Annotated in this window: 74 protein-coding genes and 7 pseudogenes; 37 read left to right on the top strand and 44 right to left on the bottom strand. The window is 71.6% G+C overall.

Annotation, left to right across the window (positions count from 1 at the left end; genetic code table 11):
• Positions 1–444 precede the first annotated feature (444 nt).
• Positions 445–807 (bottom strand): annotated as a pseudogene (locus ACIQWR_RS38635) (MerR family transcriptional regulator); the annotation flags it as partial.
• Between the two features lie 117 nt (positions 808–924).
• On the opposite strand from ACIQWR_RS38635, the pseudogene ACIQWR_RS38630 reads away from it, so the two are divergent.
• Positions 925–1,070: pseudogene (locus ACIQWR_RS38630) on the top strand (alkene reductase); the annotation flags it as partial.
• A 39-nt stretch (positions 1,071–1,109) separates the two neighbouring features.
• Here the strand turns inward: ACIQWR_RS38630 and ACIQWR_RS38625 are convergent.
• The 6 genes and pseudogenes from ACIQWR_RS38625 to ACIQWR_RS38600 all read right to left on the bottom strand — a co-directional run.
• A pseudogene (locus ACIQWR_RS38625) lies at positions 1,110–1,334 on the bottom strand (hypothetical protein); the annotation flags it as partial.
• Between the two features lies 1 nt (position 1,335).
• Positions 1,336–1,953 carry an aldo/keto reductase gene (locus ACIQWR_RS38620; RefSeq protein WP_404019942.1) on the bottom strand — a complete coding sequence of 206 codons (618 nt, stop codon included), beginning with the start codon at positions 1,951–1,953 and terminating at the stop codon, positions 1,336–1,338.
• Between the two features lie 24 nt (positions 1,954–1,977).
• Complete coding sequence (locus ACIQWR_RS38615) at positions 1,978–2,163, bottom strand: hypothetical protein (protein ID WP_404019928.1); 186 nt, start codon at positions 2,161–2,163, stop codon at positions 1,978–1,980.
• A gap of 653 nt (positions 2,164–2,816) precedes the next feature.
• Positions 2,817–3,116 (bottom strand): hypothetical protein, encoded by a 300-nt coding sequence (locus tag ACIQWR_RS38610; RefSeq protein ID WP_404019926.1) that lies wholly within the window; start codon positions 3,114–3,116, stop codon positions 2,817–2,819.
• A gap of 561 nt (positions 3,117–3,677) precedes the next feature.
• Positions 3,678–3,818: a hypothetical protein gene (locus ACIQWR_RS38605; protein ID WP_404019923.1), complete on the bottom strand. Its 141-nt coding sequence runs from the start codon at positions 3,816–3,818 to the stop codon at positions 3,678–3,680.
• Between the two features lie 721 nt (positions 3,819–4,539).
• Positions 4,540–4,704, bottom strand: a complete 165-nt coding sequence (locus tag ACIQWR_RS38600; protein ID WP_404019920.1) for a hypothetical protein — start codon at positions 4,702–4,704, stop codon at positions 4,540–4,542.
• Between the two features lie 268 nt (positions 4,705–4,972).
• Here ACIQWR_RS38600 and ACIQWR_RS38595 point away from each other — a divergent pair, with 268 nt between their 5' ends.
• Positions 4,973–5,419, top strand: a complete 447-nt coding sequence (locus tag ACIQWR_RS38595) for a hypothetical protein (RefSeq protein WP_404019918.1) — start codon at positions 4,973–4,975, stop codon at positions 5,417–5,419.
• A gap of 965 nt (positions 5,420–6,384) precedes the next feature.
• Here ACIQWR_RS38595 and ACIQWR_RS38590 read toward each other — a convergent pair.
• The gene (locus ACIQWR_RS38590) at positions 6,385–6,858 is read right to left on the bottom strand and encodes a DIP1984 family protein (protein WP_404019915.1); all 474 of its coding nucleotides are present in this window, start codon (positions 6,856–6,858) and stop codon (positions 6,385–6,387) included.
• A 420-nt stretch (positions 6,859–7,278) separates the two neighbouring features.
• Between ACIQWR_RS38590 and ACIQWR_RS38585 the strand changes: the two genes are divergently transcribed.
• Entirely contained in the window at positions 7,279–7,428 is a 150-nt protein-coding gene (locus ACIQWR_RS38585; RefSeq protein WP_404019912.1) for a hypothetical protein, read from the top strand.
• 13 nt (positions 7,429–7,441) lie between these two features.
• On the top strand, positions 7,442–8,251 hold the full coding sequence (locus ACIQWR_RS38580) for an aminoglycoside phosphotransferase (RefSeq protein WP_404019910.1): 810 nt from the start codon (positions 7,442–7,444) through the stop codon (positions 8,249–8,251).
• A 33-nt stretch (positions 8,252–8,284) separates the two neighbouring features.
• Here the strand turns inward: ACIQWR_RS38580 and ACIQWR_RS38575 are convergent, their stop codons facing one another.
• A complete protein-coding gene (locus tag ACIQWR_RS38575; RefSeq protein ID WP_404019907.1) occupies positions 8,285–8,890 on the bottom strand; it encodes a dihydrofolate reductase family protein in 606 nt (201 codons plus the stop codon).
• A 433-nt stretch (positions 8,891–9,323) separates the two neighbouring features.
• Between ACIQWR_RS38575 and ACIQWR_RS38570 the strand changes: the two genes are divergently transcribed.
• A complete protein-coding gene (locus ACIQWR_RS38570) occupies positions 9,324–9,536 on the top strand; it encodes a hypothetical protein (RefSeq protein WP_404019904.1) in 213 nt (70 codons plus the stop codon).
• Between the two features lie 216 nt (positions 9,537–9,752).
• Positions 9,753–10,187, top strand: a complete 435-nt coding sequence (locus ACIQWR_RS38565) for a hypothetical protein (protein ID WP_404019901.1) — start codon at positions 9,753–9,755, stop codon at positions 10,185–10,187.
• A 380-nt stretch (positions 10,188–10,567) separates the two neighbouring features.
• On the opposite strand, the gene ACIQWR_RS38560 is transcribed toward ACIQWR_RS38565, so the two are convergent.
• On the bottom strand, positions 10,568–11,713 hold the full coding sequence (locus tag ACIQWR_RS38560) for an SMI1/KNR4 family protein (protein WP_404019898.1): 1,146 nt from the start codon (positions 11,711–11,713) through the stop codon (positions 10,568–10,570).
• A gap of 405 nt (positions 11,714–12,118) precedes the next feature.
• Between ACIQWR_RS38560 and ACIQWR_RS38555 the strand changes: the two genes are divergently transcribed.
• From ACIQWR_RS38555 to ACIQWR_RS38545, 3 genes are all read left to right on the top strand, one after another.
• Positions 12,119–12,430, top strand: a complete 312-nt coding sequence (locus tag ACIQWR_RS38555) for a transposase (protein ID WP_404019896.1) — start codon at positions 12,119–12,121, stop codon at positions 12,428–12,430.
• Complete coding sequence (locus ACIQWR_RS38550; protein ID WP_404019894.1) at positions 12,427–12,729, top strand: hypothetical protein; 303 nt, start codon at positions 12,427–12,429, stop codon at positions 12,727–12,729. Before ACIQWR_RS38555 ends, ACIQWR_RS38550 begins: the two co-directional genes overlap by 4 nt.
• A 1,308-nt stretch (positions 12,730–14,037) precedes the next feature.
• On the top strand, positions 14,038–15,138 hold the full coding sequence (locus tag ACIQWR_RS38545; RefSeq protein ID WP_404019892.1) for a hypothetical protein: 1,101 nt from the start codon (positions 14,038–14,040) through the stop codon (positions 15,136–15,138).
• A 34-nt stretch (positions 15,139–15,172) separates the two neighbouring features.
• On the opposite strand, the pseudogene ACIQWR_RS38540 reads toward ACIQWR_RS38545, so the two are convergent.
• Positions 15,173–15,501 (bottom strand): annotated as a pseudogene (locus ACIQWR_RS38540) (isochorismatase family protein); the annotation flags it as partial.
• A gap of 51 nt (positions 15,502–15,552) precedes the next feature.
• Positions 15,553–17,007, bottom strand: a complete 1,455-nt coding sequence (locus tag ACIQWR_RS38535) for an MFS transporter (RefSeq protein ID WP_404019889.1) — start codon at positions 17,005–17,007, stop codon at positions 15,553–15,555.
• A gap of 174 nt (positions 17,008–17,181) precedes the next feature.
• Here ACIQWR_RS38535 and ACIQWR_RS38530 point away from each other — a divergent pair, with 174 nt between their 5' ends.
• Entirely contained in the window at positions 17,182–17,838 is a 657-nt protein-coding gene (locus tag ACIQWR_RS38530; protein WP_404019940.1) for a TetR/AcrR family transcriptional regulator, read from the top strand.
• Between the two features lie 21 nt (positions 17,839–17,859).
• On the opposite strand, the pseudogene ACIQWR_RS38525 reads toward ACIQWR_RS38530, so the two are convergent.
• A pseudogene (locus ACIQWR_RS38525) lies at positions 17,860–18,039 on the bottom strand (serine/threonine-protein phosphatase); the annotation flags it as partial.
• Positions 18,040–18,439: 400 nt separating this feature from the next.
• Here ACIQWR_RS38525 and ACIQWR_RS38520 point away from each other — a divergent pair.
• From ACIQWR_RS38520 to ACIQWR_RS38510, 3 genes are all read left to right on the top strand, one after another.
• Positions 18,440–20,467: a serine/threonine-protein kinase gene (locus ACIQWR_RS38520; RefSeq protein ID WP_404019886.1), complete on the top strand. Its 2,028-nt coding sequence runs from the start codon at positions 18,440–18,442 to the stop codon at positions 20,465–20,467.
• Between the two features lie 38 nt (positions 20,468–20,505).
• Positions 20,506–22,839: a PQQ-binding-like beta-propeller repeat protein gene (locus tag ACIQWR_RS38515; RefSeq protein ID WP_404019883.1), complete on the top strand. Its 2,334-nt coding sequence runs from the start codon at positions 20,506–20,508 to the stop codon at positions 22,837–22,839.
• Between the two features lie 114 nt (positions 22,840–22,953).
• The gene (locus ACIQWR_RS38510; RefSeq protein WP_404019880.1) at positions 22,954–25,110 is read left to right on the top strand and encodes a PQQ-binding-like beta-propeller repeat protein; all 2,157 of its coding nucleotides are present in this window, start codon (positions 22,954–22,956) and stop codon (positions 25,108–25,110) included.
• Here ACIQWR_RS38510 and ACIQWR_RS38505 read toward each other — a convergent pair.
• Entirely contained in the window at positions 25,065–25,454 is a 390-nt protein-coding gene (locus tag ACIQWR_RS38505) for a hypothetical protein (protein ID WP_404019877.1), read from the bottom strand. The two genes, ACIQWR_RS38510 and ACIQWR_RS38505, sit on opposite strands and share 46 nt — an antisense overlap.
• Before the next feature lie 507 nt (positions 25,455–25,961).
• On the opposite strand from ACIQWR_RS38505, the gene ACIQWR_RS38500 reads away from it, so the two are divergent.
• Positions 25,962–26,099: a hypothetical protein gene (locus ACIQWR_RS38500; protein ID WP_404019874.1), complete on the top strand. Its 138-nt coding sequence runs from the start codon at positions 25,962–25,964 to the stop codon at positions 26,097–26,099.
• A gap of 446 nt (positions 26,100–26,545) precedes the next feature.
• On the opposite strand, the gene ACIQWR_RS38495 is transcribed toward ACIQWR_RS38500, so the two are convergent.
• A complete protein-coding gene (locus ACIQWR_RS38495; protein ID WP_404019872.1) occupies positions 26,546–27,403 on the bottom strand; it encodes a helix-turn-helix domain-containing protein in 858 nt (285 codons plus the stop codon).
• Positions 27,404–27,520: 117 nt separating this feature from the next.
• Here ACIQWR_RS38495 and ACIQWR_RS38490 point away from each other — a divergent pair, with 117 nt between their 5' ends.
• The gene (locus ACIQWR_RS38490; RefSeq protein ID WP_404019869.1) at positions 27,521–28,585 is read left to right on the top strand and encodes an aldo/keto reductase; all 1,065 of its coding nucleotides are present in this window, start codon (positions 27,521–27,523) and stop codon (positions 28,583–28,585) included.
• Positions 28,586–28,746: 161 nt separating this feature from the next.
• On the opposite strand, the gene ACIQWR_RS38485 is transcribed toward ACIQWR_RS38490, so the two are convergent.
• The 3 genes from ACIQWR_RS38485 to ACIQWR_RS38475 form a co-directional block, all read right to left on the bottom strand.
• A complete protein-coding gene (locus tag ACIQWR_RS38485) occupies positions 28,747–29,805 on the bottom strand; it encodes a hypothetical protein (protein WP_404019867.1) in 1,059 nt (352 codons plus the stop codon).
• A gap of 215 nt (positions 29,806–30,020) precedes the next feature.
• Positions 30,021–30,467: a peptidase inhibitor family I36 protein gene (locus ACIQWR_RS38480; RefSeq protein WP_404019864.1), complete on the bottom strand. Its 447-nt coding sequence runs from the start codon at positions 30,465–30,467 to the stop codon at positions 30,021–30,023.
• A 129-nt stretch (positions 30,468–30,596) separates the two neighbouring features.
• Positions 30,597–31,526: an ArsR/SmtB family transcription factor gene (locus tag ACIQWR_RS38475; protein WP_404019862.1), complete on the bottom strand. Its 930-nt coding sequence runs from the start codon at positions 31,524–31,526 to the stop codon at positions 30,597–30,599.
• 306 nt (positions 31,527–31,832) lie between these two features.
• Between ACIQWR_RS38475 and ACIQWR_RS38470 the strand changes: the two genes are divergently transcribed.
• Positions 31,833–32,171: a hypothetical protein gene (locus ACIQWR_RS38470; protein WP_404019859.1), complete on the top strand. Its 339-nt coding sequence runs from the start codon at positions 31,833–31,835 to the stop codon at positions 32,169–32,171.
• On the opposite strand, the gene ACIQWR_RS38465 is transcribed toward ACIQWR_RS38470, so the two are convergent.
• Complete coding sequence (locus ACIQWR_RS38465; protein ID WP_404019856.1) at positions 32,108–32,932, bottom strand: SDR family oxidoreductase; 825 nt, start codon at positions 32,930–32,932, stop codon at positions 32,108–32,110. The genes ACIQWR_RS38470 and ACIQWR_RS38465 overlap by 64 nt on opposite strands.
• Before the next feature lie 248 nt (positions 32,933–33,180).
• On the opposite strand from ACIQWR_RS38465, the gene ACIQWR_RS38460 reads away from it, so the two are divergent.
• Complete coding sequence (locus ACIQWR_RS38460; protein ID WP_404019853.1) at positions 33,181–34,377, top strand: terpene synthase family protein; 1,197 nt, start codon at positions 33,181–33,183, stop codon at positions 34,375–34,377.
• A 606-nt stretch (positions 34,378–34,983) separates the two neighbouring features.
• Here ACIQWR_RS38460 and ACIQWR_RS38455 read toward each other — a convergent pair.
• The gene (locus ACIQWR_RS38455; protein WP_404019850.1) at positions 34,984–35,361 is read right to left on the bottom strand and encodes a VOC family protein; all 378 of its coding nucleotides are present in this window, start codon (positions 35,359–35,361) and stop codon (positions 34,984–34,986) included.
• Positions 35,362–35,542: 181 nt separating this feature from the next.
• Here ACIQWR_RS38455 and ACIQWR_RS38450 point away from each other — a divergent pair, with 181 nt between their 5' ends.
• A complete protein-coding gene (locus ACIQWR_RS38450; RefSeq protein ID WP_404019848.1) occupies positions 35,543–36,514 on the top strand; it encodes a TAXI family TRAP transporter solute-binding subunit in 972 nt (323 codons plus the stop codon).
• A 4-nt stretch (positions 36,515–36,518) separates the two neighbouring features.
• Here ACIQWR_RS38450 and ACIQWR_RS38445 read toward each other — a convergent pair whose 3' ends face one another.
• From ACIQWR_RS38445 to ACIQWR_RS38435, 3 genes are read right to left on the bottom strand one after another with little or no spacing between them, the layout of a single operon-like run.
• Positions 36,519–37,952 (bottom strand): sensor histidine kinase, encoded by a 1,434-nt coding sequence (locus tag ACIQWR_RS38445; protein WP_404019845.1) that lies wholly within the window; start codon positions 37,950–37,952, stop codon positions 36,519–36,521.
• Entirely contained in the window at positions 37,949–38,656 is a 708-nt protein-coding gene (locus tag ACIQWR_RS38440) for a response regulator transcription factor (RefSeq protein ID WP_404019842.1), read from the bottom strand. Before ACIQWR_RS38440 ends, ACIQWR_RS38445 begins: the two co-directional genes overlap by 4 nt.
• A 33-nt stretch (positions 38,657–38,689) precedes the next feature.
• Positions 38,690–40,144, bottom strand: coding sequence for an MFS transporter (locus ACIQWR_RS38435; RefSeq protein WP_404019937.1), 1,455 nt, complete (start codon positions 40,142–40,144; stop codon positions 38,690–38,692).
• A 324-nt stretch (positions 40,145–40,468) separates the two neighbouring features.
• On the opposite strand from ACIQWR_RS38435, the gene ACIQWR_RS38430 reads away from it, so the two are divergent.
• Entirely contained in the window at positions 40,469–41,968 is a 1,500-nt protein-coding gene (locus ACIQWR_RS38430; protein ID WP_404019839.1) for a cellulose binding domain-containing protein, read from the top strand.
• Between the two features lie 100 nt (positions 41,969–42,068).
• Positions 42,069–42,269 (top strand): hypothetical protein, encoded by a 201-nt coding sequence (locus ACIQWR_RS38425; RefSeq protein ID WP_404019836.1) that lies wholly within the window; start codon positions 42,069–42,071, stop codon positions 42,267–42,269.
• Positions 42,270–42,290: 21 nt separating this feature from the next.
• Here the strand turns inward: ACIQWR_RS38425 and ACIQWR_RS38420 are convergent, their stop codons facing one another.
• Genes ACIQWR_RS38420 through ACIQWR_RS38410 form a run of 3 tightly spaced genes read right to left on the bottom strand, consistent with a single transcriptional unit; the run spans position 42,291 to position 47,298 of the window.
• Positions 42,291–43,511: an NAD(P)/FAD-dependent oxidoreductase gene (locus tag ACIQWR_RS38420; RefSeq protein ID WP_404019833.1), complete on the bottom strand. Its 1,221-nt coding sequence runs from the start codon at positions 43,509–43,511 to the stop codon at positions 42,291–42,293.
• A 14-nt stretch (positions 43,512–43,525) separates the two neighbouring features.
• The gene (locus ACIQWR_RS38415; RefSeq protein ID WP_404019831.1) at positions 43,526–45,082 is read right to left on the bottom strand and encodes an FAD-dependent oxidoreductase; all 1,557 of its coding nucleotides are present in this window, start codon (positions 45,080–45,082) and stop codon (positions 43,526–43,528) included.
• Positions 45,079–47,298 (bottom strand): molybdopterin oxidoreductase family protein, encoded by a 2,220-nt coding sequence (locus ACIQWR_RS38410; protein ID WP_404019828.1) that lies wholly within the window; start codon positions 47,296–47,298, stop codon positions 45,079–45,081. Before ACIQWR_RS38410 ends, ACIQWR_RS38415 begins: the two co-directional genes overlap by 4 nt.
• Positions 47,299–47,573: 275 nt before the next feature.
• Between ACIQWR_RS38410 and ACIQWR_RS38405 the strand changes: the two genes are divergently transcribed.
• The 3 genes from ACIQWR_RS38405 (at position 47,574) to ACIQWR_RS38395 (ending at position 52,561) form a co-directional block, all read left to right on the top strand.
• Entirely contained in the window at positions 47,574–48,665 is a 1,092-nt protein-coding gene (locus tag ACIQWR_RS38405; RefSeq protein WP_404019825.1) for a glutamate synthase-related protein, read from the top strand.
• 43 nt (positions 48,666–48,708) lie between these two features.
• Entirely contained in the window at positions 48,709–50,436 is a 1,728-nt protein-coding gene (locus ACIQWR_RS38400) for a thiamine pyrophosphate-dependent enzyme (protein WP_404019822.1), read from the top strand.
• 916 nt (positions 50,437–51,352) lie between these two features.
• Positions 51,353–52,561, top strand: coding sequence for a S8 family peptidase (locus ACIQWR_RS38395; RefSeq protein WP_404019820.1), 1,209 nt, complete (start codon positions 51,353–51,355; stop codon positions 52,559–52,561).
• A 279-nt stretch (positions 52,562–52,840) separates the two neighbouring features.
• Here ACIQWR_RS38395 and ACIQWR_RS38390 read toward each other — a convergent pair whose 3' ends face one another.
• Complete coding sequence (locus tag ACIQWR_RS38390; protein WP_404019818.1) at positions 52,841–53,695, bottom strand: hypothetical protein; 855 nt, start codon at positions 53,693–53,695, stop codon at positions 52,841–52,843.
• Between the two features lie 501 nt (positions 53,696–54,196).
• On the opposite strand from ACIQWR_RS38390, the gene ACIQWR_RS38385 reads away from it, so the two are divergent.
• The 3 genes from ACIQWR_RS38385 to ACIQWR_RS38375 all read left to right on the top strand — a co-directional run bounded on the left by ACIQWR_RS38385 (position 54,197) and on the right by ACIQWR_RS38375 (position 55,949).
• Positions 54,197–54,643: an SRPBCC family protein gene (locus tag ACIQWR_RS38385; protein WP_404019816.1), complete on the top strand. Its 447-nt coding sequence runs from the start codon at positions 54,197–54,199 to the stop codon at positions 54,641–54,643.
• Positions 54,644–54,719: 76 nt separating this feature from the next.
• Entirely contained in the window at positions 54,720–55,601 is an 882-nt protein-coding gene (locus ACIQWR_RS38380; protein ID WP_404019813.1) for an oxygenase MpaB family protein, read from the top strand.
• A gap of 168 nt (positions 55,602–55,769) precedes the next feature.
• Positions 55,770–55,949: a DUF6480 family protein gene (locus ACIQWR_RS38375; protein WP_404019810.1), complete on the top strand. Its 180-nt coding sequence runs from the start codon at positions 55,770–55,772 to the stop codon at positions 55,947–55,949.
• A gap of 21 nt (positions 55,950–55,970) precedes the next feature.
• Here the strand turns inward: ACIQWR_RS38375 and ACIQWR_RS38370 are convergent, their stop codons facing one another.
• From ACIQWR_RS38370 to ACIQWR_RS38350, 5 genes are all read right to left on the bottom strand, one after another.
• A complete protein-coding gene (locus ACIQWR_RS38370; RefSeq protein ID WP_404019808.1) occupies positions 55,971–57,476 on the bottom strand; it encodes a cryptochrome/photolyase family protein in 1,506 nt (501 codons plus the stop codon).
• An 86-nt stretch (positions 57,477–57,562) separates the two neighbouring features.
• Positions 57,563–58,480, bottom strand: coding sequence for a MerR family transcriptional regulator (locus ACIQWR_RS38365; protein WP_404019805.1), 918 nt, complete (start codon positions 58,478–58,480; stop codon positions 57,563–57,565).
• 53 nt (positions 58,481–58,533) lie between these two features.
• Positions 58,534–58,965, bottom strand: a complete 432-nt coding sequence (locus ACIQWR_RS38360) for a TspO/MBR family protein (RefSeq protein ID WP_404019801.1) — start codon at positions 58,963–58,965, stop codon at positions 58,534–58,536.
• A gap of 567 nt (positions 58,966–59,532) precedes the next feature.
• Positions 59,533–60,189 (bottom strand): SDR family NAD(P)-dependent oxidoreductase, encoded by a 657-nt coding sequence (locus tag ACIQWR_RS38355; RefSeq protein WP_404019799.1) that lies wholly within the window; start codon positions 60,187–60,189, stop codon positions 59,533–59,535.
• A 314-nt stretch (positions 60,190–60,503) separates the two neighbouring features.
• Positions 60,504–61,826: a glycosyltransferase gene (locus ACIQWR_RS38350; RefSeq protein ID WP_404019796.1), complete on the bottom strand. Its 1,323-nt coding sequence runs from the start codon at positions 61,824–61,826 to the stop codon at positions 60,504–60,506.
• Between the two features lie 152 nt (positions 61,827–61,978).
• Here ACIQWR_RS38350 and ACIQWR_RS38345 point away from each other — a divergent pair, with 152 nt between their 5' ends.
• Positions 61,979–64,015 (top strand): glycosyltransferase, encoded by a 2,037-nt coding sequence (locus ACIQWR_RS38345; RefSeq protein WP_404019793.1) that lies wholly within the window; start codon positions 61,979–61,981, stop codon positions 64,013–64,015.
• Positions 64,016–64,543: 528 nt separating this feature from the next.
• On the opposite strand, the gene ACIQWR_RS38340 is transcribed toward ACIQWR_RS38345, so the two are convergent.
• The 4 genes from ACIQWR_RS38340 to ACIQWR_RS38325 form a co-directional block, all read right to left on the bottom strand.
• On the bottom strand, positions 64,544–65,746 hold the full coding sequence (locus tag ACIQWR_RS38340) for an IS110 family transposase (RefSeq protein ID WP_404019790.1): 1,203 nt from the start codon (positions 65,744–65,746) through the stop codon (positions 64,544–64,546).
• A gap of 277 nt (positions 65,747–66,023) precedes the next feature.
• On the bottom strand, positions 66,024–66,605 hold the full coding sequence (locus ACIQWR_RS38335; RefSeq protein WP_404019787.1) for a DUF4383 domain-containing protein: 582 nt from the start codon (positions 66,603–66,605) through the stop codon (positions 66,024–66,026).
• A 39-nt stretch (positions 66,606–66,644) separates the two neighbouring features.
• A complete protein-coding gene (locus ACIQWR_RS38330) occupies positions 66,645–66,854 on the bottom strand; it encodes a hypothetical protein (protein ID WP_404019784.1) in 210 nt (69 codons plus the stop codon).
• A 484-nt stretch (positions 66,855–67,338) separates the two neighbouring features.
• On the bottom strand, positions 67,339–67,872 hold the full coding sequence (locus tag ACIQWR_RS38325) for a DUF2716 domain-containing protein (protein ID WP_404019781.1): 534 nt from the start codon (positions 67,870–67,872) through the stop codon (positions 67,339–67,341).
• Between the two features lie 730 nt (positions 67,873–68,602).
• Here ACIQWR_RS38325 and ACIQWR_RS38320 point away from each other — a divergent pair.
• The 4 genes from ACIQWR_RS38320 to ACIQWR_RS38305 all read left to right on the top strand — a co-directional run bounded on the left by ACIQWR_RS38320 (position 68,603) and on the right by ACIQWR_RS38305 (position 72,746).
• On the top strand, positions 68,603–68,965 hold the full coding sequence (locus tag ACIQWR_RS38320; RefSeq protein ID WP_404019779.1) for a hypothetical protein: 363 nt from the start codon (positions 68,603–68,605) through the stop codon (positions 68,963–68,965).
• A complete protein-coding gene (locus ACIQWR_RS38315) occupies positions 68,962–70,830 on the top strand; it encodes a GMC family oxidoreductase (RefSeq protein ID WP_404019777.1) in 1,869 nt (622 codons plus the stop codon). The genes ACIQWR_RS38320 and ACIQWR_RS38315 overlap by 4 nt, the downstream gene beginning before the upstream one ends.
• The gene (locus ACIQWR_RS38310) at positions 70,827–71,696 is read left to right on the top strand and encodes a hypothetical protein (protein WP_404019775.1); all 870 of its coding nucleotides are present in this window, start codon (positions 70,827–70,829) and stop codon (positions 71,694–71,696) included. The genes ACIQWR_RS38315 and ACIQWR_RS38310 overlap by 4 nt, the downstream gene beginning before the upstream one ends.
• 375 nt (positions 71,697–72,071) lie before the next feature.
• Positions 72,072–72,746, top strand: coding sequence for an alpha/beta fold hydrolase (locus ACIQWR_RS38305; RefSeq protein WP_404019772.1), 675 nt, complete (start codon positions 72,072–72,074; stop codon positions 72,744–72,746).
• Positions 72,747–72,904: 158 nt separating this feature from the next.
• Here the strand turns inward: ACIQWR_RS38305 and ACIQWR_RS38300 are convergent, their stop codons facing one another.
• The 6 genes from ACIQWR_RS38300 to ACIQWR_RS38275 all read right to left on the bottom strand — a co-directional run bounded on the left by ACIQWR_RS38300 (position 72,905) and on the right by ACIQWR_RS38275 (position 78,183).
• Positions 72,905–73,984, bottom strand: a complete 1,080-nt coding sequence (locus tag ACIQWR_RS38300) for an ABC transporter permease subunit (protein WP_404019770.1) — start codon at positions 73,982–73,984, stop codon at positions 72,905–72,907.
• A gap of 14 nt (positions 73,985–73,998) precedes the next feature.
• On the bottom strand, positions 73,999–74,931 hold the full coding sequence (locus tag ACIQWR_RS38295) for an ABC transporter ATP-binding protein (RefSeq protein WP_404019767.1): 933 nt from the start codon (positions 74,929–74,931) through the stop codon (positions 73,999–74,001).
• A 145-nt stretch (positions 74,932–75,076) separates the two neighbouring features.
• Positions 75,077–75,844 carry a response regulator gene (locus ACIQWR_RS38290; RefSeq protein WP_404019764.1) on the bottom strand — a complete coding sequence of 256 codons (768 nt, stop codon included), beginning with the start codon at positions 75,842–75,844 and terminating at the stop codon, positions 75,077–75,079.
• The gene (locus ACIQWR_RS38285; protein ID WP_404019762.1) at positions 75,832–77,046 is read right to left on the bottom strand and encodes a sensor histidine kinase; all 1,215 of its coding nucleotides are present in this window, start codon (positions 77,044–77,046) and stop codon (positions 75,832–75,834) included. Before ACIQWR_RS38285 ends, ACIQWR_RS38290 begins: the two co-directional genes overlap by 13 nt.
• Positions 77,047–77,289: 243 nt before the next feature.
• A complete protein-coding gene (locus tag ACIQWR_RS38280) occupies positions 77,290–77,643 on the bottom strand; it encodes a PRC-barrel domain-containing protein (RefSeq protein ID WP_404019759.1) in 354 nt (117 codons plus the stop codon).
• 378 nt (positions 77,644–78,021) lie between these two features.
• Positions 78,022–78,183, bottom strand: a complete 162-nt coding sequence (locus tag ACIQWR_RS38275) for a hydrophobic protein (RefSeq protein WP_385773101.1) — start codon at positions 78,181–78,183, stop codon at positions 78,022–78,024.
• A gap of 411 nt (positions 78,184–78,594) precedes the next feature.
• Here ACIQWR_RS38275 and ACIQWR_RS38270 point away from each other — a divergent pair.
• From ACIQWR_RS38270 to ACIQWR_RS38245, 6 genes and pseudogenes are all read left to right on the top strand, one after another.
• Positions 78,595–80,205, top strand: a pseudogene (locus tag ACIQWR_RS38270) (alpha/beta hydrolase).
• A 251-nt stretch (positions 80,206–80,456) separates the two neighbouring features.
• On the top strand, positions 80,457–81,077 hold the full coding sequence (locus ACIQWR_RS38265; protein WP_404019758.1) for a hypothetical protein: 621 nt from the start codon (positions 80,457–80,459) through the stop codon (positions 81,075–81,077).
• Positions 81,078–81,476: 399 nt separating this feature from the next.
• A pseudogene (locus ACIQWR_RS38260) lies at positions 81,477–82,103 on the top strand (cupin domain-containing protein); the annotation flags it as partial.
• Between the two features lie 93 nt (positions 82,104–82,196).
• Positions 82,197–83,399 carry a sensor histidine kinase gene (locus tag ACIQWR_RS38255; protein WP_404019934.1) on the top strand — a complete coding sequence of 401 codons (1,203 nt, stop codon included), beginning with the start codon at positions 82,197–82,199 and terminating at the stop codon, positions 83,397–83,399.
• Positions 83,396–84,067 carry a response regulator gene (locus ACIQWR_RS38250; RefSeq protein WP_404019755.1) on the top strand — a complete coding sequence of 224 codons (672 nt, stop codon included), beginning with the start codon at positions 83,396–83,398 and terminating at the stop codon, positions 84,065–84,067. Before ACIQWR_RS38255 ends, ACIQWR_RS38250 begins: the two co-directional genes overlap by 4 nt.
• Before the next feature lie 277 nt (positions 84,068–84,344).
• Positions 84,345–84,494 (top strand): FBP domain-containing protein, encoded by a 150-nt coding sequence (locus tag ACIQWR_RS38245; protein ID WP_404019931.1) that lies wholly within the window; start codon positions 84,345–84,347, stop codon positions 84,492–84,494.
• Positions 84,495–84,501: 7 nt separating this feature from the next.
• On the opposite strand, the gene ACIQWR_RS38240 is transcribed toward ACIQWR_RS38245, so the two are convergent.
• Both ACIQWR_RS38240 and ACIQWR_RS38235 read right to left on the bottom strand, forming a co-directional pair.
• Positions 84,502–84,690, bottom strand: a complete 189-nt coding sequence (locus ACIQWR_RS38240) for a hypothetical protein (RefSeq protein WP_404019754.1) — start codon at positions 84,688–84,690, stop codon at positions 84,502–84,504.
• Positions 84,683–86,398: a DUF4157 domain-containing protein gene (locus ACIQWR_RS38235; protein ID WP_404019751.1), complete on the bottom strand. Its 1,716-nt coding sequence runs from the start codon at positions 86,396–86,398 to the stop codon at positions 84,683–84,685. The genes ACIQWR_RS38240 and ACIQWR_RS38235 overlap by 8 nt, the downstream gene beginning before the upstream one ends.
• Positions 86,399–87,120 lie beyond the last annotated feature (722 nt).

The raw sequence follows: 87,120 nt of genomic DNA, 5'->3' as shown, positions 1-87,120 counted from the left end.
GTCAGGCCCCCACCCTCCGGATAACGCATACCTCCGACATACCGCAGGGATCATGAACCGTCACCACCCGACGACAAACCGCAAAACTCAGTAACTGGCCCTCCGCGCCCAGGAGTCAGGCCGGCGGCGCCCCGGGTTCGTCGTCGAGACCTGATCCCCATGCTCATGGCCAACCAGGGCCTTCACGACGCGCGGCGCCCTGCCCGGCTCGTGGGCTCCCGACGCTTCGGCGCCTCTGTGATCGAGGCGTTCCGCGCCACCCCCGCCACGCAAGCGCCCGCACCACTGCCGCCGGCCCCGCACCTGCGGCGCACCCACTCACCCGCTACGTCGTGACCCCGACGCCGCTGGGGCCCGGAGTGTCTGCCGGCCGGAGCGTCCGGCGCCGGAGCCGGGTTCCGGTCGGCAGGACGGCTGCGGGGCCTGGTCGGCGCCGGCACCTGGGGCCGTCATCTGATCGCGGTGTGCACGGGCCGTGGTCATCAGCGCGTCGAGGCTGTCCCTGGTCCGCAGAAGCTCGGCGATGTGGGCGGAAAGGCGTTCGCGCTCCAGCGTCATCCGCTCCAGCGCGGCATCGGAAGCCTCCTCGCTGGGTGTGTCGATGCAGGGCATCACCTCGGTGATGGTGCGGCTGGACAGGCCGGCGGTGTACATCCGCTGGATGAACGCGATCCGCTCGACCTCGCCTTCCGTGTAGTGCCGCTGCCCGCTGGAACTGCGGGTGCTGGCGAGCAGTCCCTGCTCCTCGTAATAGCGCACCGACCGGACGCTGACTCCGGCGCGTGACGCGAGTTCCCCGATCCGCATACAGCCCTCCCGGCCGAACTCCGTGTCACAGACCCTTGCCTCTGACATCGGCGTAAGGTTTCAGCGTAGCCGTTGCGCCGAAAGCGCGGACACAGCAACAGCTACGAAGGAGTCCTGATGACAAGTCTCTTCAGCAGCTACGAGCTGGGTGGCCTCATCTCATGCTGCGCAACCGCATGGTGATGGCGCCGATGACCCGGGTCCGGGCCGCCCAGGGCGGTCTTGCGACCCCGTCGATGGCGGCCTACTACGCCCAGCCTGCGCATGACCGCCGGTACCTGCTGGACGCTGTCGGACGGGACGATCACTTCCATCTTCTTGCCGCTGAACATGCCGAGTCCGGTGATGTGCACACGGGCCGGGCCCGCCTTACCCGCCCTGGACGCGCAAAGGTCCATGATCTTTGCCGGTCCAGGCTTACCCTGCCCCTGTGGGAGCCACACGGGGTGCCAGCGCCACCTGAGCGAGCCGCCCAGCGGGCTGGGAAGCGGTGCTGACAAACCGCTTCCCAGGACCTTCACCGACATTTCAGTAGGTGTATGCGGCAGGGTCGGGCCCCAGCCTCTTGCCAGCGTCGAGCTGCGTGACGGCTTCCCGGGCCGCCTGGTCCACGCGGAAGTCCCACACGTCGTAGTACTCCTTCACCTCAGCTTCCGTCGCTGCTTCCGGCAGCGCCCCCCGACCGTGATCCAGGTGCCAACGGAGCACGACCTGCGCCGGGGCCTTGCCCTGCTTCATGGCCAGTTCCTTGATCACCGGCTGGTCGAACACACCCGCCCCCGCCTGGGCCAGAGGCCAGAATGACGCCGTCGCAATATGGTGCGTGGCGTTCCAGGCATGAAGCTCCTTCTGCTGGAGGAGCGGGTGAAGCTCAAGCTGGTTCACTGCCGGGGTCACGTCAGTTTCGAGCCGCAGGCGTTCCAGGTGCGGCAGTCCGAAGTTGCACACGCCGATGGTTTTGATCACTTCCTGCTTTTGCAGTTCGATCAGCTTCTGCCAGGCGGACACATAATGATTGTGGGCCGGCGCAGGCCAGTGGTTCAGGTAGAGATCCACGTAGTCCAGCTGCAACCGACTCGGGCTGGACTCCAGTGCCCTTTCTGGTTCGGCCTGCTGGACGACGCTCAGCTTGGCGGAGATGAACAGCTCCTCACGCGGGATCTTGCTGGACTACAGGGCCCGGCCGACTCCTCGCTCATTACCGTGAGCCGCCGTGGTGCCGATGTGGCGGTACCCGGTCTCCAGGGCCGTCTCCACTACTACGGCAGCCTTGTCGTCGCTCAACGTCGGGACGGCGAGCCCCAGCTGGGGCATGAGGTTGCCATCGGAATGCTTGATCACCGCCGGGTCTGACATGTGGTTCTCCGTGTCTTCAGTGCGGGGCGTCAGCCGGGAACGGGTGGTGCCCGTGACTCAAGGACCTCAACGGCTCCATGGCGCAGCACTCACCCCGATCCGGTCACGGCCAGCGTCGATGAGAGCGGCGGATCATGAGTCAGCGCACGCTAGCCGCCCCCACTCAAAGCTCCGCTCCATCGACACGCAAGAGCCGAAAGACATCGCACACCGGCCGGAAACCACCCCAGGAAGCGCTAAGCTCGCCGCCGCCTTCTCCACACACTGCCTGGACATCGGCGAGCCGAAGACCACGTCGGCCTGCCGTCGGCCTGCCGCCTCCGCACCGCACGATGGGCCCTGTCCGACCTCCCCGCCCGGCCCCGGTCGCCGAGCTGCGGGTAGCGGTGGCCGGTCAACTCGACCGTGAGGTGCTCCCCCAGCAGGACGAGGGAACACCCCGAGCCATACGGTTCCCCGATCCGGGAATCGCTACCTGCTGCTGCCCAACTTGTGTACGGGCTCCCCAGCAAGCTGACGGTGCCCGGCACCGCGAGTACGGCCGCAGCGGCGCCCGCCTGCCCAGGGAGGCTGCCGGGGGGTGGTGGAGCGGGAGCGGGCCCCCGCCGTGGACACCTCCCTCGCCGCTGCCGCACACTCCGCGCTCTCAACCGTCAGGTGCGGTGCCTGAACCAGAGGTTCACTCGCTGAACACCGTTGCTGAAGACGCCGGGGGAGCAGTAGTAGTACTCCTGCGGATCCCTCGGGTGATGGCGGTCCAGTTCAAGGTTCCCTTCGTACTTGTACCTGTCGCATTCGGTCCAGTTGAAGGCGCTGACGCCGGTGTCCAGGGTGCGTACCAGGTCATTGCGGTACGTCGCCGCAGTGGCAGTGCCGGCGCCTGCGATGAGTGCTCCGGCGGCCGTGGCTCCGGCGAGGACCACGCCGACAGACGCTCTTGTGATGCGCTTCATGATCATGCTCTTCTCTGACGAGGCGGCCAGCCGAACGCCACGAGACGCCTGCCAGCCAGCTGGTTACGGGCCCTGGATCAAGGTCCTCAACTCGGAGACATGTGCGAGAGGTGGGAGGTTGCCCACGTTCTTGATCTTCTTCGCCTTGGTCATGCTTTCCGCGCCGCGTGGATGTGCCGCACCGAGGAGCGCACCCGCGCCGTACCGGTGGGATGCGGTTCTGCTGCGCGGGGTGTACGTGCGTGGCGGGGCCGCGTGTGAACAGCGGCTCTTCGCCGAACCGCTGCCGGATGGTGCCGCACCACCGCACCGTCACCCCTTCCCGTGACCTGCACGAATCCCCTATGGGGGAACGATGGAACAGCTGGGCCCGGCCCGTTCCAGAATTCTGGAACGGCTACCTGCTGCGGCCCGACTTCCGTACATGCCCTTCGGTGTGCTGACGGTGCGCGCCCGCCGCATCCGGGGCAGCGGTAGCGGTGGTGGTGGAGCAGGAACGGGCCGCCGCCGGGGAGACCCGGATGCGGGAGGTCGGCCTGGCCGGGGCGGAGGGCGGTGTCGTCAGCGAGGAGGGCAGGGTCGGGTCCAAGCGGCGGCCACCGTAGTGAAGGACGGGCCATCCTTCCAGGTGGTGTTGGCGCCGAGGCGGGCCAGGTGGTAGGCGAGGAGGCTGGTGCCGCCCTGGTCGCGGATCTGGTCCATGCGGTGGGCGAGCAGGGTCCAGGGGCGGGAGCCGACCAGGAGCCAGTCCCGCCTGCGACTCGGGCAGGACGTCCTTGACGATGGCGACGATCGCGCCGTGCGCGAGGCGGACCACGCCGAGCTGCTCCAACGCCTACGCCCGGTCTCCGAGGTCCAAGTCCTGGGGCACGCTGAACCCCTCGGTCAACGGGTCCGGGAACGCTTCGCGTCCACGCCGGCCGGCGACGCCCGCGGATCGCCGGCCTCCGCATCGCCCCGCTACAGCAGCGGCAGCGGCAGCGGCAGCGGCGGGAGCGGCACCCGCGGAGGGGACGACGGCGGGTGTGGTGCCCGGAGTAGCCGCGGGTGCGGGGGACACGGGCGCCGGCAGACGCGGCTGGAGCCCAAGCGGGTGCCGAGGCGGAAGCGGTGGTCGCCGCCGGGGCCGGGGCGGGTGCGTGGGCGGGTGCGTGGGTGGCGGCTGCGGTGGTGACGGCGGCGACGGCCTGGTCCACGCCCGCCCCGGCGGCGTGGGCGTCGAGGAGGATCCGCGCGACGTCGACACCGCGGGCGTCGAGCCGGCCCATCGCGGCCGCGATGTCCGGCCAGGCCGGGGAGGCGAGGATCGCGTCGCGCACCAGGCCCTCGGGCATCGTCGCTTTCAGGAGGTCGGCCCACCGGTCGGTACCCTCCGCCTTCGTCCGCGCGATGTTCACGGCGACGGCCTGGTGGACCGCGGCGGTCATGCGGCCCATCTGCGGCAAAACGTGCCGAGGTCGACTCCGGCCTGCTGAAGGCCCCCGAGCTGACGCGCCAGCTGCGGCCAGTCCGCGCCCGCCATCAGCTCAGCCAGGGCGTCGTCGTCAAAGACGCCGCGCAGCTGGTTCGCCGACCAGCCCGGGGTCATCTACGCCGCGTCCTCGCCGAGTTCCTCCTCCCGACCGGTGACACGTTTCTTATGTGGCTTCGACAGACACGCCAGCGAACGGGAGGGGAAAACCTTCGCCGGACCGCAGCCAGGCGGCGGCGTCCAGCACATCGCGGCGGAACTGAGGGACGTAGGCCACATTGTCGTCGCAGGTCAGCCACTTTCCAGCGGCCCAGAGGTCGACCCGACACAGCGGGCCTGGCTCGCCGACCTCTGCGGCGAACCTGAACTTGTCTCCCAGAAGCACATGCACATCAGCGACGGTCGCAGGTTCATCCCTGCAGGAACAATTGAATACTTCGCTGGGGAAGACATCGCACGCTGGCTCGCCCCCCAACGACACAGCTGGGAGCGGCTCGACGTCGAGCTGCGTCACCGGCTCAACGAGCTCGGCGTCACCAAGGCCGTCCGGACCCCGGACCGACGCGTACCGAGGAAGCCACCCGGGGAGGCGGGCAGCTCGGGCGGGCGGGCTGCGGCCGCCTTCGAGACCGGCGTGCGGGCCCTCGCGCAATACCTGGAACGGGAAGGGGAGGGCAGTGGTCTGCCCGGGCGCGGGCATGCCGAGGAGCTGCTCGACGGGACCGCGCACCGCACCGGTATCTGGATCGTCAACCAGAAGCAGCGCCGGGCCGGGCTCGACCCTGGCCAGTTGGCCGCGCTCGCCGGCCTCGGAGTGCACTGGGCTCGGTAAGGGTCCCAACGCTCCTTGTCGCCCGTCACCCCGACGGTCATCCGCCGGGGTAGTCGGCGCACCGGTCGCCGGACGTCCCCGGCCCCAGCGGTGCGGGGGCCGGGGACGCTGCTGCGCGAGCAGGGAGTCAGTCGGGCATCGTGCGCGACCGCGGGCTGGACGGGATGGAACTCCCACTGGGCGGGTGGGGGTTCTGGGCCGGCATCCCCGGACGGGCGGTTGGGTCGGCCGCCATTAGGGCCAGGGCGAGGTCGGTGACGCTACGGGTACCAGCTCCACGATACGCGCGGCGAACTCCCCCTCCCCCAGCACCTGCAGACCCGCCACAAGATCCGCGATCTCGAAGGCAGCGAGGGTAGCCGCCCAGGCAGGGGGCCTGGAACTCGTCGGTGTACCAGTAGCGCCGAGTGTCCACGAAGGCAACCAGTGGGTACTGCGCGTGGAGGAGTGCGACGTACGTGCCGTCGTGGCCGTTGATCGTGCCGCTGTGGACGTTCTGCGGGTACTGCTGCTCCGTGAAGTCCCCGAACCGCCCGCGAGCGGCCCGCGCCGCGGCATGCAAGGGGGCACGGCACACCTTGTGGTCGGTCCGCGGCGCAGGCCGGTCGCCAGCGTCATGAAACCGTGTGGCTTCCCGTCCCAGCCGAAGGACGGGCTCCGCTCCCCCGCTTTCACCCCTCGCCCCTGTTGGTCCGGGGTGGAGTAGGTGCGAGGGCCGTGCTGGTGTGCACGGCCCTCGCACCGGGTGTGGGGCACCCCGTTCCCGCCCTCGCCGTCCGGATCTGCACGTGGTGATGTGCTGTGCGGTGTGCTCTGTCACCTGTACGCGATGCTGAGCTGCACTGTTGGTGAGGAATCGAACCCCTGCGTTGCTCTTCACGCGCCAAGGGCCGGATAAACCGCCGACCCGCGGTGTGTGCACGCCTCCATGACGACTACCTGCTTCCCACACCCAGCTTGTGGGGTCAGTCCTCGATCAGGTCGATCTCCCAGTTGGTGCGCTGGATCAGGGTGTCCACCTCGCGGATCTCCTTGGCCAGGACGTCCGCTTGGGCACGGAGCTCGGCGACCGGCAGGGCGGAGAGGATCCGCAGTTCGGACCGCAACTGCCGGACGGCTCCGCGCTGGTCGCGTCCGGAGGCGGCGTCGGCGGCCGAGGTGGTCACCGAGTGGCGCAGCCGCAGGACGTCCCGGCGGGCGAGGGCGTCGGTCAGAGTGCCGCCGCCTTCGATGACCACGGTGGAATTGGTCCGGTTGATCTGACGAATCAACCGCTCCAGCTCGTCCAGCACCGCTCCGGCCTCGGCCAGGACCTCCGCCGCATTCTCGGCCGGTTCCTCGCCCTCCTGGTAGCGGGCGCTGCCGACGACGCGCGCCCGCAGCTGCTCCACCCGCCGCACCGCGGCCGCGCGCTGCGCGAGCGCTTCAGCCAGTTTCACCGCGTCATCACCTGTCCGTCTCAACTGATCGTCCGGCAAGTATGCACGTCGGTGCCTGACGGCTCGGTTCGCGGGGCGGGTTCATGGAGCGACCATCACGGGTCCGGTGAGACTTGGCTATCGCGTGGAACGGGCGGCCGCTGACCGGGCGCCGGGCCATCAGCGGCGGGCGGGCACGGGCCTGGTCGCCAGAGCGGGTTCTCTGTTGGATATCGGCAGCTTCGCGGCCGCGTTCGCGTCGACCTTCTGCCTAGAGCAGGAGGACGGCAACTGCCTTGTTCGCCGCTAGGCACTCCGGTTCATCGAGGTCGGCTGAGCCGTGCAGGGTTGCGGGGAGGCTCGCCGTTCGCCTTCTGACGCATTCCGGCCAATCCCGGCAATGGCCGGTGCCCGCCGGTCGGCGGCCGGTACGTTCCCGCCATGACGATGATGTCCCCCGAGCTCCGGCGCCCCTCCCCCGGGCCCGCGTCCAAGCCGCCGCCGGGCGGACCGTCCACGCAGCCGCCGACCCGGCCCGACAAGAACCCGCCGATGCCGCCGAACGACCCTCAGCAGCCCGGGCCCAGGTGACGGGTCGGTGTACGTGAACCGGCTCCCGTTCGAGGAGCTGCCCGCCGCGACCCGGGCCGCGATCGCCTCCCGCGTCGGAGAGGACTGCGAGCGCGTCGAGGTGGAGAACGGCACCGCCTCGGCCCTGGCGTGCTGGGCCTGGCCGGTGCCGGGCTCCGAGATGGTGTTCCTCAAGGGGCTACCAGTCACCAACGAGCGGATCGGCGAGCTGCGGGCCGAGGTCGCGGTGGCACCGTTCCTGCCCGCGAGCGCGCCGCGAGTGCTGTGGCACGAGGAGGCCGGAGGCTGGCTGGTGGTGTGCTTCGAGGGCCTGCGCGCCAGCGCCTGGACGTACTTCGGCAACGACGGGGAGCACCTGGAAGCTGTCGCCGTGGTGCTGGACGAGCTGAGCCGGTTCCCGGCGCCGGAGGTGGTGGGGCGCACCGCGTGGGAGAAGTGGGGCGATTGCTGCGATGCGTCGGACGAGCCGCTCCTTGTCGGTGACCGGCTCGTGCACTCCGACCCGGCGGCCTCCAACTTCATGGTCGAGAGCGACGGCCGGGTACGGATGATCGACTGGGCGTGGGCGACACGGGGGCCCGCGTGGCTGGATACGGCGCTGTGGGGGTTCCGGCTGGTTCTGGACGGCGGGCAGAGCGCGGAACAGGCCGCGCGATGGTGCGCGAAGGTGCCCGCGTTCGCGGAGGCTTCGCGGGAGGCTGTCGTCGTCCTCACCGAGGCGGAGGCACGGTGGTGGGAGGCGTGGCGGGAGTACGGGACGGCCGACCTGGAGCGGCAGGTCAGTGCCGCTCGGGCCTGGGCTGCTTACTGGTCCTCGGTGTAGGCCCGTACGGGGAGTGCGGCGGACGGGGTGACGTCACGCGGGGCGGCCGACCGGTGGGTGCTCAAGTACGCGGGGCCTGTACTCGACCAGCTGGATGCGGCCGTCGAAGGTGCGGTGCTCGATCATCTCCAGGGCAACGTCCGGATAGCCGTCGTAGATGCGTTCCTCGCCCGTGGCCCCTGTGATCACCGGGAACATTACGACCCGGAAGCGGTCGACGAGTCCGGCCCGTAGAAGCGACCGGCACAGACTGAGGCTGCCGATCGTGCTGATGAGCCCCGAGCCGCTCGACTTCATGGTGCGGACCGCCTCGACGGCGTCGCCGCGAACGAGCGTGGAGTTGGCCCACGTCAGTGGCTCCTCGAGCGAGGACGAGAACACCACCTTGGGCGCTTGCGTGAGCTCGTCGACGGACGCCTCTTCCTCGGGCCTGAACTCGTCTTGGCCGCTCGGGACCTCGCCCGAGGCGAAGCCCGACATCAGGCGGTAGGTGTTCGCTCCCATCAGGTAGGTGGCCGCGGGCTGCTCACCGAGCCACGCGAGGTACTCCGGGCCTTCGAGGCCCCAGAAGCCGGGCCACCCCTCTCCTGACGCATAGCCGTCGAGGGAGGTGATGAAATCGACGAGAAGATCTGACATGGCGGTGTCCTTTCCTGCGGTGTCACGAGCTTGGACCGAATGCGAGACGGGAACTCATCGGCCGCGCCGTGGAGGACGAAGAAACGACCCGGGCCAACCGTCACCCTCTGTCGGGCCAAGTACAACGCCCAGGGGGAAACTGAAACGCTCCGTCACAATCGATGGCGTCCTGCGGCAAGCATCGGACTGGCCCGTCTATTCGAACAGATGCTTGAAGCTCTCCGCGCGGCCCCGCCCTCGGCGCAGCCGAGCTGCGCCGAGAGCCGGTCCGGCTGTCGTGCCTGATCAGCGCTCACCCGTACTGGGCCGAGCGCGGCTGGAGCACCGCGGGGCGCGTCGAGCTGTACCGGGCGGCCCGCAGTGGACCGGACGGCGTGCGGGAACTGCTCGTGCGCTGGACGGGCGAGAGGTTCACCGTCGCCGATCCGGAGCCGTGGGCCTCGCGAGCGGCGTCCGGGCGCGGCTGGAGAGTTGGCGGGCCGTATCCGCGTGGCTGGGTTCGCAGCAGAAGGTGGCCGGGCGGGCGATCAGCGCGTTGGAGACGGAGCTCGCCGCCGAAGCCGCCCGCCGGCGCGGTAGCCGGCTCGTGACGGCCGGCACCGGCTACCGCTCCCGCACCGCGTGCGAGGCGCGGGTGGAGGTGTAGACGGTGACACGGACGGGGTCAGCGTGCAGCAGGTACCCGGACCGCCGGATGGTTCGCAGCTGGTCCTTCCGGGGGCGGCGTAGGGGCTCGGCCCCCACTCAGTTCCGCGCGTCGAGAGTCAAGGAATCCCGCACTGACCGTGAAGTGCCGTGATCGACTCATGTCTAGATTGTGTGACGTCCGACCCACATCACAGATGTCATCCGGGGGAAAATCGTGACCACACGTTTCACCGCATTAGCACAGCGCGGGCTCGGTCGGCTGGCCGTTGCCGCGGGGGTCGTCCCGCTCGTGCTCCTCGGCCTGTCCTCACCCGCCAGCGCCGACTCCGGCGGAGGCTGCTCGGGATACTCGTCGTACGGCTGGTCCTACGACGTCTGTATCAGCACCGGCGGGGGAAAAGTGCACGCCGACGCCTTCCGCAAGAGCGCGGGTTCGACAGGCTCCAGCTGCACGGTCTACATCGCGATCTACGAACTCTGGGCGGGGACCCGTCACCCCGTGGCGGGCGGCGAATACTCCTGCTCCAGTGGCTACGTGGGCAAGGTCAGCGCGGTCAAGCGCTCAGGGTCCGCGTACGAGACCTCGATGCTGGTGAGGGTCGACGGCGGTGCCCCGTTCCTCCACTCGTCCCCCGTCCAGTACACCTGAACTCGCTTGTTCCGAAAGCCCGCGTCGACCAGCCGGTCGATGCGGGCTTCCGCGTTGTGCCGTCGGCGCCCAACAAGAAGGTACCGGCGGCTGGGCACGGGAAAACCCGGCGGCTCGCTTCGCGACATCGAAGGGCTGCGGCCCTTCGATCCCCGTCCGGCGCGCCGACTGCCTGAGTTCACCGGTTGGAGTCCAGGCACCGCGCGTTTCACGACGCGGCGAGGATGCCGGCCGCCGCGGCACATTTTGTGGCGCCGGGTGTGCTTCCCAGGCCTGCGGCGGCGGCAGCGGCCGAAGCGGCCGGTGTCCACGACTGGGCCGTATCGGTCCCTGCTCAACTCGCCAGACGAAGTGCTCACGCGGAAGGGAAAACCCTGGGGTCAGCTCCGGTCTTGCGCGTACTGAGCTGCGTACCAACTGGAGTCGATGGCGGGGTTGCTCAAAGCTCCCCAGAATCGGTCGTCAGGTATCGGTGGCATTGGCGGATTGCCCAGGTCTGCATGGAGATCCGCACGCCAGTCGACAGTGAGGTGACTCCGGATCTCCGCGCTCTCGCACACGGACCTGTAGGGGGACCCCCAGATCCCAAGAGCCATCTTATCCGCGGCCCACCTGAGAGTGCGGTCCCGACTGGTGTCAGCCTGCGCAAGCACCGCGCGCAGGCGCAGGGCGAGCGGATCGGTCTGGTTCGGCCGTGGCGGGGCCTCACCGCGCTCCCACGCGTTCAGGGCAGCCTCGACCTCCGGGTAGTGGTTCAGGCCCGTCTCGACCGCCAGTCTGCACAGTTGCTTTTGCGCGGCCTCAACCACCCGCTCATACGGCAGGGTCGCGATCAGCGCACCAAGCTCCTCGTGTCCGTCCAGGTGGCTCACGTGGAGGAGGTCGGTGGGACTGTGGGACAGGTCCAGCTCTGGCAGCTGCTCATCCGGTGCGGGAAGGGGCTCGTCGGCGCTGCACTTCGGCCTGGCAGGCAGAGGCGCTTCCCGGAACAGCCGGCCGTTGAAGGTGACGATACCGGTGTCCTGGCCGCGCTCGAGCTGGTCGGCCTCTTCGGCCAGATACTCGCCCAGCGAGTCGGCCTCCCCGAGACTGGTGCCGGTCTCGTCGAAGAACCGCCCGACCGCGCCGAAGGAGTCCCGCCCAGTACGACAGTCCACCAGAAGGCCGTCCGACGTCACGTCGTATGAACCGAACTTCACGTAGTCGTGAAGCCAGTAGCCCTCGGTCCCCCCGTCGATGCCTTGGTCGATGCCGCGCATGAACCCGGTGTCCCCGAGGATTCCGCTCACTCCGAGCAGCCGGTCGCCCGAGTCGAACCGGAAAGCCTCAGGTCCCTCCAGCGCCCCGTTGTGTCGGAGAAGGGAAGCGACCAGGTCCGGAGGAAGGGTGACGCCGAGTCGCTCTTGCGCTGCCGCGATCTCGGCGTCCCCTGCGGGCGGCCGCAGCGTGGCGAAAGTGCGGGGCGCGTGCTCGCGCAGCCACGCGTCGATGCGAGTCCATGAGGCCTGGACCAGGTCTGCTGTCATAGGGCTGACCCTAAAGTCCGCCACTGACAGCTTGATCGTCGCTCATCGGTCTTGTCCGCCGTGCTGGCGTTCAGGCCAGTAGATTCGAGTGGTCCCCTGTCCCGGTTCACCAAGCCATCGGCACCGGATGTTCGGTCACCGACTCACGCGCTCACTTGACAAGTGAAGCGCTCCTTACCTTGTTGGCGGGTTGATTCCGCTCCTCCGTACGATCGGGTGACCCCGGGGCCTGGGTGTGGCTGTGAGCGCTCCTGCCGTAGGTGTGGCTTTGACTGATTGGCCGCCCAGTGCCCCGCGACGACACGGCCGCTCATTGGGATGAGCGAACAAATATCGCTTCGTAAGGACACGTCGGCGTGGTCGTCTGCAGGGGGACCGGTCAACCGATCGACGAGGGAGGCTCGGGTGCCCGAGCTCTGGACGGGGACGGATGCCAGCAAGGCCGTGCATCGCTGCACGGTGATCGACACGGACGGGACGAAGGTGCTCTCGCGCCGGGTTCCAAACAACGCGCCCAAGCTGCTGGAGGTGATAGGCGACATCCTCGCGCTTGCCAAGGACAGCCCGGTGACCTGGGCCGTCAACCTGAACGCGGGCGGAGGAGCTCTGCTGCTCCACTTCGACGCCATCGGCCAGGCCCGCCCGCCGTCTTGGAGCCGCGGGCGCGTGGCCCTGCTCGGGGCGCGGCGTACTGCTCGTCACCGATCAGCGGAATGAGCACAAGCCTCGCCCTCACCGGCGCCTACGTCCTCGCGGGCGAGCTCGCCGCCCACCCGCACCGCACTGCGTTCGCCCGGTACGAAGCGTTGATGAGGCCCTACGTGAACCAGGCCCGGAGGCTCCCGCCGGGCACCCCGCGCATCCTCAACCCGCGCGGCCGCACCGGTCTCGCCGCGATGAACACCGCCCTGAGGATCGCGGGCAGCCCTGCCGCCGCGCGCCTGGGAGACCTGGCGTCCCGTTTCTTCACACTGCCGGCCGACGCGATCGACCTCCTCAGCTACCCGCTCCGCTGAACGACCCCGACGGGCGGGCCGCCCGAGGAAGGCGTGCGTCGCTTTCCGACCGGCGCGCGGGTGAATGCCGTGGCCTCGACACCGTGCATGAACGCACCAGGCCTCTGCGGGCTCCAACCGGCTACGTAGAACGTCAGGCGCAGCAAGTCCACGAGCGACGAAGGACACTTCCACGAGACCAGGTTTCCCCATGGATGCCGAGGACGAATTCCAGACGAACGGCATCGCATTCGGTGTCTCTCGCGGTGGAAGCGAGGTGCGCCTCAAGTCCGCGAGGCGGACGCGGCACTCAAGCAGGGCCGACCGCAACGGGGCGAGCACGGGGGTCGTGGGGGCCGCCCACGGTGCCGATGGCACCGCCGGTACCGGTGACCCCGGGGGGCGAGGTCCGCGCAGTACGGTCAGCACGGGGCCACGGGCTCGGGCGGACACGTCCGGGGTCCCGCAGCAATGGTCGGCCGGCTCTGCCACGGATCCGGCGGCCCGTGCCCGCGCGCGGTCCGCCGGGCGGCGCCCGTGACGCGCACGCAGCGAAAGCTGTGTAGGTCGCCAGGCCACGTAGCGGCCGGCCCCTTGTGGCCGGCCGCTACCCGAGGAGCCGGCTCCTCGCGCTGGACGCGTACAGAAGAACAGACCGCCCCCCGCAGACCGGGCATGCAGCCGCGACCGCACCCGCGAGGGCCACGGGGAAGCCGCGAACGCGGCAAGGGCATTGGTCGACCAGGCGTAACTGACGATCACGTGCTGTTAACGGCCCTCAGCCCGCGGGAACACGCGGTGAGCCGTGCGCCGGCGCTCTCCGCTGACCTGCGGATCAGTCCTCAGCGTTGGCTTTCGGCGGCGGACGCGGAAGTCTTGAGCGAGCGCTCGGCGTCGATCTACGACCGCCGCGGGTGGGCCCGGCGCCGAAGCTCCGTGCTGCGTGACTGATCATCCTGTGGGGCTACCAGGTGGGTGTGGTCTCCGCGCCGGTGGAGCGCCGGGCGCTCCCGGTGGACCGTGAACCGCGCCGACTTGGCCAGCCGGTCCTCGACGTCACGGCGGTGGCCACGTATGGCGATGCACAGACCCTGGCGCCGGCCTCTTCGATCACGCAACCGTGGTAGTTCCCGGGCCGCGACCGAGCTAGTTTCCATGGGATTGACATGGTGTGTCCCGAAACTATCTGAATTGAGGTGATGTAAACAATGATCGAGATCGCTCTTGGCGTCTCCCCAAAAAAGGAGTCGGAGATTGAGGCCACCGCGCCGTCCCCGTCAGGCCGCTGCCCTGCTGGCCGCACCCACGTTGGCACTCACCTTCGCCGGCTTGGTCGCCACCCCCGCTCACGCCGCCACCATTGACGTCGCTTGCTCCCCCGCCGCCCTCATCCGGGCCATCGCGACTGCCAACAGCACCCCCACCACCTCCGACACCCTAGATCTCGCCCATGATTGCACCTACACCTACACCGAGCGGATCGCCGGACCCGGCCAGGCCGCGCTCCCCCAGATCACCAGCCCCATTTCCATCAACGGACACCACGCGACCATCACCCGAGACGGCAATACCGACAACGAATTCCGCTTCTTCAACCTCCCCCCGACCACCGCTGCGAATCTGACGCTCCGCGACCTCGCCCTCACCAACGCCACCGTCGGAGGAGGCGCTCAGGGTGGGGCAATCCAGCTGGGATTCGGCACCGTTGCCTCCCTGGTCGACGTCCAGCTCACCGGCAACACATCCGGCAACGGAGGTGGCGCCATCATCAACAACAATGGAACCCTCCGCATCGCGAGTTCCTACTTCAAGGACAACAACACCGAGGCCGGCCAAGGCGGTGCCATCTCGAGCAGCGGGGCCACGCGCGTGGAGGGCAGTGTCTTCGTCAACAACTCCACCAGCCCCATCGCTGATGGCAACGGCGGAGCAATCGCGCACACCAGTCTCTCCGCGCCACTCGCCCTGACCGCGAGCATCTTCACCGGCAACGAATCACAAGGCCTTGGTGGGGCCATCTACAACAACAGCTCCTCCGCGACCATCACCAACTGCCAGATCCGCAGTAACAACGCCAGAACGGGCGGGGGCATCGCCAACTTCGGTACCCTCACCACCAACGTCCGAACCACCATCCGCGGCAACACCGCTAGCTTTTCCGGTGGCGGCATCTACAACTTCGGAACACTCAACACCCGCAACACTTTCATCGACGCGAACGCGGTCACTCAAGGAACTGGCGCCGGAATCCACAACCAGGGCGACGCAACGCTCAACGACTCCCGAATCACAGGTAATACCGCGGCATTCGGCCCCGCCGGCCTCCACAATGAGGGTGGATCCGTCACCCTGAACCACACCACCATCAAGAACAACAACCCCGGTAACTGCGATCCCTCAAACCCCGCCGTATCCGCGTGTACTCGTTGAGGGAGTGCCATGACCAACGCCGTCCGCGCCGCCGTCAGCCTGGAGGGGTGTCCTCAAAGGTGATCTCGCCGCTCCGGCGGAGCTCGGCCGACATGTTGCGTTCCATCATGCGCAGGGCCGCGTCGGCGAGGCCGGCGTCAGCGTGGGCGACGGCATCGAGGGCTACGACGACGTCGAGGTGCCTGATGTGGGCGTCGAGGGCCGAGTACAGCACGCACTACTCGGTCACCTGCCCGCACAGCACCGCCCGCCGCGCATCCAGCTGGCCCAGCAGGTAGGCAAGCGCGGTCTCGTACCTGCGAGGACGGCGTGCCGCGCCTTGACGACGAACAGGGATTCCTCGTCCGGTGCCATCGCCTCCATCTTGCGGGCCCGGCAAGATCCGAAAGAGACGGCCTAGCCACCCCAGGGCCCTCAGTGTTCTTCGGTGGTACGGGAGTTGGTGAGGGCCAGGGCCCCGCCGGCGGAGATGATTCCGACGACGATCGCGAGGATGCCGTAAGCGATGCGTTCACCGTGGAAGAAGGAGGCGACCAGCTCGTCGCTCCAGGAGCCGGCTGGCAGCTGCGTGGTGACGAGGACCGCGATGAGGGTGCCCACGAGGGCGGTACCGAGGCTGGAGCCGACTTCCTGAGCGGTGTCGTTCAGGGCGGCGCCCAGGGAGGTGCGATTGGCGGGCATCGCGTCGACGAGGGCGACCGCGCAGATCGTCATGACGGTGCGCAGGCCGATGGTCATGAGGACCATGCAGGCCGCGATGGCTGCGTAGCCGTGCCCGACGCCCCAGGAGAGGCCGGCGAGCGCGCCGGCCATGCACGCGGCGCCGACCAGGCAGGCGATGCGGTGGCCGAAGCGGTGCGCGAGCCACTCGGAGAGGGGGGTCGCGAGGAGCATGGTGACGATGATCGGCAGGTTGGCGAGGCCTGCGCGCATCGGGCTCCAGCCGTAGGCGTACTGGAAGTGCAGGATGAGTCCGAACATCACGCTCGCCATGGCGACGGAAGTACCGATCTGGGCAATGGCCGCGCCCCGGACGGTGCCGAGGGAGAAGAGGCTCAGGTCGAGCATGGGGGCGGCCGTGCGGCGTTCGTGCCGGACGAAGGCGATCGCGGAAGCCACCGCGCCGGCGATCGAGGCAAGGGTGATCACAGAACCCCAGCCGTGCTCGACGCCGCTGGTCAAGGTGTAGCAGGCGAGCCCGATGGCGGCGATGCTCAGGGCGGCGCCCGGCAGGTCGAGGGCGTCTCGGGTGAGGTCCTCGGGGCGGTCGGCCGGGACGCCGAGCCGGACGCCCACGCAGGCGATCAACGCGATGGGCGCGTTGACGATCAGCAGCCACTGCCACCCGACGTGGGCGAGCACGGTGCCGCCCAGCAGGGGCCCCAGGACGAAGCCGGACATGCCGACGACGATCATCACCGTCATGGCGCGCATCCGCAGGGCCTGGTCGTCGAAGAGGCGGAAGACCAGGGAGTTCGTGATCGGCGCCATGGCGGCCGCGGCGATGCCGAGGGCGGCCCGCAGGACGATCAGTTCCCCCGTGGTCGTGACCAGGACCACCGCCAGGCTGAGGGAGCCGAAGACGGCCAGCCCGACGAGCAGCACACGGCGGCGGCCGAGCCGGTCGGCCATCGATCCGGCGGTGAGGAGCAGGCCGCCGAAGGTGAGGGAGTAGGCGCCGGTGACCCATTGCAGTGCGGTCGTGCCGCCGCCGAGATCGCGGCCGATGGTGGGGAGCGCGATCGATAGCAGCGTGTTGTCGACCATCTCGACGAAGAAGGCCAGGCAGAGGGCTGCCATGGGTATCCACGCCGCCCGTAGGGAGGGATAGGTACGCGAGGCGGGAGTGTGCGTCGTGGTGGTGGTCATGGGGACCCCTTCCAATAGAACACGGTACGAGTATCGAACGACGCACGAATATCGAACGTTGTTCCATACGGTAAGGTAGAACAGCGTTCGATACGATGCAAGCGAGAAGGGGAATCCGTTATGCCACGTCCACGGAACGGCACCGGCCAGGCTCGTCGCCGGGCATCGCACTCCATGGAGTCGGTGCTGGCCGAGGCGGTCGCCCTGCTCGACGAGGCCGGGGCGCCGGCCCTGACCTTCCGGGCGCTCGCCCAGCGCCTCGGCGGCGGCGTCGCGAGCATCTACTGGTACGTGGAGAACAAGGACGAGCTCCTCGACCTCGCCACCGACCACGTGATCGGCACGATCCTGATCGAGGTGGAGAAGATCCCCGGCACCGAGGACCCCGTCGACGACCTCCGCACGATGGCCCTCACCCTCTTCGACGCCATCGTCGACCGCCCCTGGCTCGGCGCGTACTTCATGCGCAACACCGACGTCCAGAGCAACACCCTGCGCCTGTACGAACTCTTGGGCAGGCAAACCTTGCGCCTAGACCTCACCCCCCGCCAGCGCTTCCACGCCGTGTCCGCCATCACCGGCGTCGTCGTCGGCTCGGCGATCGACCTCGGACAGGAACCGCCCCGGGAAGTCCTCGACGGAGAAGTGAACCGCGACGACTACCTCGGCCGCTACGCCCAGACCTGGCGAGAACTGGACCCGGCGGAATTCCCCTTCGTCCACGAGATCGTCGACGAGTTCGATGGCCACCAGGACATCGACCAGTTCCGCGCCGCACTCGACCTCACCCTGGCAGGCCTCCGCCTCCAGGCCACAGCGCGGACCGATTGAACCGAGCGGAGCGACGCACTCTGTGGCCAGGAGCGAGGCGCTGACGTCGTGGCCCATGGCGTCGGTGATCGACAGGTGCAGGGTGGACCGATCGAGGCTGAAGTCGTAGGTGTCACCCGCGATGTCGGATGCGGGTACCAAGGCGAGGGTGAGCTGCGGTGCTTCACGGGCCGGGGCCGCCGGCGGTCGCCGGCGCTGGATCACCTCCGGCCGACCTCCCTGGGCACCCGTCGTCGGCGTGCCACCCGTACGCTCCCATGCCGCTCACCGGCCCGCATGGCACCCGCCTCCCCCGGTCGACCGTGCCCCGGCCCCGCCGAGCGGGGTGTCGAGCCTGGACGGTGCTCAGCATGAACCTCCGGAAGGCCACACCGTTGCCCTGTCGACCGCGCGGGCCCGGCGTCCATCCGCAGCGCCCTTGCGGTCCGGCCACCCTGCGGGCCCGTCGTCAGAGCTATCCGCCGCGGCGGGTCGACGGCCGCGCCGCCCTGGTCAGGGCCTGCCGACGCCCGTGGTGATGTGGTCGGCGCCGGCCGGGCGGGAGAGAGCAACTTCGCTGATTCGAAGGGCGGTTGGCGGACGCGCGCATACGATCAACGGCATGACACCAGTGATCGCCCCATTGCCGGGCGGTACGCCCGCCCAGCTCGGAGGTCACCGCGTCCTGGGGGTGCTCGGGGCCGGGGGCATGGGGACGGTCTATCTCGCCCGCCGCCGGGGACGTCCGGTCGCCCTGAAGACCATCCGGCCCGAACTCTTCCGCGACTCGGACCTGCGCGAGCGGTTCGCCCGCGAGGCCGCCGCCGCGGCAGCGGTCCGCGGCCCCTTCGTCGCCAACGTGCTCGGCTCCTCCACCGCCGACCACGTGCCTTGGATCGCGGCCGAATTCGTCCCGGGCGCGACCCTCGCCGCGACCGTACTGCGGCACGGACCCCTGCCCGCGCCCGCCGTGCGGGCCCTCGCCGGGGCGCTCGGCCGGGCCCTGACGGCCCTGGGTGCGGCCGGGGTCGTACACCGCGACCTGAAGCCGTCGAACGTCATCCTCGGCGCCGACCGCCCCCGTGTCGTCGACTTCGGCATCGCCCGGGTGACCGGGGACGCCACCTTGACCGCGACCGGGCAGCGCCCCGGAACGCCCGGCTACATGTCGCCCGAGCAGGTGGTGAAGGGGCCCCTCGGGGCGCCGAGCGACGTCTTCTGCCTCGGCGCACTGCTCGTCTTCGCGCTCACCGGCCGGCACGCCTTCTACGACGGAGACCCGGTCCACTCGGACTTCCGCACCGCCTACGAGGCACCGGACCTCACCGGCGTACCGGCCGAGCTGATGCCCGTGATCCGCGGTTGCCTCCAAAAGCAGCCCCGGGACCGGCCCGTCGCCGCGGACGTGGTCGCGGAACTGGACCCGCAGGACTCCGCCCTGCGCGCCGCCGCCCGCTGGCTGCCGCCCGCGGTGCTCGCCGACGCCGCCGAGATCGCCCGCGCCGCGGCGGCCCTGGGCGCCGGCCCGCGGCTGCCCACCCGGCGCGGGGTGCTCACCGCCGTCGGCGCGGCCGTGTTCCTCGCGGCGGCCGGTGCCACCGCCCTGCGCGCCCTCCCGGAGGACGACGGCCCCGACCGGACCCCCGCTCCCCGCTGGAGCGGCCCGCCCGGCACGGTGCCCGAGCCCCTGTGGTCGTACGACGACGCCGCGGCGCAGCCGGCCTTCGGGCCGGTCGACGTCGACGGCCGGGTGTGCTTCGCGGACCGCGGTGGCGAGCTCCTGCTCCACGATCCGGTCTCGGGCGCACAGCGCTGGCGCGGCCCGGTGGTGCGCGACCTCGTCGGCGGCCGCCGACCGGTCGCCCTGGATCCGGACGGGAGCCTGCTCTTCCTGGACCCCACCGACGGTACGGTCCGCCACCGCACGCGCGAGCGGGTGACCGGACTGCTCGCCGCCGACGAGGACCAGGTGTACGTGCTCGACGCCAAGGGCGGCGTGGCCGCGTTCGAGCGGGCGCACGGCGCGGTGCGCTGGCGCGTGCCCGTTCCCGTGCCGGGCACGGCGCCCTCGGCGGCCGCCGGGCACGGGCAGCTGGTCCTGGCTTCCGCAGGCGGTGGGGTGCTGGCCCTGTCCGCGACCGACGGCAGCCCCGTGTGGCGGCGGCCCGCCGGCGCCAACGGTTCGCGGACGGCCTCGTCCGCGAAGGCAGTGCTGCTGGGCGGGGCCGGGGACCGGACGCTGACCTGCCTGGACCGGGAGCGCGGTGAACAGCTGTGGGTCCTGCCCGCGGACGACAGCGCGGGCTTCGGCATGCCGACGCCGGCCGGCGACGACGTGTACGTCGCCGACGGCCGCCAGCTCCGGAGCATCGACGCGAAGACCGGAGCGTCCCGCTGGACGGTGCTGGCCGCCGAGGAACTGGCGCAGGACCAGGCTCCGTTGGTGGCGGGATCCGGGATCTTCGCGCCGCTGCTCAAGCCCGAGCTGGGCATCCTCGTGGCGCACCGCGGGCGGGCGGCCGAACAGTACGTGTTCGCACCGGCCCCTGCCGGGGAGGTCCGGGCCGGCGTCTCCTGGCGGGGAGCGGTCGTCGGGGGCGGCGTCATCTGGCAGCGCGGCGGCGCGGTCCGCGCCCTGCCGGGCATGTGAGCGGCCCCGGGCGGGGCCACGAGGTGAGGGGGGAACGCATGGGGGGCGGACGTCTGGGGGAAGGCCCGGGTCCCGAGGACCCGCGGTCGGCCGGGCCGTACCGGCTGCTGGCCCGTTGGCCCGGCCCCGGGCCGGCGCCGCGGCGGGGCGGCATGTACGTCGGCCGCGACCGCACCCACGGGCACGCCGTGGTGTGCCTGCTGCCCCCGGCCTCGCACCGGGCGGCCGAGGAGCTGAGCCGCGGGCCCGTGCCGGGAGTGCCGGTCGTGTTGGACCTGGACACCGGGACCGAGCCCGCGTGGGTGGCCCTCGCGCAGACCTCCGCCGTGTCCCTCTCCGACGTGGGGCGGCGGCCCGGAACGGAGTCCGGGATGCTGCCCGTGCAACAGTCGGTACTGCTTGCCGCGGAGGTCGCCGACACCCTGGCCGCCCTGCACGCCAGGGGCATCAGCTACGGCGCGGTGGCACCCGACGGGGTCTGGCTCACCACGGCCCGCCCGCTGCTGATGGCCCTGCACGCCTGCCGCATGCCGTCGGAGCAGCGACGCCGCGAACCGGCCCGCTGGCAGGGGCCGGGCGAGGATCGACGGCCCGGCGCGGGGCCCGGCCGGCCCGAGCCGCCCAGCCGGGTGTCTACCGTGCCCGCGGCCTTCATGGCCCCGGAAGTGGCAGCGGGGCGGCCCTCTTCCGCCGCCGCGGACGTGTACTCCCTGGCGGTGCTGCTGCTCCACACGGCCACCGGCCGGCTCCCCTTCGGGGACGGCCCGCCGCCCGTACTGGCCTATCGTGCCGTCCACGACCGGCCCGAACTGCCCGAACTGCCGGGAGAACTGGGCGAGGTGGTGGCCGCCGCGCTGTCCGCCTCCCCGGCGGACCGCCCCACCGCCGCGGAACTGTCCCGGACGCTGGCTCCCGGAGGACAGGATCCGCAGCGGACACCGGACGCGCTGCCGGGCCGGGTCGTCGCCGCACTGGCCGCGCGGACGCAGGCGATCGCCGACCTGGAGGGCGCCGTCGCGGACGGGGAGGTGGACGACCGAGCGGCGGACGGCGACGCGCACGAGCCCGAGCACCCCGCCACCCTGGCCGTGACACCCCCGGCCACCAGCCCGGATCCGTCCCGGCCGACCACGCCCGGCACGCTCGCCACGCCCACCCGCCGCCGGGTGCTGTCCGGCCTGCTGACCGGTGCCGCGGGCGCGGCCCTGGGGGTCTCCGGGACCCTCGCGTGGTCCGCGCTGACCCGCGAGGACGGCCGCACCGCGCCGTCCGCGGCGGGCGGCGGTTCCGGTACGAGCCCCCGCGTGCCCGGCATGCCGCCGGCCGCCCTGTGGCGCCTGGACGACCCGACGGCCCGCACCCGGCTCCTCCCGGTGACCAGCGCCGACCGTTGCCTGATGATGCGCGGCGACGTCCTGTACGGGCACGACCTGCGCACCGGAAAGGAGGTGTGGCAACTGCCCGTCGACGACAACACCTCCCCCGTCCTCGTCCCCGGCGACCGCTTCCTGATGGCCACGCGCGAGGGGCTGTCGCTCTGCTCGACGCGTGACGGGCGTACCCAGTGGCTCCGACGCGACGAGCGGCTCTCGAGGGTGCTCGCCGCCGACGGCGCCACCGCGTGGCTGCTCGTGAACGACGGGAGCGCGACGGGCGGGTACCTGCTGTCGGCGTTCGACCTGGAGCACCGCAAGGAGGTGTGGCGCACCCCGCTGCCGAGCGGGTTCGGCAACACCGAACTCACCACCACCGTCGGCCCGGAGACGGTCGTCGTGGAGGTGCGGGTACCGCGGCCGATGTTCCAGGACGTCACGGCCGTCCGGACCCTCTCGATCGCGGGCTTCGAGCGGAGCGGCGGACGCCTGCTCCTGAACCGCTCCTACCCCGGCGTGCACAGCGGCCCGGCCTCCGTGGTGGACCCGGCCGGCGGTGGGCGGCTGTTCCTGCTCTCTGGCGGTCGCGCCCACGCCCACGACCTCAAGACCGGCACCCGGCTGTGGGAGTCGCAGGCCCTGGTCGCCGGCACCAACGCCCCGCCCTTCCTCAGCGGCGGCACGCTGTACCTGTGCGACGACGGTACGGGCCCCGTCGTCGCCGTCGACCCGGACACCGGCCGGACCCGGTGGGAGCAGGTGCTGAACGAGAACCTGGCGTGGAACGCGCTCGGGAGCATGACCGCGAGCACCTCCGGACGCACCCTCTACCTCGCGACCCTCCACCAGGTCACCGCGACCGCCCTCCCCTCGGGCAAACGGACGTGGCAGACCGGGCTCGCGGGCGTGGAAGCCCGAGAACCGTTCCAACTCGCCGCCGCCCCCGGGGTCCTGCTCGTCGCCCGGCCGTCCGCCGTCGTCGCCCTCCCGGCGGACTGACCCCGCCCCCTCCTCCACGCGCCCTCCCCGCCCCCACGCGCCCTCCCCGCCCGCCGACGGCCGCACACGCGAGCACGCACCGCTTCACCGCCGCCCCGAAGGAGTCCACCGGTCATGTCCACGCTCCTGCCCCTGCTGCCCGACGATCCCGAACGGCTCGGGGAGCACACCCTCCTCGGCCGGCTGGGCGGCGGCGGCATGGGGACCGTCTTCCTGGCACGCACCGGCGGCGGCCGGCTCGCCGCCGTCAAGACCGTCCGGTCCGACCTGCGCGACCGGCCCGGCTACCGTCAGCGGCTGACCATGGAGGCCGAAGCCGCGCGGGCCCTGGGAGCGGAGCACACCGCGGCCTACCTCGGCGCCGACACCGACGCGGCGCGGCCCTGGCTGGCCACGGCATACCTCATCGGACCCTCACTGACCGAGGCGGTGGCGGCCGGGGGGCCACTGCCCGAACCGGTCGTCCGCGGACTCGGCTCCGCGCTCGCCGCCGCCCTCACCGCCCTGCACCGTGCAGGGCTCGTCCACCGGGACGTCAAACCGTCGAACGTACTGGTCACGGCGCAGGGCCCGCGCCTCATCGACTTCGGCCTCGCCCAGGCCCCGGGCGGCCCCCGTCCCACCGAGAGCGCGGGGCCCGCGGGCACACCGGCGTACATGTCGCCGGAGCAGGCGCGCGGGCGACCGCCCGGCCCGGAAGGCGACGTGTTCGCCCTCGCCGCGGTCCTGGTGTTCGCCTCGACCGGTCACGGCCCCTACGACGCCCGCGGCCGGCAGAGCACACTGGAACTGCTGCGGGACGGCGCCGACCCCGACCTGACGGGCCTGCCGGACGGGCTGCGCGAGACGCTCACCGCCTGCCTGTCACCGGAACCCGGCGACCGGCCCGCCCCCGGCCGGCTGCGGGACGCGTGGGGGCCGTTCGACCCCGGGGAGTTCGCCGAGCTGCTGCCGCAAGCCCTCCTGGCCGACCTGTCGCGCCGGATCGGGGACGTCGCCACCGTCTCCCCCGCCCCGCTGCGCGCCCCCGCCCCGCGCCGCGCCCTCTCCCGGCGCACCCTGCTCGCGGGCACGGCGGCCGCACTCACCGCCGTGGGCGGAGCCGCGGCGCTCCGGGCCACCGGCAACCTCCCGGGCTCCGGCTCCGGCTCCGGGACCCCTACGGCGTCACCCGGTCCCGGCCGCGGCTCCCGTCCGCCCGGCACCCCACCGGCGCCGCTGTGGTCGGTCCCGTCCCCCTTCTCCGCCACCCCGGTCGTCGCGTCCGACGAGGTCCTGATCCACACGAGCGACGTGCTGCGCGGCATCTCGACGGCCGACGGCCGGATCCTGTGGGAGACCAAGAGCGCCACGGTCGACGTCGTCGTGGCGGGAGCACGCCTCGTGGGCCTCGTCTTCGACGACGACGGCAACGCGAGCGCTGGATACATGGACCCGCGCACCGGCAGCCTCCCCGCCGACGCGGCCGACCCGGCGGTGCTGGGCGGGCTCGCCCAGACCACCCAGCTGCTCGCCGCGGACGCCCAGTGCCTCTACCTGAAGGCGTACTTCCGCTCCGACGACCGGCGACAGCAGGAGGAGGCCTGGCTGCTCGCCTACGATCTGGGCGCCCGGAAACTGCGCTGGCGCACGCGCGTCGAGGGCGCCGTCCTGGACTCGCTCGGCGCCCTCATGATGTCGTCCACCATCTCCGGCGGCCGCCTGATCTGCTCGGATCCCGCGCGCGTCTTCGCCGTCGACCTGCGCGACGGCCGCCTGCTGTGGGCCTCCCGGGTCCGCACCGACCAGGAGGCGACGTCACCCGACCGGTCGGGCGGCATCAACCCCCCGGTCGCCTCGGACCGCCACGTCTTCGACTTCGAGGAGCGGATCACGGCGGTGGACCTCCTGACGGGCGCGGTGGCCTGGAAGCTGGAGCCGGAGGGGACGAAACTGCTGAGCGCGCCCGTCTGCGTGAACGGCACGGTGTACGTCGCGGACGGGGAGCTCCAGGCTTACGACGAGTCGACCGGGAAGAAGTCATGGACCCACGACCCGGGCGCCTACGTCTCCATGCTGGCGGCGCCCGACCCGTTCCGCGGTGAGCTCTACGCCACGGTCGCCGGCGCCGGTCAGGCGGTCGTCGCGATGGACACCGCCACCCGCCGCGTCGCGTGGACGCTCTCAGCAGGCGCCGTGAACATGCCCGACGGCCCGAGCATGGTCGTCCAACGCGGCAACCGCCTCTACCCCCAGACCGTCGATCGCCTGGCGTCCGTCCCCCTCGAGTGACCTCCGCCGCGGTGCGCGCTCCCTGCGGCGCCCGGGCCCCTGGGGTGTGTACAGCAGGCTGGGCTGGTACGGCGGGCCTCGTCCGTCCGGAGGGTTCCCAGGAGCTTGACGGGGTCCTGCTGCGGGAAACCGGCCTGCTCCATGCACTGCCGCCAGCGCGTGGTCGCGGCCCGGAACGCGGCGTTCTTCTCCACGTCCTGGCGTGCCTGCTCCTGCCCCTCGAAGAGCATGATCCGGACCTGGAGCCATCGCATCCGGCCGTCGCCGAGCAGGCGCGTCTCGGCCTCGGCGAGACAGCCGTCGCCGGGACGGGACACGCTCATCCGGGAGCCCTTGGCGGTCACGCGCTTTCCCTGGTCGCCGAGGAGCGCGGTGCCGTACGCCTCGGTGCTCTCCGGGCTGCCCGACTTCGGAGGGACCGGCCAGGATCAGGGCGGTGACGCCGCCGAGCGCCGAGAGGCGTGTGGTGAGCTTCATCGGGTGGTTCCGCACCTTTCTAGAAACCGTACGGAGTCGGCAGGTAGGGGTAACAGCCCCAGTGGCTGTCCTCGGCGATGGGAGACCGTCCGGCGAACCCGCGCCAGCTGTTGACGAGGTGCTGCACGCACCACACGGCGGTCGCGTTGTTGCCGTAGCCGTTGCCGACCTACGGCGCGCCGTAGGCGGCGGACGCGGATCCGGTGGAGACTCCGACGGCGAGCAGCGCCGCGGCGACGAGCGTGGTGGCGCGGATGAGGGCGCCCTTCCTCATGTTCACCGATCCTTGGGTGTCGTGGCGGTTCAGAAGCAGGGGATGGACGTCGCAGAGGTGGCAAGCCGAAGCCCTCTGACCCGATGAAGGCGCCGTCGTCATGTCGGCGTTGGCGCACGCGCTGCCCGGAGCCGCGGAGCCGGTCGAGGACATCGATGTCGCCGTGGGCGACGGTGGTGGCCTAGCCGACGGCGTGCTGCGGGAGTCCCGCGCGCTCGCCGCGAGGCCTCGCCGGTGACGGGGCGTGCGCCCTCGCGGAGGCGCCCTCCCTCCGTTCCGTGTCCGAGAGCCGGCGGTCGCCGGCCGCGTTGCGGACCGAGACGTGCCACACGTGCTCGATCGGCTTCGGTCCGCGCAGCGCTTCGACGGGGGCGTCCGGGATGAGCACCGGCTCGGCAGGCGTCATGCGGTCCGGGACGTGCGCGGGGCGCGGCAGATCCGGATCCCAGGCGGCGACGCGGTGCGCGTCGCCGTGTTCGTCGTGCTCGCCCGGCCCGAAGAAGTGATCCAGGAGGTCGGTCGGCGTCGTACCCGACTCCGCGTTCTCCGGCAGCGCGGCTGCCGGCTCCTCTCCCCCATCAGCGCGAACGTCGCCGCGACCGTCGCCGCGTCGACTAGAGCCACCGCCTTCAGCATCTCCTGCGCCGCGGTCGCTGTCCTCCGGTCGCTGGGCCGCAAGGCGACTCAGCCCGTGAGCCTGGACACGTCAGCCGCGCACAGCCGGTCCAGGGAGGCGCGGCTTTCCTCGTCCGCGGCTCGGTAGACCAGCAGGCGCAGTTCCGGGTCCTGGAGCGGCAGCAGGACTTCGAAGTCGACGGTGATCGCGCCCGCGACCGGATGCCGCAGCACCTTCCGGCCGCGTCCGTTGACGCTGACCTCCCGCTGCGACCACAAGCGGGCGAAGTCCTCATCCTGCGTGATGAACTCGTCGATGAGGGAGCCCAGTTCCCGGTCTTCGGGGTGCGCGGCCCATGCCGCGCGCAGGTGGGCGATCCCGTCCCGCAGCGCCTGCTCCCGGTCGGCGTAGAAGCCGCGCATCTCCGGATGCAGCAGACACAGCCGCATCGCGTTGCGCCGTGCCGGCGGGACGGCCTCGAAGCCCGGTAGCAGCCGGGCCAGTTCGGGGTTCCAGGCGAGGATGTCGTAGCGGTAGTCCATCAGCATGGCCGGCAGCGGTGACAGGTCACCGACCAGACGGGCCAGCGACGACGCCGCGCCGGCGGCCGGCCCACCGGTGACACCGGGGCGGCGGTGTCCGGCCAGGTCGAACAGGTAGTCGCGCTCGCCTGGATCCAGGCACAGGGCTCGGGCCAGCGCCACCAGCACCTCTGCGGAGGGCCGCAGTCCGCGGCCCTGCTCCAACCGGACCACGTAGTCGGTGCTGACCCCGGCCAGATCGGCGACTTCCTCGCGGCGCAACCCCGGCGTCCGCCGGGGCCGCCGACGCGACGGCAGGTCCAGCCGGCCGGGGTCGAGGCCTTCGCGCCTGCTCCGCAGGAAGGCCGCCAGCTCTTGGGCCGTGTCGATGGTTCGGGTCGTCATGACCGGTTCAACCTCCGGGGTGGGACCGGTCTTCCCAGGAAGCGCCGTCCCTTACCCCCGGGGCACCGCCGTCACAGACTCGGTACCGGCAACGAACCACGAGCACAGGAGGACCTGATGGCACTGACCCTCGACACCTACCGGCTGCTGGGCCGCTCGGGACTGCGGGTCTCACCGCTGGCCCTGGGTACGGCGACCTTCGGCACCGAGTGGGGCTGGGGCGCTGAACGGGCCGAGGCCCGAGCGCTGTTCGACCACTACGTCGGGCTCGGCGGCAACCTCTTCGACACCGCCGACACCTACACCGACGGCACCTCCGAGCGACTGCTCGGCGAGTTCGCCCGCAAGGAGCGCGAGCGCCTGGTGCTGGCGACCAAGTACTCGACGCTGCGACGCCCCGGCGACCCCAACTCCGGGGGTGGTCACCGCAAGGCCCTGTTCGGCTCGGTGGAGGGTAGCCTGCGGCGGCTGGCCACCGACTACATCGACCTGCTGTACCTGCACGTCTGGGACTTCCGGACGCCGGTCGAGGAGGTGCTGCGCGGCCTGGACGACCTGGTCCGGCAGGGCAAGGTGCTGTACCTGGCGATCTCCAACACCCCGGCCTGGCAGGTGTCCCGGATGCAGGCGATCGCCGACCTGCGCGGCTGGTCGCCGCTGGTCGCGTTGCAGGTCGAGTACAGCCTGATCGAACGCACCGCGGAGCGCGACCTGATCCCGATGGCCCGGGAGCTGGGTCTGGGCGTGGTCCCGTATTCGCCGCTCGGCGGCGGGGTGCTCAGCGGCAAGTACGGCCGGGAGGACGTGGGCGCGACGGGCGCCGGCCCCGACGGGAGTACCCGGCGGAGCCACAACCTGGCCCTGGGCACCCTCACCGAACGCAGCCTCGGCGTGGCCGGGGTGGTCCGGGAGTTGGCCGGCGAGCTGGGGCACACCCCGGCCCAGGTGGCGCTGGCCTGGACGCTGCGCAAGCCGGGCGTGACGAGCACGCTGCTCGGCGCCCGCACCCCCGCCCAGTTGAAGGACAACCTGGGCGCCCTGGCGGTCGAGCTGACGGACGCCCAACTGGCCCGGCTCGACGCGGCGGGCGCGATCGCCCTCGGCCAGCCGCACGACCTGCTGGCGAGCGAGCCCATCCGCCAGGTGACTACGGGCGGCCTGCGAATCGAGACCCGCCGCTGACGGTCGGCCGTCAGCGGCGAGAGCCGGGGCTGGAGCCGTGGTCGGTTCACCTTCCGGATGAACCCGTTCGGATCGTTTCCGCCGTCGGACTCACCGTCGGGCTTCAGGTTCGCCCGGCCGCCCCCACCAGCTGACCGGGCGTCGGATGTACGTCGGGGGAGTCACGGCTTGGCCAGTCGCGCGAACAGGCCGTCGATCGTCTGCCGGTCGGCCAGCACCGGCAGCGTGTCGAAGTACAGTTCCCACTCGCCGTCCGGGCCGAAGCGCTCCACGATCCCGAACGGGACGGCGGGGCTCTCCGCGGCGGACGCGGCCTGCTTCCGGGTGACTGCGCCGAACCACTCGACGTAGGTGGTGGTCTTGCCGAACGCGACCTGTCCCGCCTTGAGTTCGAGATCGGCCTTGCCGAAGAGGCGTTGGAGGTAGTCGCGCTTCGCCGCCTTCGTCGCCAGCGGCTCGGCCAGCCCCGGCCCAGCCAACCGGGCGCCACCCATCCGGCGCAGCAGCGCGTCGGTGTTCCCGGCGTTCCATGCGGCGAGGCGCTCCGGCAGCTCGGCCGGGGTCGGGCGGACGGGGGCCGGTCCGGTGGTGGAGGGCCGGCCGGTGTCCGCGATGCCTTCGAACAGGCCTATGGGGGCGTCCGGCAGGGTGTCACGGACCAGTACGTGGCGGTCGTAGTAGCGACGGGCTTGGATGGTCCTGCCCTCGTCGCCCAGAACGTTGCGCGCGATCTGCGGGTAGGCGATCTTTCGGCCCTTGACGGTCGCCGTGTTCCACTGGCCGAACATGACCACACCGCCGTCGGCCACCACGTCGGTGCCGGTGTAGCGCAGATCCGGGACCAGGTTCAGGGAGGCGCCGATGGCGGCCCCGATGACACGGTGGTCGGTCTTGGGGGTGCTACCCGCCTCCCACAAGGTGGCGGCCGGGTCGAATATGTCGAGGTAGGCCGCGACCCTCGGATGATCCAGGGCCTTCTCCCCCGAAGGCGGCAGCTCGCCGGTCGGCATCCGGCCGAAAGCCAACTGCCGCTGGAGGAAGGCACAGACGTTGGGCGTGACGCGCCCCTCCAACCGCACGATCCCGGCCCGTGCCTCCGTACAGTCCACCCCCGCGTTCTCGGCCACCACTTGGACCGGCCAGGCCGCCGCGGAGGTCGCCGCGGCCACCGCCACTGCCGCCAGCGAGATCCCCCACGCCTTACGACATCGCGCGAACATCCACCCACTCCGATCCGGTGCCTTCCACAGCGACCTCTCGCCGCTGCGGTGGCCCCAGCCTGCCCTCGCACTCGCCCAAGATCGATTACCTACGGGGTAATGGCCGTCTGGAAGGTCCCGCGTCGTGACATACAGCTCCTCAGGCTCAGTAGCGGCGAAACCGCCGTCCCCCGGTTCCCCCGACCACCGGGGGACGGCATCGCTCGGGGCGTCGGCTACGAGCCCTTGTAGGAGCCGATCGGAGTCGCCGTCCCGCAGGATGTCCCGCCCAGCTTCTGTACGGCCGAGATCTGGTCGTGGAGACCGAACCAGTCGCCCAGGTTCGACACCGAATAGCCGGGCCGGACACAGTACTTGGCGCCCCGGTAGTACGGGTCGACGTAGACGTACCAAGAGACGCTGTTGCGGTTCCACACGGAGTCGAACCGGTCGTTGTCGCCGCCGAGCACCGGCGCGGAGGCCGTGTAGGCGGTGAAGATGCCGCCGTAGTCCGCGTTCGACCAGGCACACAGGCGGTTGTCGGCGCACTGGCCCGGACTCGCCGACGCGGGTGCCTGAGCCGTCGCGAAGGCGATCAGCACGGCGCCCACGAGGACCGCGGCCCGCTCCCCCGTCCGGCGCCGGCGAGCCTTCGTACTCCCTGAACTCGTTGCATCTGTCATGCGCGTGCTCCCACCTCGGTTGCGGATGTGGTGATGTACGGATGCGGTGCCGTTGGACCCCGGCGGGCCGGCGCCGTCACGCATCCTGCCGACGGCCGGGTTCCGCCCGCCACGGTCTTAAGCCACCGCTTAAAAGGAGCGGCCGCCTCTCGCTCGCTCGCCCGTCGCTCCGAGCAGCTCACGTCCGAGGGCCGTCGTGACGTGCAGCACGGAACCGCCCCGACGGCTCGTGGTGATGAGGCCCGCGCCGCGCAGGGCCTTGGTGTGCTGACTCGCCGCCGCCGGGGTGATGCCGAGCCGCCCGGCGAGTTCGGTGGTGCCGCAGCCGTACGCGAGGAGGTGCAGCACGGCCGCCCGGGTACGGCCGAGCACAGCGCCCAGGGCTTCGTCGGCGGCCGTGCCGTTGCCGCCGTCCCACAGGGCGGAGCCGTACGCCGGGTCGGTCACCGCCGGCACGGTCAGCCGGGGCACCGACTCCTCGTCGTACGGGTCGTACAACAGGCTGAGTTCGCGCCAGGAGAAGACCGTCGGCGCGAGGACGAGCCCCCGGCCGCCCAGGTGGACATCGACCGGGCGGGGGTGGCGCACCTCCAGCACGGGTGGGCTCCAGCGCACCAGCGGCGGGCACAACGTGGCCAGCAGCCCCTCCACTCCGGTCTCCAGGAACGTACGGGCGTACTGCGCGCGCACCGCTTCGAGGCGCGCCCGGGCGGCCGGCCAGAACGGCCCGACGGTCAGGCGGTGGCAGGCCGCCAGGGCCGTCGCCAGTTGCCGGCGGGCTGCACCGTCGCCCTCGGCCACGGTCCGGGCCCAGGAGGAGCGGGCGGGGTCGAAGGCGACCACCTCCAGCTCCCGGCGTACGCGGGCGCGCGGAGCCCGCAGCAGGGTGTCGACGGCCTCGTCGATGTCGGGCGAGTCCCCGGCCAGGGTCAGCAGGTCGAGCCCGGGGCCGTGGTCCGGCACGAGCGCGGTCAGTGGCTTGGCGTCCCGCGGCAGTCGACCGGCAACCTGTGCGCGCCAGGGCAGGAAGGGCACCGCGAGGGAGTGTCTGCTCAGCATCTCGAGGCTGTAATAGGTCTCCGCCGCCGCCCCGATCGTGGTGGCCACGCGGGTCCGGGCGAGATCCTCCGCGGTGAAATGAATGCGCAACAGCAATGGCCCCACTGATCCCGGGCTCGTACGGCGACGCGGACTGATCCGGCGTCACTCGCGACCATCAGCCCGCATCGGCGGGCAGCGGTAGCAATTGTCCGGGACCCCGGGTGGGGCTTCAACGGCGTTTCCGGACCTTTTGCGCACGGGCCGGCGGTCCGTCCCGCGCGGCTGTGCTCCTGCCGGGAGCGGACCGCACCCGGGTGTGATCCCGTGGCCGAGCTCGGGGTGCCGTGCGCGGTCCCCTCCCTCGGATCTTGGGCGTCCGGGACGTACGCACTCGGGGAGGAGCTCCTGGTGATGGACCGCGACCTCCTGCACCGACTCCCCGACGGCACCTGGTCGCCGTACGAGCTGACGCTGATCGACGTCCCCGCCGACGTGGCCCCGGCGCAGCTCGACGCGCTCGCCCTCGTGCTCGGCACGACCGGCACGACGGCGCGGTTTCCCGCCCCGTGCGCCCCGGCCCCGGCCCCTACTCCCCTGGCTCAGCCCTGCGCCAGCTCGGCCACGGGCTGCCACTTCTCCCACACCGCGAGACGCTGCTCGTAGTCCGCCTTGGCGATGCCCAGCGGCGCCGCGCCGAAGAAGCAGCGCAGCGGCGGCTCGTCGGCGTCGACGATCTTCAGCACGGCGGCGGCCGACGCGGTCGGGTCGCCCGGCGTGCCGACGCGCTTGCGGCGCTGCTCCTGCACCGCCGTGTGGAAGTCGGCGTAGGCGGGCAACGGCTCGGACGTGCTCGACGAGGAACCCGCCCAGTCCGTGGCGAACCCACCGGGCTCGATCAGCGTGACCTTGATGCCGAACGGCGCCACTTCCTGGGCCAGCGCCTGGCTCATGCCCTCGAGCGCCCACTTCGACGCGTGGTAGATCCCGACCAGCGGGAAGGCGCTGATGCCTCCGATGGACGAGACCTGGAGGATGTGGCCGCTGCCCTGCTCGCGCAGCAACGGCAGGGCCGCCTGCGTGATCCACAGGGCGCCGAACAGGTTGGTCTCCAGTTGAGCGCGCGCCTCGGCCTCGGTGAGTTCCTCGATCATGCCGAAGTGGCCGTAACCGGCGTTGTTGACCACCACGTCGAGGCGCCCGAACCGCTCGTGCGCCTGCTGCACGGCGGCGAAGCCGGCGTCACGGTCCGTCACGTCGAGCCGCAGGGGCAGGAGCCGCTCTCCGAACTTCTCGCGGAGGTCGCCCAGCGTCGAGAGGTCGCGCGCGGTCGCGGCCACCGAATCACCGCGTTCGAGGGCGGCGACGGCCCACTCCCTGCCGAAGCCGCGCGAGGCACCGGTGATGAACCAGATCTTCTGCGTCATGGTGTGCTCCTCAAGGAAATTCGTCGTCCGTACGGTCAGCACGACGAGGTGTCTCCCCCAGCCAACACCCTCAAGTGGACTCGAAGGCAACTTCGCCGGTCCCGACTTCCGAAGGCTGCCCACCGCGAGGCATGCCGGAAGGCACCCGGGAAGCTCCACCGGGCCCGTGGGCTCTTCATCGGGTCACGGGTGTGCCGTGCGCCCCGCAGGGAAGTTTCTGGTGTAGGTCGGCGTCGAGAAAGAAGGCCATGAGAATCCGGACGTTCACCCTTCCCCCGGTGCGGAGCGGCTTTCGCTGGCGCATCAACCCCTACCACTCCCCCCAGATGGACGCCGACGCGAACGCGTGGGCGTTCGGGCTGTTCAGCGACGACCCGAGGGTGCCGGCGCCGGTGCATGCCGACAACTACACGACGTGGGCCGCGCTGTGCTTCCCCGACGTGGACGCCGACCTGCTGACCCGGTGGTGCCGCTTCAACGCGCTGTACACGGTCATGGAGAACAAGCAGGAGGCCCTGTACGAGACGAACGGCGCCGGCAGCGCGGAACGGCTGTGGGAACGCACGGTCACGCTGCTGTTCCAGCAGTCCCACGCCGACGACGTCTTCGCCGCCGGCGACTGGGGCGACGGACTGCCCCGGCACAACCTGACGGCGGCCATGGCGATCGCCGAACGGCTCCCGGAGTCACTGGCCCGGTACTTCCTGCGGCGCATCGCGTACATGGCGCAGGCGCAGTACCGGGAGGACCACGCGATCCGGTCACCCCGCATGGGGTGGGGCGAGTACCTGGAGTACCGGCACGTCAATTTCGGTGTCCCGCTGTTCACCGCCAGCCTTCCCGCACTGCTGGAGCGAAACCTTTCCGCGGAGGAATGGGAGTCGGCCGAGCGGGGGCAGCTCGACCGGCTGACGGCGCATCACTGCTGTCTCGTCAACGACCTGTACTCGTTCCGCAAGGAGTGGAACGACAGGAACGGGAAGAAGGCACACGTCCAGGCCGTTTCGGTGCTGCAGCACGTGTACGGCCTGGGCATTCAGGAAGCCCTGAACAAGCTCGTCGAGACGATAGAGGAGACGGAACGGCAGTACGTGGTCCTGCGGTCGCGCTGGGCCCTCACGCCAGAGGCGGACGAGTACTGCGACCGCCTGGAGGACATCAGCGCGGGGAACCTGCGCTACCACCAGACGTCGCCCCGGTTCCATGGGGGCGGATTCGAGGGCGTGTTCACCGGCGGGGAACTGCAGGTGACCGGACCGGCGATCGGGAAGCCCAGGACCACCGGGCCCACCGGGGATACCGGGCCCACCGGGGATACCGGGCCCACCGGGGATACCGGCACGAGCCGTCAGAACCCAGGCACGTCGACCACCAGCTTTCCGGCCGAGGGCCCCGGCCGTGCCCGCCTCAGGCCCGGTACGCCGCCCGCGCCCGCGCGGCAGTGACGTTTCGGCGCGGCGCATCAACCCGGCCCTGGTGCGCCGCGGGGTACCGCCACATGTCTCGATCCTCTACCCGTTCGTGCGGAATCGGAGCTGACGGATCCGGACGAGGAGAGCGTGCGTTCCCTGACGGCGGGTTCGCCGGCCGCCGATCTGCTCCTGGAGGAGGTCGTGACGCACCCGTGCGACGGCGGTCCACTTGGCGGTGCTGACGGCGGAAGGCCGGCGGTCGCGGTGCACCGTACCGCTCGGCGTCCCGGACGGGACGTGAACGCCGCACGCGCGCACGCCCCCCGCATCCGGATGATCTTCTCGCAGGAGGGAACAGCGCGTCGTAGCGTCTTCCTCATGAGCACTGGAAACGTCTCCGCACCCGCGATCCGCTTCTCGGCCGTCACGTTCGACGGCCCGGACCCGGCCGAGCTCTCCCGCTTCTACGGCAAGGCACTCGGCCTCTGTCCGGCGCCGACGCTGTCCGGCGCTTGCGGCCGAGGCCGGCGCCACCGAGGCGCGGGTCGCGCCGGCCCGGTTGCTCGCGCAAGGCGACTACAACGGCGCCTGCTGGGGCAGCACGCTGCTTCTGGCCCGCGCGACGCGTGAGGCGGTCGGTCACATCGGTTCGACCACCGAGAGGACGTTGCCGGCCGGGTCCTTGAACCAGGCGACGACCGGGCCGCCGTCCTCGCGCACGATGCCCTTCTCGTCCGCCGTGAACTCCGGGTAGCGCTCCATGACGACCCCGGCCGCCGCGAGCTCGTCGACCACGTGCTCGACGTCGGGCACCGGGAAATTGAGGACCGTGAAGCTCGCGGGCTCGTGGTTGTCCTTCGGGTAGACGAGCACCGCGGTGTCGTCGGTGAGGTGCAGGAAGAGCATGCCTTCGTCCTCGGATACGCGCAGGCCGAGCGTCTGTCCGTAGAACTCCCTGGCCTTGCCGAGGTCATCGACGGAGAACCCGCTGAACGGCTTGCCGCTGCCTTCGAACATGATCGTCCCTTCGACGCGGGGGCCCTTCCCCATCGTCGCTCCGGACCCGGCCCGCGTCGAGCGGTGGGCCCCGGGTGGCGGGCCGGGTGGCGGACCCAGCAGGCGGTTACGCTACGTGACCGAGGGCGCTGGGCGCCGGGCCCCGGGCCGGTGCTTCGCCCGCCCTGGCTAGGGTGTCGCCATGACCAGGGCAGCGCCGAGCCGTCGGTGGATCATGGGCGCCGGGCTCGGCGCGGCCGCGGCGGGGCTCGCGGGGTGTTCGGGCGGGCCCGCTCCGGTGCGGCGGCTGCGGCTCGCCACCGGGCCGGAAGGGGGTCCGTACAACGCCTTCGGAAAGGCCTTGGCGCAGGCCCTCGCCGCCGACGGGCGCGGCCCGGAGATCGTCCCCGTCAGCACCGCGGCCAGCGTGGACAACCTGCGGCAGCTGGACGAGGGGACCGTCGAGCTGGCGCTCGCGATGGCCGACACCGCCGAGGACGCGGTCCTGGGGCGGGAGTCGTTCGCCCGCCCCGCGACCCGTGTGAGCGCGCTGGCCCGGATCTACGTGAACTACACGCACCTCCTCGTCCCGGCCGACGGCCCCGTGCGCGAGGCAGGCGCTCTCGCGGGCCGTCCGGTCGCGGCCGGCGCCGCCGGTTCGGGAGTGCAGGTGATCGCGGGCAGGGTACTGCGGGCCACCGGGCGGGGCAGCGACGCCGCCCCGCCGGACGAGCGCCCCCTGGGCCTCGCCGCGTCGGTGGACGCCCTGCGCGCGGGACGGGTCGACGCATTGTTCTGGTCCGGTGGCGTACCCACACCGGCGCTCACCGCCCTGGCCCGCGAACTGCCTCTGCGATTCCTGCCGTTGGACAGCCACGTGGGTCCCCTACGGGAGCGCTACGGGCCCGTCTACTCGGCCGTCACCCTTCCGGCGGGCGTGTACGGACTCGACGAGCCGGTGGGGACCATCGGCGTCGGCAACTACCTGCTAGCCCGCGACGACCTCCCGCGGAGCGCCGTCGAGCCCTTGCTGCGGGTGGTCTTCGACCGGTGGCGGGACCTGCTGCACGAGGTCACGGCGGGGGTCCGGCTCGAACCCCGGTTCGCGATCTCGACCGGCAGCGTTCCGCTGCACCCGGGCGCGGTGGCCTACTACCGCTCCGTGTACGGCTGAGCCCTCACGGGGCGGGCAGCCGCAGTTCGAGGACCAGTCCGTGCGGCGTGTTCCCGGTGGCCCGGAGACCGCCACCGCTGCTCCGCGCGATCTCCTCGGCGATGGCGAGCCCCAGCCCGCTGCCCCGGACGTTCTGGTGCTCCGGGGACCGCGCGAAGCGCCGGAGCAGCAGCGGCAGTTGGTCATCGGGCACGCCGGGGCCGTCGTCGCCGACCCGCACCACGACATCCCCGTCGGCGGCGCGCGAGACGCTCACCTCGACGCTGCCGCCGGGCGGAACGAACTTCACGGCGTTGTCGAGGAGCGCGTCCAGGACCCGGCCCACCGCGTCCGGCAGGGCCCGGACCAGCAGACTCCCGGAAGGACCGTGGGCCGCCGCTTTCGGCCCCGGCTCCGGCTCCGGCTCCGGCCCCAGACGCAGCCCGGCGTCGTGGAACACCGGGCTCCAGGCCGCCATCCGGTCCTGTACGGCCCGCGCGGCGTCCTGGTCCCTCAGCTCCGCCGTACCCGACTCCACCCGCGCCAGGGCCAGCAGCCCGTCGAGCAGTTCCTCCAGCCGTGCCGCCTCGTCCAGGGCGCGGCCGTGCTCGGCCAGGCCGGGCCCGGGAGCGACGTACGGCTCGACGTTCTCCATCTGCAGCACCAACGTGGCCAGCGGATTGCGCAGTTGGTGGGAGGCGTCGGCGACGAAGTCGCGCTGACGGACGAGGGAATCCGCGACGGCCTGCGCCATGATGTTGAAATGCCGTCGGAGGTGCCGCAGTTCGGGCGGGCCCGTGTCGGAGACGGCCCGCGCCTGGAGACTGCCCGCGGTCAGGCCCTCCACCGCCCGATCCAGGTCCCTGACCGGGCGCAGCAGCCAGCGTGCGATCCCGGCCGCGACCAGTGCGGCCGCCGCGAAGGCGGCGAGCGCTCCGGCGCCGATCAGCGACCACCGCGCCGTGACGTCCCGGCGGGCCGCCCCGGTCGGCAGGGCCATCAGCACGGCCCCGCTCACCCGCTCGTCACGGCCCACCGGCTCGGCCAGCACCACGGAACCCGGCCCCCAGGGCCGGATGGTCGGCAACCGGTCGGTGGACCGGCCGGTGAGGGCCCGGCCCCGGGCCTCCGCCACCGCGCCGGAGGACTCCGGGCCCGCCCCCTCCCCCAGGGATCCGGTCGTTCCGGCCCGGGCCACCGTCCGGCCCGACGTGTCCACCACGGCCACCGTGGCTCCGTACAGCTGCGCGTACCGGCCGATCTCGGCGGAGAGTTCGCAGCGGTCGGCCCCGGTGCGCATCCGCTCGGCGAGGTCGGCGAACCGTACGGCCTCCGAGCGGCGTTGCAGCAGCATGTGCTCGGTCCGTCCGCGTGCGTAGGCATCCGCCAGCGGCAGACAGAGCAGCAGCGTCGCGGCGCCCATGAGCACCAGCAGCACGGCCAGCAGCCTGCGCCTCACGGCGCCGGGTCCGCGGCGGTGGGGCAGCCGAGCTGGTAGCCGAACCCCCGCACTGTGCGCACCAGTTGAGAGCGTCCGGTCTTGGCGCGGATACCGGCCACGTGCACGTCCAGCGAGCGGGAGGTGCCGAGGAAGGCGTCACCCCAGATGCGGTCGAGGATCTCCTCGCGGGAGTGCACCTCGTCCGGGCGCGCGGCGAGGAAGGCGAGTACGTCGAACTCCCGTCGTGTGAGCTGGACTTCGACGCCCGCGACGGCCACGGTCCGGCCCGCCGGGTCCACCTCCACGTCCCCGGTGCGCACGACCCTGCCATCGCCGCGCACGGCATCCCCGTCGGGGCGGCCGGAGCGCCGGCCCGCGCGGCGGCGTACGGTGTCGATGCGGGCCATCAGCTCGGCCATCCGGAACGGTTTGACGACGTAGTCGTCGGCTCCCGCCCGCAGCCCCTGCAGGACGTCGCGCTCCTCGCACCGCGCGGTCACCACGATCAGCGGCACGTCGCAGACCGTGCGCAGCCGCCGCAGCAGTTCGAGCCCGTCCAGGTCGGGCAGGCCCAGGTCGAGGAGGACGAACTCGGCCTCGCGCAGGTGCAGCAGGGCGTCCAGGGCCCGGCCGACACGGCGGACGGTGTGGCCGCGCTGGGCGAGGGCGGTGCCGAGGGCCTGGGCCATGCGGTCATCGTCCTCGACGAGCAGCGCGTGCATAGGCAGTCCTGACCCCGATCCCGGACCAGCAGCTTACGCGAGGGCCCGCCCCTGGTCACCGGCGCCGCCTTCACGCGCGGCCTCGGCGGACGCCCTCGGCCGCCCCGGTTCCGGCCGCCGGTCCCCGTCGCCCGTATCGGCGGTGGTCCCGCCGTCGGCCTCGGCCTCGGCGCGGCTGAGCACGGCATGGCGGGTGTCGGGCATCAGGACGTACGTCACGAGGGAGATCAGCGCGCACCCGGAGACGTACCAGAAGAACAGCTTCTCGTGGCCGCCGCTCTTGAACCACAGGGCGACGTACTCGGCCGTGCCACCGAAGAGCGCGTTGGCGATCGCGTACGGCAGCGCCACACCCAGGGCCCGCACCCGGGTCGGGAACAGCTCCGCCTTGACGGCCGCGTTGATCGAGGTGTAGCCGGTGACGATCACCAGGGCGAGAAGGGACAGGCCGAGCGCGGACCAGTACGAGGACGCGGACCCGAGGGCCGTCATGATCGGGTACGTGCCGACGGTGCAGCCCACGGCGAAGGTGATCAGCAGGGGCCGCCGCCCGATCCGGTCGGACAGCATCCCGGCGAAGGGCTGCAGCACGGCGAAGAGCGCCAGCGCGGTGAAGCTGACCAGCGTGGCCGTCGTCTTCGGCATCCCGGCGCTGCCGACGAGGTACTTGGTGAGGTAGGTGGTGTAGGTGTAGTAGGCGACGGTCCCGCCGAGGGTGAGCGCCATGACCAGCCCCGCCTGGCGCCGGTGCTGCCACAGGACCTTGAGGGTGCCGCGCGCGCTGTCGTCGGAGGCCGACCCGTCCGCCGCCTCCTCCTTGAACGCGTCGGTCTCCGGGAGGCGGCGCCGGATCCAGAAGACGACCACCGCGAACAGCGCCCCGAGGACGAAGGGGATCCGCCAGCCCCAGCTGCTCAACTGAGCTGCGGTCAGGGTGTGTTGCATCGTGATGAGCATCCCCAGGCCGAGGAGCTGGCCGCAGGTCATCGACACGTACTGGAACGAGGAGCCGAGGCCCCGCCGGTTCCGTGCCGAGGCCTCGGTGAGGTAGGTCGCGCTGGCCGCGTACTCGCCGCCGATGCTCATGCCCTGGAGCAGGCGGGCGAGCAGCAGTACGAGGGCGCCGAAGTATCCGGCCTGACCGTAGGTCGGGGCGACGGCGATCAGCAGGGCGGCCACGGACATCATGGTCACGGTGAGCGTGAGCGCGCTCTTGCGTCCGTTCCGGTCGGCGGCCCGGCCGAGGATCCACCCGCCGACGGGCCGCATGAGGAAGCCGACCGCGAAGATCCCCGCGGTGTTCATCAGCTGCGTGGTCGGGTTGTCCCCGGGGAAGAAGGAGTCGGCGAAGTAGATCGCGAAGCTGGCGTAGACGAACCAGTCGTACCACTCGACGAGGTTGCCGAGCGATCCGCCGACCAGGGCGATGCGGCGCTTCTTGCGTTCGTCCGCGAGCGGTGCTGCGGGGACGGCGACGGACGGGGACATGGCGCCTCCAGGCGAGACCCCGGCGGGGCGGGGGCGGGAGCGGGAACGGGCGGTGAGTGCCCAGAGCATGCTTCCTCCCCCGCCGCCGGACAATGACCGCCTCTCAGATCTAACGTCCCGCTAAGAAAGCGCCCTCCAAGAAGGCGTGAAGGCCGGACCGCGCTCGGGAAGCTCCGCGCGCCCCTACCTGAGGGCCCGCTTACCTCTCCCTTAAGCGGAACCTAAGACTCACACCCGCCGCCCCGAATCGAATGAATGTCCGTTTCGGGGCGGCTAGCGTGCTGCCACACCAGACCCCCGAGAGACACCAGAGGCAGGCACACGATGGGCAGTACGACCGGGCACCGGCGCACGGCGAGCAAGAAGGCGAAGACCACCGGAGCGATCGCGGTGGCGGCGGTGATCGGCGGCGCCGCCTTCGTCTTCACCGGCAGCGCGCAGGCCGCGTCCGTCGGAGCCGTGTACACGAAGTCCGCTTCGTGGAGCGGCGGTTACACCGGGCAGTACGTCATCACCAACAACACCGGACAGACCCAGCCGGATTGGACCCTGCAGTTCGACCTGCCCGCCGGGACGAGGATCGACTCCCTCTGGAACGGCACCCACACCGTCAGCGGTCAGCACGTCACCGTGAAGCCCGCCGGGTGGAACAAGGAGCTCGCTGCGGGAGCCTCCGTCACGGTGGGCTTCGTCACGAGCGGCGGCGCCGAACCCGGAAACCCGACGGCCTGCCGGATCAACGGGGTGAAGTGCTCGGTGGACCAGGGCGCGACGCCCCCGCCCGGCGGCCGCCCCACCGCCGCTCCGACGGCGACCGCGAGCGCCCCCGCCTCCTCCGCGCCGTCCACCCGGCCCACCCCGGCCGGGACGCCGACGCCGACCGCGACCAAGCCCACTGCTCCCCCGCCCGCCACCGGCACCCCCTCCGCCGGCGGGGCGCGATTCGCCCCGTACGTGGACACTTCCCTGTATCCGGCCTACGACCTGCTCGACACCGCCGCCAAGACGGGGGTGAAGGAGTTCCACCTCGCCTTCATCACCTCCGGCGGCGGCTGCTCGCCCCTGTGGGGCGGTGTCACCGGCCTGGCGGACGACAAGGTCGCCGGGCAGATCGGCGCGCTGCGGGCCAAGGGCGGCGACGTACGGGTCTCCTTCGGCGGCGCCGCCGGGCACGAACTGGCGCTGAACTGCGCGAGCGCCACCGAACTGGCGGCGGCGTACGGCAAGGTCATCGACCAGTACCGGCTGACCAAGGTCGACTTCGACATCGAGGGCGCCGCACTGCCCGATACCGCGGCGAACGCCCGCCGCGCCCAGGCCATCGCCGCGCTGCAGAAGTCGCACCCGGGTCTGGACGTGGCGTTCACCCTGCCCGTGATGCCGGAGGGCCTCACCCAGCCGGGTGTGGCGCTACTGGCCGACACCAAGCGGGCCGGGGTCCGGATCGACGGCGTCAACATCATGGCGATGGACTACGGGCCCGCGTACGGCGGTGACATGGGGCAGTACGCGATCCAGGCCGCCACGGCCACGCAGGCACAGGTCAAGGGGGTGCTGGGGCTCTCGGACGCGGCCGCGTGGAAGGCGGTCGCCGTCACGCCGATGATCGGCGTCAACGACGTCGCGAGCGAGGTCTTCACCCTCTCCGACGCGGTACAGCTCGTGGACTTCGCGAAGGCGAAGGGGATCGGACGGCTGGCGATGTGGTCCGCGACCCGTGACCAGCAGTGCCCGGCGGGCGAGGTGAACCACGCCGAACCGACGTGCAGTTCGATCGCGCAGCAGCCGCTCGCCTTCACGAAGGCGTTCGCAGCGCTCCGCTAGCGCTGTGACCGGAAAGGTTCACCGTGTCACGGCGCCCGGCACGGCACCTCTCCCCCAGCTACCGCTGGGAGGTCGCGCCGTCCCGCGCGAGGATGGATCCATGGCAGACGCTTTCACCACACGAGCCATCGACGTGACGACCGGCTCCAGGGAGTCCGTGCACGATCTCACCGCCGCCTGCGTGGAGTTCCTGCGGGACGCCGCGCGCGGACGCGACGGCGTCATCAGGGCAGCGTACCCCTGCCCGACGAGAGCCGAGAGGGGAGCCCGCGGCCGCGGAGAGGCCAAGACCTTTTGCTGACGTGTCTGGTCAGGGCACAGATCACAACGGGCAGGCGGGGTCGAGGAGTTCGTGCGGAGGGCCGGGCAGTGGGCTGCCGAGCAAGGAGTGCAGGGTCGCGTACGCGGCGGTGTCCCCGGCCAGGACGCCGCCCAGCAGGGCACCCGTCTCGCCGTCCAGGACGAGCTTGGCGTAGCGGGCTCCGCCCCGGTCGCTGCGGATGAACTCCATGGCGCCCTCGCTCCGGGCGTGGGCGTCGCCGAAGCTGCCCACCTCCACCCCGAGGAGCTTGAGCTTCGTGGAAAGGTCGGGGTCGGTGAAGGCGCCCCCGTCACCGTCGTCGCACAGTTCCCGGGCGACCATCGCGGCCATCCGGTACCCCGGGGCCACCAGCCCGTGGCAGCGTCCCTCGACCGCCGCGCAGTCCCCGACGGCCCACACCCGCGGGTCCGGTGTCCGGCAACGCGCATCCACGAGGAAGCCGCCGCGCTCACCGGTGGGCAGGTCCGCGTCCACCGCGAGTTCGTCGCACGGCCGGACTCCGGTGGCGAAGACCACCAGGTCGGCGGGGACGACCTGGCCGTCGGCCAGGGTCACCGACCGCACCCGGCCGTCGGCGCCCGCGTCGACCGAGCTGAGCCCGATGCCGCACCGCGGGCGCACGCCCAGGCCGTCGACCAGACGGCCCAGCAAACGGCCCCCGCCCTCGTCCAGTTGTACGGCCATCAGCCACGGGGCGGCCTCCACCACCTCGGGGAACATCCCGAGCGCGGCGAGGGCTCCCGCCGCCTCCACACCGAGCAGACCGCCTCCGATCACCACGGCGGGCCGGCCGGAGCGGGCTCGTTCGCGGATCGCGGCGACGTCGTCGAGCGTGCGGTACACGTGGCAGCCCGGCAGGTCGTGTCCGGGTACCGGCGGCACGAAGGGGCGCGCCCCCGTGGCCAGCACCAGCGCGTCGTACGGCGTCCGCGCGCCGTCCGCCGTGACGACGGCCGCCGCCACCCGGTCGATCCGGGTCACCGGTGTCGCGCGGCGGACCTCGACCCGGTCGTCCGCGGTGAACGAGGCTCCGTCCAGGACCAGTTCGGTCGGGTCGGCGCCGCGGGCGTAAGCGGACAGGGCGATCCGGTCGTAGGCGGCGTGCGATTCCGCGGCGAGCACCACGACCCGCCAGTCGTCCGCCCGGTCGCGCTCCCGCACCTCCTGCACCAGGCGGTGGCCGACCATTCCGTGGCCGACCACGACGAGAACCCGTTTCACCCGTTTCACCCGTGTCATCGCTGACCCACCTCCTGCGGGCGTGCGTCGTCGTTCGTCACCGTGTCGGGGGCTCCTCCGCGTTCCCAGGCCTCGCACAGGTCGCGGAGGTCGGCCCGGCAGCCGCCGCAACCGGTTCCCGCCCGCGTGGCCTCCCCCAGCGCCTCCGGGGTGCGGGCACCGGCCCGCCAGGCGGCGGCCAGGGCGTTGCCGGTGGTGGTGTTGCAGTGGCACAGCACGGCGGTCGCCGGCCGTGGTGCGGCCGCGTACGCGGGAGTCCGGCCCAGCAGCAGCGCGAGCCGGTCCGCAGGCACCGGAGTCCGACCGTCGTGGAGGCGGACCACGTCGGCCGCGGCCCGGCCCAGGCCGATCGTCTCCGCACCGGTCAGCCGCCCGCCCCGCAAGGACAGGCGTGCGTAGCGCCCCCGGGCGGCGTCACCGAGCACGATCGTCTCGTCCGCGCCCGTCGGGGTGCCGACCCGCATCAGGTCCAGTTCCTCGGCCTTGATCCGCAGCACTCCCCGGGGACCGGACGGCGGGGGCGTGCGTCCGCCGGTGAGCAGCACGGCCAGCGCCTCCGCCTGTTCCCAGGCCGACGCGAACCCTCCGGCGGGTGCCCGCACGGTCGGGCCCGGGCCGACGAGGGGACCGCCGCGGTCGAAGGGACCACCGCCGTCGAGCGGTTCCGCGCAGTCGCCGATCGCGTGGATCCGGGCGTCGCTGGTGCGCAGGAGGTGGTCGACGAGGACACCGGCGGCGACCGCCAACCCGGCCGCGCGGGCCAGATCCGTGCGCGGGCGCGCCCCGACGCACAGCAGGACCTGGTCGGCGTCGACCGGGCTGCCGTCGTCGAGGGTGAGCAGACCCGGCGCGCGGCTCCGGACGGTGCGTCCGGTCCGGACGTCGACGCCGAGGGCGGTCAACCGGCCGACGAGGGCCGCTCCCCCGCGCGGATCGAGGTGCTGGTCCAGGGGGTACGGTCCGCGGTGGACCAGAGCCACCCGGTGGCCGCGCCGGCGCAGGGCCAGGGCCGCCTCCACGCCGAGGGCTCCCCCGCCGATGACCGCCGACGCCGTCGCCGTCGTCCTCGCCGTCGTCCTCGTGTGCGGATCGGTCCCGTCGCCGTGCGGGTCGGCGTCGGCCAGGGTCCGCAGCGGCCGTACGCCGTCGACCAGCCGGCCGTCGGAGCGGCGGGCCCAGGGCAGGTCCGGCACGACGGGAGCGGCGCCGGTCGCCAGGACGAGCCGGTCGTAGGGCACGCGGTCGCCGTCGTCCGTGTGGACCCGGCGGCCACGGGTGTCGAGGGTCACGGCCCGGACCCCGAGCCGTACGACGGTGGTCGGGGGCGGTGCGGGCAGCCGCAAGGATCCGGCGGGCAGGGAACCGTCCAGTACGGCGGTGAGCAGGGGACGGTTGTAGGCCGGTTCGAGCTCCGCGCCGAGCACGGTGACCGGCGCGATCGATCCGTGGTGGGCGAGCCGTTCGACCAGCCGGTGCGCGGCGGGACCGTACCCCACGACCACGATGCCCGCGCCCCGGCCGCCCTGCACACGGTCCTCGGTGGGTCGGTTCACGAGGTGACCTCCAGGCGTACCGCGCACACTTTGAACTCGGGCATCCCGCTGCGGGGGTCCAACGCCGCGTGGGTGAAGAGGTTGGCCCGTCCGGCGCCCCGGAAGTGGAAGGGCACGAAGACCGTGTCGGTCCTCATCCCCGCGTCGTAGCGCACCGCGGCCACCGCGCTGCCGCGGGCGGAGACGATCCGGGCGATCTGACCGTCGGCCAGTCCGGAGGCCGCCGCGGTGTCGGGGTGCACTTGCACGAAGGGTTCCGGGACGGCGTCCACCAGTTCAGCGACGCGCCGGGTCTGCGAACCGGTCTGGTAGTGGGCGAGGACGCGTCCGGTCGTCGCGAACAACGGGTACCGGCCACAGGGCCGTTCGGCGGCCTCCTGGTGTTCGACGGGGGTGAAGCGGGCCCGCCCGTCGGCGTGCGCGAACCGGTCGAGGAACATGCGCGGGGTTCCGGAACTGCCCTCCGGGCAGGGCCAGTACAGCGTTTCACCGGCGTCCAGTCGAGCGTAGTCGATGCCCGAGTAGTCGGCGGGCGCGCCACGGGTCGCCTCTCGCAACTCCTCGAAGACCTCGCGCGGTTCGGCCGCGTAGTGCGCGGCCGGCTCGCCCAGCCGCACGGCCAGTTCGGCGATGACAGCCGTGTCGGGGCGCACCCCGGCGGGCGGGTCGAGCAGCCTGCGCCGGCGCAGGACCCTGCCTTCCAGGTTGGTCACCGTACCTTCCTCCTCGGCCCACTGCGCGACGGGCAGGACCACGTCGGCGGCCATCGCGGTGTCGGAGGGCACGAAGTCCGCGACCACGAGGAGCTCCAACTGCGCCAACCGGTCGGCGATCCTGGCGGAGTCGGGGGCCGAGGCCGCCGGGTTGCAGCCGAAGACGAGCAGGGCCCGAGGGCCGCCGGGGGTGCCGATGGCGTCGAGGATCTCGTACGCGCCGGGGGCGGTGCCGGACGGCGGGGCGGGGAGCCGGCCCGGGTCGACGCCCCAGACGCCGGCCACATGGGCCCGGTCGGCAGGATCCGACAGGGAGCGGCACCCGGGCAACTGCCCTGCCTTCTGGCCCATTTCGCGGCCACCCTGGCCATTGCCCTGGCCGGTCAGGGTACCGAAGCCGCGGCCGGGGCGGCCCGGCAGCCCGAGCGCGAGCGCGAGGTTGGCGAACGCGGCCACCGTGTCCGTTCCCTTGCTGTGCTGTTCGGCGCCGCGCCCGGTCAGTACGTAGCTCTTGGGGGCGGCCGCCAACATCCGCACGGCGGTGCGCAGTTCGCCGGCGGGGACGCCGGTGACCGCTTCCACGCGCTCGGGCCACCAGGCGCAGGCGCGGGCCCAGGTCCCGTCGAAGCCGTGGGTGCGCTCGGCGACGTACGCCGTGTCCAGCAGCCCTTCGCTGACGGCGAGGTGGAACATCCCGAGGGCCACGGCCAGGTCGGTGCCGGGCACCGGCCTCAGGTGCAGGGCGGCGGTGGCGGCCGTACGGGTGGGGCGGGGGTCGATGACGATCAGGTCGGCCCGCTCAAGGTGCCGCATCAGGGGCGGCATGGTGTCGGCCGGGTTGGCTCCGGCGAGCAGGACGACGTCGGCCTCGTCCAGGTCGGTGACCGGGAAGGGCAGGCCGCGGTCGACGCCGAAGGCGGCCTGCGCGGCGACGGCGGCGGCGGCCATGCAGAAGCGGCCGTTGTAGTCGATGCGGCCGGTGCCGAGGGCCAGGCGGGCGAATTTGCCCAGCAGGTAGGCCTTTTCGTTGGTGAGTCCGCCACCGCCGAGGACGGCGACGGCGTCGGGGCCGTGGGCGGCTCGGATGCTCCGCAGCCGGCCGGCGACGTGGTCCAGGGCCCGGCCCCAGTCCGTCGGCGCGAGTTCGCCCGCGGCATCGCGCAGGAGCGGTGCGGTGAGCCGGTCGGGCGCGTCGAGGACCGCCGTGGCCGTCCAACCCTTCTGGCAGAGGTGACCGCGGCTCACCGGGAAGGCCGGGTCCGGGCGCAACCGCACCCCCGGCCGGTCGCCGCTGAGCAGCGTGGCGCACTGGAGGGCGCAGTAGGGACAGTGGGTTGCGGTCTCGGGCCCGGCAGGCCCGGCCGGCCCGGCCCCTGACGGAGAGTCGGCGGGCGGCGAGGCGGCAGGTGGCGAGGCGGCCGCGCCCGTTGGATCGGCGGTGAGCGACGAGGCGACGGTCACCGTGCGCACCCCGCCCCCGGCCGGCTTGCCGGCCCGGGCCATGCGGACGACCTGGACCGTCCGGACGGCCTGGATCTTCGGGACGCCCCGGAGGAGATATCGGGCCAGAAGCTACTATTTGCCACATATCTATGCACGGATCCGGACTACCCGGAGCCGAGTTTTGATACGCCATAAGAAATGCCAAATCCCCGCCAAGCCGAGCCCGCGGCCCCACCACCACCGCGCGGACGGAACCCCTGGACTGAACCCCTGGAGGGATCCTGCGGACGGGCGGGTCCGGGGTTGGCTGCCGGAAATCCGGACACACGCGGAGTGTGCCGAAAACTCTGCTGGTGGCCCTGCTCACCACGACGGCCGCCGGAGCGTCGGTCGCCGCCGTCCTCGTCTCGCCTTGGTGGTGGGTCGCCGGCGGGCCGCTGCTCTTGGTCGCGCTCGTCGCCGTGCACGATGTGGCGCAACGACGGCGCTCGGTCCTTCGGAACTATCCCGTCCTGGGGCACCTGCGGTTCGCCCTGGAAGCGGTACGGCCGGAAGTCCAGCAGTACTTCGTCGAGCGGAACGTCGACGGCCGCCCCTACGACCGCGACACCCGCAGCATCGTCTACGAGCGCGCCAAGGGCACCGACGCCGAGGAGCCCTTCGGCACCGAGCTCGACCTCTACCGGCCCGGCAGCGAGTACCTCACCCCGTCCATGGCGCCACGGCCCGTGCGCGCCGATCCTCCCCGGGTACGGATCGGGGGGCCGGGGTGCACCCGGCCGTACGACATGGCCCTGCTCAACGTGTCGGCGATGAGTTTCGGTTCGCTGTCCGCCAACGCCGTCCTGGCCCTGAACACCGGTGCGCGACTGGGTGGCTTCGCCCACGACACCGGCGAGGGCGACCTGTCCCAGCACCACCTGCGGCCCGGCGGCGACCTGGTGTGGGAGGTCGGCACCGGACTGCGCGACCGCATCCGGATCGGCGCCTCGGGCAAGGTCGCCACCGGCGGCGACCTCGTCAAGCGCCTCCTCCAGGGCGCCGACTACACCAACGCGGCCCGCGCCATGATGTTCGCGCTCGGTTGCATCCAGGCGCAGCGCTGCCACGCCAACACCTGTCCCGTCGGCGTCGCCACCCAGGACCGGCGGCGCGCCCGCGCGCTGGTCGTCGGCGACAAGGCCGAGCGCGTGCGCCGCTACCAGCGGTCCACCGTCGAGAGCGCCCTGCCGATCATGGCGTCGATGGGGGTCGAGGGCCCGGGCGACCTGCGCCCCCACATGCTGCTGCACCGCGTGGACCCGCACACCGTCCGCTCGTACGCGGAACTGCACGCGTGGCTCCTCCCGGGGCAACTGCTCGCATCCCCGCCGCAGGAGTGGGCAGGCGATCGGCAGGCGGCCGATCCCGACCGCTTCGCCAGCTGACACGGATCTCCTGGACCCGCTGACCTCATAGAAGGGACACCTTGTGGCACGCACCGTCGCCCGCGTGATCGTGGACGCACTGGAGGAACTGGGCGTACAACACGTCTTCGGAGTGGTCGGGGACGCCCTGAACCCACTGACCGACGCCATCCGCACGAGCGACGGCCCGCAGTGGATCGGTTGCCGGCACGAGGAGGCCGCCGCCTTCGCCGCCGGCGCCCAGTCCCAGCTGTCCGGCACCATCGGCGTGTGCATGGGGACCGTGGGGCCCGGCTCCGTGCACCTCCTGAACGGTCTCTACGACGCGGCCAAGAGCCACGCCCCCGTCCTCGCCATCTGCGGTCAGGTACCCCTCGCCGAGATCGGCAGCGACTACTTCCAGGAGGTCGACAACGACCTCCTCTTCCGGGACGTCGCCGTCTACCGGGCCACCGTCACCTCGCCGGAGCAGATGCCCCGCCTGCTGGAGTCCGCCGTGCGGGCCGCGGTGACGCGGGGCGGCGTCGCGGTCCTGACCGTCCCCGGCGACCTGGGCGACCGTGAGGTGAGCGAGGACCGCCCCACGCGGTTCGCCCTGGACCGCGCCGTCACGCGTCCGGACGAGCCCGCCCTCATGCGGGCCGCGGAGCTGCTGAACCGGGCGCCCCGGGTGACCCTCCTCGTCGGGCAGGGCGCCCGCGGGGCCCGCGCGGAGGTCCTGGAGCTGGCCGAGCTCCTCGGCTCGCCCATGGTGCTGACCCTGAAGGCGAAGGAGGGGTTCGAGGGCGACAACCCCTTCCAGGTGGGCCAGAGCGGCCTGATCGGCAACCCCGCCGCCGTCCACGCCCTCGACAGCGGCGACGCCCTGCTGATGTTGGGAACCGACTTCCCGTACCGGAAGTGGTACCCGCGGGACGTGGAAGTCGTCCAGATCGACGCCCGGGAGGACCACCTGGGGCGCCGGACCCCCGTGGACGTCGGCCTCGCCGGCGACGTGGGCGCCACGCTGCGGGCCCTGCTCCCGCTGCTGGAGCCGGTTCCCGACCGGGCCCACCTGGACGACGCCCGCCAGCGCTTCGTCCGGTGGCAGGAGGGCCAGCAGCGACTCGCGGATCCCGCGCACGAGCACCGCTGGAGCGGCCGGCTCCGCGCTGCCGTGGACAACCGGGACCACGAGGTCCGTCCCGAGGCGCTGGCCGCCGCCATCGACGCGTACGCCGACGACGACGCCGTGTTCACCTCCGACACGGGCATGGCCACCGTCTGGCTGTCCCGCTTCGTCACCATGCGCGCCGACCGCCGCGTGATCGGCTCCTACAACCTCGGCTCCATGGCCAACGCCATGCCCCAGGCCCTCGGCGCCCAACTGTGGGCGCCCGAACGGCAGGTCATCGCCCTGTGCGGGGACGGCGGGCTGAGCATGCTCCTCGGCGACCTGATGACGATCAGGACGCACCGACTGCCGGTGAAGCTGGTCGTCTTCGACAACCGCCGACTGGGCATGGTCAAGCTGGAACAGGAGCAGACGGGCCTGCCCGAGTTCGGAACCGAGCTCGACAATCCCGACTTCGCGGCCGTCGCGACGGCCCTGGGCCTGACGGGAATCCGGATCACCGACCCGGCCGACCTGCACGACGGGGTGCGCCGAGCACTGGAGACGCCCGGACCCGTGGTGCTCGACGTCCTCACCAACCCCGAGGAGGTGGCCGTCCCCGGGCGGCCGACCGCATCACAGGGCTGGGGGTTCGCCGTGGCCAAGGTCAAGGAGATCCTCCCGGGCCGCCAGGGCTGAGGGGGACCGCGCGTCCGTCGGCCGCGAGGTGGGAATTCGGTGGTGGATCCTCCCGCACGCTCTCCCAGGGCCGCCGGACGAGACGGGTCAGTGGTCGTGGGCGGTGGCGTCCACGGGGGGCGGGGTCCGCGGAGGGGCGTTCCGGCTCCAGGCCGTCGGCCACGGCTGCGGGCGGTATCTCAGGCACCGCCGGAAACCCCGAATAGGAAGCCCCGGGGCGCGGCCACGTCAGGTCACGGAGCCGGAGTGAAGAGCCGCCCCACCCCGAGCAGCAGACCGGCCAGCGACCCAAACGCCCAGCGCTCCCGCGCGGGACGCAGCTGCGCATCCATCTCCAGCCGGCCCACCACCCCAGTGCGCCCGCAGCCCCCGCGCTTCCTTGAAGCGGAGGGCAGGACCGCGAGGGCGTCGACATCCGCGTCCGTCGACCAGCCGGACACCTCGCCCTCGGCTTACGCGACGTCGGCCAGGACCACGTGCGGGTCATCCAGCTGCACTCGGACGGTGCGGCGCCCGGCACCGACCAGCACAAGCACCGCCGCAGGCATGACCACGGGCACCTCCACCTTGTCGTGCGCCAGCAGCCACCGCACCGCCGCCGCCCGGTCGAACAGCGGGCGCAGCTCCGTGCCGCCGGTCGGGGCGGGGAAAGTCGTCGGCGTACCGGCGGCGCCAAGCCGCCGCCGCCGCGGCCCGACCCACCCGAGCCATACGGGCGACGTCCCTCAGCGGCACCCAGTACCGGCACCGATCGCGTCGCGAACATGGCAAGCGGCCCATGGGTGGTTCACCCGCATGCGGGGCCGTGTGTGCGGGTTCCGGGCGTGGCTGCCTTGGCCCTGGCGGGGATGTCAGCAGTATCGGGATGTCCAGTTCCTTGGCTTCCGGAGTGGCTATGCGTCCTGTTGTGCGTTGGGTGTCGACGGCTCTGATGCTCGCTCTGGCCGGGCCGGCGCTGGCCGCCCACGCTGCGGTCGATGTCGGCACCGATCCGCCGAGCGTGCCGGCTCCCCTGCGCACGGCGCCGAACGCCATCCCGGGCCGCTTCATCGTCGCCCTGGAAACCACCGCTTCCGTGCGGGATGTCCTGCGGGCAGTGCCAGGGGTCAAGGTCGGACACACGTACTCCGGCGCCGTCAACGGGTTCTCGGCCACGCTCACCACCGCGCAGGTCGACACCATCCGCAGCCTTCCGGGCGTCCGCGCGGTGGAAGAGGACGCCGTGGTCGGCGCGCCGACAAGCAGCACGCGCCCCTCAGACGGCGCCCCCGTCCCCGCTTCCGCTTCCGGGCGGCGTGCTCCAGCAGCGAGCTGGGGCCTGGACCGCATCGACCAGCGGGCCCTGCCCCTGGACGGCCAGTACAACGCGACGGCCACCGGTAGCGGGGTGAACGCCTACGTCATCGACAGCGGCATCGACTTGGCGCACGCCGAGTTCGAAGGCCGTGTCGCCACAGGATTCGACGCGGTGGGCGACGGGCGCAACGGCCAGGATTGCAACGGTCACGGCACCCACGTCGCCGGAATCCTGGCCGGAAGCACCTACGGAGTCGCCCCGCAGGCCAACCTGACCGCTGTCCGTGTCCTCAACTGCGACAACACCGGCGCCCTCTCCGACGTCATCGCCGGCATCGACTACGTCGCCCTCCACGCCCAGCAGCCGGCCGTCGCCAACATCTCCATCGGCGCAGGGTTCTCCAGAACGGTCAACGAGGCCGTGAACCGGCTCGCCGAGCAGGGCATCGTCCCCACCGTGTCCGCCGGAAACGGATCCGAGGACGCCTGCACCCGCTCACCCGCCAGCGCCGAACGCAGCATCGCCGTCGGCTCCACCGAAGCCGACGACACCAAACGCGACACCAGCAACGTCGGTGACTGCGTGTGGATCTACGCACCGGGCGGCGACATCACCTCCGCGAAACTCGGCGGCGGCAGCGAAATCCAGGGCGGCACCTCCCAAGCAGCACCCCACGTCGCCGGAGTCGCCGCCCTCTACAAACAACTCCACCCCGCGGCCACCACCGAAACCGTCCGCCTATGGCTCTCCGAACAGTCCACCAAGAACACCATCACCGGCCTCCCCGCAGGCACCCCGAACCGGCTCCTCCACACGGGCGACCTCTAACTCGGCACGCCACGCAGGAGAGCCGACTCCCGCACGCGAGCGTCCAGCCCGATGGCGCGATCGGCCACCTGGCGGACCGCGGGCCGGTTCGGCGCAACACCTCCAGCTCCGGTCAGTCGTCGGAGCGAGTGGAGCAACTCTCCAAGATCGGCATGCGCTGGAACTGATGGGCGTCGTCGCCACCACAGCCGCCACGCTCGTGGCCATCCACCCGTCACCACCTTTATTGGTGCGGCAGTTGAGGCAAACGCCGGGCACTACGTGGTATGCGTGCCCGGATCAGGCGCCAGGGCGCTTCGAGAGGGCGTCGATGTACTCGTCGAACGTGGCGACCTTGTCTGCGGGCGGGATCTCCGCCTTGAGGCCGGTGCCGTAGGCGGTGTACTCCTCGACGATCGTCTCCTGGCCCTTTTGGCCCGAGCTGACTTCCCGGGACTTGGCCACGAGGTCGTCCTTGCCGACCCAGACGTCGATGACGGCCTGCTCCTTTCCGCCCTTGCGCATGACGTCGACGTACCAGTCGTGGCTCTCCTTGTTCATGGCGGGGCCCTGGTATTTGGCGAGTTCCGCGAAGTTCACCGTGCCCCGGTAGTGGTCGGTCGGACGGCCGCCGACCTGCTCCGCGCCGACCCATTTGGCGGAGCCCGTGGCATTGAGCGCGCCGAGGAATTCCGTCAGGAGCCCGCGCGAGCGAGACGTGTCGGTCTTCTTCCCGCCGGACGGGTCGATCTTGAACCAGTCCTTGCCGGGGATCTTGTCGGTCTTCGTGTACGCGCCGTCGGCCGTGTCGACGAGGTGCGTCTCGCCAGTCGGGTTCTCCGCGGTCTTCGTCCCGCGAATCATCATCGAGGAGACGAACGGTGTCCTCTGCCAGGCCATGTCGCTGGCGGGCCCCGCGGCGGAGCCGTCCGACTGGTGGGTCCGGTAGGAGTTCTGCTCACCGGTCTTCTTGGCGGCGGCTGCCAGAACCGCCGCGGCGTCCTTACGCTGCGACTCGCCCGTTTCACCCTTCGCGGCATCGCGGGAACCGGCGCCACCCCCACCGCAGGCGGTCAGGCCCATGGAAAGTACGACCACGCCGGCCACCGGTACGGCGCATGTTCTGATCCTGCGGACGGCCTTCACATTCCCCACCCTTTACCCATTCCTTAACCAAAACCTGGGTGAGCATATACACACATGTAGTGACGAGTGGAATCAATATCCGGTCGGTGCGGTGACGCGATGTCCTGGGGACGCCGGACATGATGCAGAACTGGCTTCGCATTCCAAGTAGTTGGGGTCGCCCGACTGGGGAGAGTGGCTGAACTCGCACTGGTCGCGAGCCCTGTGGGGCGTGGCGACGGGCCTTCAAATATCGTGGTCGTGCTGGTGTTCCGCAATCCGCAGCCAGCGGAAAGCCAGAAATTCACCGGTGGCACGTGCGTGCGGGGGTGCGCCTATCGCCGTTGGGTACGTGCACGTAGGCCCACACCGATCGGCGGCCACGAACTTGAACCCGGTCCGCCGGGCCCGACCTGCTTGACGGCGTTCCCCGGCGGCCCTCGTGTGCATCCGCCACGGCGTCCGGCGGAGAAGTACGAGTCGGGGCGCGGTACTCCGCCGCCCTCACGGACGGCAGAAGGAGCGAGAGCAGTGATCACGGTGGAACGCACCTTCCTCATCGAGCTTCCGCTGGACGCGTTGACGGCCTATCTGGAGGACTTCGGCCATGCCGAGGAATGGGACCCGGGCACGGTGCGCTGTCGCCGCGTCGACGAGGGACCCGTGCGGCCCGGCTCCAGCTGGCAGAACACCTCCCGCTTCCACGGGCGCACCACCGATCTGGTCTACCGCCTTGAGTCCCGCGGACCGCGACAGCTGGTGTTCACCGGGGTGAACAAGACCGTGACGGCCAGGGACGTCATGCGCTTCGAGGCCCGGTCGGCGACCGTCACTCGCCTTGCCTACACCGCCTCCCTGCGCGTCCGTGGCCTCGCCCGGCTGGCCGAACCGTTCCTGAGGCGGGAGTTCGAGACGCTCGCGGACAAGGTGGCGGACCGGTTGCCAGCCGCAGCCCTGGCACATGGGCACCAAGCCTGACGGCCCGGACCCGGCGGCCCCGGCACGCGCTGCCGGTCGAGCCTTGAAGCGGCTTCCTGGCGGGCAGGACACTGTCATGGACAAACCTGTGACCGGGGGCCCGACGCTGCGCGAGCGGCTCGGCTCGGCCCTCTTCAGCCGGGTGGCCGGACCCTCCGGCCCTGACAACCGCGCCCGGATCCACACCGCGCCCGGACCCCGCTGGTTCGGCCCCGAGCGGCCCGTGCGCACCGTGCACGGCGACGCCTCGATGTTCATCGGCGGTCTGAGCGCACTGCTGCTCCAATCCCTGCACCCCCTCGCCATGGCCGCCGTCGCAGCGCACTCCGGCTTCCGCGGGGATCCGTGGGGCAGGCTCCAGCGCACCAGCACCTTCCTGGCCGTCACCACCTACGGCACCGCCCAGGACGCTCAGGACGCTGTGGACCGGGTGCGGGCGGTCCATGCCCGGGTTCAGGGCACCACCGCGCGGGGTGAGTCGTACTCCGCGGCCAATCCGAGCCTGCTCGGCTGGGTCCACCTGGCCGAGGTGGACAGCTTCCTCCGGGCCCACCAGAGATTCGGTGCGTGCCCTCTGGACGCGGCCGGATGCGACGCCTACGTCGCCGACACCGCCCGGGTGGCGACGGCGCTGGGCGTCACGGACCCGCCCCGCGACACGGCCGCACTGGCGGAGCTGATGTCCCGGTACCGGACGGATCTGCGGGCCACGCCCGAGGCCCTCGACGCGGCCCGTTTCATCCTGCGCCACCCGCCGCTTCCCTGGCCCGCCCGCGTCCCGTACGCACTGCTCGCCGCGAACGCGGTCGCCCTCCTGCCCCCGTGGGCACCTGCCCTGCTGGGCCTGCGCTGCCCGAGGGGGCCGAAGGCGGCCTGCGTCCGTGTGACCGGCCACGGCCTGACGCGGACCATCCGGTGGGCTCTGACCCCACCGCCAGCGCCGCCGCTCGTCTGCTGATCTCCTCGCACCTGTTTCAAGAGCTGCACAAACGATGCGCCGAGCGAGTCTCCGAGCACGGAGCGACGATGTCCGCACGGGCAGGCCGGGCCGGAGCTGGGGCCACGGAAATCACCTCGCCCTCGCCGGCTGCGCAAGGCCGGCCTCCTGCACACACCGAGAGGCACCATGAGCACCTCACGTGTCCCGCCGGAGGAAACACCACCGGCGGAGGGATCGATTTCGGAAGTACATCGGGAACGTCCTGACGGAGGGATTTGGGAACATCCTCAGTGGTTCCTCTCCCTCATCGTGCTGGGCACCCTGCTCTTCGCCGCGTTCTTCCTGGCGCGACTCTTCGCCCTGTGAGCCGCCCCGCGCGGACCGCGGTCAGGGCGCGGCGGACCCGCGCTCGCGGTGTGCGGTGGTGACTTCCTCGATGTTGCCGATCCGGTCCAGGCCGCGTACCGCCGGGGTCATGCGCGGGTTGAGTTCGAGCCGGGAGCGGTGCCGGTCCAGGAAGGACCAGTACCCGACGGTGTAAGGGCAGGCCCGTTCGCCGGTGCGGTCGGTGGGCCGGTACCGGCAACCCCCGCACAGGTCGCTCATGCGGTGGATGTAGGCGCCGCCCGAGGTGTAGGGCTTGGTGGTCATCAGTCCGCCGTCCGCGTACTGGGACATGCCGACCACGTTGGGCAGCATCACCCAGTCGTATCCGTCGACGAAGCTCCGGTGGAACCAGTCCGTCACTTCGGCCGGGCTCCAGCCCTGCTGGAGGGCGTGGCTGCCCAGGATCATCAGCCGGGGAATGTGGTGCGTCCACCCCGTGTCCCGTACCTGCGCGAGCACGGTGGACAGGCATCGGGCCTCCACGGCGTCGGCGTCCAGGTCGGCGAACCACTCGGGCACCGGTGCGTGGTGGCGCAGGACATTGCGGTGCCGGTAGTCCTCGCCGAGGTGCCAGTAGAGGTTCCATACGTACTCGCGCCAGCCGCAGACCTGCCGGATGAAACCCTCCGCGCTGTTGAGCGGCACCTGTCCGGCCCGCCAGGCGTCCTCGGCCCGGCGCACGCATTCCCACGGGTCGAGGAGTCCCAGGTTGAGGGAGGACGACAGCAAGCTGTGGCTCATCACCGGGTCGCCGGCCAGCACGGCGTCCTCGTGGGCGCCGAAACCGGCGAGCCGGTGGCTGATGAACTGATCGAGCGCGGCCAGGGCTTCACGGCGGCTCGCGGGAAAGACGCGGGGCCCGTCGCGCCCCACGAAGGCGATTCCCTCCTCCCGTTCCCAGCGGTCGAGGTCACGTCGCACTTCCTCGTCGATCTCGTCCTCGCGGGGCCGGTACGGGGGTGGCGCGCCGAGCGTGGCCCGGCCGCGCGGCGGGGGCTCCCGGTTGTCGTGGTCCAGGTTCCAGCGGCCGCCGGCTGGCCGCCCCTCCTCCATGAGGATGTCGTGGGTGCGGCGGGTCTGTTCGTAGAGGTTCTCCTGGAGGAGGCGTCGGCCCTCCTGGCGCGCGGCCCAGTCGGCGAACTCACGGTGGCCGACGAGGAATCCGCGGGCCGGATGGATCGTGACCTGCGGCAGCGAGGACACCAGGCGCAGGGCGGCGCGTGACGTGGGGTGGTGCACGGAGACCGGTGCGTCGCCCACGGCTTCCGCGAGGCCCTCCCGGTAGGTGTCCGCCCTGACGTACCGAGCACGCTCACCGAGGTCGGCCGCACGGTGGCGCATGGCGCTGAGCACCAGATGGGCCTTGGCCCGATGGAACCGCCGACGCCGGAAGACGGCCCGGGACTCGATCAGCAGCCACCGGGTGTTCCTCGGCGTCCCACCGGCGGCCGTGGCGGTGAAGTGCGGGCCGAGCTGGTCGCCGAACAACCAGTGGACTGGACTCATGACCGCATCCCATCATCCCGGCCGGGGCCCGGCCCCGGCCGACACGGCCCGACACGGCCCGATGCGAGAGGCCCGGTTGGGACGAGTCAGTCTGCGAGAAGCTGTTCGATCAGGGTGAGCCCCGAACGCAGGCCCGTCAGGCGCCTGGTGTTGGCTCGCGGGACGCAGTTCCAGCCGGGCCCTGCCACCAGAAGCGCGGAGTGGAACCTCGCCCCCCTGACTCCCCACTTGATCCCCTCGACCGCACCCACCAGTTCCGCCGCGGCAGCGGGGCGGGCCTGGGCCCACACCACCACCAGCGAAGGGCCCACGCGTCGTACCGCCTCGATCAAGGCTTCCGCCGGAAGGGACGGACCGAACATCTTCACCGGCAGTCCGCGCTCGGTGAGGGCCGCCCACAGCGCTTCCAACGGAAGACTGTGGAGTTCGCCTGGCGCGCACGCCAGCAGGATCGGTCGGACGCTCTCGCGCAGCGGCGGGCGAGGCTCGTGCCGACGCCGCAGCGTCGAGGAGACCAGCCAGGACAACAGGTGCTCGACCTCGATGTACCGCTCGCCGGCGGACGCCCACTTGCGTCCGGCCGCGTGCAGCGTCGGCGCGATGATCTCCTCCCACGCCACGACGCAGCCGTGGTCCTCGATCGCCCGGTCCAAGAGGGCTTCCACCGCGTCCGCGTCCAGTCTCACCGCTGCCCGGGCGAGACCGCGGCACTCGGCGCGGACCGGCCCCAGCGGCAGTGTCGCGGGTCCTCCGGAGGGCCGCGCCCCGGTCGGGAGCGGATCTTCCTCGTACCGGAACTCTCCTGCGGCCTTCAGCCGGGCAGCTCGCGCGGCCTCCGCGGGCGGCACCCCCTGCCCGGTCAGATGGCACATCTCCTCCAGGCGCGCGATGTCCTCCGGAAGCCAGCGTCGATGCTTGCCCGCGACGCGTACAGCGGGACCGATCGCATAGCGCCGCTCCCACGAGCGCAGCGTTCCGGCCGCTACTCCCAGGCGCTGTGCCACGGCCCCCGTGCTCATCCCGACCACCGGCGACATCAGGGCTTGCCCTTCGGCGCTCACGAGTTCAGGTACCAGATCGACCCGTTGAGCGCGGTGGCGAAGGCGACCCACAACAGGTAGGGGACGAGCAGAAGCGCAGCAACACGGCTCAGCCGCCGAAACAGGGCGACCGTGGTGGCGAGCGCGGCCAGCAGCAGGACGATGTCCAGCAGCGCGAGCCCGTATTGGCGGGCCGCGAAGAACAGCGGGGTCCAGGCGAGATTGAGGGCGAGCTGTACCGACCACCACGTGTGGGCGCGCCGCACGCGCGGGCGATCCCGGTCCCGCCCGACCAACCAGGCCGCCACCGCCATCATCCCGTAGAGCGCCGTCCAGACGGGCCCGAACACCCAGCCCTGCGGAGCCCATCCGGGCCGCTCCAGCGCCTCGTACACCTCACCCGCGTCGGCGGAGGCCAGCGCTCCCAGGGCCGCGACGCCGTAGCTCACGACGAGGAAACCCGCGAGAGCCCACCACCGCCCCGATCGCCGTGGGTGGGCCGGAGCCTGCTGCGGTGATGGTGCGGGTGCGGGTGTCGGTGCGGGTGTCGGTGCGGGTGTCGGTGCGGGTGTCGCGGGATCTAGCACGGCCGGCTCCCGGTGGTTTCGATGACGTCTGGCGCGCGGAGCGACCTGTGGCGGACGCGGCCGGCACGTGTTCCGCGCCGGCACCGCTCCGTTGCGACCTACACGTCTCCTCTTCGCCTGCCGCCCCGTTGTCGGATGCGCGGGCAGGGTGCGCTTCTCGGCGGCGGCGCGGTGGGGGCCACCAGCCCCTCGTGCCAGGCGGGCCTTTGAGAGGCCGTTGATCTCGAAGGTGATCCACCCGCGACGGGTGGAAGGGCAGGAAGCCGGGGATCGCGGGATGGTTCGTCTCCAGTACCCGGACCGAGGTGCGGGTGTCCGCCGCGGACCCGTCGTATTCGGCGACCACGTGCCGGCCGTCCGCCTCGCAGCACGGCGGTCGCGGGAGGTCCCACACGGACTCGGCAGGCCCGCCCGACAGCCCGGTCCCGTTCACGGCCCCTCCCCGTGGCGCGCGGCGGGAGCCGCGCCCTGGAGCTGGTCGACCATGGTGTGCACGGCATCGGCCGGGTCGCCGCCCCTCGGCAAGGCGGGCGGCAGCCCCACCACCGACCGGTCCGCGAAGCCCGTCTCCAGGTGAGGGAGCCGAAAATCGAACACCCGTAGGCGCCGGACCCGCCCCTCGCGACCCAGGACTCCGAGCCAGCAGCTCAGGGCCGCTTTGGCAGCCGCGTAGTCGGCCATGTTGAGCATCGGCCGGTCCACAACCGCTCCCGTCACGGCGGCCAGGAACCCGCCGTCCGCCACTCGTGCGACCGCACCGCGCAGCACAGCGGCCGGACACAGCACGTTGACGGCGAAAAGGTGCTCGGCGACGGCATCGGGCACCTCCTCCGCCCGCCCGAACCCGGCCACCCCCACCGTGACCAGTACACCGTCCAGTCCTCCCAGCTCCTGCCCCGCCCACGCGGCCAAGGAAGCACAGCCGTCCAGGTCGTACGCATCGAATCCGCGTGCCGGAGCCCCGCCGAGCTCGGTGGTCAGGCCGGCCAGCCGGTCCGTACTGCGGCCGGCGAGAGCGACCACGGCGCCGCGGGCCCGCAGCTCGCGGGCCGCGAGCCCGCCAAGGACCCCGCTGGCCCCCGCCACGAGTACCCGCGCTCCACGCATACCCGGCCCGGACGCAGCCGCAGTGTGATCCATCCTGTTCCTCCGTGCCCTACAGTCCGACGATCCGTGCTCGTCGACGGTGCGCTTCGGCCGTTACCCTCGCCGGACGGGGTCTCCTCCGGCATCACAGGACGGGCGCTCCTTTCAGGACGTGCTCGCTCCTCAACCGTCCGCCGCCGGCCGTCCGCGCGCACCCGGCACCGTTCATGCACCGCTTGGCGCCACGGCTGCTCGTCGGCTGACCCGCTGTCCCGTTCCCGGTCTCGGTCTCGGCCTCCGCCCCGGCCTCGGAGTCAGGCCATCAATGCGGTCAGCTGATGAGCGGCTCGTCGGGGACCGTGTGCGTGTACGTGGCCGCGCAGCTCTTCGAGAGCATGTCTGGGGGCATCCAGGAGTGCGGAGACCGCCCGGCCCGCTCCCTTGAAGTCCAGCCGGTGCGGGTCGAGGCACAGGCCCGCCCCGGACCGTTCGGCATCGTGGGCGACGGAGAACTGATCGCTGGAAAAGGGCAGCACCAGGGCAGGCACGCCGGCTGCCAGGCATTCGGTGAAGGAGTTGTTGCCTCCGTGATGGACCATGGCGTCCACCTGCCGGAGCAGTGCCTGCTGCGGTACGGTCGCGGCCACCGCGACCCGGGGGCCCGAAAGACCCGCCAGTGCCTCTGCCTGGTCACCGGCTGCGAGGATCACCGAAGTGTCGGGGCGCTCGGCGAGAATTCCCCGGGTCACGCACTCCAGTACGTCCCGCCGGGCCGATAGGAAGGTCCCCAGCGCGACCAGGACCAGACGCCGGCCGCCCTGGCGCAGTCGGCCCACTTCGGAGCTCCAAAAGGGGCCCGGGTCGAGTGCGCCGGTGGGAGTGAGGTGCCCGGTGAATACGTAGGCGGGGCCTTCGGGGCGCGGAGGCAGCCAGCCCAACCGGGGGTAGTTCAGCACGACGGCGTGCGGAGAGCACAGAGTGAACGCCCGGCTCGGCACGGGTCGGTGTGGCGCGTGGCGGGCGATGAAGCGTGCGAACAGCGCGGTGAACGAGTGGTCGTTCCTCTGTGCTTCTCCGCGCAACGTTCGCAGGTCCGCGGCGGTCGGCCGCACTGCCCGGGGCCATGCGTAGGGCACGCCGAACAGAGCGCCCGGTGCAGCCGGTAGATAGCTCGGATGGCCCGGGCAGAAGGTCGCGTACGGCAGGTCCAGACAGTGCAGGGCCAGTGTCACGGCGTAGCTCAGCTGGTCGACGACGTACCAGTCGGCCGGGCGCCGGGCGTGCAGCGCCCGTAGCTCGGTCAGGACCCGTTCAGGCGCGGCCAGCATGTCCGCCCTGCGGTGCCGGGCCTGGACCAGCAGGGCGGGAACGGCGCCGGCCCGGGTCGCGTCCAAGAACTCCTCCAGGCGCCTGGCCTCGCCCTCGGCCTGGACCGTGCGCCGTGCGATGCCCGTGTTCGCGTTGCGGCCGACCCTCAGCGGCGCGAATTCCACCCCCGCGTTCTCGGCCAGGGGTGCGAAACCCTCCGCGCAGGCGAACGTGACCTCGGCTCCCGCTGCCCGGAGCTCACCGGCCAGCACGGACAAGGGAGCGGCGTGCGAGTGGAACGGCGGAGCGATCACGGTGACGCGCGGCATGGGGGACCTACTTCCGGCAGACGGTTTCCGGATCCTCTTCTGCGGCAGCCCCGCGTCTGGAGGCAGCTGCCGGACGGACACCTGCCCGCATCCGAAATCGTCGGCTCGCCCGAAGGAGTGGTGACCATCCGCCCGAGCGAGAGCAGCGCCCCTTGGACACGCACACCCCGGAGGACGGGGCCGACCCCTTCGTAGCGGCCCGCCAGAGCTTTTGGGCTCCCGAGGCACCTTTGCGGATCCCCCTCGCCCCGGGCACCCTGGCGTCCTTCCTGCACGCCGAGTACCTCCCGGGACACCGCGAGCATCCGGTCCGCCTCCTTGCCGATCCACTGGACGAGAGGATCGCCTCGCTGCGCCGCGACCTGAGGCTCCGACGGGCCCTCGCGCCCGAAGAGCTCTTGGCCGCAGCGCTGCGCGGGGACCACAGGCTGCGCAGTACGGTGACGGAGGCCTGGACCCTCTCGCTCGCCCCGAGGGACACCGAGCGTGTCCGCCTCACACTGCGCGACGAGATCCTGCGCTGCACGGATCCCGGCACCCTGGCCCACCTGATCGACCTCGCCACCGCAGGGCGACTGCACGTGCTGGAGCCTCTCCAGTGGGCCGAACTGCTCCGCGGTCACCTTCTCAACGCACGGCCGGCCAGATTCGCCCTGTGGCGCCACCTCGCTGGCCACCCCGACCTGCGACAGATCCTTCCGCCACCCGACACGGCCGCAGACGCCTACGAACGCCTGCTGCTCGCGGCCGCGGGCGGCGACCGGTTGTTCGAATCTCCTGCCCTGCCGAACGGAGACGGGCTGCTGGTGGTCCAGTCGATGTTGCTCGGCGAGATGGACAGTCCCGGGGAGGGCAGCAGCGGAGGTCTCGGAGTCCTTCTCGCCGGTCTGGGCGACGCACTCGCGCGCACGCGGGGCATCGATGCGGTCATCACTCTGGTGACCAAGGACGCGCGGGAACTCGGTGAGGAGCCCGACCTCCTGCGCGGCCGGGGAGCCGGCCATTGGACGCTCACCCTGCCGACCGCCCCGCACGACGAGGCAACTGCCACGATTCCCGCCGGAACCGCTCTGACCTGGTGGACGAACAGGGTCCTTGAGGGATTGGGCCGGCGGCCCGACCTCGTCCATGTCAGATACGCGGACGACGGGTCCCTCGCGGTGGCCGAAGCCGCCCGGCAGCAGGGCGCACGCCTGATCTTCACCGCGACCCCCGATCCGCACCGCCGCGTCAGCGAGCGGCACGCGGGACGCACAGTGGACAGCGAGAGCGAGAGCGAAACCGAGGAACTGCGCCAAGACCTTCACCGGATCTTCGCGGCGGACAGACTCGTGGACCGCGCCGACGAAGTCGTCGGCATCCCCGGTCGGGGCGGCACCGTCGAGTTGGTCCGCTACTTCCCACAGCTCGCCGCGGTCAGAGGAGGGGCCGGACCCAGCGCGCCTCAGGAGGGGATCACCGCGTATCGGCCCGCCGACGACGAAGCGCTGAGACAGCAGCACTTGTTGCAGGGCCTCTTCGCCGCCGGACGTCCCTGCGCGCTGGACCCCGCCGCGCGCGACCTTCCCCTCCTGCTCACCGTGGGGCGCCTCCACCCCCTCAAACAGCAGCAGGTCCTGGTCCGCGCGTGGATCGAATCCGGTCTCCACCTCCGTTCGACGCTGGTCGTCGTCGGCGGAGCGGCCCGGGCGGACGGAAGGGACGCGGCAGAGCGGGAGGTGCGCTCGGCCATCGCCGACCTGGTCGACGAGCACCCGGACGCGGCCGCACGACTGGCGCTGGTACCGGCGATGCCCAACGACCTGGTCCGGTGCCTGGAGCGTGCGTTGGCCGGTTCGGACACCACGGGCCGAGCTCATTACGTCTGCCCCAGTGCGAAGGAGGAGTTCGGCATCGCCGTCTTGGAGGCCATGGACGCGGGCCTGCCGGTCGCGGGCACCAGCCGGGGCGGCATCGCGCACTACGTGCAGGACGCGGTCAACGGAATCCTCCTGAACACCTCGTCGTCCGAAAGCCTCGCCGGAGGGCTGGAACGCCTGTTGGAGCTGGACCAGGCGGTCGTCGACGACATGACCCGCCGCGCCCGGGCCACGGTCCGGGCGCGCTACTCCATCGACGCCGCGGCTTCGGCGTTCGCCTCTGTCTACACCCGGCTGCCGGGGACCGGAACGGCGGCCCACCGTGTGTGAGCCGTCCCCGGCGACAAGGGAGTGAGAACCACGTGCAGTAGTCCCCCCGACGCCCTCTTGCTGAGGAAGGTCGCGCCGTGCGGGGGGGTGCCCCTATCTCTTTGGTCAAGGCAGTGAGGCGTCTGCAAAGACTCTGGGGCGTCAGTGGTCCGCGACAGGTGCGATAGTTGGCGCCGTGCCAGGCGAATAGGCTTGCTAACTGCGGGGGAACGGGTGGAGCGGATCACTGAGGACCAGGTCAACCGGCTGGTCCGTTTCGTGTGGGACCGCATCCCTGACCCGGCTTCGCTTCAAGGCGAAGCCCGTCGCACGGCGACAGCCCTTCGTCTGGCCGCGGACAAGCAGATCCTTGCAGTGCGCTTTCATCAGGCCGCTCCGCCCGCGAACGGGGCAACGACTGATGTGGCAGCCGCTGCGTGGAACCTTTTGGTCGCCTTCGCTGGGATCTGGCACAACCACCCTGAGTTCCCCGCTGATGCCGCCAGGGAGACGTTCGAGTTTGACTGCGATGCGCCTCTCTAGCGGGTCTCACGCCGTTGTGGCGGGCCGGGATTCGTAGAAGGGTCCGTCGCGGAGCATGGCGAAGAGGACGTCGGCTCGGCGTCGGGCGAGGCAGAGCAGGGCCTGGGTGTGGTGCTTGCCCTGTGCAATTTTCTTGTCGTAGTAGGCACGGGAGGCCGGGTAGGCCAAGGAGGCGAACGCGGAGAGGAAGAAGGCCCGTTTGAGCTGCTTGTCTTCGCGTCTGGAGGGCTGTTCGCCGCGGATCGATGAGCCCGAGCTGCGGGTCGCGGGGGCGAGTCCCGCGTAGGCGGCGAGGTGGCCGGCGGTCGGGAAGGTGCTGCCGTCGCCGACCTCGATCAGAATGCGGGCTCCGGTCCTGACGCCGACTCCCGGCATGGACGTCAGGACCTTCGAAAGAGGGTGGGCGTCCAGGAGTTCCTCGATCCGCCCGGCCAGCAGTTTGCGCTGGTCAAGGACGGCGGCCAGGGATCCGGCCAGGCTCGGGACGATCAGCGCGGCCGCCTCGGTGCCGGTCACCACCACGGTCTGCTCGTCCAGCGCGGTAAAGATGTCCTCGACCAGCCGCTCGGCCATCCTCGGGGCCTTCGGCCGCAGCAGGGTAACCAGGCGGCGCCGTCCGGCCTTGTGTATCTGGGCCGGCGACCCGAACCGTTCCAGCAGGGTCAGGACGGCCGGGCGCTGCAACCGCGGCCCGAGCACCCGCTCCAGCGAGGGATGGATCTGGGTCAGCAGGCCGTGCAGGCGGTTGGCGACGCGGGTCGCTTCGCCGGCGAGGTCGTCGTCGAAGCCGACGATCATCTCCAGCTCGGCGATCGTCTCGTCCTGGCCGTCGATCGCCCGCAGCGTGTGAGGCATCGCGCGGGACGCGTCCGCGATGATGAACGCGTCCTTCGCATCCGTCTTGGCCTCGCCCGGGTAGAGGTCGGCGATCCGCCGCATCGTCAGCCCGGGAAGGTAGGCGACCGGGCAGCCCATGTCGCGGGCGACGGCCAGCGGCAGGGCTCCGATCGAGGCCGGCTGATCGACCACGACCAGCACCGTTCCGTGCTTGGCCTGCAACTTCGCGAACAGCTCGCGGAGCTTGGGCTCGGTGTTGGGCAGGCGCTTGTCGAAGGCTTTCTTCCCGGCTGGTGTGACGGCGGTGGCGTGGTGTTCGCCTTTGCCGACGTCCAGGCCGAGGAAGACGTCGATGTCGCTGGTGTCGATCACGTGCAGGCCCCTCCATCACGCTTTCGTCCGGCCTTGCCTCGGCACCGAGCTGCCACACCCACGTTACGGAGAGCTCTTCCGGCCCGGGTGAAGCCGGTGCTCAAGCCCCTCATCAGCGGTCCGTCGATGCCTCCGGGCCCGGTGACACCACCCCCCGGATCATCAACTGCAACAAGGGGGGAAGTCATGCCGGACCCGAAGGCCGGTAGCCCCATTGCGGAGCCACGAAGACGGTAACGGGGGGGAACGCGCCACGACGACGCGTTCCCCCGCACGGTCACGACGAGTTTTCGGCTGAGCCGAGCGAGCTGGTCGTAGCCGCGGGTGATGTGCGAGAGGCGGAGTGGGCTGCCCGACCGGTGAGCACTGGAAGCGCCTGCGAGGACCGGCCTGGTTCGTGGTGCGTGTGGCGGCTCTGCCAATACGGGTTGTCGTGCGGCAGTTTGCTCGAAACACGGCCGTACATCCCGAACGTCATGATGATCAGCCCCATGACGAAGCTGAACAGCACGTTGCTCATGCCGAGGCCGAGGAAATTGGCGCCCTTGTCGAGGACGAAGATGTGCGCAAAACCGCTGAGGAGGAACAGGGCTCCCACCGTGATGTTGAGGGTGGAGGCAAAGTTGCCACCGATGAAGGCTCCAGCGGCAAGTGCGAGCCCGACGACCAGCGAGATGACGCTGAGGGTCGTGTTGGTGGTCATCCCCGCGATCTTCTCGCCGCGGGTGTCGAACGGGCTCAGGGCGTCCGCGAAGCCCAGCACCCCGAAACCGATCAGGATCAGGCCGCAGAGCAGGGCGCCGTACCGGTAGATGGTGGCCAGACGGTGATCGACAGGTAGCTCGTCGCTCAGCCTCATGTCAGCTCCTATGAGAGATCGTTTCCGTGCGCTGCGATGTCACCGTTCGTAGTTCGCGAGGGCCAAGCCGAGGCCGAAGAACGTGGGTGCCCACTCCCCCACGAAGATGCCCCACCGGTCCGCACGCTCGATGTCCTCGCGGCTGTTGGAAGCGAGCCACGATGCCAGCGACAGACCGATGGACAGGGTGGCCGCCGTATAGGCGTGCTCGCTCCTCACGCCCGCGTCGTGCAGCTTTTTGACGATCATGACGACGTCTCCTTCTGGTTCATTCCGCGAGGAGCCCCCGACCCTCCCGAAGGGGTACCTGACGAGCACAACCTATTCTCGGTGCGCAGAATCGACTCCTTGCACCCTTTATGCATCACTTTCGCCGCATTCCACTGCGCAGCCCAAGTCCGCAATCGCCGCCGCCAGCACCTCGGCGTCGGTGTAGTCCTCCCCGCACTCCCCCGCCGTGGGCAGCCCGCTCTCGCGGAACGGCACGTCCCGGAATCGGACCAGCCGAGGAGGCGCGGGCTGCCGGTCAAGCCGCAGGAGCCCCGTGCGTACGGCGTGCGCGCACGGGGTGGTTGCCCACCGAGCGAGGCTGTGGTGCGAGCAGCAGCGCGCCCACCTCCCGCCATCCCCCGGACCACCCATCACGTCGAGCAGTTGTCCGTCGAGCGGGCCGCCCATCAGCTCGACGTACGCGTGTCTCGGCTCCGGCCCCGCGGCCGGACCGTCAGGCCATCTACGCGCTACGCGTGATGGCGTGCTGGGCAGGAACGCCAGACCTGCGGATCGGAGGGCCCAGGATGCCATCGATGTCCGTTGAGGCGACGTCGAGGAGATCCTGCCCGAATAGGCACAGGGAGCCCTCCCAGGGGTGCCCGAAGCTGCCGGTCAGGAAGTCCTCCGAGAGGAAGATGTAGTAGTCGCCATCGGGATAGGGGCTCAGGGGCCAACTCTTCTGCCTCGAACCTCCGACGAAATGCGGTGAGAAGCGGAACGAGGCGTGTTGCCAGTCCAGCGCGAACAGCGTGTCTTGCGGAGGGACACAGACTGTCAGCGCCTGCTCGACCACCTCGACAAGTCGATCCAGCCGCTCGTCGGCAGGGTCGTCGTCCAAGGAGCTCAAGCTCCAGGTGACCGAGTTGACGGGCTCCTTGATCGCTGGCCATGTGGCTGGGTTCATGCCGGGCCGAAAATCGAACTCTGCGTAGAAGCGGTCCCATACAACACGGTGCTCGACTTCCGGCAGTTGGACCACAGGTTCATTCGGCATCCACAGATCCTACCGACCGGCCCCCTGGGCAAGCGCGAGCAGAGCGTTCACGGAGCTCCGGGCAGAGCGGTTTTCGGAGATTGGCCTCACCGGCCCGGCCGGAGATGGGGCGGGCTGCGGCGGGTTCACCGCGCCCCGGTCCCGGCCGCGGTGGCGGCCTGACGCAGCAGCAGACCGGCATCGTCCGCCGCCCCGCGCGGTGCGCGGGGCGCGGGGCGCACCGACGCCCGCCGTCCCGCCCGAGCCCGGCCCGTCAGCGTGCGGTCGCCCGGCGCCCGGCCGGTTTAGTCACAGCCATCGCCCTGGTCCCGGCCGCCCAGGGCTTCCAAGACGCCATGGGTAAGTGACTCAAAGCCCTCGCTGCCGCCCCCGCCGTCATCGCGGTCATCGGATTCTGGGTCATCGGCGCGAGCGGCGGACCACCGGACGGCGCCTGGGGCAGCAACCCGGGCGGCTCCTCCGACGGCGCCAGCCTCTGACGGCAGGGAGGCCGCCGGCTCCCCATGCAGGTGTGCCTTCAGATCGTCGTGCGGCCCCTCGGTCAGCACGGGGGGGGTACGGGCTCATGCGCAGCCCGTACCGACGAATGGGCGGCCCGCGAAGGCATTTCGAACGACGAGTCGCACGACGCCAGCCTTGTGAGGGAGCGCCCGGTGGCGTGATCGCGCCGTTCCCGGAGCGCGTGGAATAGGTATGCGGGCGATGGGGCACCGATGCCCGCATGCACCTCATGAACGAGACGCAACACTTCACCGCCCTGTCGGCACGGCTGACCGGCTTCGACCAGGCCGACCTGGAGGCCACCGGACTAGCGGGGGAATACCGGGCGGTGGCCACGGAGCACCTCGGCGCCGAGAGCTACGACCGGCTGCTGCGCGAGCTGCGGAATCCCGAGGACCTCGTGGACGTCGACCTGCGCAAAGCCGCGCGAGCCGTCACGTACCTCTGGTTCACGGGCAGTTGGTTCGGGACCTCGACCGTGGTCTCGCCCCGTGCCTACGCCGAGGCCCTGATGTGGAAGGCCGCGGGCCTCAAGGCTCCCGCCTCCGGTCCGGGCGGATACGGGAGCTGGGCCGAGGCGGGCGGCCGGTGACGCGGTACGACGTGATCGTCGTCGGCGCCGGTGTCGCCGGGTCGCTGGTCGCGCACCGGCTCGGCCGGAACGGGCGGCGGGTCCTGGTCCTGGAGGCGGGCGCGGCCGTCCCCGGCGGTGGCGAGCCGGCCACCGACCCGCTCGCCACCTATCTGACGGCCTCTGCCAGGCTTCCCGGCTCCTCCTCCGTACCCCATCCGGCCGCCGCGTCGCCGCAGGTGACGGACCTCACCGGCACGGACGGGAGGCCCCCCTTCCGGGCGACCGGCCATGTGCTGCAGGACGGCCCGCTCCCCTACGCCAGCGGCTACGTCCGCGCCAACGGAGGCACCGGCAACGTGTGGACCGGCCTCGTACCGCGCATGCTGCCGGAGGACTTCGACACCGAGCGCTTCGGCTACGGGCGGCGGTGGCCGGTCACGTACGACGAGCTGGAGCCGCATTACCGGTCGGCCGAGGAGGAGTTCGGGGTGGCGGCCGACGCCGACGATCAACGCGTGCACGTCGGCCTGCCCTTCCCCGAGGACTACGTCTTCCCCATGCGGCCGCTGCCCGCCGCGCGGCTGGACCATCTCCTCGCGGCCCGCCTCGACGGGCGGCGCGTGAGCGACCCCGTCGCCCTGAGCGAGGTCGAGCTGAAGGTGGTCGGCACCCCGCACGCGCGCAACGGCGTCCCGGATCCCCGGTACGACGGCGGCCGCGGCTACGTCCCACGCGGCCGCGGCGGCCGCGAGGACCCGGGCAGCCGCTGCGTGGGCAACGCGACCTGCATCCCGCATTGCCCCTCGTACGCGAAGTACACCCCGCAGAAGACCCAGGGCCGCTGGAGCACCACGGTCACGCTACGCGACAGGTCCGTGGTGAGCCGTGTCCTCATCGACGGGAGGGGGCGGGCGACGGGAGTCGAGTACCGCTCCTACGACGGGGAGGTGTCGACCGCGCACGCTGACGTCGTCGTGCTCGCCGCACACGCCGTCGAGAACGCGCGGCTCCTGCTCCTCTCCCGGCTCGCCGAACGTAGCGGTCAGGTGGGCCGCAACTTGATGGACCATCCGGTGCTGCTGACCTGGGGACTGTTGCCCGAGGAGACCCGACCGTACCGGGGTCCCGGGTCGGTCTCCGGCTTGGAAGGCTTCCGCGCCGGGTCCGCCCGTCGGCGAAGGGCGCCGTTCCGCATCGAGTTCGGGACATGGGGGTGGGTCTGGGCCAAAGGGCCCGTCGAGACGGACGTCGCTCACTTCCTCCTCGAACGAGGGCTGCTGGGACCGGAGTTGCGGCGGGCGGTCGGGGATCGGATCCGCCGCCAGTTCACCCTCCAGTTCGAGATGGAACAGGGCGCCGACCCCGCCAACCGGGTCACCCTCCACCCCTCCGAGCGCGATGCCCTGGGACTCCCACGCCCGCTCGTCACGTACGACCTCGACGAGCACGTGAAGGCGGGGATCGCAGCGGCCGGCGCGGTCTCGGACCAGATCTTCGCGCTGCTGGGCGCCGAGGACCACACCGACTACGCGCCGCCGGCGGCCTGGCCCGGCCGTTTCGAGCACGGCGGGCGTACCTACGGCTACCGTGGAGCCGGCCATGCCGCCGGCACCCACATCATGGGCGAGTCCCCCGCCACATCGGTGGTGGACGCCTGGCAGCGCTGCTGGGACCACCCCGGCCTGTACGCCGTGGGCTGCGGCAGCATGCCGTCGGTGGCCACCTCCAACCCGACGCTGACGATGGCCGCGCTCGCCCTGCGCAGCACGGAACGCATCGAGGCGGACCTGACCGCCCGCGACCGCCCGGCCCACGTCGGGCCGTCCCGACCAACCCCCGCGACGAACGAGACGACGACACCGACCCGAGGAGCCCTCACATGACCGGCCCGCTGCCCCTGCCGCCCGTGCCCGAGCCCTTCCGGCTCCCCTTCCACTACGGGGCACTGCACCAGATCGGCCTCGACTGGCTGGTCGCACCGGAGCCGGTCCGCGAGCTGCTCGCCAAGCACCACCCGGACCTGACCGCGGCCACCTTCGAGGACGGGCGGGCGCTGGTCACCCTCAACTACCAGTTGTACTTCGCGCAGTACGCCTTCGGCGGCGGCGTCACCCAGGAGATCGAGTTCAACGTCATCGCCTTCCCCACCACCGAGAGCGACCGGCTGCCCCGGCTGACCTACGCCCAGTTCGCGCAGGGCTGGGACCAGACGAAGTTGCTCGGCATCGCCCGCCTCCACGTCGTGTGCGACAACCCCTTCGCGATCCGGGCCGGTCAGGAGATCTACGCGGAACCCAAGTACCCGGGCTGGTTCGAGGTCGACCTGCCCTCCCTCAACGGCCCCACCGGCGAGACCTGGAACGTACGGTGCAACGCCGCCTCGCCCGGCCCGAACGACACCCTGGAGCAGGAAGCGACCCCACTGCTCGACGTCACCGCGAGACTGGACGGCCTCGCCGCGGTCGCCGCCAACGCGGCCCCCGTCACCGGCTACGGCACCGACCGGGAGGGGCGCCTGCTCGCCGGACCCATGAACCTCTATCAGCCGTACCAGTGGTACGACTTGACCCGCCCCGAACACTCCGAGCGCACGCGGCTGACGGTCCACGCCCCGGACGGCGACCTCGGGCTCGGGATCCGCGCCGTACTCCCCTACGGGACACCGGCCGCCGGTGCCTGGACCTACCAGTCACCACCAGTCGCCGCCCACAACCGCCCGTACTACCTGCCGACGAGCACACGCCCATGAACACGAGCAGGATCTCCGTCACTCCTCGGGACTCGAATCACGTGAAGGGCGCGTTGAGTTCGGAGTAGGGGCTGAGCAACTGACCGCCACCTGAGGTTCACGCCGACTGAGCCGTGCTCCGGGGACCACCCGGTCGCATGGATCATCTTCGCGGCAACTGGGGGCGGCGCGGCTGTCCCAGCAGGAGCAGGCATCACCGGGGTGGCTCCTGTTGGGGTCGGCCTTGGGCGTGCGGGTGGTCAATGACGCCGACGCGTACGTGGTGCGCATGAACGAGTCCCAGCAGCTGCAGGACTTGGCCGTAGCAGGGCTTCCAGTGCCCGACACCCGCCAAGGACGTGGCTTCGGTGGGGCAATGGGCGCTACCGTGCGGAAGTGACTGATGTGATCATTCTTCACGGAGCCTGGCACCAGCCCGCTCACTACGCCGAACTCGCCGATCTGCTGCGCGCCCGGGATCTGTCCGTGGAGGTGCCCGATCTCTACGGGCTCTCGCTCGCCGACAGCACCGCGAAGGTCGAGGCCATCGCCTCGGTTTCGCCGGAGCCGCCGGTGGTGGTGGGACATTCGTTCGGGGGTGTCACCGCTGGGACCGTGCGTGGCGCTGGTGCGCTGGTCTTCCTCGCCGGCTGGATTCTCGACGTCGGCGAATCCCCGGCCGACGTGCTCGCGGCGGCTCCGGGCGAGCCCGGCGAGGGGTTGCTCGCACTGCCGGACGCCGACGGGCGGCTTCGTCTGGATCCGGATGATGCCAGGGCCAAACTCTACGGCGATGTCGACGAACCGGCGGCCCTGCGTGCGGTGGAGTTGCTGCGTCCGGAACATCCGTCGATCTTCGACGCCACGCCCACTCGGGTGAGTTGGCGGGACACCCCCTCGCTCTACCTCCGCGGGCAGCGCGACCGGACCATGGCGACTCCGCTTCCGGCACGCTTCGCCGAGCGTTGCTCTCGCACGGAAGTGTGGGACACCAGCCACTCGCCCTACTTGAGCCACCCGACCGCCGTGGCCGACCTGATTGAGCGTCAGCGAGTGGGCGGCGACCGTTGAGCCCGGATCGCGGTACCGTTCGCGCGCCCAGGCCAGGAAGCGTCGGGACGCCCCGCCCTACGGACGCGGAGTGAAACGGGCCCTGCCGTGACTTCGACAGCCGGCCGCCCCCGCCGGAGTCAGGCGGGGGCGAGGGCGAAGGTGAGGGCGAAGGCGGGTCAGCTCATGCGTTTGCGGGTCCACCACCAGGCCCCGGCGAGTACCAGTAGCGACAGGCCGAGGCAGATCGCGCTCTCGGTGTACTGGATCGGCCACAGGTGGGACGTGGGGTGGTAGGAGACCCACTGGCGAGTGATCCCGTGGTCCCGCAGGCAGGCGAAGTGGTCGCCGGTGAAGCCACCGCTCACGGTGCACTCGGGGAGTTCCTGGGCCGGGGCCCCGGTGTTGGTCAGCAGGCCGCGCGACTGGACCCAGGCGCCTCCGGGGAGGGAGAGGGGGTCGGTGATGGGCAGGTTGTCGGTGACGGTCGGGCGCAGGGCTCCCCGGTAGCGTTCCAGGGCGACGAGCAGCGCTCCAGCAGTCACGACGGTGGCGCCCATGGCGGTGACCGTCCGGCGCAGGAGCAGCCCGAAGACGATGCCGATCGACACCATGAGGACCGAGCGGGCCACCGGCGCCGGGCCGATGGCGTCGTACGGCATCCAGGAGGACCAGTCGAAGTAGATGCCCAGGCGCCCGGCGACCGTGGACCACCAGGACGTGGCGGCCCAGCTGGCGGCCGCACTGACGGTGACGGCGAGCACGAGCGGCAGGGAGACCTTCGCCAGGAACCAGCGGCCCCGCGTGACGGACTGTGACAGCACCGTGCGGTAGGTGCCCGACTCCAGCTCCTGCGCGAAGAGGGGCCCGCCCAGGAACAGGCCCAGTGCCGCCGGGAGCAGTGTGAGCAGGCTCAGCAGTCCGCGGAGCGGCAGCACGTGGTCGGTGCTGAACTCCGGCGGTACCTGACAGCCCTCCCCCTCGGGGCACAGCGGCAACCGGAGGTGCGCGATGGCGTCGAGGGTCGCGGAGCGGCCCATGACCGCGTACAGCACGATGCCGGTGGCCGCGAGGGCGAACGCGGCCAGCGCGAGGCGCTGTTGGCGCAGGACGAGCCAGAGCAGCCCACCCCGGGCGGAGCGGTTCCGGTTGTGATCTCTGTTCCGGTTCCGGTTCCGGTTCTGCTTCTGGTTCCGGTTCTGCTTCTGGTTCTGGTTCTGCTTCTGGTTCTGGTTCTGCTTCCGCGTGGTGCTGGTCACTGGGGTCACTGGGGTCACTGGTCGTCGTCCGGTCGGGTGAGGGGGCGGGCGTCGGAGGCGAGGTAGGGGTGGGCATCGGAGGCGAGGAGGTAGGCCATCAGGAGGTGCTCCAGGCTCGGTGCGTCGGCCCGGGCGGCCGGGGCTTCGGCCCGGAGCTCCTCCGGGGTCCGGGGGCCGCGACGGGTGACGGTCAGCGCGTGGGAGGGCAGTTGTGCGACGCGGCTGCCGGGCGGGTGGGGGGCGTCGTTCGCCAGGGCGCAGTGGCCGGCGATGAGCTCGCCGACCGGACCGGCCAGGCGGACGGTGCCCGCGTTGATCACGGCGAGGTAGTCGCACAGTCCGACCAATTCCCCGACCACGTGCGAGGAGAGCACCACGGTGGTGCCGTGCGTCGCGGCCTCGTCACGGAGCAGACCGGCGATCTCGTGGCGGACCAGCGGGTCGAGGTCGGACATGGGCTCGTCGAGCATCAACAGGCGTGGCCGCTTGCCGAAGGCCAAGGCCAGGGCCACGCGGGTGCGCTGCCCTCCCGACAGGGACGAGACGCGGGCCTTCAGCGGGATCGAGCCGGCGTCCACGATGCGGTGTGCGGTCGCCTCGTCCCAGGTCGGATTGAGCGCGGCGCCCATGCGCAGGATCTCGGAGACCCTGAATCCCCGGTAGAGGGGCTTGTCCTGGCTGAGCAGGGCGGTGGTCGCGCGGGCTCGGGGCGATCCCGCGTCGGCGCCGAAGACGCGCACGCTGCCGGAGCTGGGCGCGAGCAGGCCTCCCGCGAGGGAGAGGAACGTGGACTTGCCCGCCCCGTTGGGGCCGACCAGTGCGCAGACCCGGCCGGCCGGAACGCGCAGGGAGCAGCCGTTGAGGGCCCAGCCCCTGCGGTATCGGTGGCCCAGGTCGACGGCTTCCAGCGCCGTGCTGCCCGGGCGGGGAACGAGGTGGCGGTTCATGTCCCCGACGCTACGAACCGGACCGGCGGCCGGGCATCGGCGGAAAGTAGAGAACCGCCGGCCCCGCCCGTGACCAAAGGTGGAGCGGGGCCGGGGCACCCCTGCCAAAGGTGGAGTGGTGGACGCCGCACCGACCGCTACGGCCTCACAGGAGTCCGGCGCGGTAGACGAGCAGGGCGGTCTGCACACGGTTGTCGAGGTCGAGCTTGGCGAGGATGTGCGAGACGTGCGACTTGACCGTGGGCACGCTCATGTAGAGGTCCGCGGCGATCTGGGCGTTCGTACGGCCCTTCGCCACCTCCAGGGCCACTTCCCGCTCCCTCGCACCAAGGGCGTCAAGCTGATCGACCGTCGACGATGACGGCGGAGATGGCTCCCCTTCGGCTTCTTCGCTGGCTTCGGTTTCCTCCTTGGCTTCTGCTTCTGTTTCTTCCTTGGCTTCTGCTCCGGCTTCTGGTTCTGGTTCTGGTTCTGGCTCTGGGCCACCGACCGTCACCCTGTCGATGAGCTGCCCCAGGGATTCCGGAGACATCACCGGTTCACCGGCGGCGGCCCGCCGCACCGCCTCGATGATGCGCGCCGGGCTGGTGTGCTTCAGGAGGAATCCGTCCGCGCCGGCTCTCAGGGCCCGCAGGACATACGAGTCGGCGGTGAAGGTGGTCAGCACCAGTACGCGCGGCGGGTCGGGCATTGCCCGGACCAGGCGGGTGGCCTCCAGCCCGTCGAGCCCCGGCATGCGGATGTCCATCAGCACCACGTCGGGCGCGTGCGTGCGTACGAGGTCGTGCACCCGGTGTCCGTCGTCGGCCTCGGCGACCACCTCGATGTCGGCAGCGCTGCCCAGCATCAGGCGCAGTCCGGCCCGGACGAGGGCGTCGTCGTCGACGAGCAGGACACGCGTCACGCCGGCCACGGGAGCCTCGCCTTCACCAGGAACACCCCGTTGGCCGGCCCGTGGCTGAACTCGCCACCGATCAGGTCGACGCGCCCGGCCAACCCCCGCAACCCCGAACCGCTGCCGGGCAGGGCGTGCCCGTCGGCCGCGGCAGCGGCGGCGGCGGGGATCGTGTTGCTGACCTCGACGGTCAGCCCCTCGGCGGGCGAGCCGTGCAGGTCGATGCGCACGCGCCCGCCCGGAGCGTGCTTGCGCACGTTGGTCAGGGCCTCGCGCACGATCCGGTACGCCGTCCGGCCTGCGAGTTCGGGAACCACCGGAAGCAGGTCGGGCCGCAGGTCCTCGTTCAGTTCGACGTGCATGCCGGCGCGGGCGGACTCCGCCACGAGGTCCGGCAGGTGGGCGAAGCCCGGCTGCGGCGGATCGGGGGCGTCCTCCGTTCTCTCGCGCGGCCCCGACCTGAGCACCCCGAGGACCTGCTGGAGGTCCTCCAGCGCCTGCACCGCACTCGACCGGATCACCTCCACGGACGCGGTGATCTGCTCCGGCGGCGCCGTCGGGTTCACCCCCAGCGCGCCCGCGTGCATGCTCAGCAGGGAGAGTCGGTGGGCCAGCACATCGTGCATCTCCCGCGCCAGGTCCTCCCGCTCCTCGCGGCGCACCGCCTCGGCGCGCAGCACCGCTTCCACCTCGGCCTGCGCCCGGCGCTCGGCCCGAGAGCGGACGTACAACCCCGCCAGCACCGCGCCGGTGAGCAGCGCGGACGTGGTGAACGCGGTGGCGCCCGCCTCACCCAACGGAACCGGATGCACCAACGGCTGGAGCGCGAGGGGCAGCAGCGCCAACCCGGCGGTCGTCGCCACCGTACGGCGCGGGCGAGAGGCCACCACCGTGGCGAGGCCGATCAGGGCAGCGGGGAACAGCGGCGCGACCGTCGAGGCCGCGAGCAGCCCCAGGGTGACGCCCACCGGGCACCGCCGGCGCCACCACAGCGCGGCGCTGCCCACGAACGGCACCAGCAGGAACCGTACGAGCGCCGCCGGTGTTCCCGGTGTCATGGCCTCGGCCAGGTAGTGGCCGAGGGGATGCGCGTTGAACATCGGATACAACGAGAGCCCGTGGAACGTGCCGCTCACCGCACCGGCCGACAGCGCGCCACCCCACAACATCAGGTCGGGACCGCGCCCACGTGCGCGAAGGGCCCCATCTATCCAGCTCATGGGCCCATCGTAGGGGGGTGCGCCGTTTTGTCAGCATTCGCTAGATCTGTCAGGTCCAGACCGGCCGCCGCCCCCACCGCGCGCGGCCGGGCCTTCGCCGGTGAGCATTGAGCGGATCTCCCCCACGGTCGGGCCGTTACGGCACCGCCTGGACGGCACCGTTGGACGGCGCCGGCACCCCGGGGCGGGGGCGACAGCCCTCTGGGTGTCGCCCCCGCCCCGGGGTGCCGGTGTCCGCGCCCGTCAGAGACGGTGCGGGCCTTCGTAGTAGCCGCCGACCTGGCGGTGGTAGTCCAGGTCGCCGAGGTGCTTGTCCTTGTCGAACTCGGGAGCGTTCTTGATCTGCTCCCTCGTCCGGTCGACGTAGATCTTCTCGTCGTTCGGATCAACCCGGCTGACCGTGCCCGCGGGCAGCAGGACTTCCTTGCCGAAGATCCACGGACCGGTGTCGACCACGATGTAGGCCGAGCCGACCTCGTCCGAGTGCTTGTCGACCTTCCCGATGGAACCGTCCATCGCCTCGACCTTGTAACCCGTCAGATCCGCACCAGCCAGACGGCCGGACGTCTCACGGTAACCCCACACATTCTCAGTCATGCGCAAACAACTCCTCCGGTCAACGGGAGATGGAAAGGAAATGACTCCCCAGCCATCTGCCTTTTCCGTGCGGCATACGCGGCGGAATCTTGCATCCGCCGTACCTCCGCCTGCCCCGCATTCGGCCCCGCACACACCCCAATTCCATTCGGTACCGGGACGGCCGTCGATCGTTGGAGGCGAGCAGGGCCCCTGCTGCGTCACGGCGACCGCCCCGGCGATATCCCGACTACCCCAGATATCCGATTTCATCCGGTACGGAAGAACCAGAGCCCGCACAGGGCGGAGCGGAACGTACGGCTGTGGCCTGCCACCCTCGGCCATCGAGGGTGGCAGGCCACAGCCGTACCGCATCGGAACTACGTGAATACCAGGCGGCTACCAGCGATACCAGCGGCCGCTACCGCCCTTCGGTCGAGCCACGAAACCGACCAACCACAACACCAGCACCGCGATCGCGACCCACCAGAGAATCTTCAGAGCGAAACCCGCACCGAAGAGGATCAGGACCAGTAGAAGAACAAGAAGCAGGGGAACCATAGTTATCAACCTCCGAAGCACCGCATGCCCCACCACATGCTCGACATGCGCACGGAACTTACCTGTTTCTTATCGGCACAGGCGGGAACACGCGTCAGCCCACTTTTGAGCACGTCCCCCGCGGACCCCGTCCACATCAGGAGGTTCACCGCCCCGGTGCCGGGACCGTACACGCACCAGCCGGCCGCACCGACGGTGAGCCCGTCTCCGGTCCACGGAGCATGGCCGGCCTCCGGCACGTGGCCGGTGCGCGGAACGGCGCCGGCTCTCCGAGCGCGGCCGCGCCGACGGTCTCCTCCCGGAGGAGGAGGGCCGACCGGGCCCCAGGTCCCGGACCAGGGGTGGGCAGGAGCGGGGTCCTCGTGCCCTTGGGCGATGTGCCGTACCAGGGCCGGTTCCTAGCCTCGGGGCATGCGATCACACCAAGCGGACGATGCTCAAGCAAACCCCGTGACCACTGTCAGCCCCGCCGCACGCCGCGCCGTGGCCGTGGGCCTCACCCTCGCCGCCTGCCTCACGTCCTTCCCCGTCCTGGCCACGGCCGCCGAGGCCCCCACCCAGGACAGCTCCGGGGCCGGACTGGACCGGTACTACCGCCAGCACCTCGGCTGGGGCAGTTGCGTCAAGGGCCCCGAAGACACCACGGGCCGCGATCTGGACCAGGCAGGCGTGCAGTGCGCGGACGTGACCGTGCCCCTGGACTACGCCGACCCCCGGGGGCGCACAATCACCGTGGCGATCTCCCGGCTCAAGGCCACCGACACCCGCCACCGCATCGGCGCGATCCTCCTCAACAACGGCGGTCCGGGCGGTCCCGCGCTCCAGTCCCCGCCGCAGGCCCGTGCGTCGATGAAGGAGGTCGGCGCGCGCTACGACATCGTCGGCTTCGACCCGCGCTTCATCGGGCGCAGCACCGCGCTGGACTGCGGCTTGCCCGTCGGCATGACCTGGCTGTCCGCCGGCGCCGGCCGGGCGGGCTTCGACCGCCAGGTCGCCCTGCAGAAGAGCCTCGCCGACAAGTGCCGGGCCACCGACGCCGCAGTGCTCCCGCACATCACCACCCGCAACACGGCCCGCGACATGGACGTCATCCGCGGCACGCTCGGCGAGCGGAAGATCTCCTTCCTGGGCTACTCGTACGGCACCTACCTGGGCACGGTCTACACGCAGATGTTCCCCGGCCGCCACGACCGGATGGTGCTGGACGGGGCGATCAACCCGAGCGACTACCGCCCCCGGCTGCTGAAGGGCACCGAGCGCGAGAACGAGAGGGCTCTGTCCGACTGGGCCGCCTGGGCCGCGGAGCACCACGACGCCTACGGCCTCGGGCGCAGCCGCACCGAGGTACTCGGCGCCGTCGACCGCATCGTCGCGGCGGCCTCGCGCGGTCCGCTGGCCATCGGCGCCGGCGCCGATGCCTTCCGGATCGACGACAGCCAGGTCCCGCTCCTCCTCTTCTCGGGCATCGCGGACGACACCGCCCCGGCGCGGGCGTCGTTCGGTGAGCTGGTTTCCGTACTGGCCGAAGCCGCGGAGGGCCGGCCGACGACGGTGCCGTCGACGCTCGTTCCGGAGCTCCGGTACGTGCTGCGCGGTGAGGGAGAGCCCACCGGCGTGCAGTCCGCCGTCCTCTGCGGGGACGTAGCCGCCCCGCGCGATCCCGAGCTCTACTGGCGGGACATCGAGCGCAACCGCACCGCGCACCCGCTGTTCGGCGCGCTGACCAACAACATCAACCCGTGCGCCTTCTGGGACTCGCCGCGCGAGGAGCCCACCCGGGTGCAACGCGATGCCCCTGCGCTGATCGTCGCCGCCACCGGTGACCCGCGTACGACGTACAAGGGAAGCGTCGAACTCCGCAAGCAGCTGCCGAGCTCCAGGCTGGTCACCCTTGAGGGAGCCAACCGGCACGCCCTCTAGGGGCGTTACGGCAACGCGTGCGTGGACGACCAGGTCAACCGGTACCTGGCCACCGGCAAGCTGCCGGCGAGGGACCAGACCTGCGTCAAGCAGGCGGGGTAGGGCCGCGGTTCACCTTCCGAGCGCACGGGCCAGCAGCGAACGGCGGTTGTTCGTCGTGGTCTTGGCGAACACCGGCTTGAGGTGGTCCTGCGCGGTGTGCTCGGAGAGGAACCCAGTCCACCAACGGGCGCGCCACGGGCAGCAGGACAACAGCCTCCGCCGAGTACTCGTGGCCGCGCTCCCACGGCGGCTTGGCCGTGGCGGCAGGGGGCTGACCAGCGGCGTTGCGGATCCGCACTACTCTTTCGATCATGCGTATGAACATCATCGGCCTCGTGGGCGTCGTGAGCGTGGGTCTCCTGGTGACGGGGTGCGGGGGCGCCGGCTCCCGTTCCGCCGCGCCCGCGCCGTCCGTCAGCCAGCTGCCGATCCGGCTCGACCGACCTGCGCCGCGGCCCGAGGGCGACCTGCAGCCGTCCCCCGCCGCCGACGCGCCCTTCGCGGCGAACCTGGAGTACGAACTCCGCAAGAAGACGCTCTCCTTGGCCAATGCCACCGGCGAGGTCTCCGCCAAGTGCCCTCAGGACGTGGCTTCCAGGAAGGGCACCACGGTCGTGTGCACGTCCCACTTCAAGGGTGCCGAGGTGGAGTGGGACGTCGCCATCGGCGACAAGCCCGGCTGGTCGCAGAACCACGTCACCTTCACCGCTCGGGCGCGCAAGGGCATCATGTCGAGGGAGGGCTCCCAGCGGATCATCTTCGGCAACTCCGACGGGACCCTGGACCACATCCGGTGCACCGACATACCGGAGGCCGTCGCGGTACCCATGGGCCCCACCCCCCAGTACGCGTGCCAGCAGGTCATGAAGGACGGTCAGGTGTACTACCCGCAGGCGATGCGCGCCACCGAGGACGGGCCGCGCGCGTACTGACGGGACGGGGTGGGACGGGGCCGCTGCCGACCGCCGCTGCCGCTGCCGGCTGAACCGGGAGCAGCGCACGGCGTTCGGCGACGAGCGGCCGCACGACCGGCGCGGGTCCCCGACCCGAAACTCGACGGCCGCCGTCACGATTTCCCGAGGCGGTCGGGTTCCGGTCGGGCGTGCAGGCGTGCGTGGGCGGCCAAGCGTGTTCCTCCCTCGTTCGGTGCGTTGTCCGGCCGCGTCCACGCGGTCCTCCAGACGCCGGTACTGGAGCTCGGTCCCGCCCGGGAGCTCGATGCGAACCAGCACCCCGAACTCTCCACCGCACCGGGCGCGATCGCCCCGGGCCACCCGCGGGGCCGGGAACGGGCGTCGGGCGCGGGGTCGGTGCTGCCTATCGTTGGCGGCATGGACGTATTCGACGAGCTGTTGCGGGGCGTGCGGGGCAAGGGGGCGGTGTTCGGGCGTTCGGTGTTGTGGCCGCCCTGGTCGCTGCGGTTCACCGACGGGCCCTACCTGACGATGCTCCTGCCGTTGCGCGGCGCGGGGTGGATCGTGCCGGAGGACGGGGAGCCCCGGCGGGTCGCGGTCGGCGAGGCCGCGATCGTCCGGGGGCCGGCGCCGTTCTCCTTCACCGACGACCCGGCCGACGCCATGGGGACGGGACGCGCCGCCGGCGTGCGGGAAGTCCGCTGGGGCGAGGAACCGGCGGACGCGGCCGAGCCGGAGCGGGAGTTCAGCGGCCCGACGGTACTGCTCGCCGCCGCCTACGACGTACGGGCCCAGGTGCCGCAGCGGTTGCTGCGCGCGCTTCCGCCGGTGCTGGTGGTGGCCGACGACGCGGACTGCACGCCGCTGCGCGACTACTTGGAGGGGCAGATCGGCATCGGCGGGCCGGGGCGCCAGATCGTCCTCGACCGGCTGCTGGACTGGCTGTTGGTGTGCACGCTGCGGGACTGGTTCGACCGACCCGAGGCACGGCCACCGGGGTGGTACGCCGCGCTCGGCGACTCCGGGGTCTCCTCCGGTCTCCGCCGGTGGGCGGACGCCTCGGCGAGCGCGGGGCCCTACCGTAGGGCTCCGGCGAGGACGCCGGACGACGCGGACGCGGACGCGAGGACGGACACGATGGCCGAGACCGGCGCGGTACGGACGGGCCCGCCGGGTGCCCTCGCCTGGCTGCCGGGGCGGGTGCCGCCCCTGGTCGCGGACGCCGCGCTCCCGGCGGCCCTGTTCCTGGTGACGCTCGGGCCGGGGCGGGTGGCGGACGGTACGGGCTTCGCGCTGCAGACCGCTCTGGTGCTGCCGTTGGTGTGGCGGCGGCGGGCGCCCCGGGCCGCGTTCGGGCTGATCGCCGCCGCGGCGCTCGTGCAGTGGCGTCTGGGTGTTCAGCTGCCGGCCGACGCGGCGTTGCTGGTCGCCCTCGGGACGGTTACCGCGCGGGCGCCGTACCGGTCGGCGTGGTCGGCGGGTCTGGTGGCGGTGGCCGGGACGGTGCTGGCGGCGGCGCGCTGGGCGCCCGAGGGCCGGTTCCTCGCCTCGGCCGCCGCGATGACGGCGGCGGTTGCCGCGAGCGCGCTGCTCGGGGCCAACGCCCGGATCCGGCGGGCCGCGCGGGCGGAGCGGCTGGCGCGCCTGGAACGGGACCGCGACGAGCGGGAGCGTCGGGCGGTGGAGGACGAGCGCGCCCGGATCGCACGGGAGTTGCACGACAGCGTGACGCACGGCCTGTCGGTGGTGGTGGCGCTGGCGGACGCGCTCGGGCACGCGCGGCCGGCCGACGCCTCCGCCGTGACGGCCCGGATCGCGGAGACCGGGCGGCAGGCGCTGACCGACATGCGGCGGGCGCTGGGCCTGCTCCAGGACACCGGTCCCGATGTCGGTCCCGATGTCGGGACCGACGCGGGGCCCGGGGACGACCGGCGGTCGCCACCAGGGATCGGGCAGCTCGGGGCGCTGTGCGAACAGACGGAGGCGGCAGGCCTCGTGACCCGGCTGCGCGTGGACGGCGAGGCCGCCGGGGTGCCGGCCGCGGCGCAACTGACGGTGCACCGGCTCGTCCAGGAGTCGCTGACCAACGCGCTGCGCCACGCGCCGGAGGGGGCGCGCGCCGAGGTACGGGTGTCCTGCGCGCCGGGGGCGGTCACGGTCGAGGTGACCGACGACGGGCGGCCCCGAGGGACCGGGCGGCCGGGATCCGCCGGGTCCGGGCGGGGTCTCGCGGGGATGCGGGAGCGCGCCGCGGCCTTCGGCGGGGTGCTGGAGGCGGGCCCGCGGCCGGGCGGTGGCTGGCGGGTCTTCGTGCGGCTGGATCCCGGGGGCGCGCCGTGAGCGTCCGGGTGCTGCTGGTGGACGACGAGGAGCTGCTGCGGCTGGCGTTCAGCATGATCCTGCGCGCCGAGCCGGACATAGAGCCGGTCGGGGAGGCGGCCGACGGGGCGGCGGCGGTGGAGCTGGCGCGGCGGCTGCGGCCGGACGTGGTGCTGATGGACGTGCGGATGCCGGGCACCGACGGCATCGAGGCGACCCGGCGGCTGCTGCGCGAGGTGCCCGGGTCGCGGGTGCTGGTGCTCACCACCTTCGACCTGGACGCGTACGCCTTCGACGCGCTGCGGGCCGGGGCATCCGGCTTCCTGCTCAAGAACAGCCGGCCGGAGGAGCTGCTGGGGGCGATCCGCGACGTGGCACGGGGGGACGCCGTGGTCTCCCCCCGGGTGACCCGGCGGCTGCTGGACCGCTTCGCGCAGCGGCTCCCCGCCGCCGAGGACGGCGGCGGCGTGGGCGACGCGGAGCGGCTGCGCGTGCTGACCGCACGCGAGCGGGAGGTCCTGCTGGGGGTCGCCCGCGGCCTGACCAACACGGAACTCGCCGCCGCCCTCGGTCTCGCCGAGCCCACGGTGAAGAAGCATCTAGGCCGGGTCATCGCCAAGCTGGATCTGCGGGACCGGGTACAGGCGGTGATCTTCGCGTACCAGTGCGGGCTGGTCGAACCGGGGTAGGCGCGGGCGGCCGTCGGGCGGGGGCCGGCGGCTCAGCCGACGTTGACGGCGGTCCGGGCGGTGGCGACCATCTCGTACTCGGCGCTGGTGGCGCCCACTCGGTCCAGCCTTCATCGGTAGTCGGTCTCGTTCAGCTCCACGGCCGACCGGTCCCGTTGTGCCATCGCCCGTAACGCCCACAGCGCACATCACGCGGGCGAAATGCGCTCACCGAACCACCTGGTGGGACAGGGCGAGCGCGAGATGTGCTCGCCCTGCCTGACGACGCGGCACCTACATCTGCAGCGACCTCGCCTGCTCCCTGTACGTCCCTGGCAGGAAGGACGCGGGGATCGACGGCCGCCCGCACGAGACGATCACCCTGGACGAGAAGATGCAGCGGATGGTGGTGAACCCCTCCGCCTTCCTCGCCAGGGTGACCTCGTAGGTCCCGGCTACGCGGTGTCCACGGACCCCGGAACGGCCCCCGGCGCGGGACCGGCCGTCCCGTTCCCCGTCAGCACGCGGACGACGCCCACGTTCCCGGCCGTCCGCTGGAGGAACAGGAGGCGGGCGACCACTTGCGGATCCGGCGGCTCCGCGGCCCTCCGCGCGGGAGCCGCCGAGCCCTCGTGATCAGCCACTCAGCTTCATGGTGATCGTCGCGCCGACGAAGAGGCCCGTGCCCGTCCAGCCTTCGTGCCAAGTGCGGCCCTCTTCCTGGCCGTACATGCGGAAGTACCACAGGGGATCGTTGTCGCTCACGGTGGCCAAGCCGCCCTCGGGCTGTTCGCGGAAGTAGTTCTCCATGGTGATGTAGTCGTTCCCGCTCCTGGCGACGACCCCCCCGTAGTGGTAGGGGGTGGCGCTCTGCGCGCTGGCGACCTGGGTGGCGTCGGGGTTCGCTATGACCGTCATGCCCTCCCCGACGTCGGGGGTGGGCGCGTGCTCGTTGACCCCCAGGTCCCTGAGCACCTCTTCGGCCCTCTCCGCGTTGTCCCTGACCAGCTGCTGGAAGCGCCCGCTCATGCCCCTCGTGATCTCGAAGAACCGCGCCTTGTCCTCGCCCCCGCGCGCACCGAGGCTCTCGGCCTGCTGATAACGGCCACCCCAGTCACCCCCCGGATCCAGCCGCACGAGGAACCTCTCCACGACGTCCCAGTACGGCCGGTCGGCCCCGGTCATGACGCCGGGAATCCTGGTGACGAACCAGATCATCTCGTTGCAGCGCTGCGGTACGTGCACCTGCGCGCCCTTGAGCTTCTCCCCGCCCTTCTTCGCCCGGTACTTGGGCTCGATCTCGTACAGGGTGATCTTCCTGCCCGGTCCGTTGAGGGTCAGGGTCCGGCCCGTCTTGGAGAGGGAGATGCCCGCGCCCTTGTCCTTACCGGGAAGGCGCGCGATGGAGGCGCTGAGCTGCTTGTCGGTGGCGAAGAAGTTCTTCGGCTCCTGCCCGCGGCCCGCGTGTTCGACGGCGAGGTCGAAGCCGTCCGACACGGCGAGGTCCACCCTCCCCTGGTACACCAGGTGCGGCTTGGGCGGGGCGTCGGGCGACACCTCGTCGAACCAGCTGTTCTCGTCGTTCGTGTCCTGGCCGACGAAGAATTTGTCGGAATCGGGCTTCTTCTGCGGATACTCCGCGGAGTTCGCCCGGATGACGTGCATCCGCTGGACGGCCGGGGTCCGGCCGCCGCCGCAGCCGTCGCCCGGGGGACAGCCGCCGCCCCCCGGGTGCCCGGAGGGGCCCTTGTCCGCGGCCTCGGGGTGGTCCGCGCCGGCCGTGCGCTGCACGCTCGCCGGCCCGCTCATGACCTCCTCCGCCGTCCGTTCGGCGTGCCGCTCGCCCGCGTCGTCGGGGCTGGACATGCTGACGCCCGCCCCGCTGTCCGTGCCCGGGACCGAGCCCGCCAGCTGGTCCTCGTAGTGGGTCAGCTCGTGAGCCCACTCCTTCTTGCTCAGCTCGTCGCCGACGACGATGTGCGGACCGGTGGTGTAGGCCTTGGCGTCCAACAGGGCGGCGGACTTGCGCGCTTGAGCCCCCTTGTGGACGAGGACCCCGCTGAAGTCTGCTCCCCCGAAGCGCTGCTCCATCTCCGTGCGCAGGCCGTCCTCCATCGACTCGACCGGCGACGTGATGCCCAGTTCGAGGGCGGAGCGCTGTGCCTGGGCGTGGTCGGGTTCCTGCTCCAGCGGTCCCGGCCGGGCCGACGGCGCGACGCGGCGCTGGACGTGCTGGACTTGCTGGATGTGCTGGATCCAGGCGCCGCTCAGCGGTGGTGCCGCCGGCCCACCGGCGGGCTTCCCGGCCGTCGTGCCGTTCGACAGGCCGGTCCTCGAATGTAGGTTCCGCACGCGTTGTCCTCTCCACCGCACAAGGTCACCTGAACCGCCATCACTACCGTGGCGGCCATCCGCCGGGAAGGTCCGCGAGTGCATGACCGGGGGCACTCTCGGCCGTACGGGTCCGCCCCGCGCCACGCTGTGCCGGTGCCGGTGCCGGTGCCGGTGCCGGTGCCGGTGCCGGGTCAGTCTCCCGCCGGGTGGGGGTCCGCCGTCGCCAACGGGCCGGGAAGCGCGCCCCCGCCCCCTCCTGGGCCGGCCGGGCCAGTGCGTCGTCGCCGAGGACGCCGCGCATCTGGTTCGCCGACTAGCCCGGGCCATCTTCGCCGCGATCATCGCCGAGTTTCTCCTCTCGCCCAGTGGTCCGTTTTTGGGTGGCGCGGCGGACGGCTTCGGTGATGGTCATCACCAGCCGGTAAGCCATCGCGGCAGTGTGCAGCTTCCCCGAGGGCTTCGGCGAAGGGTTCGATCTGGGGCGGGTACGTCATCGACAAGAAGCTCCCTCAAGTCAGGGGTCATGCGTGCCTCTGTCTGAGTGGCCCCTGACAGGGTGGGTGTCCGGCTGCTGCGGCAGGTTGGCTTCCGGCGTGCTCTTCCAGGCCCGAGGCTTACGCTGCCTCTCATGGAACTGGATGCCGAGCTACTGAGGTTTTCAGGGTGGTGTCGGTGGTGTGAGGGGTAGGCGGGTGGCGGTGAGGCAGCCGTCGATGAGGTGAGGCCGGAGCTGGATTCTG

The organism is Streptomyces sp. NPDC098789, from assembly GCF_044759975.1.
In the GTDB taxonomy this organism is placed as follows: domain Bacteria; phylum Actinomycetota; class Actinomycetes; order Streptomycetales; family Streptomycetaceae; genus Streptomyces.
The sequence above is the reverse complement of the archived record's forward strand: the minus strand, read 5'-3'. Positions and strand labels throughout refer to the sequence as shown.

Bases quoted from the DNA above. Each gene is read 5' to 3' on its own strand.
- ACIQWR_RS38615 (WP_404019928.1), bottom strand. From the start codon at position 2,163: ATGTCAGACCCGGCGGTGATCAAGCATTCCGATGGCAACCTCATGCCC.
- ACIQWR_RS38610 (WP_404019926.1), bottom strand. From the start codon at position 3,116: ATGAAGCGCATCACAAGAGCGTCTGTCGGCGTGGTCCTCGCCGGAGCC.
- ACIQWR_RS38605 (WP_404019923.1), bottom strand. From the start codon at position 3,818: ATGGACCAGATCCGCGACCAGGGCGGCACCAGCCTCCTCGCCTACCAC.
- ACIQWR_RS38600 (WP_404019920.1), bottom strand. From the start codon at position 4,704: ATGACCCCGGGCTGGTCGGCGAACCAGCTGCGCGGCGTCTTTGACGAC.
- ACIQWR_RS38595 (WP_404019918.1), top strand. From the start codon at position 4,973: ATGCACATCAGCGACGGTCGCAGGTTCATCCCTGCAGGAACAATTGAA.
- ACIQWR_RS38585 (WP_404019912.1), top strand. From the start codon at position 7,279: ATGACGATGATGTCCCCCGAGCTCCGGCGCCCCTCCCCCGGGCCCGCG.
- ACIQWR_RS38575 (WP_404019907.1), bottom strand. From the start codon at position 8,890: ATGTCAGATCTTCTCGTCGATTTCATCACCTCCCTCGACGGCTATGCG.
- ACIQWR_RS38560 (WP_404019898.1), bottom strand. From the start codon at position 11,713: ATGACAGCAGACCTGGTCCAGGCCTCATGGACTCGCATCGACGCGTGG.
- ACIQWR_RS38550 (WP_404019894.1), top strand. From the start codon at position 12,427: ATGAGCACAAGCCTCGCCCTCACCGGCGCCTACGTCCTCGCGGGCGAG.
- ACIQWR_RS38535 (WP_404019889.1), bottom strand. From the start codon at position 17,007: ATGACCACCACCACGACGCACACTCCCGCCTCGCGTACCTATCCCTCC.
- ACIQWR_RS38530 (WP_404019940.1), top strand. From the start codon at position 17,182: ATGGAGTCGGTGCTGGCCGAGGCGGTCGCCCTGCTCGACGAGGCCGGG.
- ACIQWR_RS38520 (WP_404019886.1), top strand. From the start codon at position 18,440: ATGACACCAGTGATCGCCCCATTGCCGGGCGGTACGCCCGCCCAGCTC.
- ACIQWR_RS38515 (WP_404019883.1), top strand. From the start codon at position 20,506: ATGGGGGGCGGACGTCTGGGGGAAGGCCCGGGTCCCGAGGACCCGCGG.
- ACIQWR_RS38510 (WP_404019880.1), top strand. From the start codon at position 22,954: ATGTCCACGCTCCTGCCCCTGCTGCCCGACGATCCCGAACGGCTCGGG.
- ACIQWR_RS38500 (WP_404019874.1), top strand. From the start codon at position 25,962: ATGTCGGCGTTGGCGCACGCGCTGCCCGGAGCCGCGGAGCCGGTCGAG.
- ACIQWR_RS38495 (WP_404019872.1), bottom strand. From the start codon at position 27,403: ATGACGACCCGAACCATCGACACGGCCCAAGAGCTGGCGGCCTTCCTG.
- ACIQWR_RS38490 (WP_404019869.1), top strand. From the start codon at position 27,521: ATGGCACTGACCCTCGACACCTACCGGCTGCTGGGCCGCTCGGGACTG.
- ACIQWR_RS38485 (WP_404019867.1), bottom strand. From the start codon at position 29,805: ATGTTCGCGCGATGTCGTAAGGCGTGGGGGATCTCGCTGGCGGCAGTG.
- ACIQWR_RS38480 (WP_404019864.1), bottom strand. From the start codon at position 30,467: ATGACAGATGCAACGAGTTCAGGGAGTACGAAGGCTCGCCGGCGCCGG.
- ACIQWR_RS38475 (WP_404019862.1), bottom strand. From the start codon at position 31,526: ATGCTGAGCAGACACTCCCTCGCGGTGCCCTTCCTGCCCTGGCGCGCA.
- ACIQWR_RS38465 (WP_404019856.1), bottom strand. From the start codon at position 32,932: ATGACGCAGAAGATCTGGTTCATCACCGGTGCCTCGCGCGGCTTCGGC.
- ACIQWR_RS38460 (WP_404019853.1), top strand. From the start codon at position 33,181: ATGAGAATCCGGACGTTCACCCTTCCCCCGGTGCGGAGCGGCTTTCGC.
- ACIQWR_RS38455 (WP_404019850.1), bottom strand. From the start codon at position 35,361: ATGTTCGAAGGCAGCGGCAAGCCGTTCAGCGGGTTCTCCGTCGATGAC.
- ACIQWR_RS38450 (WP_404019848.1), top strand. From the start codon at position 35,543: ATGACCAGGGCAGCGCCGAGCCGTCGGTGGATCATGGGCGCCGGGCTC.
- ACIQWR_RS38440 (WP_404019842.1), bottom strand. From the start codon at position 38,656: ATGCACGCGCTGCTCGTCGAGGACGATGACCGCATGGCCCAGGCCCTC.
- ACIQWR_RS38435 (WP_404019937.1), bottom strand. From the start codon at position 40,144: ATGTCCCCGTCCGTCGCCGTCCCCGCAGCACCGCTCGCGGACGAACGC.
- ACIQWR_RS38430 (WP_404019839.1), top strand. From the start codon at position 40,469: ATGGGCAGTACGACCGGGCACCGGCGCACGGCGAGCAAGAAGGCGAAG.
- ACIQWR_RS38425 (WP_404019836.1), top strand. From the start codon at position 42,069: ATGGCAGACGCTTTCACCACACGAGCCATCGACGTGACGACCGGCTCC.
- ACIQWR_RS38410 (WP_404019828.1), bottom strand. From the start codon at position 47,298: ATGGCCCGGGCCGGCAAGCCGGCCGGGGGCGGGGTGCGCACGGTGACC.
- ACIQWR_RS38380 (WP_404019813.1), top strand. From the start codon at position 54,720: ATGGACAAACCTGTGACCGGGGGCCCGACGCTGCGCGAGCGGCTCGGC.
- ACIQWR_RS38375 (WP_404019810.1), top strand. From the start codon at position 55,770: ATGAGCACCTCACGTGTCCCGCCGGAGGAAACACCACCGGCGGAGGGA.
- ACIQWR_RS38370 (WP_404019808.1), bottom strand. From the start codon at position 57,476: ATGAGTCCAGTCCACTGGTTGTTCGGCGACCAGCTCGGCCCGCACTTC.
- ACIQWR_RS38350 (WP_404019796.1), bottom strand. From the start codon at position 61,826: ATGCCGCGCGTCACCGTGATCGCTCCGCCGTTCCACTCGCACGCCGCT.
- ACIQWR_RS38335 (WP_404019787.1), bottom strand. From the start codon at position 66,605: ATGAGGCTGAGCGACGAGCTACCTGTCGATCACCGTCTGGCCACCATC.
- ACIQWR_RS38330 (WP_404019784.1), bottom strand. From the start codon at position 66,854: ATGATCGTCAAAAAGCTGCACGACGCGGGCGTGAGGAGCGAGCACGCC.
- ACIQWR_RS38325 (WP_404019781.1), bottom strand. From the start codon at position 67,872: ATGCCGAATGAACCTGTGGTCCAACTGCCGGAAGTCGAGCACCGTGTT.
- ACIQWR_RS38320 (WP_404019779.1), top strand. From the start codon at position 68,603: ATGAACGAGACGCAACACTTCACCGCCCTGTCGGCACGGCTGACCGGC.
- ACIQWR_RS38310 (WP_404019775.1), top strand. From the start codon at position 70,827: ATGACCGGCCCGCTGCCCCTGCCGCCCGTGCCCGAGCCCTTCCGGCTC.
- ACIQWR_RS38295 (WP_404019767.1), bottom strand. From the start codon at position 74,931: ATGAACCGCCACCTCGTTCCCCGCCCGGGCAGCACGGCGCTGGAAGCC.
- ACIQWR_RS38285 (WP_404019762.1), bottom strand. From the start codon at position 77,046: ATGAGCTGGATAGATGGGGCCCTTCGCGCACGTGGGCGCGGTCCCGAC.
- ACIQWR_RS38280 (WP_404019759.1), bottom strand. From the start codon at position 77,643: ATGACTGAGAATGTGTGGGGTTACCGTGAGACGTCCGGCCGTCTGGCT.
- ACIQWR_RS38275 (WP_385773101.1), bottom strand. From the start codon at position 78,183: ATGGTTCCCCTGCTTCTTGTTCTTCTACTGGTCCTGATCCTCTTCGGT.
- ACIQWR_RS38265 (WP_404019758.1), top strand. From the start codon at position 80,457: ATGCGTATGAACATCATCGGCCTCGTGGGCGTCGTGAGCGTGGGTCTC.
- ACIQWR_RS38255 (WP_404019934.1), top strand. From the start codon at position 82,197: ATGGCCGAGACCGGCGCGGTACGGACGGGCCCGCCGGGTGCCCTCGCC.